The sequence below is a fragment of the Streptomyces sp. NPDC051740 genome, from assembly GCF_044453165.1.
In the GTDB taxonomy this organism is placed as follows: Bacteria; Actinomycetota; Actinomycetes; order Streptomycetales; family Streptomycetaceae; genus Streptomyces; species Streptomyces atrovirens.
The window spans coordinates 109225-219624 of the sequence record NZ_JBITCL010000011.1; the positions used below are offsets into that span (position 1 = coordinate 109225).

Annotated in this window: 109 protein-coding genes and 6 pseudogenes (2 of these 115 cut by a window edge); 54 read left to right on the top strand and 61 right to left on the bottom strand. The window is 72.9% G+C overall.

The features are described 5' to 3' along the window. From ACIA6T_RS20025 to ACIA6T_RS20035, 3 genes and pseudogenes are all read right to left on the bottom strand, one after another. Positions 1–668, bottom strand: partial view of a hypothetical protein gene (locus ACIA6T_RS20025; protein WP_399447811.1) — the 5' portion only. 205 nt of this gene lie to the left of the window's left edge; 668 of the gene's 873 nt are visible here — the first part of the coding sequence; its start codon is at positions 666–668; its stop codon lies beyond the left edge, outside the window. A 138-nt stretch (positions 669–806) separates the two neighbouring features. Beyond that, positions 807–1103: pseudogene (locus ACIA6T_RS20030) on the bottom strand (hypothetical protein). 282 nt (positions 1104–1385) lie between these two features. After that, positions 1386–1985 (bottom strand): class I SAM-dependent methyltransferase, encoded by a 600-nt coding sequence (locus tag ACIA6T_RS20035; RefSeq protein ID WP_399447812.1) that lies wholly within the window; start codon positions 1983–1985, stop codon positions 1386–1388. A gap of 226 nt (positions 1986–2211) precedes the next feature. Between ACIA6T_RS20035 and ACIA6T_RS20040 the strand changes: the two genes are divergently transcribed. Further along, on the top strand, positions 2212–2619 hold the full coding sequence (locus ACIA6T_RS20040) for a roadblock/LC7 domain-containing protein (protein WP_399447813.1): 408 nt from the start codon (positions 2212–2214) through the stop codon (positions 2617–2619). Between the two features lie 126 nt (positions 2620–2745). Continuing rightward, positions 2746–3666, top strand: a complete 921-nt coding sequence (locus ACIA6T_RS20045) for a DUF6397 family protein (protein ID WP_399447814.1) — start codon at positions 2746–2748, stop codon at positions 3664–3666. Position 3667: 1 nt separating this feature from the next. On the opposite strand, the gene ACIA6T_RS20050 is transcribed toward ACIA6T_RS20045, so the two are convergent. Both ACIA6T_RS20050 and ACIA6T_RS20055 read right to left on the bottom strand, forming a co-directional pair. Beyond that, positions 3668–4534, bottom strand: coding sequence for an acyl-CoA thioesterase II (locus ACIA6T_RS20050; RefSeq protein WP_073934723.1), 867 nt, complete (start codon positions 4532–4534; stop codon positions 3668–3670). Positions 4535–4553: 19 nt separating this feature from the next. Then, positions 4554–7067 carry a DEAD/DEAH box helicase gene (locus tag ACIA6T_RS20055; protein ID WP_399447815.1) on the bottom strand — a complete coding sequence of 838 codons (2514 nt, stop codon included), beginning with the start codon at positions 7065–7067 and terminating at the stop codon, positions 4554–4556. A 145-nt stretch (positions 7068–7212) separates the two neighbouring features. Here ACIA6T_RS20055 and ACIA6T_RS20060 point away from each other — a divergent pair, with 145 nt between their 5' ends. After that, a complete protein-coding gene (locus ACIA6T_RS20060) occupies positions 7213–8007 on the top strand; it encodes a metal-dependent hydrolase (RefSeq protein ID WP_399447816.1) in 795 nt (264 codons plus the stop codon). A gap of 20 nt (positions 8008–8027) precedes the next feature. On the opposite strand, the pseudogene ACIA6T_RS20065 reads toward ACIA6T_RS20060, so the two are convergent. The 5 genes and pseudogenes from ACIA6T_RS20065 to ACIA6T_RS20085 all read right to left on the bottom strand — a co-directional run bounded on the left by ACIA6T_RS20065 (position 8028) and on the right by ACIA6T_RS20085 (position 13530). After that, a pseudogene (locus ACIA6T_RS20065) lies at positions 8028–8282 on the bottom strand (type B 50S ribosomal protein L31). A gap of 15 nt (positions 8283–8297) precedes the next feature. After that, on the bottom strand, positions 8298–8768 hold the full coding sequence (locus tag ACIA6T_RS20070) for a DUF5709 domain-containing protein (RefSeq protein WP_399447817.1): 471 nt from the start codon (positions 8766–8768) through the stop codon (positions 8298–8300). 495 nt (positions 8769–9263) lie between these two features. Continuing rightward, complete coding sequence (locus ACIA6T_RS20075; protein ID WP_399447818.1) at positions 9264–11045, bottom strand: ABC transporter ATP-binding protein; 1782 nt, start codon at positions 11043–11045, stop codon at positions 9264–9266. Continuing rightward, positions 11042–12874, bottom strand: a complete 1833-nt coding sequence (locus ACIA6T_RS20080; protein ID WP_399447819.1) for an ABC transporter ATP-binding protein — start codon at positions 12872–12874, stop codon at positions 11042–11044. The genes ACIA6T_RS20075 and ACIA6T_RS20080 overlap by 4 nt, the downstream gene beginning before the upstream one ends. Before the next feature lie 191 nt (positions 12875–13065). Then, a complete protein-coding gene (locus ACIA6T_RS20085) occupies positions 13066–13530 on the bottom strand; it encodes a MarR family winged helix-turn-helix transcriptional regulator (protein ID WP_399447820.1) in 465 nt (154 codons plus the stop codon). Positions 13531–13651: 121 nt separating this feature from the next. Here ACIA6T_RS20085 and ACIA6T_RS20090 point away from each other — a divergent pair, with 121 nt between their 5' ends. Next, on the top strand, positions 13652–15454 hold the full coding sequence (locus tag ACIA6T_RS20090) for an ABC transporter ATP-binding protein (RefSeq protein ID WP_399447821.1): 1803 nt from the start codon (positions 13652–13654) through the stop codon (positions 15452–15454). Between the two features lie 43 nt (positions 15455–15497). Then, positions 15498–16343: an endolytic transglycosylase MltG gene (gene mltG / locus ACIA6T_RS20095; protein ID WP_399447822.1), complete on the top strand. Its 846-nt coding sequence runs from the start codon at positions 15498–15500 to the stop codon at positions 16341–16343. 18 nt (positions 16344–16361) lie between these two features. Here the strand turns inward: mltG and ACIA6T_RS20100 are convergent, their stop codons facing one another. Then, a complete protein-coding gene (locus tag ACIA6T_RS20100; protein WP_399447823.1) occupies positions 16362–17480 on the bottom strand; it encodes an NAD(P)-binding domain-containing protein in 1119 nt (372 codons plus the stop codon). Between the two features lie 83 nt (positions 17481–17563). Here ACIA6T_RS20100 and ACIA6T_RS20105 point away from each other — a divergent pair, with 83 nt between their 5' ends. Then, complete coding sequence (locus tag ACIA6T_RS20105; protein ID WP_399447824.1) at positions 17564–17986, top strand: secondary thiamine-phosphate synthase enzyme YjbQ; 423 nt, start codon at positions 17564–17566, stop codon at positions 17984–17986. A 68-nt stretch (positions 17987–18054) separates the two neighbouring features. Beyond that, positions 18055–18240: a hypothetical protein gene (locus tag ACIA6T_RS20110; protein ID WP_399447825.1), complete on the top strand. Its 186-nt coding sequence runs from the start codon at positions 18055–18057 to the stop codon at positions 18238–18240. Between the two features lie 37 nt (positions 18241–18277). On the opposite strand, the gene ACIA6T_RS20115 is transcribed toward ACIA6T_RS20110, so the two are convergent. From ACIA6T_RS20115 to ACIA6T_RS20135, 5 genes are all read right to left on the bottom strand, one after another. Then, complete coding sequence (locus tag ACIA6T_RS20115) at positions 18278–21187, bottom strand: ATP-binding protein (RefSeq protein ID WP_399447929.1); 2910 nt, start codon at positions 21185–21187, stop codon at positions 18278–18280. A gap of 199 nt (positions 21188–21386) precedes the next feature. Then, positions 21387–22397 carry a (-)-alpha-amorphene synthase gene (locus ACIA6T_RS20120; RefSeq protein WP_399447826.1) on the bottom strand — a complete coding sequence of 337 codons (1011 nt, stop codon included), beginning with the start codon at positions 22395–22397 and terminating at the stop codon, positions 21387–21389. After that, entirely contained in the window at positions 22372–23697 is a 1326-nt protein-coding gene (locus tag ACIA6T_RS20125; RefSeq protein WP_399447827.1) for a cytochrome P450, read from the bottom strand. The genes ACIA6T_RS20120 and ACIA6T_RS20125 overlap by 26 nt, the downstream gene beginning before the upstream one ends. A gap of 254 nt (positions 23698–23951) precedes the next feature. After that, positions 23952–24413 carry an SRPBCC domain-containing protein gene (locus ACIA6T_RS20130; protein WP_399447828.1) on the bottom strand — a complete coding sequence of 154 codons (462 nt, stop codon included), beginning with the start codon at positions 24411–24413 and terminating at the stop codon, positions 23952–23954. Between the two features lie 52 nt (positions 24414–24465). Beyond that, positions 24466–25305: a universal stress protein gene (locus tag ACIA6T_RS20135; RefSeq protein ID WP_399447829.1), complete on the bottom strand. Its 840-nt coding sequence runs from the start codon at positions 25303–25305 to the stop codon at positions 24466–24468. A 279-nt stretch (positions 25306–25584) separates the two neighbouring features. Here ACIA6T_RS20135 and ACIA6T_RS20140 point away from each other — a divergent pair, with 279 nt between their 5' ends. Together ACIA6T_RS20140 and ACIA6T_RS20145 are read left to right on the top strand one after the other, a co-directional pair. Next, the gene (locus ACIA6T_RS20140) at positions 25585–26055 is read left to right on the top strand and encodes a cation:proton antiporter regulatory subunit (protein WP_030865659.1); all 471 of its coding nucleotides are present in this window, start codon (positions 25585–25587) and stop codon (positions 26053–26055) included. Between the two features lie 4 nt (positions 26056–26059). Beyond that, positions 26060–27307, top strand: a complete 1248-nt coding sequence (locus tag ACIA6T_RS20145; RefSeq protein ID WP_399447830.1) for a cation:proton antiporter — start codon at positions 26060–26062, stop codon at positions 27305–27307. A 30-nt stretch (positions 27308–27337) separates the two neighbouring features. Here the strand turns inward: ACIA6T_RS20145 and ACIA6T_RS20150 are convergent, their stop codons facing one another. The 3 genes and pseudogenes from ACIA6T_RS20150 to ACIA6T_RS20160 all read right to left on the bottom strand — a co-directional run. Then, on the bottom strand, positions 27338–28411 hold the full coding sequence (locus ACIA6T_RS20150) for a MerR family transcriptional regulator (RefSeq protein ID WP_399447831.1): 1074 nt from the start codon (positions 28409–28411) through the stop codon (positions 27338–27340). Between the two features lie 60 nt (positions 28412–28471). Continuing rightward, on the bottom strand, positions 28472–28732 hold the full coding sequence (locus ACIA6T_RS20155) for a hypothetical protein (RefSeq protein WP_399447935.1): 261 nt from the start codon (positions 28730–28732) through the stop codon (positions 28472–28474). Between the two features lie 61 nt (positions 28733–28793). Then, positions 28794–29108: pseudogene (locus tag ACIA6T_RS20160) on the bottom strand (helix-turn-helix domain-containing protein); the annotation flags it as partial. Here ACIA6T_RS20160 and ACIA6T_RS20165 point away from each other — a divergent pair. Beyond that, entirely contained in the window at positions 29107–29430 is a 324-nt protein-coding gene (locus ACIA6T_RS20165) for a hypothetical protein (protein WP_399447832.1), read from the top strand. The pseudogene ACIA6T_RS20160 and the gene ACIA6T_RS20165 overlap by 2 nt on opposite strands. On the opposite strand, the gene ACIA6T_RS20170 is transcribed toward ACIA6T_RS20165, so the two are convergent. After that, on the bottom strand, positions 29396–29884 hold the full coding sequence (locus ACIA6T_RS20170; protein WP_073934862.1) for a hypothetical protein: 489 nt from the start codon (positions 29882–29884) through the stop codon (positions 29396–29398). The genes ACIA6T_RS20165 and ACIA6T_RS20170 overlap by 35 nt on opposite strands. A gap of 103 nt (positions 29885–29987) precedes the next feature. After that, positions 29988–30386 (bottom strand): DUF5997 family protein, encoded by a 399-nt coding sequence (locus ACIA6T_RS20175; RefSeq protein ID WP_399447833.1) that lies wholly within the window; start codon positions 30384–30386, stop codon positions 29988–29990. A 58-nt stretch (positions 30387–30444) separates the two neighbouring features. Here ACIA6T_RS20175 and ACIA6T_RS20180 point away from each other — a divergent pair, with 58 nt between their 5' ends. Beyond that, positions 30445–31203: a LysR family transcriptional regulator substrate-binding protein gene (locus ACIA6T_RS20180; RefSeq protein WP_399447834.1), complete on the top strand. Its 759-nt coding sequence runs from the start codon at positions 30445–30447 to the stop codon at positions 31201–31203. Between the two features lie 5 nt (positions 31204–31208). Here the strand turns inward: ACIA6T_RS20180 and ACIA6T_RS20185 are convergent, their stop codons facing one another. From ACIA6T_RS20185 to ACIA6T_RS20200, 4 genes are all read right to left on the bottom strand, one after another. Beyond that, entirely contained in the window at positions 31209–31958 is a 750-nt protein-coding gene (locus ACIA6T_RS20185; protein ID WP_399447835.1) for a DUF4142 domain-containing protein, read from the bottom strand. Positions 31959–32050: 92 nt separating this feature from the next. Then, positions 32051–34867, bottom strand: a complete 2817-nt coding sequence (locus ACIA6T_RS20190; protein WP_399447836.1) for a beta-L-arabinofuranosidase domain-containing protein — start codon at positions 34865–34867, stop codon at positions 32051–32053. A gap of 138 nt (positions 34868–35005) precedes the next feature. Then, positions 35006–35701: an HAD family hydrolase gene (locus ACIA6T_RS20195; RefSeq protein ID WP_399447837.1), complete on the bottom strand. Its 696-nt coding sequence runs from the start codon at positions 35699–35701 to the stop codon at positions 35006–35008. A 20-nt stretch (positions 35702–35721) separates the two neighbouring features. After that, positions 35722–36198 carry an Lrp/AsnC family transcriptional regulator gene (locus ACIA6T_RS20200; RefSeq protein ID WP_383341007.1) on the bottom strand — a complete coding sequence of 159 codons (477 nt, stop codon included), beginning with the start codon at positions 36196–36198 and terminating at the stop codon, positions 35722–35724. 206 nt (positions 36199–36404) lie between these two features. On the opposite strand from ACIA6T_RS20200, the gene ACIA6T_RS20205 reads away from it, so the two are divergent. After that, positions 36405–37892, top strand: a complete 1488-nt coding sequence (locus ACIA6T_RS20205; RefSeq protein ID WP_399447838.1) for an FUSC family protein — start codon at positions 36405–36407, stop codon at positions 37890–37892. A gap of 93 nt (positions 37893–37985) precedes the next feature. After that, positions 37986–39014 carry a lactonase family protein gene (locus ACIA6T_RS20210; RefSeq protein ID WP_399447839.1) on the top strand — a complete coding sequence of 343 codons (1029 nt, stop codon included), beginning with the start codon at positions 37986–37988 and terminating at the stop codon, positions 39012–39014. A gap of 82 nt (positions 39015–39096) precedes the next feature. Here ACIA6T_RS20210 and ACIA6T_RS20215 read toward each other — a convergent pair whose 3' ends face one another. The 5 genes from ACIA6T_RS20215 to ACIA6T_RS20235 form a co-directional block, all read right to left on the bottom strand. Then, positions 39097–40020, bottom strand: a complete 924-nt coding sequence (locus tag ACIA6T_RS20215; protein WP_399447840.1) for a sirohydrochlorin chelatase — start codon at positions 40018–40020, stop codon at positions 39097–39099. Between the two features lie 84 nt (positions 40021–40104). Further along, positions 40105–41112 carry an N-acetylglucosamine kinase gene (locus tag ACIA6T_RS20220; RefSeq protein ID WP_399447841.1) on the bottom strand — a complete coding sequence of 336 codons (1008 nt, stop codon included), beginning with the start codon at positions 41110–41112 and terminating at the stop codon, positions 40105–40107. After that, a complete protein-coding gene (locus ACIA6T_RS20225) occupies positions 41109–41786 on the bottom strand; it encodes a uracil-DNA glycosylase (protein WP_399447842.1) in 678 nt (225 codons plus the stop codon). Before ACIA6T_RS20225 ends, ACIA6T_RS20220 begins: the two co-directional genes overlap by 4 nt. A 91-nt stretch (positions 41787–41877) precedes the next feature. Next, a complete protein-coding gene (locus tag ACIA6T_RS20230; RefSeq protein ID WP_399447930.1) occupies positions 41878–42963 on the bottom strand; it encodes a WD40/YVTN/BNR-like repeat-containing protein in 1086 nt (361 codons plus the stop codon). A gap of 161 nt (positions 42964–43124) precedes the next feature. After that, positions 43125–43316 carry a hypothetical protein gene (locus ACIA6T_RS20235; RefSeq protein ID WP_399447936.1) on the bottom strand — a complete coding sequence of 64 codons (192 nt, stop codon included), beginning with the start codon at positions 43314–43316 and terminating at the stop codon, positions 43125–43127. On the opposite strand from ACIA6T_RS20235, the pseudogene ACIA6T_RS20240 reads away from it, so the two are divergent. Continuing rightward, positions 43270–43647, top strand: a pseudogene (locus ACIA6T_RS20240) (PaaX domain-containing protein, C- domain protein); the annotation flags it as partial. The gene ACIA6T_RS20235 and the pseudogene ACIA6T_RS20240 sit on opposite strands and share 47 nt — an antisense overlap. A gap of 47 nt (positions 43648–43694) precedes the next feature. On the opposite strand, the gene ACIA6T_RS20245 reads toward ACIA6T_RS20240, so the two are convergent. Beyond that, on the bottom strand, positions 43695–44492 hold the full coding sequence (locus ACIA6T_RS20245; RefSeq protein ID WP_399447843.1) for a pectate lyase: 798 nt from the start codon (positions 44490–44492) through the stop codon (positions 43695–43697). Between the two features lie 238 nt (positions 44493–44730). Next, a complete protein-coding gene (locus ACIA6T_RS20250; RefSeq protein WP_399447844.1) occupies positions 44731–45810 on the bottom strand; it encodes an NADH:flavin oxidoreductase/NADH oxidase in 1080 nt (359 codons plus the stop codon). A 126-nt stretch (positions 45811–45936) separates the two neighbouring features. Between ACIA6T_RS20250 and ACIA6T_RS20255 the strand changes: the two genes are divergently transcribed. Then, complete coding sequence (locus tag ACIA6T_RS20255; RefSeq protein ID WP_399447845.1) at positions 45937–46296, top strand: ArsR/SmtB family transcription factor; 360 nt, start codon at positions 45937–45939, stop codon at positions 46294–46296. Positions 46297–46773: 477 nt separating this feature from the next. Here the strand turns inward: ACIA6T_RS20255 and ACIA6T_RS20260 are convergent, their stop codons facing one another. Next, the gene (locus ACIA6T_RS20260) at positions 46774–48117 is read right to left on the bottom strand and encodes an FAD-dependent oxidoreductase (protein ID WP_399447846.1); all 1344 of its coding nucleotides are present in this window, start codon (positions 48115–48117) and stop codon (positions 46774–46776) included. Between the two features lie 200 nt (positions 48118–48317). Between ACIA6T_RS20260 and ACIA6T_RS20265 the strand changes: the two genes are divergently transcribed. Next, entirely contained in the window at positions 48318–48785 is a 468-nt protein-coding gene (locus ACIA6T_RS20265) for a DUF6214 family protein (protein WP_399447847.1), read from the top strand. 66 nt (positions 48786–48851) lie between these two features. Here the strand turns inward: ACIA6T_RS20265 and ACIA6T_RS20270 are convergent, their stop codons facing one another. Next, positions 48852–49511, bottom strand: coding sequence for a DUF305 domain-containing protein (locus tag ACIA6T_RS20270; RefSeq protein ID WP_399447848.1), 660 nt, complete (start codon positions 49509–49511; stop codon positions 48852–48854). A gap of 191 nt (positions 49512–49702) precedes the next feature. Here ACIA6T_RS20270 and ACIA6T_RS20275 point away from each other — a divergent pair, with 191 nt between their 5' ends. Continuing rightward, the gene (locus ACIA6T_RS20275) at positions 49703–51205 is read left to right on the top strand and encodes an LVIVD repeat-containing protein (protein WP_399447849.1); all 1503 of its coding nucleotides are present in this window, start codon (positions 49703–49705) and stop codon (positions 51203–51205) included. On the opposite strand, the gene ACIA6T_RS20280 is transcribed toward ACIA6T_RS20275, so the two are convergent. The 4 genes from ACIA6T_RS20280 to ACIA6T_RS20295 form a co-directional block, all read right to left on the bottom strand. Continuing rightward, positions 51193–51870 carry a TetR/AcrR family transcriptional regulator gene (locus ACIA6T_RS20280; protein ID WP_399447850.1) on the bottom strand — a complete coding sequence of 226 codons (678 nt, stop codon included), beginning with the start codon at positions 51868–51870 and terminating at the stop codon, positions 51193–51195. The two genes, ACIA6T_RS20275 and ACIA6T_RS20280, sit on opposite strands and share 13 nt — an antisense overlap. 177 nt (positions 51871–52047) lie before the next feature. Next, on the bottom strand, positions 52048–52728 hold the full coding sequence (locus ACIA6T_RS20285; RefSeq protein WP_399447851.1) for a phosphatase PAP2 family protein: 681 nt from the start codon (positions 52726–52728) through the stop codon (positions 52048–52050). Positions 52729–53124: 396 nt separating this feature from the next. Next, positions 53125–54063, bottom strand: a complete 939-nt coding sequence (locus ACIA6T_RS20290; RefSeq protein WP_399447852.1) for a M56 family metallopeptidase — start codon at positions 54061–54063, stop codon at positions 53125–53127. 94 nt (positions 54064–54157) lie between these two features. Continuing rightward, positions 54158–54712 (bottom strand): DUF5134 domain-containing protein, encoded by a 555-nt coding sequence (locus tag ACIA6T_RS20295; RefSeq protein WP_399447931.1) that lies wholly within the window; start codon positions 54710–54712, stop codon positions 54158–54160. 157 nt (positions 54713–54869) lie between these two features. Here ACIA6T_RS20295 and ACIA6T_RS20300 point away from each other — a divergent pair, with 157 nt between their 5' ends. Both ACIA6T_RS20300 and ACIA6T_RS20305 read left to right on the top strand, forming a co-directional pair. Beyond that, positions 54870–56555 carry an FUSC family protein gene (locus ACIA6T_RS20300; protein WP_399447853.1) on the top strand — a complete coding sequence of 562 codons (1686 nt, stop codon included), beginning with the start codon at positions 54870–54872 and terminating at the stop codon, positions 56553–56555. Continuing rightward, complete coding sequence (locus tag ACIA6T_RS20305) at positions 56552–57133, top strand: MarR family winged helix-turn-helix transcriptional regulator (RefSeq protein ID WP_399447854.1); 582 nt, start codon at positions 56552–56554, stop codon at positions 57131–57133. The genes ACIA6T_RS20300 and ACIA6T_RS20305 overlap by 4 nt, the downstream gene beginning before the upstream one ends. A 22-nt stretch (positions 57134–57155) precedes the next feature. Here the strand turns inward: ACIA6T_RS20305 and ACIA6T_RS20310 are convergent, their stop codons facing one another. Then, a complete protein-coding gene (locus ACIA6T_RS20310; protein ID WP_399447855.1) occupies positions 57156–57920 on the bottom strand; it encodes a VOC family protein in 765 nt (254 codons plus the stop codon). Positions 57921–58000: 80 nt separating this feature from the next. Continuing rightward, positions 58001–58405 (bottom strand): VOC family protein, encoded by a 405-nt coding sequence (locus tag ACIA6T_RS20315; protein WP_399447856.1) that lies wholly within the window; start codon positions 58403–58405, stop codon positions 58001–58003. An 82-nt stretch (positions 58406–58487) separates the two neighbouring features. On the opposite strand from ACIA6T_RS20315, the gene ACIA6T_RS20320 reads away from it, so the two are divergent. Continuing rightward, positions 58488–59030 carry a GNAT family N-acetyltransferase gene (locus ACIA6T_RS20320; RefSeq protein WP_399447857.1) on the top strand — a complete coding sequence of 181 codons (543 nt, stop codon included), beginning with the start codon at positions 58488–58490 and terminating at the stop codon, positions 59028–59030. 4 nt (positions 59031–59034) lie between these two features. Here the strand turns inward: ACIA6T_RS20320 and ACIA6T_RS20325 are convergent, their stop codons facing one another. Then, positions 59035–59718, bottom strand: coding sequence for a glycerophosphodiester phosphodiesterase (locus ACIA6T_RS20325; RefSeq protein WP_399447858.1), 684 nt, complete (start codon positions 59716–59718; stop codon positions 59035–59037). A gap of 252 nt (positions 59719–59970) precedes the next feature. On the opposite strand from ACIA6T_RS20325, the gene ACIA6T_RS20330 reads away from it, so the two are divergent. The 4 genes from ACIA6T_RS20330 to ACIA6T_RS20345 all read left to right on the top strand — a co-directional run bounded on the left by ACIA6T_RS20330 (position 59971) and on the right by ACIA6T_RS20345 (position 63889). Then, positions 59971–61368 (top strand): DUF6421 family protein, encoded by a 1398-nt coding sequence (locus tag ACIA6T_RS20330; protein ID WP_399447859.1) that lies wholly within the window; start codon positions 59971–59973, stop codon positions 61366–61368. A gap of 38 nt (positions 61369–61406) precedes the next feature. Beyond that, a complete protein-coding gene (locus tag ACIA6T_RS20335; RefSeq protein WP_399447860.1) occupies positions 61407–62153 on the top strand; it encodes an SDR family NAD(P)-dependent oxidoreductase in 747 nt (248 codons plus the stop codon). Next, complete coding sequence (locus ACIA6T_RS20340) at positions 62150–63223, top strand: threonine aldolase family protein (RefSeq protein ID WP_399447861.1); 1074 nt, start codon at positions 62150–62152, stop codon at positions 63221–63223. Before ACIA6T_RS20335 ends, ACIA6T_RS20340 begins: the two co-directional genes overlap by 4 nt. Before the next feature lie 72 nt (positions 63224–63295). Beyond that, on the top strand, positions 63296–63889 hold the full coding sequence (locus ACIA6T_RS20345; RefSeq protein ID WP_399447862.1) for a transglutaminase domain-containing protein: 594 nt from the start codon (positions 63296–63298) through the stop codon (positions 63887–63889). 344 nt (positions 63890–64233) lie between these two features. Here the strand turns inward: ACIA6T_RS20345 and ACIA6T_RS20350 are convergent, their stop codons facing one another. Then, positions 64234–64962, bottom strand: a complete 729-nt coding sequence (locus ACIA6T_RS20350; RefSeq protein WP_399447863.1) for a lysophospholipid acyltransferase family protein — start codon at positions 64960–64962, stop codon at positions 64234–64236. Between the two features lie 195 nt (positions 64963–65157). Here ACIA6T_RS20350 and ACIA6T_RS20355 point away from each other — a divergent pair, with 195 nt between their 5' ends. The 7 genes from ACIA6T_RS20355 (at position 65158) to ACIA6T_RS20385 (ending at position 70275) form a co-directional block, all read left to right on the top strand. Then, the gene (locus ACIA6T_RS20355; protein WP_399447864.1) at positions 65158–65559 is read left to right on the top strand and encodes a thioredoxin family protein; all 402 of its coding nucleotides are present in this window, start codon (positions 65158–65160) and stop codon (positions 65557–65559) included. Positions 65560–65776: 217 nt separating this feature from the next. Further along, positions 65777–66286, top strand: coding sequence for a flavin reductase family protein (locus ACIA6T_RS20360; protein ID WP_399447865.1), 510 nt, complete (start codon positions 65777–65779; stop codon positions 66284–66286). Between the two features lie 218 nt (positions 66287–66504). Beyond that, positions 66505–67293, top strand: a complete 789-nt coding sequence (locus ACIA6T_RS20365; RefSeq protein ID WP_085571581.1) for an electron transfer flavoprotein subunit beta/FixA family protein — start codon at positions 66505–66507, stop codon at positions 67291–67293. A 60-nt stretch (positions 67294–67353) separates the two neighbouring features. Then, positions 67354–68316: an electron transfer flavoprotein subunit alpha/FixB family protein gene (locus ACIA6T_RS20370; RefSeq protein WP_399447866.1), complete on the top strand. Its 963-nt coding sequence runs from the start codon at positions 67354–67356 to the stop codon at positions 68314–68316. Positions 68317–68531: 215 nt separating this feature from the next. Then, on the top strand, positions 68532–69803 hold the full coding sequence (locus ACIA6T_RS20375; protein ID WP_399447867.1) for a DUF6986 family protein: 1272 nt from the start codon (positions 68532–68534) through the stop codon (positions 69801–69803). 74 nt (positions 69804–69877) lie between these two features. Next, positions 69878–70057, top strand: coding sequence for a hypothetical protein (locus ACIA6T_RS20380; RefSeq protein WP_399447868.1), 180 nt, complete (start codon positions 69878–69880; stop codon positions 70055–70057). After that, on the top strand, positions 70057–70275 hold the full coding sequence (locus ACIA6T_RS20385; RefSeq protein ID WP_399447869.1) for a helix-turn-helix domain-containing protein: 219 nt from the start codon (positions 70057–70059) through the stop codon (positions 70273–70275). Before ACIA6T_RS20380 ends, ACIA6T_RS20385 begins: the two co-directional genes overlap by 1 nt. A 3-nt stretch (positions 70276–70278) precedes the next feature. Here the strand turns inward: ACIA6T_RS20385 and ACIA6T_RS20390 are convergent, their stop codons facing one another. Together ACIA6T_RS20390 and ACIA6T_RS20395 are read right to left on the bottom strand one after the other, a co-directional pair. Then, the gene (locus ACIA6T_RS20390; RefSeq protein ID WP_399447870.1) at positions 70279–71094 is read right to left on the bottom strand and encodes a hypothetical protein; all 816 of its coding nucleotides are present in this window, start codon (positions 71092–71094) and stop codon (positions 70279–70281) included. 7 nt (positions 71095–71101) lie between these two features. Continuing rightward, positions 71102–72196: a LacI family DNA-binding transcriptional regulator gene (locus ACIA6T_RS20395; protein ID WP_399447871.1), complete on the bottom strand. Its 1095-nt coding sequence runs from the start codon at positions 72194–72196 to the stop codon at positions 71102–71104. Positions 72197–72392: 196 nt separating this feature from the next. Between ACIA6T_RS20395 and ACIA6T_RS20400 the strand changes: the two genes are divergently transcribed. The 3 genes from ACIA6T_RS20400 (at position 72393) to ACIA6T_RS20410 (ending at position 75030) form a co-directional block, all read left to right on the top strand. After that, positions 72393–73346, top strand: a complete 954-nt coding sequence (locus tag ACIA6T_RS20400) for an ROK family protein (protein ID WP_399447872.1) — start codon at positions 72393–72395, stop codon at positions 73344–73346. A 303-nt stretch (positions 73347–73649) separates the two neighbouring features. Beyond that, positions 73650–73841 (top strand): hypothetical protein, encoded by a 192-nt coding sequence (locus ACIA6T_RS20405; RefSeq protein WP_399447873.1) that lies wholly within the window; start codon positions 73650–73652, stop codon positions 73839–73841. Positions 73842–73989: 148 nt separating this feature from the next. Further along, positions 73990–75030: an NUDIX domain-containing protein gene (locus ACIA6T_RS20410; protein WP_399447874.1), complete on the top strand. Its 1041-nt coding sequence runs from the start codon at positions 73990–73992 to the stop codon at positions 75028–75030. Between the two features lie 204 nt (positions 75031–75234). Here ACIA6T_RS20410 and ACIA6T_RS20415 read toward each other — a convergent pair whose 3' ends face one another. Next, positions 75235–76596 (bottom strand): dipeptidase, encoded by a 1362-nt coding sequence (locus ACIA6T_RS20415; protein WP_399447875.1) that lies wholly within the window; start codon positions 76594–76596, stop codon positions 75235–75237. Between the two features lie 195 nt (positions 76597–76791). Between ACIA6T_RS20415 and ACIA6T_RS20420 the strand changes: the two genes are divergently transcribed. Further along, entirely contained in the window at positions 76792–78024 is a 1233-nt protein-coding gene (locus tag ACIA6T_RS20420) for a geranylgeranyl reductase family protein (protein WP_399447876.1), read from the top strand. On the opposite strand, the gene ACIA6T_RS20425 is transcribed toward ACIA6T_RS20420, so the two are convergent. Further along, positions 78014–78469 (bottom strand): nitroreductase family deazaflavin-dependent oxidoreductase, encoded by a 456-nt coding sequence (locus ACIA6T_RS20425; RefSeq protein WP_399447877.1) that lies wholly within the window; start codon positions 78467–78469, stop codon positions 78014–78016. The two genes, ACIA6T_RS20420 and ACIA6T_RS20425, sit on opposite strands and share 11 nt — an antisense overlap. Positions 78470–78703: 234 nt before the next feature. Between ACIA6T_RS20425 and ACIA6T_RS20430 the strand changes: the two genes are divergently transcribed. The 3 genes and pseudogenes from ACIA6T_RS20430 (at position 78704) to ACIA6T_RS20440 (ending at position 81499) form a co-directional block, all read left to right on the top strand. Next, positions 78704–79447 carry a TetR/AcrR family transcriptional regulator gene (locus ACIA6T_RS20430; protein WP_399447878.1) on the top strand — a complete coding sequence of 248 codons (744 nt, stop codon included), beginning with the start codon at positions 78704–78706 and terminating at the stop codon, positions 79445–79447. Positions 79448–79542: 95 nt separating this feature from the next. After that, positions 79543–80838 (top strand): annotated as a pseudogene (locus tag ACIA6T_RS20435) (sensor histidine kinase). Further along, positions 80835–81499 (top strand): annotated as a pseudogene (locus tag ACIA6T_RS20440) (response regulator). Before ACIA6T_RS20435 ends, ACIA6T_RS20440 begins: the two co-directional pseudogenes overlap by 4 nt. Here ACIA6T_RS20440 and ACIA6T_RS20445 read toward each other — a convergent pair. Next, a complete protein-coding gene (locus ACIA6T_RS20445; RefSeq protein WP_399447879.1) occupies positions 81460–81744 on the bottom strand; it encodes a DUF6332 family protein in 285 nt (94 codons plus the stop codon). The pseudogene ACIA6T_RS20440 and the gene ACIA6T_RS20445 sit on opposite strands and share 40 nt — an antisense overlap. 293 nt (positions 81745–82037) lie before the next feature. Between ACIA6T_RS20445 and ACIA6T_RS20450 the strand changes: the two genes are divergently transcribed. Next, a complete protein-coding gene (locus ACIA6T_RS20450) occupies positions 82038–82430 on the top strand; it encodes a MarR family winged helix-turn-helix transcriptional regulator (protein ID WP_399447880.1) in 393 nt (130 codons plus the stop codon). A 12-nt stretch (positions 82431–82442) separates the two neighbouring features. Here the strand turns inward: ACIA6T_RS20450 and ACIA6T_RS20455 are convergent, their stop codons facing one another. The 3 genes from ACIA6T_RS20455 to ACIA6T_RS20465 form a co-directional block, all read right to left on the bottom strand. Beyond that, on the bottom strand, positions 82443–83180 hold the full coding sequence (locus ACIA6T_RS20455) for a maleylpyruvate isomerase family mycothiol-dependent enzyme (RefSeq protein WP_399447881.1): 738 nt from the start codon (positions 83178–83180) through the stop codon (positions 82443–82445). A gap of 36 nt (positions 83181–83216) precedes the next feature. Continuing rightward, entirely contained in the window at positions 83217–84107 is an 891-nt protein-coding gene (locus ACIA6T_RS20460; RefSeq protein WP_399447882.1) for an SDR family oxidoreductase, read from the bottom strand. Between the two features lie 162 nt (positions 84108–84269). Beyond that, positions 84270–85433, bottom strand: coding sequence for an MFS transporter (locus ACIA6T_RS20465; RefSeq protein WP_399447883.1), 1164 nt, complete (start codon positions 85431–85433; stop codon positions 84270–84272). Positions 85434–85684: 251 nt separating this feature from the next. Between ACIA6T_RS20465 and ACIA6T_RS20470 the strand changes: the two genes are divergently transcribed. Both ACIA6T_RS20470 and ACIA6T_RS20475 read left to right on the top strand, forming a co-directional pair. Then, positions 85685–86209 carry a hypothetical protein gene (locus tag ACIA6T_RS20470; RefSeq protein WP_399447884.1) on the top strand — a complete coding sequence of 175 codons (525 nt, stop codon included), beginning with the start codon at positions 85685–85687 and terminating at the stop codon, positions 86207–86209. A 175-nt stretch (positions 86210–86384) separates the two neighbouring features. Beyond that, positions 86385–87011 carry a class F sortase gene (locus ACIA6T_RS20475; RefSeq protein ID WP_399447885.1) on the top strand — a complete coding sequence of 209 codons (627 nt, stop codon included), beginning with the start codon at positions 86385–86387 and terminating at the stop codon, positions 87009–87011. Between the two features lie 46 nt (positions 87012–87057). Here the strand turns inward: ACIA6T_RS20475 and ACIA6T_RS20480 are convergent, their stop codons facing one another. From ACIA6T_RS20480 to ACIA6T_RS20500, 5 genes are all read right to left on the bottom strand, one after another. Further along, a complete protein-coding gene (locus ACIA6T_RS20480; RefSeq protein WP_399447886.1) occupies positions 87058–88695 on the bottom strand; it encodes a cellulase family glycosylhydrolase in 1638 nt (545 codons plus the stop codon). A gap of 66 nt (positions 88696–88761) precedes the next feature. Continuing rightward, the gene (locus ACIA6T_RS20485) at positions 88762–89862 is read right to left on the bottom strand and encodes a GDSL-type esterase/lipase family protein (protein WP_399447887.1); all 1101 of its coding nucleotides are present in this window, start codon (positions 89860–89862) and stop codon (positions 88762–88764) included. 172 nt (positions 89863–90034) lie between these two features. Next, a complete protein-coding gene (locus ACIA6T_RS20490; RefSeq protein WP_399447888.1) occupies positions 90035–91528 on the bottom strand; it encodes a tripartite tricarboxylate transporter permease in 1494 nt (497 codons plus the stop codon). Between the two features lies 1 nt (position 91529). Continuing rightward, positions 91530–92075, bottom strand: coding sequence for a tripartite tricarboxylate transporter TctB family protein (locus ACIA6T_RS20495; RefSeq protein WP_399447889.1), 546 nt, complete (start codon positions 92073–92075; stop codon positions 91530–91532). Next, positions 92072–93055, bottom strand: a complete 984-nt coding sequence (locus tag ACIA6T_RS20500) for a Bug family tripartite tricarboxylate transporter substrate binding protein (RefSeq protein ID WP_399447932.1) — start codon at positions 93053–93055, stop codon at positions 92072–92074. The genes ACIA6T_RS20495 and ACIA6T_RS20500 overlap by 4 nt, the downstream gene beginning before the upstream one ends. A 242-nt stretch (positions 93056–93297) precedes the next feature. On the opposite strand from ACIA6T_RS20500, the gene ACIA6T_RS20505 reads away from it, so the two are divergent. From ACIA6T_RS20505 to ACIA6T_RS20525, 5 genes are all read left to right on the top strand, one after another. Continuing rightward, on the top strand, positions 93298–94056 hold the full coding sequence (locus ACIA6T_RS20505; protein ID WP_399447890.1) for a response regulator: 759 nt from the start codon (positions 93298–93300) through the stop codon (positions 94054–94056). A gap of 189 nt (positions 94057–94245) precedes the next feature. Then, on the top strand, positions 94246–95358 hold the full coding sequence (locus ACIA6T_RS20510) for a Gfo/Idh/MocA family protein (protein WP_399447891.1): 1113 nt from the start codon (positions 94246–94248) through the stop codon (positions 95356–95358). Beyond that, complete coding sequence (locus ACIA6T_RS20515; protein WP_399447892.1) at positions 95358–96293, top strand: PmoA family protein; 936 nt, start codon at positions 95358–95360, stop codon at positions 96291–96293. The genes ACIA6T_RS20510 and ACIA6T_RS20515 overlap by 1 nt, the downstream gene beginning before the upstream one ends. Beyond that, positions 96287–97033 carry a cupin domain-containing protein gene (locus ACIA6T_RS20520; protein ID WP_399447893.1) on the top strand — a complete coding sequence of 249 codons (747 nt, stop codon included), beginning with the start codon at positions 96287–96289 and terminating at the stop codon, positions 97031–97033. The genes ACIA6T_RS20515 and ACIA6T_RS20520 overlap by 7 nt, the downstream gene beginning before the upstream one ends. A 66-nt stretch (positions 97034–97099) precedes the next feature. Further along, a complete protein-coding gene (locus ACIA6T_RS20525; RefSeq protein WP_399447894.1) occupies positions 97100–97852 on the top strand; it encodes a hypothetical protein in 753 nt (250 codons plus the stop codon). A gap of 87 nt (positions 97853–97939) precedes the next feature. On the opposite strand, the gene ACIA6T_RS20530 is transcribed toward ACIA6T_RS20525, so the two are convergent. The 3 genes from ACIA6T_RS20530 to ACIA6T_RS20540 all read right to left on the bottom strand — a co-directional run bounded on the left by ACIA6T_RS20530 (position 97940) and on the right by ACIA6T_RS20540 (position 101443). Beyond that, positions 97940–98614 (bottom strand): phosphatase PAP2 family protein, encoded by a 675-nt coding sequence (locus ACIA6T_RS20530; protein WP_399447895.1) that lies wholly within the window; start codon positions 98612–98614, stop codon positions 97940–97942. Between the two features lie 148 nt (positions 98615–98762). Next, complete coding sequence (locus ACIA6T_RS20535) at positions 98763–100598, bottom strand: glycoside hydrolase family 15 protein (protein ID WP_399447896.1); 1836 nt, start codon at positions 100596–100598, stop codon at positions 98763–98765. 65 nt (positions 100599–100663) lie between these two features. Next, on the bottom strand, positions 100664–101443 hold the full coding sequence (locus tag ACIA6T_RS20540; protein WP_399447933.1) for a DeoR/GlpR family DNA-binding transcription regulator: 780 nt from the start codon (positions 101441–101443) through the stop codon (positions 100664–100666). Between the two features lie 137 nt (positions 101444–101580). Between ACIA6T_RS20540 and ACIA6T_RS20545 the strand changes: the two genes are divergently transcribed. Both ACIA6T_RS20545 and ACIA6T_RS20550 read left to right on the top strand, forming a co-directional pair. Then, complete coding sequence (locus tag ACIA6T_RS20545; RefSeq protein WP_399447897.1) at positions 101581–102462, top strand: SIS domain-containing protein; 882 nt, start codon at positions 101581–101583, stop codon at positions 102460–102462. Between the two features lie 40 nt (positions 102463–102502). Next, a complete protein-coding gene (locus tag ACIA6T_RS20550) occupies positions 102503–103369 on the top strand; it encodes a ketose-bisphosphate aldolase (protein WP_399447898.1) in 867 nt (288 codons plus the stop codon). Between the two features lies 1 nt (position 103370). Here the strand turns inward: ACIA6T_RS20550 and ACIA6T_RS20555 are convergent, their stop codons facing one another. Continuing rightward, a complete protein-coding gene (locus tag ACIA6T_RS20555; RefSeq protein ID WP_399447899.1) occupies positions 103371–104504 on the bottom strand; it encodes a methyltransferase in 1134 nt (377 codons plus the stop codon). A gap of 77 nt (positions 104505–104581) precedes the next feature. Here ACIA6T_RS20555 and ACIA6T_RS20560 point away from each other — a divergent pair, with 77 nt between their 5' ends. The 5 genes from ACIA6T_RS20560 (at position 104582) to ACIA6T_RS20580 (ending at position 108395) form a co-directional block, all read left to right on the top strand. Further along, a complete protein-coding gene (locus ACIA6T_RS20560) occupies positions 104582–105232 on the top strand; it encodes an alpha-ketoglutarate-dependent dioxygenase AlkB family protein (RefSeq protein ID WP_399447934.1) in 651 nt (216 codons plus the stop codon). 37 nt (positions 105233–105269) lie between these two features. After that, positions 105270–106508, top strand: coding sequence for an ROK family protein (locus tag ACIA6T_RS20565; RefSeq protein WP_381222206.1), 1239 nt, complete (start codon positions 105270–105272; stop codon positions 106506–106508). 37 nt (positions 106509–106545) lie between these two features. Beyond that, positions 106546–107436, top strand: coding sequence for an NAD(P)-dependent oxidoreductase (locus ACIA6T_RS20570; protein WP_399447900.1), 891 nt, complete (start codon positions 106546–106548; stop codon positions 107434–107436). 32 nt (positions 107437–107468) lie between these two features. Next, positions 107469–107891: a PPOX class F420-dependent oxidoreductase gene (locus tag ACIA6T_RS20575; RefSeq protein ID WP_399447901.1), complete on the top strand. Its 423-nt coding sequence runs from the start codon at positions 107469–107471 to the stop codon at positions 107889–107891. Between the two features lie 216 nt (positions 107892–108107). Continuing rightward, positions 108108–108395 carry an SHOCT domain-containing protein gene (locus ACIA6T_RS20580; protein ID WP_399447902.1) on the top strand — a complete coding sequence of 96 codons (288 nt, stop codon included), beginning with the start codon at positions 108108–108110 and terminating at the stop codon, positions 108393–108395. Between the two features lie 153 nt (positions 108396–108548). Here ACIA6T_RS20580 and ACIA6T_RS20585 read toward each other — a convergent pair whose 3' ends face one another. Together ACIA6T_RS20585 and ACIA6T_RS20590 are read right to left on the bottom strand one after the other, a co-directional pair. Further along, positions 108549–109094, bottom strand: coding sequence for an ATP-binding protein (locus tag ACIA6T_RS20585; protein ID WP_399447903.1), 546 nt, complete (start codon positions 109092–109094; stop codon positions 108549–108551). A gap of 183 nt (positions 109095–109277) precedes the next feature. After that, the gene (locus ACIA6T_RS20590; RefSeq protein WP_399447904.1) at positions 109278–109601 is read right to left on the bottom strand and encodes a hypothetical protein; all 324 of its coding nucleotides are present in this window, start codon (positions 109599–109601) and stop codon (positions 109278–109280) included. Between the two features lie 332 nt (positions 109602–109933). On the opposite strand from ACIA6T_RS20590, the gene ACIA6T_RS20595 reads away from it, so the two are divergent. Beyond that, positions 109934–110400, top strand: the 5' end (the start) of a protein-coding gene (locus tag ACIA6T_RS20595; RefSeq protein WP_399447905.1) for a PLP-dependent cysteine synthase family protein. 658 nt of this gene lie beyond the right edge of the window; the window shows 467 of its 1125 coding nt (coding positions 1–467); the start codon lies at positions 109934–109936; the stop codon falls past the right edge of the window.

Consider the following 110400-nt stretch of genomic DNA (forward strand, 5'->3'; position numbering starts at 1 on the left):
AGCGGCGGCGGCGAGTCGACGTACGCGCGTGCCTCCGCCAGCACCCGCCGGATCCCTCCGTGCCCCGGCCGCCCGTCCGGCCGGCCGCCCGCTTCTGCCGTCCGGCCCTCCTCCGCGGCCCCCTCGGCGTCGTCGGCCGCCCGGGCCGAACCGCCCGGCGCCGTGAATGCCGCGTCGTCGACCTGCTCCCGCCAGACCGCCCACTGCAGCGCGATCTCGTCGGCACCCAGCCGGCGCTGGGCCGGCCCCCAGGCCCCGGCGTCCGGCGGGGCCAGCGGGGGCCCGTCCGCGGCGTCCGGGCCGGGATCGTGCGGCGCGGGCACGTTCGGCGCCGCGACGGCCACCGCGAGGGGCCAGCCGGGCAGCGCGGCGACGACCGTGCGCTCGTCCGGCGACAGGTCGTGCTCCATCCCGCAGTCCCAGGACGCGATCGCGACGGCGACCAGCGAGACGTCGTCGACGACGACGGTCCACCGGGCGCCCTCGCCGTCCTGGCCGAGCACCAGCCCGTACCCGTCGGCGAGGGGCGGAAGGCCGAGCGCCGCGCACGCCTCCGGGTAGTCGTCGCCCAGCACGCTCGGGAACGTCGCCGGCGTCAGCAGCGCCGCGGTGAGCACATAGAGCGCGTCGTCCGCGGCGGCGACGGCTTCCTCGTCCGTCCCGGCCATCCCAGCCTCCCCATCGCTTCGTCCACCGGCGCGCACCCTATGCCGACCCCGAGCCGCTTGTCACGACCCCCGCAGCCATACCCGGAGCTGCAGGTTTCCGGCCGGACGGGGCGAATCGACCACGCGCCGGCGGACGGTTCAGGCGGCCGGAAGACCCAGCAGCGCCCACGCGACCGTCCCCGGAGACTCGTCCCGCTCCCGCGCGAGCGTGATCACCGCCCGGCACGCCGGCTCGTTCACCCCGAACGACAGCGCCTCCGGCGACACCCAGTCGGCCGCCTCGTCGATCCGGTCCTGATCGTCCTCCGCACAGGCCGAGACGTACGCCGCGGCGGCCTCGAACAGAAGGTGCGGACGCTCCTCCCGACCGGCCCGGCCCTCCGCGCGTCACCCGCCGATCACTCTGCTCCCGATCCCCCGAACCCTTCCCCACATGCGGTCCGTCTTCCCCCGGCACGGTTGTCCTCGCCGACCGTTCATCTCCTCCTGCTCAACGTGGAGTCGCGGCTTCGGCGGGAGAAGGGGGCGGCACGGTGCGGCACTCCGGGACCTGCGCCGTTCCGCGGACCGGCCGGCTGCTCGCCCGGACGGCAGAGCTCACGGAGCGGTCCGGCAGGCGCGGCCACCGGTCGGCGGACCCGGGAGCCACCCCGTACCGGGACTTCGGAGCGGCCCGGTGCGGAACCCGGACCGGGCGCCCGGCGCGTGGCCGGATGCTCAGTCCGCGCGTACGGCCAGCGTCAGGAAGCGCGTGTCCTCGTCGACGTACGACGTCATGCGCCACCCCGAACGGGACAGCAGCGCACGGAGATTCGGCTCCGCGCGGAGGTCGTCCGGGGTGAGCGTGCGGTCCTGCCGGGCGGCGAGCGCCGCCCGGCCGACCGGATGGAACAGCGAGAGCACGCCACCCGGCCGCACCACCCGCGCGATCTCCCGGAGATTGCCGGCCGGGTCGGGCAGGTGGGCGATCAGACCCGCCGCGAACACGGCGTCCAGCGCGGACGGGCGCAGCGGCAGCGCGGCGACGTCGGTCAGCAGCAGCGTTCCGTCACGGTCCCGTCCGGCCCGTGCCGCCTCCCGCAGCATGGCCGGCGTCAGATCCGCGCCGAGGACCACGCCCGAGGGCCCCACGGCCGCACGCAGCGGCGGCAGGGCACGCCCGGTGCCGCAGCCCGCGTCGAGCACCCGGTCACCCTCGCGCAGCCCGAGCGCGGCGACCGCGGCGGCGTAGACCGGACCGTCGTCGGGGAAGCGGCGGTCCCAGCCGGCGGCACGCGCGGTGAAGAACTCCTGGACGTGTGTGTGGTCGTCGCTCATGCTCCGCATGATCCCTCACCGGAACGGGTGACACCCTTGCTCGACTCGGTGGGATGACCGTGGGATCAGGGCTCGCGCCACTGTTCCTCGGTCATCTTCCGCCCTTGGCTCCCGTCCTCCTTGCCCGGCGCCCGGTCGTGGGGAAGGCTGGCGCGAGGGCCCTCCCGCCAGGAGGGAACGGCACACGGGGCAGACCACGGGGAAGAACCAGGGGGAGACACACGACATGGCGCAGAACCAGGGACTCGACTGGCTGCTGGACGACCTGACCCAACGCGTCGAACACGTACGGCACGCACTGGTCCTGTCCAACGACGGGCTGGTGACGGGCGCGAGCACGGGGCTGCGGCGCGAGGACGCGGAGCACCTAGCCGCCGTCTCGTCCGGACTGCACAGCCTCGCCAAGGGTTCGGGACGACACTTCGGCGCGGGCGGGGTACGCCAGACGATGATCGAGTTCGACGACGCGGTGCTCTTCGTCACCGCGGCGGGCACCGGCAGCTGTCTGTGCGTATTCAGCGGGGCGGAGGCCGACATCGGCCAGATCGCGTACGAGATGACCCTGCTGGTCAACCGGGTCGGCGAGCATCTGGACGTGGACGCCCGCCGACGGAAACCCGACACAGAGCTCTGACCTGCGTATTCGTCCTCCGCTGCGGAGTTATCCACAGGCTCGCCACGGAGAGTGACAAAGCGGCTACGGTTTTTCCCGGCGGCGCACCCGGCGCCGGCCGCCCACACTCCACGGGGGAAGACGAACATGCCCGGACAGCGCACCGTCACGTACAACACCACCGCCATCGCCGCGCGGCCCGCGACGGCACGGGAGGTCCGGGTCGGCCCGGGCCGCGCGGCCCGCGAACTCGGTCTCAAAAGCACCGAGTTCGATCTCGCCGTGCAGCTCGGGCGGATCCGGACGATCCCCGACGCCGGCGGAGGGGGCCGGTGGGTCGACCGGGCCGAGATCGAGCGGCTCCGCGCCGGACCGGGGTTTCCGGAGGCCCTGCGCCGGAACGTGCAAGCCGTGGGCACCACGGAGGGCGCCGCCCTCATCGACGTGACGAAGACCCGTTTCACCCGCCTCGCGAGGCTGGGACTGCTGGTGCCCGTGAAGTTCTACCTGAACCGCTACCGCGCCGTGGTCTGGCTCTACCTGGCCGAGGAGCTACGGCTGTTCGCGGCCGACGACAGGAACACACCCCTGCTGACGGGGCGCACGCCCGAGAACCTCAGGAGCCAGCTCGACACCGGCATCGACCTGCGCCCGCGCAACTGGCGCACCCGGCAGCTGGGCTTCATGCTCCGCCGGGCCGACGACCCCTGGGCGCGCGCCGGGGCCGTGGCGTCGCTGCTCGGCCCGCTGCACGTGTCGGAGGCCGTTCCGGACCCCTACGACCGCTCCCACCTCAACGGGTTCCGCCGGCCGCCACCGTCCCACGGCGCGCCCGGCTCACCGGCCGCGGACCTGGCGGAAGAGCTCATGACCGCTCAGGACCCGGACGAGGTCGCCTGGCTGCAGGCCGATCTGGCCCGGCTGACGGAGGAGGCGCGGGCACACCGGCCGGCACCCCGTCCCGCTCCCCGCCGACCGGAACCGGCCCAGCGCGCGCCGGAAGCCGTCGAGCCGGTACACGGGACGTCCCGCGGCCTGCTGGGCCGGTGGTGGCGCGGAAACCGGTGACCTACAGGGCCCGGAACAACCCCTCCTGGACGACGGACACCAGCATCCGGCCCTCCAGGTCGTAGATCCGGCCGCGGGCCAGACCCCGCCCGCCCGTGGCGATCGGCGACTCCTGGTCGTACAGGAACCACTCGTCGGCGCGGAACGGACGGTGGAACCACATCGCGTGGTCCAGCGACGCCATGTCGAAGCCGCGCGGCCCCCACAGCGGCTCCACCGGGATCCGCACGGCGTCCAGGAGGGTCATGTCGCTGGCGTACGTCAGGGCGCAGGTGTGCACCAGCGGATCGTCGCCGAGCGGGCCGACCGCGCGCATCCACACCGCGCTGCGCGGTTCGGCGCCCTTGACGTCGTCGGCATCCCAGCGCAGCCGGTCCACATAGCGGATGTCGAAGGGCTGGCGGCGTGCCATCCGCTCCAACTGCTCCGGCAGCGCGCCCAGATGCTCACGGATCTCGTCCGACACCGTCGGCAGCGACTCGGGGTCCGGGACCTCGCGGGCCGGCGGCAGCTGGTGCTCGAAACTCCCCTGTTCAGGCTTGTGGAAGGAGGCGGTCAGATTGAAGATCGTGCGTCCCTGCTGCACCGCGGTGACCCGGCGGGTCGTGAACGACCGGCCGTCCCGCACCCGTTCGACCTGGTACACGATCGGCACCCCGGGTCTGCCCGGACGGAGGAAGTACGCGTGCAGGGAGTGCACGGGACGGTCGCCCTCCGTGGTGCGGCCGGCGGCGACCAGGGCCTGGCCGGCCACCTGGCCGCCGAAGACCCGCTGGAGGGACTCCTGCGGGCTGCGGCCACGGAATATGTTGACCTCGATCTGCTCCAGGTCGAGCAGGGCGACGAGGCTCTCGGCCGGATTCGTCATGGGTGGGTTTCTCCTGTGCTCACAACTGGCCGACATCGGTGACCCGGACGACCGCGCGGCCCTCCGCGTCGGAGGCGGTGAGGTCGACCTCGGCACTGATGCCCCAGTCGTGGTCGCCGCCGGGGTCGTCGAAGATCTGCCGGACCCGCCACAGCCCGTTCTCCGGCTGCTCCTCGATCAGCAGCAGCTTCGGCCCACGGGCGTCGGGACCGGTGCCGAGCTCCTCGTACTCGTCCCAGTACTTGTCCATCGCCTCGCCCCAGGCATCCGCGTCCCAGCCGCCCTCGGCGTCCAGCCCGCCCAGCTCGTCCACCTGGTCGAGGGCGGCGAGCTCGACCCGGCGGAACATGGCGTTGCGGACCAGGACGCGGAAGGCACGCGCGTTGGCGGTGACCGGCTTGACCTGGTCGGCCCTCTCCTGAGCCTCCTCGGCGGTCATCTCCTCCGGGTTGGCCAGCTGCTCCCACTCGTCCAGCAGGCTGGAGTCGACCTGGCGCACCGTCTCGCCCAGCCAGGCGATCAGGTCCTCCAGGTCCTCCGACTTCAGGTCGTCCGGGACGGTGTGCTCCAGCGCCTTGTAGGCGCTCGCGAGGTAGCGCAGCACGATGCCCTCGGTGCGGGCCAGCTCGTAGTGGGACACCAGCTCGGTGAACGACAGCGCCCGCTCGTACATGTCCCGGATCACGGACTTCGGCGACAGCGGATGGTCACCGACCCAGGGGTGGCTCTTGCGGTAGGTGTTGTACGCGTGGAAGAGCAGCTCCTCCAGCGGCTTCGGGTAGGTGATGTCCTGGAGCCGCTCCATGCGCTCCTCGTACTCCACCCCGTCGGCCTTCATCGCGGCGACCGCCTCGCCGCGCGCCTTGTTCTGCTGGGCGGCGAGGATCTGACGAGGATCGTCCAGCGTGGACTCCACGACGGACACCATGTCCAGCGCGTACGACGGCGACTCGGGGTCCAGCAGTTCGAACGCGGCCAGTGCGAACGTGGACAGCGGCTGGTTCAGCGCGAAGTCCTGCTGCAGGTCCACGGTGAGGCGGACGATCCGGCCCTCGGCGTCCGGCCGGTCGAGCTTCTCGACGATGCCGCCGTCCAGCAGCGAACGGTAGATGGCGATCGCCCGCCGGATGTGCCGCAGCTGCTGCTTGCGCGGCTCGTGGTTGTCCTCCAGCAGCCGTCGCATCGCCTCGAAGGCGTTGCCGGGCCGGGCGATCACCGACAGCAGCATGGTGTGCGTGACCCGGAAGCGGGAGGTCAGCGGCTCCGGCTCGGAACCGATCAGCTTCTCGAAGGTCTGCTCGCTCCACGCGACGAAGCCCTCGGGTGCCTTCTTGCGCACGACCTTGCGGCGCTTCTTCGGATCGTCGCCCGCCTTGGCCAGGGCCTTCTCGTTCTCGACGACGTGCTCGGGGGCCTGTGCCACCACGAAGCCCTCGGTGTCGAAGCCGGCGCGTCCGGCGCGGCCCGCGATCTGGTGGAACTCACGGGCCCGCAGTGTGCGCACGCGGTTGCCGTCGTACTTGGTCAGGGCCGTGAACAGCACCGTGCGGATGGGGACGTTGACGCCCACCCCGAGCGTGTCGGTGCCGCAGATGACCTTCAGCAGACCCGCCTGCGCGAGCTTCTCCACCAGCCGCCGGTACTTGGGCAGCATGCCGGCGTGATGCACGCCGATGCCGTGCCGGACGTAGCGGGACAGATTACGGCCGAACTTGGTGGTGAAACGGAAGTTGCCGATCAGCTCGGCGATCTTGTCCTTCTCCTCGCGCGTGCACATGTTGATGCTCATCAGCGCCTGCGCCCGCTCCACCGCCTGCGCCTGCGTGAAGTGCACGATGTAGACCGGCGCCTGCCGGGCCTCGAGCAGATCGGTGAGCGTCTCGGTGAGCGGCGTGTACCGGTACTCGTAGGACAGCGGCACGGGACGCGTCGCCGAGCGGACCACGGCGGTGGGGCGGCCGGTGCGGCGGGTGAGGTCCTTCTCGAAGAAGGAGACGTCGCCGAGCGTCGCCGACATCAGCACGAACTGGGCCTGCGGCAGCTCGAGGAGCGGGATCTGCCAGGCCCAGCCGCGGTCCCCTTCCGCGTAGAAGTGGAACTCGTCCATCACGACCTGGCCCACGTCGGCGTCCTTGCCGTCGCGCAGCGCGATCGACGCCAGCACCTCGGCGGTGCAGCAGATGACCGGGGCGTCGGCGTTGACGGACGCGTCGCCGGTGAGCATGCCGACGTTCTCGGTGCCGAAGATCTTGCACAGCTCGAAGAACTTCTCCGACACCAGCGCCTTGATGGGCGCCGTGTAGAAGGTGACCTCGTCGCGCGCCAGGGCGGCGAAGTGGGCGGCCGCGGCGATCATGCTCTTGCCGGAGCCCGTGGGCGTCGACACGATCACGTTCGCCCCGGACACCACCTCGATCAGCGCCTCCTCCTGATGGGGGTAGAGCGTGAGACCGCGCTCCTGGGCCCACGACTCGAAGGCTTCGTAGAGGGCGTCGGGGTCGGCGGTCGGCGGCAGCTGATCGATGAGGGTCACGCCCCCATCTTGCCTGCCCGCCCGGCCGATGGGGGAATCGGCTGCGGGCACGAAGATCGCGGACGCTACGCTGTGTCGCCGGCGGGGCGTCAACGCGCCGGGTCGACCGGCCGACGGCGAACGAGGAATGGGGCGGGCAACGGCGATGATGGGACCAGCACACTCACTGTCGGGCGCCGCGGCCTGGCTCGGGGTCGGCGCGGCGACGGCCGCGGCCGGACACCCCATGCCCTGGCCGGTCCTCCTGGCCGGCGCCCTGATCTGCGCCGGTGCCGCGCTCGCCCCCGACCTGGACCACAAGGCGGCCACCATCTCACGGGCCTTCGGCCCCGTGTCCCGCTGGCTGTGCGAGATCGTCGACAAGCTGTCCTACGCCGTCTACAAGGCCACCAAGAAGCAGGGCGACCCGCGCCGCTCCGGCGGGCACCGCACGCTCACCCACACCTGGCTGTGGGCGGTCCTGATCGGTGCCGGCACCGCGGCCCTGGCGATCACGGGCGGCCGCTGGGCGGTGCTGGCCATCCTCTTCGTGCACATGGTGCTGGCCATCGAGGGCCTGCTGTGGCGGGCGACGCGCGGCTCCAGCAGCGACGTCCTGGTGTGGCTGCTGGCCGCGGCCTGCGCCTGGATCATCGCGGGCGTCCTGGACCAGCCGGGACACGGCTCCGACTGGCTGTTCACCGAGCCGGGCCAGGAGTACCTGTGGCTGGGGCTGCCGGTCGTTCTGGGCGCGCTGGTGCACGACATCGGGGACGCGCTGACCGTCTCCGGCTGCCCGGTCCTGTGGCCGATACCGGTGGGCCGCAAGCGCTGGTACCCGATCGGCCCGCCGAAGGCGATGCGGTTCCGGGCGGGCAGCTGGGTGGAGCTGAAGGTGCTGATGCCCGTGTTCATGCTGCTGGGCGGAGTGGGCTGCGCGGCGGCACTCAACGTGATCTGAGGGACGCGCCCGTCCGGGACTCAGCCGGAACCCTCACCGCCGTACCGGCGCTCGAAGCGGGCGACGCGGCCCTCCGTGTCCACGGTCCGGGCCCTGCCCGTCTAGAACGGGTGGCTCTCCGAGGAGATCTCCACCTCCACCACCGGGTAGGTCTCGCCGTCGTCCCACTCGATGGTCCGGTCGCTGGTCGCGGTGGACCGGGTGAGGAAGGCGTATCCGGCGGCACGGTCACGGAAGACGACCGGGTGGTAGTCGGGGTGCTTGTCCTGCTGCATGGATGCTCCTCGGGGTCAGCCCGGCAGGTTGTCCTCGTCGACGACGTGCACCGCGGCCTCTTCGGCGGAGGCGGCCGCGCCGTCGATGCCGACGTCCATGGCGACCAGGGCCTCCTCCTCGTCCTCGTGCGCCCCTTCGTCGGGGGCCACGAGCCGGCCGGAACGTGCGGCTCCGACCTCGTCGTCCAGGAGTTCCCCGTCGGTGTCCTGGGAATCGCCCAGGCCGTCACCGTCAGGTCCGAGGGAGTCGGGCTGCTCCTCGGCGAGCCGCTCCTCCAGCGTCTCGCCCCGATGGCGTTCCCCAGCCGTCACGCCGGTGTGCTCCACCGCCCAGGGACGTTCCGGCGGGGACCAGCCCCGGTCGAGGGGATCGTCGACCCCGTCGTACTCAAGGGTGTCCTCCGCGTCGAGCAGCCCGGTGTCCTCCCTCTGCTCGGAACCGTCGGGCTGGTAGACGTCATCTCCCCATCCGTCGGCGCTGTTCACGGGTACCTCCAGGGGGTGAGGACCGGCCCCTTCTCACCGCGGACCGCGGCGGGTCGCCGCTGCACGGGGCACCGGCGCCGTCCGTGCCCGGTCCGCCGGGCCCCGGGCACCCCCGAGCCGGTGCCTGACTCCAGCCTTCCACCGGAGCTCCCCACCGCGCAACGGCACACCCCCGGCGGTCTGCGTGCCCGGGATCCTCACCCCGCCCCGCCCGGCACCCCCGCCGGTACCCCGGCCCACGGCCCGGAACCGTCCCCGGGCCGGAGGACCCGTACGGGTACGGCCGTCGGCGCGGGCCGCGTTCCCCGGTCCCACCGCTGCCGGGGGCGCCGGATGCCCCGAGCCGGCGGCCGGCCAGGGGTACGGCACGGTGCCGCCGGTCCGGGCGGCGGGATTCCGGGCCGGCCCGAGGCCACACCGAAAGGTCCGAGGCCACACCGAAAGGTCCGAGGGGACCTCGCCGACAGGCCCGCCCCCCGCCGGGACGGCACATGCTCAGCCGTGCCAGGAGCGCCACAGTGCCGCGTACGCCCCGTCCGCCGCGACCAGGTCGTCGTGGCTGCCCAGTTCGCTGATGCGGCCGTCCTCCACGACGGCGATGACGTCCGCGTCATGGGCGGTGTGCAGGCGGTGGGCGATGGCGACGACGGTCCTGCCGTCCAGGACACGGGCCAGGGAGCGTTCCAGGTGCCGTGCCGCGCGCGGGTCGAGCAGCGAGGTCGCCTCGTCCAGGACCAGCGTGTGCGGGTCGGCCAGCACCAGCCGGGCCAGCGCGATCTGCTGGGCCTGGGCCGGGGTGAGCGCGAACCCGCCGGAGCCGACCTCGGTGTCCAGACCCTCGTCCAGCGCACGGGCCCAGCCGTCCGCGTCGACCGCCCCGAGCGCCGCCCACAGTTCGGCGTCCTCCGCGTCGGTCCTGGCGAGCCGCAGATTGTCGCGCAGGGAGCCCACGAAGACGTGGTGCTCCTGGTTGACCAGGGCCACATGTTCCCGGACCCGTTCCGCGGTCATCCGCGACAGCTCGGCGTCGCCCAGGGTGACCCGCCCGTCCCGGGGCGCGTAGATCCCGGCGAGCAGCCGGCCCAGGGTGGACTTGCCCGCGCCCGAGGGACCGACCAGCGCCAGCCTGGTCCCGGGGGCGACCGCGAGGGATACCTCGCGCAGCACGTCGACGCCCTCCCGGTAGCCGAAGCGCACCCGGTCCGCGTGCACCCGGCGCCCGTCGGGGGCGAGCGCGGCGTCACCGGCGTCGGGCTCGATGTCCCGGACCCCGACCAGCCGGGCCAGCGACACCTGCGCCACCTGCAGCTCGTCGTACCAGCGCAGGATCAGTCCCACCGGGTCGACGAGCATCTGCGCGATCAGCGCGCCCGTGGTCAGCTGGCCGACACCGATCCAGCCCTGCAGGACGAACACCCCGCCGATCATCAGCACCGAGCCGAGCACGGTGACGTGGGTGATGTTGACCACGGGGAAGAGCACCGACCGCAGCCAGAGGGTGTAGCGCTCCCAGGCCGTCCACTCCTCGACCCGCTGGTCCGACAGCGCCACTCGGCGCGCGCCGAGGCGGTGCGCCTCCACGGTCCGCCCCGCGTCCACGGTCTCGGCGAGCGCGGCGGCCACGGCGGCGTACCCGGCGGCCTCCGAGCGGTAGGCGGCCGGCGCCCGCCGGAAGTACCAGCGGCAGCCGATCACCAGCAGCGGCACGGCGAGCAGCACGGCCGGCGCCAGCTCGGGTGCCGTGACGACCAGCCCGCCCAGCAGCAGCACCGCCCACACCACGCCGATGGCGAGCTGGGGCACGGCCTCGCGCATGGCGTTGCCGAGCCGGTCGATGTCGGTCGTGATCCGCGACAGCAGATCACCCGTGCCCGCCCGTTCCAGCACGCCCGGCGGCAGCCCGACCGACCGCACCAGGAAGTCCTCGCGCAGATCGGCCAGCATCCGCTCGCCGAGCATCGCCCCGCGCAGCCGTACCTGCCGGACGAACACCGCCTGAAGGGCCAGCGCGAGCACGAACAGCGTGACCGTGAGCCCCAGGTGCAGCTCCCGCTCCCGGTCCGATACCCGTTCCACCAGTCCGCCCAGCAGATACGGGCCCACCATCGAGGCGAGCACGGCGACCGTGTTCACGGTGATCAGCAGCACGAAGGCCCGGCGGTGCCTGCGCAGCAACTCGCTCACGTAGGTGCGGACGGTCGCGGGCGCACCCACCGGCAGCGTGCTGGCCGCGGTCGGGGCCGCCGGGTCGTAGGCCGGTGGCGCCACGCCGATCATGCTGTCTCCTCGATCTCTTCCAGTTCTTCCAGTCGGTGCAGGACCTCGTCCTCGCGCAGGACGCCGTCCTTGTCCAGGGCCTCCGCCGACGCGGTCTCGTCCTCGGTCCCGCGCGTCACCACGGCCCGGTACCGGGGCTCGGTGCGCACCAGTTCGCGGTGGTCGCCGACCGCCGCGACGGTGTCGCCGTGCAGGAACACCACCCGGTCGGCGCGGTCCAGCAGCAGCGGGGACGAGGTGAACACCACGGTGGTGCGCCGCGCCCGCAGTGCGCGCACGCCCTGGGCGATGCGGGCCTCGGTGTGCGAGTCGACGGCCGAGGTCGGCTCGTCCAGGACGAGCACCTCCGGGTCCGTGACCAGCGACCGGGCCAGCGCGAGCCGCTGGCGCTGCCCGCCGGACAGGGACCGCCCGCGCTCGGTGATCCGCGCGTCCATCGGGTCGTCGGCGTCCACCGAGCCCTGCACCAGCGCCGCCAGCACGTCCCCGCACTGCGCGGCGTCCAGCGCGTCGCGCGGGTCGACCGCGCCGGACGCGGGCACGTCGAGCAGTTCGCGCAGGGTGCCGGAGAGCAGCACCGGATCCTTGTCCTGCACGAGGACGGCCCGGCGGGCGGAGTCCAGTGGCAGTTCGTCGAGCGGCACCCCGCCGAGCAGCACCGGGGTGCCCCGCTCGGAGGCGTGCCCGCCGAGCCGTTCGGCCAGCCGTCCCGCCGCGTCCGGGTCCCCGCACACCACGGCGGTGAGCCGGCCCGTGGGGGCGAGCAGGCCGGTCTCCGGGTCGTACAGGTCCCCGGCCGGGTCCTCGGCGGCGCGCGACCCCGCGGTGTCCGTGGCCCGCTCCAGCGACAGCACGCGCGCGGCCCGCTTCGCCGAGGGACGCGAGAAGGAGTACGCCATCGCGATCTCCTCGAAGTGCCGCAGCGGATAGGTGAGCACCATGACCGAGCTGTAGACGGTGACCAGTTCGCCGACGGCGATCCGGCCCTCGCGGGCGAGATGGACGCCGTACCAGACCACCGTGATCAGCAGGATCCCCGGCAGCAGTACCTGGATCGCGGCGATCAGGGCCCACATCCTGGCGCTGCGCACGGCGGCGTGGCGGACCTCCTGGGAGGCGCGGCGGTAGCGGTCGAGGAACAGTTCCTCGCCGCCGATGCCACGCAGGACGCGCAGCCCGGCGACGGTGTCCGAGGCGAGCTCGGTGGCCCGGCCGGCCTTCTCGCGCTGGACGTCCGCCCGCCGGGTGGCGCGGGGCAGCAGCGGCAGCACCGCGATCGCCAGCACCGGCAGTCCCACGGCGACGACGACCCCCAGCGCCGGCTGGTAGACGACCAGGCCGACGCAGACCAGCACGATGGTGACCGCCGCCGCGGTGAACCGCGACAGGGCCTCCACGAACCACCCGATCTTCTCGACGTCACCGGTGGAGACCGCCACGACCTCCCCGGCGGCGACCCGCCGGGTCAGCGCGGAGCCCAGCGTCGCCGCCTTGCGGGCCAGCAGCTGCTGGACGCGGGCGGCGGCGGTGATCCAGTTGGTGACGGCGGCGCGGTGCAGGAAGGTGTCGCCGATGGCGTTGCCCGCGCAGGCCAGCGCCATCAGGCCGCCGGCCAGCGCGAGCCGGCCGCCGGAGCGGTCGACCGCGGCCTGGACGGCGACGCCGACGCAGAACGGCAGCGAGGCGACCGAGGCGAAGTGCAGCAGGCCCCAGGCCAGCGACTTGAGCTGCCCGGACAGCTGATTCCGGAAGAGCCACCACAGGAATCGGGGACCCGAGCGCGCGTCGGGCACCCCCGGATCGGGAAACGGAAGGTCTTGAATCTGCATGACGTCCCAGTGGCTCGGATCAGGGGGCGGCGGAAACGGGGGAAGGCGGAGGCGCGCGCAGTCCGAGGACGGCGGCAGCAAACCGTGACAGGTTGACCCCGCTACGTACCGGGAGGCAAACGGTTTTCCACACGACCGCACAGAACCGGCGCCGGGGCGGCCGGCACCGCCGTACCGTCACGTCACACGGGTCATACGGACGCGTCACCGCAGCGCGCGGGTACCGTCCCGTCGATCAGGGTGTTCAGCAGCTCGCCCAGTGCCTCGCGCTGGGCGTCCCCCAGCGGGGCCAGGATCTCCTCCGCGGCGGACCGGCGCGCGGCGCGCAGTTCCCGCAGGGCCGCGCGCCCGTCGTCGGTGAGCTCGATCCGGATCACCCGCCGATTGGCCGGATCCGGCACCCGTCGCACCTTGCCGTTCGCCTCCAGCCCGTCGACCAGCGTGGTGACGGCGCGGGGGACCACCTCCAGCCGCTCGGCCAGATCGGCCATACGGGGCGGTGAACCGTAGTGCGCGAGGGTACGCAGCAGCCGTGACTGGGCAGGGGTGATACCGAGTTCGCGCCCCTCCAGATGGCGCTTCTGGATGCGGTGCACCCGGCGGGTCAGCCGAAGCAGCTGCTCGGCCAGCAGGCCGTCGGGATCGGGGGCGGTCATACGGGAACAATATCAGGATGCCGTTCATTGTGAGTATAGGTAACAATGAGCTGCGCTCACCCCGCCCGTGGACCCGGGCACCCCCCGCCCGCGAACCCGGGCGCCCTTGCCGAAGGAGACCATGCACCCCGACCGCGAACCCGACTGGATCCCGCCCGCCGGTGCCAAGGAGCAACCCCGGCAGGTGCGGCGCATCCTGAAGCTCTTCCGTCCCTACCGGGGCCGCCTCGCGATCGTCGGCCTGCTCGTCGGGGCCGCCTCGCTGGTCTCGGTGGCCACCCCGTTCCTGCTGAAGGCGATCCTCGACGTCGCCATCCCCGAGGGCCGCACCGGGCTGCTCAGCCTGCTCGCGCTCGGCATGATCCTCAGCGCCGTCCTCACCAGCGTCTTCGGCGTGCTGCAGACCCTGATCTCGACCACCGTCGGCCAGCGCGTGATGCACGACCTGCGCACTGCCGTCTACGGCCGGCTCCAGCGCATGTCGCTCGCCTTCTTCACCCGCACCCGCACCGGCGAGGTCCAGTCCCGCATCGCCAACGACATCGGCGGCATGCAGGCCACCGTGACCTCCACGGCGACGTCCCTGGTCTCCAACCTCACCAGCGTGGTCGCCACCGTCGTCGCGATGCTGGCGCTCGACTGGCGGCTGACCGTGGTCTCGCTGGTCCTGCTGCCGGTGTTCGTCTGGATCAGCCGCCGCGTCGGCAACGAACGCAAGAAGATCACCACCCAGCGCCAGAAGCAGATGGCGGCGATGGCCGCCACGGTCACCGAGTCGCTCTCGGTCAGCGGCATCCTGCTCGGCCGCACCATGGGCCGCTCCGACTCCCTGACCGGCGCCTTCTCGGACGAGTCCGAGCGGCTGGTCGACCTGGAGGTCCGGTCGAACATGGCCGGCCGCTGGCGCATGGCCGTCATCACGATCGTCATGGCCGCCATGCCGGCGATCATCTACTGGACGGCCGGCATGGCCCTGCGGACGGGCGGCCCCGAGGTCTCCATCGGCACCATCGTCGCCTTCGTCTCGCTCCAGCAGGGGCTGTTCCGTCCGGCCGTGAGCCTGCTGTCCACCGGCGTCCAGATCCAGACGTCGCTCGCGCTCTTCCAGCGCATCTTCGAGTACCTCGACCTCCCGATCGACATCACCGAGCGCGAAGACCCGGTCCACCTCGACCGGGTCAAGGGAGAGGTCCGCTTCGAGGGCGTCACCTTCGGATACGACGACAAGGGCGGCCCCGTCCTCGACGGCATCGACATCACCGTCCCCCCGGGCGGCAGCCTCGCCGTGGTCGGGCCGACCGGTGCCGGCAAGTCCACCCTCGGTCACCTCGTGCCACGGCTGTACGACGTCACGGGCGGCCGGGTCACCCTCGACGGCGTCGACGTCCGCGACCTCGACTTCGACACCCTGGCCCGCGCGGTGGGCGTCGTCTCCCAGGAGACGTACCTCTTCCACGCCTCGGTCGCGGACAACCTGCGCTTCGCCAAGCCGGACGCCACCGACGAGGAGCTGCACGCGGCGGCGCGGGCCGCACAGATCCACGACCACATCGCCGCCCTGCCCGACGGGTACGACACGGTGGTCGGCGAGCGCGGTCACCGGTTCTCCGGTGGTGAGAAGCAGCGCCTGGCGATCGCCCGCACCATCCTGCGCGACCCGCCGGTCCTGGTGCTCGACGAGGCCACCAGCGCCCTGGACACCCGTACCGAGGCCGCCGTCCAGGAGGCCATCGACGCACTGTCGGCCAACCGCACCACGGTCACCATCGCCCACCGGCTGTCCACCGTTCGGAGCGCCGACCAGATCGTGGTCCTCGACTCCGGCCGCGCGGTCGAACGCGGCACGCACGAAGAGCTGCTGGAGCGCGGCGGGCGCTACGCGGCCCTCGTACGCCGGGACGCCCAACTGGAGCCGACAAGATGAAGATATGCCGGGTTTGTGGTGGTATGCGGGTTACCGTGCCCGCATGCAGACGAACACTCCGTCACGGAGCTCGATCCGACTGACGCGCCGGGGCCGCCTCGCCCTCGCGGCGCTCGGGGCCGTCGTGGCCGGCACCGCCGTGGCGGTGCCGCTGCTGATCATGAACGGCGACGACGACTCCCGCCCCACGACCCTGGTGATCCCGGAGGGCTGGCGCGCGAGCCAGGTGTACGCAGCCGTCGACAAGGTCCTCGACCTGCCCGCCGGCACCACGAAGAAGTCCCTCCCCGAGGCGGACCTGAAACTGCCCGACGAGGCCGGGGGCAACCCCGAGGGCTACCTCTTCCCGGCGACCTATCCGCTGAAGGAGAAGGCGACCCCGCAGAAGCTGCTGTCCCGCATGGTCGACACCGCCGACAAGAAGTTCAACGGAGCCCCGATCGCCGCCGGCGCGCAGCGCAACGCGATGAACGTCTACCAGGCGGTCACCGTAGCGAGCATCGTCCAGGCGGAGGCGGCCACCAAGGCCGACATGGGCAAGGTGGCCCGGGTGGTCTTCAACCGGCTGGAGCGCGGGATGCCGCTCCAGATGGACTCCACCGTCGACTACGCCCTGAACCGCGGGGCGCCGCGCACGACGGCCGTCGACACCGGGATCGACAGCCCCTACAACTCCTACCGGCGCATGGGACTGCCCCCGACGCCGATCGACAACCCCGGCGAGGACGCGGTGCGTGCCGCGATCAGCCCGACTCCGGGCGACTGGCTCTACTTCGTCACCGTCAAGCCGGGCGACACCCGCTTCACGGCCGACTACGCGGAACACCAGCGCAACGTCGCCGAGTTCAACGCGCAGGGCGAGAAGGCGAGCGAACCGTCGAAGAAGTGAGCGGCGCGCCCCCGGCCGTCATGCCGCGACCCGCTCCTCCCGTGCCGGCAGCCGCCTGATGTCCCGCACCGCCGCGCGTCCGGCCCGGTTGGCGCCGATGGTGCTCGCCGAGGGGCCGTAGCCGACCAGATGGATCCGCGGGTCGGCGACCGCCCGCGTGCCCTCGACCTGGATCCCGCCGCCCGGCTCCCGCAGCCGCAGCGGGGCGAGATGCTCGACGGCGGGGCGGAAGCCGGTCGCCCACAGGATGACGTCGGCCGCCACCCGCCGCCCTCCCCCAAGCTCTCGGCTGCGCTCGAGCAGGGGGGACCCCCATGCCCATTCCACGCCGTCGGGCGTGATCCGGTCGAACATGGGCTGCCGGTCGAGCACACCGTCCGCGAGCCCCCGGCGGATCGCATCGTTAAGCGGCAGCCCCGTCACGGAGACGACACTGCGCGGCGGCAGACCCCGCCGCACCCGCTCCTCGACGAGCGCCACGGCCGCCCGGCCCGCCTCCTCGTCGAAGGGGCCCTCCCGGAAGACCGGGGGCCGCCGGGTCACCCAGGTCGTGGCCGCCGCGTACGGCGCGATCTCCAGCAGGTGCTGGGTGCCCGACGCGCCGCCGCCTACCACGACCACCCGCTGCCCGGCGAACGCCTCCGGCCCCGGGTACCGCGCCGTGTGCAACTGCCGCCCCCGGAAGGTCTCCCGGCCCGGACAGCGCGGCCAGAACGGCCGGTCCCAGGTGCCGGTGGCGTTGATCAGCGCCCGCGTCGACCAGTCGCCGTCCGAGGTCTCCACCAGCAGCCGTCCGCCGGACCCCTCGCGCACCGCCCGTACGTCCACCGGACGCCGTACCCGCAGGTCGAAGGTCCGCTCGTAGCGGTCGAAGTACTCGCCGATCACCTCGGAGGAGGCCCGCGCCGGATCGGCGCCGTCAAGCTCCATGCCGGGCAGCGCGTGCATCCCGTGCACCTTGCCGTACGTCAGCGACGGCCACCGGAACTGCCAGGCGCCACCGGGGCCGGGGGAGTGGTCCAGCACCACGAAGTCGCGCTCCGGCTCGAACCCGGTCCGCCGCAGGTGATAGGCGCTCGACAGTCCGGCCTGCCCGGCGCCTATGACGACTACCTCGACCTCGCGCATGTTGTTCACGTTTCTACCAACCGCACGGAGGCCGTGGATCTTCCCGTCGGCGCTCCCGCGGGAACCCCGGCGCATGGGCCAGGATGGAGCACATGTCCGATGCCTTCACCACCCGAGTCCTGACCCTCGCCACCGGCTCCGACGAGAGGGTCGTCGACATCACCGGCGACTGCGAGTCCTTCCTGCGGGAGACGGCGGCCGGCCGGGACGGCCTGCTGAACATCTTCGTGCCGCACGCCACGGCCGGGATCGCCGTGATCGAGACCGGCGCCGGCAGCGACGACGACCTCCTGTCCGCCCTGCACACCCTGCTGCCCGCCGACGACCGCTGGCAGCACCGCCACGGCAGCCCCGGCCACGGCCGCGACCACGTCCTGCCCGCCCTCGTCCCGCCGCACGCGACGCTCCCGGTGGTGGACGGACGGCTGGAACTGGGCACCTGGCAGTCGGTGTGCCTGGTCGACACCAACCGCGACAACCCCGACCGCCGGGTACGGCTGAGCTTCCTCGGCTGAACCGGGCCTCCACGGGCCGGACTCCACGGATACGCGGTCGACGCGAAGCCGACCGCGGAGCCCGCCCGGTGGCCGGCGGCCACCGGCTGTCCGACGCGGCGGAGAAGGCGCTCACCGTCGTCGGTGAACCCGGCACCGCTGTCGTGCCGTACAGCGGCGGTCCCGGCCTGGAAGTGGTGTTCGGGATCGACGGCGCCCCCGACCGAGGGGGTGCGCGGCGGGCGCCGGCGGCAACGCCCAGCGTCCCGCCGTGAGCCGGCCGGGACGGACGCCCGTCCGGCCGCGGCTCGTTCACGGCCGGGGCCGGGGAAACGACTCCAGTGCGGCCGCCAGGCCGGAGGCGTCCGTGCCGATCTTGCGGTAGACCGCTGAGAGCAGATGGCGTACGCCCTGCTCCGTGAGGCGCAGCCGCCCGGCGATCACCGCCGTGGACGCTCCACGGACCGTCAGCTCGGCGGCCTCCCGTTCGGGCGCGGTGAGTGTGTCCGTCTGGGCGTAGCGCAGGGGCAGCGGCCGTAGTCCGGCCGCGGCGAGTTCGTCCCTGGCCCGTTCCGCCAGCGCCTCCGCGCCGCAGTGCACGGCGCCCTCCAGCCCGCGGTAGAGGCGGTCGGCGGCCTCCTGCAACTGCCCGGTACGGGACAGCGCCGCCCCGTGGCCGACCAGGGCGCGGGCCAACTCGTAGGCAGCGGGCGACTGTTCCAGGTGGCCGACGGCCTCCGCGTGCAGGTCGAGCGAGGCCGGACCGCCGGTCACCTCGGCCAGGGTGTGCACCGCCTGCCCGATGGCCGAGGCCGCCCCGAAGTCCCGGGCCCGCTTGACCGCGTCCTGCGCGTGCCGGACCGCCCGGTCGGGTGTGGTCCGGGCGAGCGCGGACGCCAGCCCCGACTGCCAGGCGCACCAGGCGGGATTGCGCCACTCCCGCCCGTCCAGCCAGTCCCCGACATCGGAGAGCAGCGCGGCGGCCTCGTCCGCGCGGCCCTCCGCCAGCAGCAGTTCGGCGTACACCGTGCGCGGATCGGGGTAGATGACGGCGTTCGGGACCAGTCCGCCGTAGCGGTAGTGGTCGGCGATCCGGCGTGCCGCCGCCGTACGCCCGCGGGCCAGCAGCGTCTGGATGAGGATGCCGACGGCGAACCACTGGGCGGGCACCGCCCCCTCCACCCGGTCGGCGATGCGCAGCCCCTCCCGGACCAGGTTCTCCGCCTCGGCCAGGGAGCCCCGGCGGTAGCGGATGTACCCGGAGAGGGTCTGCCCCAGGGCGAGATGGGAGCCGCGCCAGCCCTTCGCCTCGCACTCCGCCATGCCCTTGCTGAACAGTTCCTCGGCCCGCCGCGGCCGGTCGGCGTACAGGAACACCATCGCCACCGCCACCGGCACCTCGAAGCCCCGGTTCTCGTCGGTCCAGCTCAGCCCGCCCCGCAGGGCCCGCTCGGCGTACTCGAGGGCCGTCTGCCGCGGCTCGCCGCACACCACCGCCTCCCAGGCCCGCAGGCCCAGGATGTACCGCTCCTCCAGACCATGGCCGGTCACCTTCGCGGCCAGCCTGGCGAGCCTGCGCGAGCGGGCGACGGGATCCGGCTCGTCGGTGCGGTACGAGCTCCACACGAAGTGGTCGGCCTGCATCCGCAGCCTGATCCGGGGGTGCGGGGTGCGCCGCGCCTCGTCGGCGGCGACGGCCGCGGCCTCGGCCACCTCGTCGATGTGCGCCAGCGCCTGCGTGAGCCGGTACACGATGGACGCCCGCAGCTCCGGGTCGATGTCGGGCTCCGCCAGCGCCTCACGGAGGTGCGCGACCGTGGCCGTGGGCTTGATGAGGAAGGTGGAGGAGGCGAGTTCGTGCAGCAGCTCGGCGCGCTGCTCCGGCGGCGGCGGCTCCTGGAGCGCCCGGGTCAGCAGCCGCCGGGCCGCTTCCGGGGCGCCGGCGCGCATGTACTCGCGGGCGGCCTCGCGCAGACACGTCACCGCCTCGACGCGACCGTCGCAGGGCACCTCCAGCAGGTGCCGGGCGGCCGCCGCCGGCCCGAACCCGGCGGCGCGGATGGCCTCGGCGGCCCCGTTGTGCAGTCCGACCCGCAGCGCCGGGGCGATGGAGCGGTAGACGGTGGTGGCGATCAGCGGGTGGACGAAGGAGAGTCCGTCCCCGGTCCCGTCGTCCTCGGCCAGGATCCGGGCGGCGCGCAGCCGCTCCGTCGCCTCGGCGGCCGCCTCACTGCCGACCACGGCGATGGTGGCGGCGAGCTCCTGCGACACGGACTCGCCGAGCACGGCCGCGGCGTAGGCGAAACGGACGGTGGACGTCCCGAGGGCGCGCAGGCGTTCGATCAGTCCGCGGCCCTTGACCGCCGCGGCGAGGTCCCGCATCACGCGCAGCTCGTGCCGGGTGCCCCGCAGATTGCGTTCGCCCAGGCGGATGGCGAGTTCGACGGCCTCGAACGGACTTCCCCCGGTGGCCTGCCGGCATTCCTCGCAGAACTCGTCCTCGGCCTCGTCCCCCACCTCGTCCCTGACGATCCGCGCCACCGCCTCGGAGGTGAGCGGCTTCAGCGCGTAGGGGCGGGTGCCGAGGCTGCCCGGCAGGGCGCGCAGCGGCTCCGCCTCGCGCGGCAGGTCGTCGGGCCGGTGGGCGAGGACGATCAGCAGCGGCAGGTCCGCCACCCGGGGTGCGAAGGAGGTGAGCCAGTCGAGGGACTCGACGTCCGCCCAGTGCAGGTCGTCGAGCAGCAGCACCATGGGTGCCTTCCGTGCGGCGAGCCGGGTCATGACCCAGTCCAGGCCCTCGCGGACCCCGGACGGGTCGGGCATGTGGGGGCCGGGCCCCGCCTCCAGGCCGAGCGCGGTGGCGACGACGCCGTACCAGCTGCCCAGGAACGCGCGGAGCTCGCCGCCGTCCATCGCGGCCAGCGGGGGCTGGAGGAGCCGGCGCACCACACGGAACGCCAGCTCCTGCTCGTTCCGGCCGCCGCAGCCCGACAGCACGGTGAACCCCTGGGCCAGCGCGCGGGAGCGGGCCTGCGTCAGCACTGCCGTCTTGCCCATCCCGCCCGGGCCGGTGAAGACGAGGAGCCCGCCGCGCGGCACCTGTGGCACCCCGTCCCGGGTGTCCCGCAGGGCCGCCAGCGCCTCGTCCAGTGCCCGGAGTTCCCGTCGGCGCTCCAGCAACGGCCGGGACTCGGTGACATGCTGCCGCCGCTCGATCACCATGTGCCGTACCGCTTCCTGTCGTTCGGCCAACGGGTGGCAGACGAGCGTATGCCTGTCGCGGCGCACCGTGTCCGTCTTACGGTACGACCACGACAGGACGGGTGAATCGAAGGCGGCGACGGCTTGAGGCATCCCTCCTGCGGGTAGAGGCGTTCGAATGGATCGCGCCCGGGGGCGCGGGCCCGTGGCAGCACCCGGGTCAGGCCGGGGCCGCCGCCGTGTCGGCATAGCGCGGGACGGTGCGGGACCAGTGGCAGCACCCGCGGATCCAGCCGGCCATGCCCTCCGCGTAACCGACGGCCGAGGGACTCAGCCGCGGCCTGATCTCCTCGAAGAGGCCGACGAACTCGTCGATCGCGTGGTTGATCTGCCGGATCGCCAGCATGACGGCGACCGGCAGGGAGCAGCGGTGGGCCCGCTGGTGGGCGAGGGCCAGATTGATCATCCCGCCGGCCCGCCGTTCCTTCACCGCGGAGTACAGGTCGGGGATCCACACCGCCGCGTCGGCCGACAGCCGGGTCAGCCGCCGCATCACCGGGTGGTACAGCTCCGCGTCGGACAGTTCGCACGGCTGGGCCGCCTCGCACAGCGGATGGAAGGGCTCGACCCCCGCGGTCAGCGACCGGATCGACGTGCACAGTCCGGTCGGCAGCGGGGCGGTGTCGGCCTGCGCCACCGCCTCGTAGAGCAGGCCGTGCACGTACTCACGGCTCTTGACGGCCCAGCGCGCGGCCTGGGCGGGCGTGCACCGCTCGCGGACCTGCCGGTGGAGATCGGCCAGGGCGGCGCCGAGCGGCGTCGACGGCGACGCGTCGTCCCGCAGTACGGCGATGCTCTCGTCCAGCATGGGCAGCAGCCGGCCGGGTCCCTGCCGGCCCACCTCCTCCGCCCGGTCGTCGAAGACGAATTGATAGGCGATCTGATTGGCGACGATCTGCAGCAGACCGGAATCCATCTCCGGGCCGTTGTAGGAGGCGAGCTGGGCCGGGCGGGTGCGGGCGATCATTTCCGGAACCCAGCTCTCGTCCGCCAGTCCCGTTTCCCGCAGCCACTTCTCGACGCCCGCCGTGACCTGGTGTTCGTGCGGATTGGTCCGGAAGGGGAACGGCATGTGCAGATGGGCGTCGATCAGGTCCCTGAGATCGGAGCCGGGAATTCCACGCAGTGGGCCGGCCGTGATGTCCTCATGTGTGGTCGACAAGGCTGTCACCCGCCCCTCGGGACCGCCGGCCGAGCCCGTCACCGCGCGGTTCGCAGATCATCCGCAGCGACCTGGGGCCCAGCGTCACCGCGGGGCGCACCGGCGCGACGGGCCCCGGGGGGTGCCGCAGCCGCCAGCGCCGGGCGATGGTCGCGACCGCCACCGTGCTCTGTGCCATGGCGAAGGAGTCCCCGAGGCATTTCCGGCTGCCCGCGGAGAACGGGACCATCGCGCCGTACGGCTGGGCGGTGTGCTCGCCCGACAGCCACCGCTCGGGCCGGAACCGCTCGGGGTCGGGGAACGACGAGGGCGCGTGGTGCAGCAGGTACGGGCTGTAGAGAACGGTGGTCCCACGCGGCAGGCGGCGCCCGCCGAACTCGACGTCCCTGGTGGTGGACCGGGTGAAGAGCCAGCCGGGCGGGGAGTGGCGCAGGGTTTCGCTGATCACGGCCCGGGTGTAGGGGAGGCGCGGCAGATCGCCGGAGGTGGGGAGGGTGCGCCCGGCCAGTACGGAGTCGACCTCGGCGTGCAGTTCGCGCTCGGCCTCCGGGTGCTGTGCGAGCAGGCTGAACGCGGAGGACAGGCCCAGGGAGGGGCTCTCCGACCCGGTGAGCAGCAGGGAGACGAGCTGGTCGTGCACCTCACCGGGGGTCACCCCGTGCTCCCCGGCGTCGGCCGCCGCCAGCAGGGCCCCCAGCAGATCGTCGCGCGGCTCGCCCGCGCGGCGCTCGGCGATCGCCGCGTCCACGAGCCGGTGCAGACGGGCGACCGCGTCCCGGTACCGGCGGTTGGCGGGCAGGGGCACCCGGAACAGGGCGTCGACCGGGACGACCGTACGCACGAACAGTCCGTGGACGATCCCGGCCAGGCAGTCCCGTACCTCGGCGGCCCTCGCCGCGTCGAGCGAGTCGGAGAGGAGGACCCGGCTGATCGCCCCCGTGGTCAGGGCCATCATGGCCGCGCTGACATCGACCTTCCGCCCCGCCCGCCACGCGCGGCACACCGACTCGGCCTCCTCGCCCATCGCCCCCGTCAGGCCGGTGACGCGGGACGGGCGGAAGGCGGGCTGCAGCAGTCTGCGCTGCCTGAGGTGATCGCCGTGCGGGCAGGTGACGACCCCGTCACCCATCAGGGCCCGGAGCCGCTCGTAGAGGGGGCCGCCCTTGTCGAAGGTGCGGGTGTCCCTGAGCATCTCGTGGACCAGTCGCGGGTGGCACGCCACCCAGGCACGCATCGGACCCAGGCGTATCTCCACCAGATCGCCGTAAGCGGACAGAGAATTCAGGAACTCCAGCGGGCGTCGGAACAAGGCGATACCGTGGCCGACGGACGGGAATATGCCCGGCGCGATTCCCGACCTCCAGGCCGGCACCGGTTCATGAACGCAATTGCTCATCGAATACCACCTGTCTCGAGCGACACAAACGGAATTCAGTGAGTCCACATATGCGAGTCCACATGCATGGGGCACTCGAACCTTGTCCTGCCCGTACCGGACCGGTACCCGACGTACCCCGTCCCGTCGCCAAGGGGGCGCACGGGTGCACGGGGGAGCGCAGGAATTCAAGCGCGCGCCTCGACGAAACGGGCGAGCCGGGCCAGTGCCGAGCGGGTGCCCGCCTCGTTGTCGGCGGCGGGCACCGCGTCGGGGACGCCTTCGTGGACGATCAGCACATCCGTGCCGCCGTCGGCCTCGGTGAGCGTGGTGGTGATCGTCATCGTGCCGCGCAGTCCGGGGTCCTCGGTCTCGAACTCGAGTATCTCCACCACCAGTTCGCCGGGCACGAGCCGTGCGAAGCGGCCGTGGTAGGTGTCGGTGTGCGGTGACGACTTGCCGACCGCACCGGGCGAGTCGTAGATCAGGGAGACCCGGAACCCGCCGCCCTCGCGTGCCTCGAACGCGTGCACCTCGCTCCGCATCCCCGGCGGCACCCGCCACCACGCGACCGCCTCCGCGCTCACCAGCGCCCGGTGGACGGCCGGAGGGGGAGCGTTCACATGTCCTGAGACACGGGTCGTGTACATGGTCCCATCGTGCCGCGACGAGGAAGCCCCCGCGAGGAGCGGGGACACCCTTTCACTCCGCGCCGCGGACGACGGCGACGGGACAGTCGGCGTGGTACAGCAGCGCCTGGCTGACCGAACCGAGCAGCATCCCGGTGAAGCCGCCGTGACCGCGGGCCCCGGCCACCACCAGTTGGGCCTCCCGGCTCGCGTCGAGCAGCGTGCGCCGCACCCGCGCCCGCTCCAGCCGCAGCTCCACGGCGACCCCGGGACGGGCTTCCCCCCGCCACGGCGCCACCGCCTCCTCCAGCAGTCGCTGGTGCCGCTCACGGAGCCGGTCGAGATCCACCACCACGTTCAGCGGATCGGCGGGGCCCTCGTACGGCGTCGGCTCGCTCCAGGTGTTCCACACATGCGTCGCGACCAGCGGCGCCCCGCGCAGCGCGGCCTCGGCGAAGGCGAAGTCCGCCGCCGCGGCCCCGGCCGGCGAGCCGTCCACGGCGAGGAGCACGGGCCCCTCGGGACCGGGACGACCGCGGACCACCATCAGCGGACCGTGCCCGTGCGCGGCCAGCTGCACGACCGTCGAGCCCAGCAGCAGATCCCCGAACCCACCGCGGCCCCGCCCGCCGACCACCGTCAGCACCGCGTGCCGCGACTCGCTCCGCAACACCGTCAGCGTCTCACCGGACGCCACGGTCCTGGCCACCTCCAGCCCCGGCGCACGGTCGCGGGCACGCTGTTCGGCCTCCGCCAGAACACCGTGGATCATCGGGTCGAGATCGGCCGGGCGGCTGAACGCGTGCACGATCCGCAGCCGCGCGCCGCGCAGCAGGGCCTCGTGCGCCGCGACGTCGACCGCGGCGAGACTGGACGGCGAACCATCCACTCCTACGGCCACCGTGTCGTTCACCACTCGCTCCCGTCCCCGGTGATTCCTCCGGGTACCCACGGGCGGGAGCGCGTACCCGCCCTTCCGGCCTGCGGCGATACGGTCTCCCCGGAAATCCTCGGCTCCGTCGCGCCCCCTGTCCATCCGTGACAACACCCATGTTCCGGCCGAATGGCGGGATGGCACCATTGCCCCTGTGGGGGTGGATCACCCGTGCCGTCCGACGGCACGGCCGGCCCCCCGCATCGGACGACATCGACAAGAGAACCGGGAAGGGGACGGGCTGTGCCTGCTCCACGGATGAGCGCCACGCCGCTGCCGGGCATCGGCGTGAAATACGACCTCACCACGCGTGAGCACGAGCACCTGTCCGTGATCGCGCACCGCGACGGTGCCCGTACGGTCAACGTCTACCGCTCCGACGACCCGGACGCCTGCGCCCGCTCGATGCGGCTGACCGTCGCCGAGTCGGCCGCGCTGATCGACGCGCTCATGCCCGCGCACCACAGCCCCAACCTGCTGCACACCACCGACCTGGGGCTGGTCGCCGAGCGCATCGAACTGTCCGCCGTCTCCCACTGGAACGGCCGGCTGCTGGGCGACACCCGGATGCGCACCGACACGGGTGCCTCCATCGTCGCCGTGCTGCGGCGGGCCGAGGCGATACCGTCCCCCGCGCCGGACTTCCGGCTGGCCGGCGGTGACACGCTGATCCTGATCGGCACCCGCGAGGGCATCGACGCCGCCGCCGAGATACTCGGTCGGGAGTGAGCGCGTGCACTCTTCCGCGATCTTCCTGATCGAGTTCGGCGCGATCATCCTCGGGCTCGGCCTGCTGGGACGCCTCGCCGGACGCCTCCGGTTCTCCCCGATCCCCCTCTACCTGCTGGCCGGCCTGGCCTTCGGCGAGGGCGGGCTGCTGCCGCTCGGCGCGAGCGAGGAGTTCGTCGCGATCGGCGCCGAGATCGGCGTCATCCTGCTGCTGCTCATGCTCGGCCTGGAGTACACGGCCAGCGACCTCGTCTCCAACCTCAAGACCCAGTACCCGGCCGGCCTCGTCGACATGGCGCTGAACGCCCTGCCCGGTGCCGCCCTGGCCCTGCTGCTCGGCTGGGGCCCGGTCGCCGCGGTGGTGCTGGCCGGCGTCACCTGGATCTCCTCCTCCGGCGTCATCGCGAAGGTCCTCGGCGACCTCGGACGGCTCGGCAACCGCGAGACCCCGGTCATCCTCAGCATCCTGGTGCTCGAGGACCTGGCCATGGCGGTCTACCTGCCGATCATCACCGCCCTGCTGGCCGGCGTCAGCCTCGCCGCGGGCAGCGTCACGCTGGCCATCGCGCTGGGCGTCGCCGGACTCGTGCTGTTCGTCGCCGTCCGCTACGGGCGGGTGATCTCCCGCTTCGTCTCCAGCGACGACCCGGAGAAGCTGCTGCTGGTCGTGCTGGGCCTGACCCTGCTCATCGCGGGACTCGCCCAGCAGCTGCAGGTCTCGGCGGCCGTGGGCGCGTTCCTGGTCGGCATCGCCCTGTCCGGGGAGGTCGCCGAGGGCGCGCACAACCTGCTGGCGCCGCTGCGGGACCTGTTCGCCGCCGTGTTCTTCGTCTTCTTCGGCCTGCACACCGACCCCCAGTCGATCCCGCCGGTGATCCTGCCCGCCCTCGCGCTCGCCGTCGTCACCGCGCTGACGAAGATCGCCACCGGCTACTGGGCCGCCCGCCGGGCCGGAATCTCCGCCAAGGGCCGCTGGCGCGCGGGCGGCACCCTGGTCGCCCGCGGCGAGTTCTCCATCGTCATCGCCGGTCTCGCGGTCACCGCCGGCATCGAACCGGACCTCGGCCCGCTGGCCACGGCGTACGTCCTGATCCTGGTCGTCCTGGGCCCGCTCACGGCCCGCTACACCGAGCCCGTCGCGCTGCGCCTGACCGCCCGGCGCACCGCCTCCGCCGACACCGTGCCCGCACGGGCCACGGCGCCGGCCGCGGAGACGCTGGAACCGGTGGACGAGAGCCGCCCCGAACGCTGAGCCGCCCGGGCCGGCCCGGCACCAGGGGCCCTAGTTCTCCAGCCGTACCGGCATCAGGAGCGAGAACGTGTGCTCGTCGTCCGGCCGGCGGATCGCCAGGGGCGCCGTGGGGGCGCCGAACTCGAGGACCAGCCGGTCGCCGGACCCGGCGGCGAGGGCGTCCAGCAGGAACGCGCGGTTGACGGCGACGAGGTCCCGGCCGTCGGCACCGTCCCCGGCCAGGGCGACCGAGCCGTCCTCCGCCACCCGCAGCACGGTGAGCTCGCGACACTCGGCGTCCCCGTCCGCGCGGACGGGACCGGTGCGCACCGCCTCCCGGAAGGCCGGCACGTCCACCAGGGCACGCCGCCCGGCCGGGAGGCGGACGAGGCGCCGGTAGTCGGGGAAGTCGTGGCCGAGGCACTGGCCGGCCGTCTGCCGGTCCCCGGCCTCCAGGGTCACGCGGTCACCGTCCACGGCGAGCCGGACCTGTCCCTCCCCGTCCAGCAGCGCCCGCATCGCGTCGGCGAGCGGAAGGGGCACGGTGACCTGGACGCGGGACCCGTCGTGCCCGTCGGCGGCGGTGCGCGCCACGGCCATCCGGTACCGGTCGGTGGCCACCAGGCACAGCGCGTCGCCCTCGACGTCGAAGTGGATCCCGCCGAGCACGGGCAGCTCCGGGTCGGTGCCGGCCGCGAACCGGACGGCGTCCAGCGCGGCGGCCAGCCCGGGGCCGGAGAGGGACAGCCGTACGGCGGTGCCGGTGCGGAGCGAGGTCATGGGGTTCTCCCTGTGGTCGAGCAGGACTCGGAGCGCGGAGAACTCGGCGCGGGCATCGGACAGCCCCTGCTCCAGCCGGCGCAGGTGCGCCTGGAGGAGTTGTCGTACGAGATCGGTGTCGGCGCCCGTCCAGCCGGCCAGCACCAGTCGGATGTCGGCCAGCGGCATCCCGGCCCGGCGCAGCCGGGCCAGCAGCCGGGCCTCCTCCAGTTGCCCGGGGGCGTACCAGCGGTAGCCGCTGACCGGGTCCACCCGGTCGGGGACCAGGACACCGGCACGGTCGTAGAACCGCAGGGCACTCACGCCCAGCCCGCTGTCCCGGGCCATCTCACCAATGCTGCGCATCTCGCTCTCCACACCCGCGACCCTGGTCCCTCGACCAGGTCGAGGGTCAACCCCGGCCGGTCACCGCGCGTGGTTCCGGCTGCGGGTCCTGATCCAGAACACCACCGGTCCCACCGCGCTGAACGCGCCCGCCCACAGCAGCCCGAGTCCGAGGCGCCCCCGGAGAACGGTGTCCCCGAAGGCGCCGCCCGCCGCGAAGAGGACGGCCCGGCCGTAACCGGCGGACACCAGCCGCCGGTCGAAGAGCAGCGCCTCGCGGACGGCGTCGAAGACCACGAAACCCGCGATCATGATGACGCAGCCGAGCCCGCTCGTCCTCACCGGTCGGCTCGCCCGGCATCGTCTCGAACACGGCCAGGACGTACTGGTCGACCTCCTGCCGCAGTCCCTCCTTCGACCCGAAGTGGTGCACCACGAGCCCGGCCGACACCCCGGCGGCCCCGGCGATCTGCCGCACGGTCACCGACTCCGGCCCTCGCTCGGCGAACAGCCGCAACGCCTCGTCACGGATGACGGCCCGGGTGGTCCGGTGGTCCTGGGTCGAACGCATGTACAGCATGCTGAACGCTCGTTCAATCCCGCGCCCAGGACGGAGCTCCGCCCCGTGTACGGCTGTACGGGTGACGGCTTCACCCGACCCGGCGGACCTGCGGCCACCGGCGTACCACCGGCGCACGGGGGCGCGTTGGACCGGCATGGACAGCACTGAGACGGCGCGGCGCCTTCTCGGGCACGACGCCGCGGGCCGGTTGTACGCCGAACTCACCAGTGGGTACGGCGGTCATACGCCGATCTACACGGCCCTCGTCGCGGAGTGGCGGGCCAAGGGGTACACGGTCCCGGAGCACCGCGACGGCCTGTGGGCCTCCTTCGCCGCCGCCACGGCCGGCGAGCGCGCGACGGTGCTGCCCGTGCCCTTCCCCGTCCCGGTGCCTCTGCTGCGGCCGTCCGACGAGGACGCCGACGAGAACACCGGGGAGGAACTCACCAGCCCTCCGGACCCGCCGGCTCCGCGCTGACCGGCGCCAGCACGGCGAGCGTGCCGGTCGCCCCGCGCAGCGCCAGTTCGAGCGGGCCGGGGGCGTGCAGGGTGCCGGTGCCGTCCGGCGGGACCAGCCACTCCAGACGCCCGGCCGGCCGGTACGGCGGCGGTACGGCGACCCAGGACCCGCGGCCCACGTGCCGCACCCCGAAGCCGACCCACTCGCTGGCCGGGTCGGGCGGCAGGAAGAACCCCACTCTGCGGGCCGTGACGTCCACCAGTGTGGGCCCGGGCACCTTCAGGGGGTCGCGCCACAGGATGTCCAGGGCGAGCAGCCCGAGCCGGTCGGGAACGCTCAGCACGTCCCAGTACCGGCCCGCCGCGAGCAGCGCCGTGCCCTTGCCGTGGTCCCACTCGCGCTTGCACTCCTGCGGGTCCGTGGCCGCCGCGGCCAGCCACTCGACGGCTTGCTTCCACATGGCGCTGTGCATGTCCACCCCGGGCACGGTCGGCCGCGCCGCTGCGGGCGCGTGCGGTACGGCGGACATGCTGGTAGATATTTCTATCCACCGGAAGGGTGGCGCGGGCTGGCGTTTAGGGGGTGTCGTCGCCTTCCGCGCGCTCCGTGTTCCGCTTCTTGATCCGGGCCGCCTCCTTGCGGACCCCGGCCTGGGTGGTGCGCTCCCGCTCCAGCCACTCGGGGCGCTCCTCCTTCAGCGCCTCGATCTGCTCGGTGGTGAGGGCCTCGGTGACCCCGCCGCGCGCGAGGCCGGCGATGGACACGCCCAGCTTCGCCGCGACCACCGGGCGGGGGTGGGGGCCGTCGCGCCGCAGGTCCCGCAGCCACTGCGGCGGGTCCGCCTGGAGCGCGTTCAGCTCGGCGCGTGAGACGACACCGTCCCGGAAGTCGGCGGGGGTGGCGTCGAGGTACACACCCAGTTTCTTCGCCGCGGTCGCGGGCTTCATCGTCTGGGTGCTCTGGTGCTGCGTCATGACGCCCAGGGTATCGAGCGTGTGCGCGGTCGCCGACCACGGCCGGTAACCTGGCCAGGTGACAGGCTCGGAAGTGTCCCCCTCGTTCCGGCTCGTGTACGTACCCGGCGTGATGCCCGACAAATGGGTGCGTGTCTGGAACGAGCGGCTGCCCGACGTCCCGCTGACCCTCACGCAGGTCCCCGTCCAGGCGGCGCAGGGGCTGCTGCTGGGCGGTGACGCCGACGCGGGCCTCCTCCGGCTGCCCGTCGACCGTACGGTCCTCAGCGCGATCCCCCTCTACACCGAGCAGACGGTCGTCGTGGTGCCCAAGGACCACCTCGTCACGGCGGCCGACGCGGTGTCCCCGGAGGACCTGGCCGACGACATCGTGCTGCACCCGCTCGACGATGTCCTCACCTGGGAGAGCCTGCCCGGACGGCCCGCCCTCGAACGCCCCGCCACCACCGCCGACGCGATCGAGCTCGTCGCGGCCGGGATCGGTGTGCTCGTCGTACCGCTGTCGCTCGCCCGGCTGCACCACCGCAAGGACCTCACCCACCGGCCGCTCGAGGGGGCTCCCGAGTCGAGCGTGGCGCTGTCCTGGCCCGAGGCGGCGACGACGGACCGGGTGGAGGACTTCATCGGGATCGTCCGGGGCCGGACCGTCAACAGCACCAGGGGCCGCGGACAGCAGCCGGCACCGGCGAAGAAGCCCGCACCGGCGAGGAAACCCGCCCCCACCGCCCGGCAGCAGTCGGCCGGCCGCGGTCGCCGGGGAGGGACCGGCGGCACGGCGAAGAACCCGCGGCGGGGCAGGCCCCGCCGCGGGTCCTGACGCGGCTACCTGACCGTCGGGGACGGTGACGGCGCCGGGGACGCCGTGTTGAGGTCCTCCAACCCCTTGGGGATCTCCAGCGCGAGGACCGGCGCACCCGCCTGCGGAGCCGGCGGGGTCACCTGCTCCTGCGGCATCTTGGGCGGGCTGGTCTGCTGGAAGTTGACCTGCTCGTGATTGACCAGCCCCGTCTTCTCCAGCACCGTGATGTGGTCGAGCACCGTGTCGTTGGCCTGGTCGGCCAGCTGCCGGACCAGGGTGTTCCTGGTGTTGGCCCGGATGTTGGCGATGGCGGGGAAGATCTGCCCGTGCGTCACGCGCATGATGTTCACCGCCGTGGAGTCGAACTCCTTGCCGCTGGTGGACCTCACGGTCTCCACGAACCCCTGCTGCTGCGGTGACGCCTGGTTCGGCAGCGTGATGCCGAGCTCCAGGGAGATCTTGCGGCAGCTGGCGTCGAGCCGGCCGTGACCGACGACCAGGTGCTCGCCCGCCTCCTTCATCTCCGGAGTCGTCCCCCGCTCCATCGCCAGCAGCCCCAGCGGGTGCTCCCACAGCCCCGCCGCGCGCACCTTCACCACGAAGTCGCGGTCCGCCTCGGTCAACGGGCCGTAGTTCGTGTTGGCCACCACCCGGTCCTGCTTGGTCGAGGTGTTCTGTACGCCCAGCATGGTGGGATAGGCGAGCGCGGTGAGGGTGAGGATCATGGCTCCGCCCACGAACGCGGTTCCTGCCGTGCTGCGCGAGATGCGCATCGTGCCTCCTGGGATGTGAACGGCCCAACAGCAGGAAGTACGGACGCCGGGCGCGAGACAATCACCGTTCGGGAAAGAATTTCCGGCCGGCCTCAGTCGGCGTAAGCGGCCTTCTGCGCCGTACCCACCACCTTGTCGCCGTCCGCGCGGCTCAGCAGCCCCTCGGACACCCAGGCGTCCACGGCGGACCGCACCCGTGTCACCAGCGCTCCCTTGCCGCGGAAGGGAGCCCCGGCCCAGATCTCGTCGAGCAGCGTCGTGCCGTCGCTCCGGGCCGGGTTGGCGACTCCGGAGTCGGACGTGCCGAAGATCACACGCGGTTCCGAGCGCCGGAAGTAGACGTGCGTCGGGTCCTCGGTCCCCTCCGCGAAGGGTGCCAGCGCGATGCCGTCCAGCGTGTAGTGCAGCGGCTTGTCCGGGACCGGGGTGAGGGAGGGCAGCAGGTCGCCGGAGAGGCCGGCGTTGCCGTACAGCCCGAACCGCACGGCGTCCGGCCCCGGCCGGCGGGCGACCAGGTTGACCGGACCGTAGAACAGGGCCTGCAGGGCGGGGTCGTCGAGGGCCCGCTCCACCCGCAGCCGGAAGGGCACGGAGATCCGTACGGTGTCACCCTCGCGCCAGGTCCGCGCGACGCCGAAGTAGCGGCCGGGGACCGGAGCGCCGGGCACGGCACGCCCGTTGACGGTCACCCGGAAGCCCGCGGTCGCCCAGGACGGCACCCGCAGCAGCAAGGTGAAGGAGGCCCGGCCGCCGCCGATGGTGAGTGTGCTGCCCTGTTCCTCCGGGTAGCGGGTGGTCTGTGTGACCGTGACGCCCTTCTCGGCCCAGGTCAGCCGGGAGGCGCTGTAGAGGTTGACGTACAGGGCGGACCCGTCGGCCTTCGCGAAGTACACCGAGTCCTGGTACTTGGTGGCGCTCTCCATGCCGGTGCCCTCGCAGCAGGTCGTCCCCTGCTTGGGCGTGTAGTCGCGCACATGGCCGGGTGTCAGCCCGATGAAGTAGGTGACCAGCGGCTTCTCCGCGTCCGGCCGGTCCTGCCTGGAGCCGAGCACCTGGTTGAACAGGGCCCGCTCGTAGTAGTCCATGTACGCCGGGTCCTGCTCGTGGAAGAACAGCGTCCGGCTCAGCTTGAGCATGTTGTACGCGCAGCACGTCTCGGCGGTGGTGTCGGTGATCGTGCCCGCGATCATGTCGCGGGCCTTCCAGAACTCGCCGCTGCTGGTGCCGCCGATCGCGTACATCCGGTGGGGTACGACCATGCCCCAGAAGTTCTTCGCGGCCGTGAGGTAGCGCTCCTCGCCCGTCTCGTCGTGCAGCCGCACCAGGCCCGTGAAGATCGGGATGTGCTGGTTGGCGTGGAGTCCTTCGAGGACGTCGGTGTTCGCCGCGCAGGCGTCGATGAGCCGGTCCAGGTCGAACAGCTTGGCGAGAGCGAGGTGTTCGGCCCGTCCGGTGATCGCGTGCAGATCGCAGATCGCCTCGACGATGCCGCCGAACTCCCCGCTGGAGAACAGCCCCCACATCCGCTGCAGGGTGGCCGCCGGCAGCACGGACAGCCGCGCGTGCATCCAGTCGCACATGCCGGACGCGAGATCGAGCGCCCGGTCGTCGTCCGTGGCGAGGTACGCGTCCAGCAGCCCCCTGAGGATCTTGTGCGCGGTGTAGTACGGCGCCCACACGCGGGTGTAGTCGCTGCCGGTCATCGACTCCAGTTCGATGAACTGCGTCTCCGGGTACGCGGCGAGGAAGCCGGGATGGCTCGGCGCGCCCCACGTGCGGCGCAGGGTGGCGTCCAGGCCCCGGCCGGAGGCGTCGGCGAACGTCGCCCCGGCCGTCTCGTCGAAGGCGTACGACGCCAGATCGCCCCGGCCGGCCGAGGCGTCGGCGGCACGGCGGCCCTGCAACTCCGTGATCTCGTCGGCGGTCAGCGCCCGCGCATGGATGTTGACGTCCTCGAACGCGCCCGCGAACACCGGATCGGCGGGGAAGTCGGAGCGCCCCAGCCAGTTGTTGGTGAGGGTGCCGAGCGCGGCCGGGGTCAGCGTGATGCCCGTGCTCCGGGCCACGGCGGTGCCGTCGACGTAGAGGGTGCCGGTGCCGTCGGCGAGGGTCACCGCCAGATGGCTCCACTCGCCGACCGGCAGCGGCGCGGTGCCGTCGAGGCCCTGCTCGCCGCCCGGCCCCGACGTGGTGACGGCGAACCGCGGCACCCCGTTCGCGTTGCGGGCGGCCAGATACAGATAGCGGGTGGTGTCGTCGCCGAAGTCGAAGACCCTGGCCCAGGCGGCGTCGTGCGCGGGGCGCACCCACGCGGACAGGGTGAGTGCGGGGGAGCCGGCGAGGACGGCCGCCGGAAGGTCCACGTACTGGTACGAGCCGCGCGCGTTCTCCGCCGCACGGCCGAACCGTCCCTCCACGCTCAGCACGGCCGGGGCGCGGCGCAGCGCCTCCCGTACCTCGGTCAGGGCCCTGACCACGGTGGCGATCCGGTCCGCGAAGACCTGCTCGCCGGTGCCGCGGTACGCCTGCGCCAGCATGGTCAGGAAATGGCCGGTGTAGTGGCCGCGCAGATTGCCGTTGGCCTCCCCGTCCAGCCCCTCCCAGCCGCCGGGCGCGACCGCGCCCCGGGTGGACAGGCCGGCGTTGGCGCGGAAGACCTGGAGCAGCCGGTTCACGTCGTAGCCACGGGCGTGGTCGAGCATCAGCCGCCGTTTGCCGGCGAAGACGCCCGGTCCGAGTGTCACGTCCTCCAGCCCGAACGGCCGTACGGTCCACGCCGCCGGCACACCGGAAGCGGCGGCCGGCGCGGCGGGTGCGGCGACGGCGCGCCCGGTGGTCGCGGCGGAGACCGCGGTCGCCGTCAGGGCGGCTGCCTGGAAGAGGGTTCGTCTGGAGAGGGGCCGTGCCATGGAATGCTCCTCTGTTCGGTATAGCGAACGCTGTACGAACGATCGACCAGACGATAGGGAGGGGACGGAAAGGCGTCAACGGTGCGGGAGCGATCGGTTCCGGACGTTCGCCGAGGACGCGCGGACGGCGGGAGCCGGTCAGGAGCGCCGGGCGGAGTCCATCAGCCAGGCGTGCGCGGCCCGCGCCGTGAACTCCGCCTGTCCGCCGCGCAGCAGCAGACCGGCGGTGGCGAACTCGGGCGCGTCGGCCTGGGCGGCGACATAGGGGACGGCGACGCAGCGCATCCCGGCCGCGTGCGCCGCCGCGGCGCCCGGGGCCGCGTCCTCGACCACCACGCAGTCGGCCGGGTCCGCTCCGATCCTGCGGGCCGCCTCCAGGAAGATGTCCGGGGCCGGCTTGCCCCGCGCCACCTCGTCGGCCGACACGACGGTGCGCAGATACGCGTCCAGGCCCGTGCCGGCCAGGATCGCCCCGATGGCGACGGGCGAGGAACCGGAGGCCACGGCCATCGGCACGCCCTCGGCCGCCAGCAGCTCGACGAACGCCCGCATCTCCGGGTACACCCGCGTCGAGGCGCCGGCCAGCTTCAGGTAATGGCGGTCCTTGACCGCGAGCAGCTCCTCCACCGGGGCGGACAGGCCGTACCGCTCCCGCCAGTCGGCGAGCGTCTCCCGGGTGCTGATCCCCACGTAGCGCTCGTGTTCGGCCCAGGAGAAGTCCGGCACCCCGTACTCGGCGAGGGTCCGCCGGCCCGCCTCGTAGTAGTTCGGCTCGCTGTCCACGAGCGTTCCGTCGAGATCGAAGACGACCGAGAGGGTGCCGAAGGTGCTCATGGGGTCCAGGATGACAGGGCTCACTTCCGTGCCGTCCGGCCGATCGACTCCACCAGCGGCAGCAGCCGGTGCGGGACGCGCTCACGCAGCGCCACCTCGGTGCGGGTGCGGACCACGCCGGGCAGGCTGATCAGCTTCTGGACCACGTCCTCCAGGTGCGCGTTGTCGCGCGCCACCACCCGGGCCAGCAGATCGCCGCCGCCCGTGGTGGAGAACGCCTCGACGATCTCCGGTACGGCGGCCAGCGCGTCACCCACCTCGTCCAGGTGCCCCTGGGTGACCTCGATGTGCACGAACGCGAGGACGGGATGGCCCAGCGCGGCGGGGGAGAGGGCGGGGCCGGTACCGGTGATCACGCCCTCGCGCTCCATCCGGTCCAGCCGGGCCTGGAGAGTGCCGCGGGCCACCCCGAGGACGCGGGCGTACTCCCGCACGCTGGTGCGCGGCTGCTCCAGCAGCAGCCGCAGGATGCGGGTGTCGAGCTCGTCCACGGCCATGGGATCCGAAGTGTCCCCGTATCGGCCATTGGCACTTCGACGGCCGTAGGAATGCCGCGAACACTGTACCAATGGCTTACTCCCACAAGAGTCGGTTGAGCCACTGGTGGAAGAGATGCTGATATGGAGGGGTCGATGGCGCTGCGGACCCCGCGGCGCCTTTTTCGTGCCACGGCGCACACCAACGAGTTCCCAGGGGGCGGTACGTGCTGAAGAGGGTGTTCATGGCTCCGGACCCGGGCCGGATCCGGCTGCGCTTCGCGGCGCGGGCCGTGCTCGGCATCGGGCTGGCCGTAGTCGTCTGCGGCCTGGCCGGGCACTCGCTCACCGGCGCCGTCACCGGCGGGCTCGCCGCGCTGCTCGCCCTGTTCACCGTCACCGACGCCACCGTCCGCGGGCAGGCCGTCACCACGGCGCTGCTGCCCGCCGTCGGCCTGCCGGTGCTCGCCGCCGCGGCCGTGCTGCAGGACCACCCGGTCGCCCGTGACCTCACCTTCCTCGCCGTGGTCGGACTCGGCGTGTACGCGCGGCGCTGGGGCCCGCGCGGCCACAGCCTCGGCGTCTTCGCCTTCATGACCTACTTCGTGGCGCAGTTCCTGCACGCGAGGACCGCCCAGCTCCCCGAGCTGTACGCCTCCGTCCTGCTGTCCGTGCTCGCCGCCGCCACGGTGCGCTTCGGACTGTGGTGCTACGAGCGCCGGCTGCCCCCGGCCGTCGTACCGGCGCCGCCCGCCGGCACCGGGCTGGCCCGCGTGACCACCCGCCAGGCGGTCCAGGCGACCGCCGGCGCGGGCTTCGCCCTGGTCGTGGGCCAACTGGTGTCCGGGCAGCGCTGGTACTGGGCCGTCGGCGCCACCTGGTGGGTCTTCGTCAACACCACCTCGCGCGGCGAGACCCTGGTACGCGGCTTCCGCCGGGTGCTCGGCACCGTCATCGGCATCGGGCTCGCGCTCTTCGTCGCCGTCCCCGCACACGGGGACGGGCCGCTGACCGCACTGGTCGTCGCCGTCGCCGTCTTCGGCATCTTCTACACGGCCGCCGTGTCCTACACCTGGATGATGCTCTGGGTGACGGTGCTCGCCGCCATGCTCTACGGCCTGCTGGGCGTGCTCACCCCCGATCTGCTGGCACTCCGGCTCGTGGAGACCGCCGTCGGCGCGCTCGGCGCCGTGCTGGCGGTGGCGTTCGTCCTGCCCGTGACCACGCACAGCATCACCGACGCCTGGATCCAGCGGGCCCTGCGCTGCGTCCACGCGTGCACCGCTCAGGCGGCCGTACGGCTGGCCGGGACCGCGGACGCAGACCCGGCGCCGGTGGTGGCGGAGCTGGAACAGCTGCTCGCCCGGGTACGGCTCTCGGTCGCCCCGCTGGTGCATCCGCTGAACCCCATGCTCGGCCGCAAGCGGCGCGCCCGGCGGGTGCTCGCCCTGCTCGACGACTGCGCCCGGGAGGTCCGCGGCCTCGTCGCCGTCGCCGCCGACCCGGAGGCCTCGCACGACGCCCGGCTGGCCGCCGCCTGCTGGCGCGTCGAGGCCGCCGTCGAGGCGCTCACCGGCGGCCGGGACATCGCCGTACGGACCTCCCCGGCCGGGACGGAACCCGCCCTGGCCCATCTGCACGGTCTGGAACGCGCCCTCGCCGAGCTGGCCGCGCCGCTGCGGGCGCCGTCCGGCTCCCCGCTGGTCGGGGCCTGACGCAGCGGACGCACCGGGCGGACCTTTGGTCTAGACCTGACGTGACCGACTGCTACCGTCACCCCGGTCGGCATCGGACGAGAGGGGACAGCCGTGGCGGACGGCAGACGGCGGGCGTTCATCGGGTCGTTCACGGCGGCGGGAGGCCCGGGCATCGTCACCGCGGCCGTCACCCCCGGCAGCGGCGCACTGACCGTCCTGAGCACCGTGGACGTCGTACCCGACCCGTCCTACCTGGCCCTGTCGTCCGACGGCCGCATGCTGTACGCGGTCAGCGAGACGGCCGAGGGCGCCGTGGCCGCGTTCCGCGTGACCGCGTACGGGCCGCGGCCGGCCGGGCGACAGGTGCGGGTGGACGGCAGCGGGCCGACCCACCTCAGCCTCTTCGCCGGACACGTCCTCACCGCGAACTACGGCTCCGGCAGCGTCAGCGTCGTCCCCGTCCGCCCGGACGGCGGCCTCGCGCCGGTGTCCGGGGTGTTCCGGCACAGCGGCTCCGGCCCTCATCCGCAGCGCCAGCAGGGCCCGCACGCCCACCAGGTGCAGCCCGACCCGAGCGGCCGCTGGGCGGTCGGCGTCGACCTCGGCACCGACTCGGTACGGGTCTGCACCCTGGCCGACGGCGTGCTCGCACCGCACCGGGAGATCGCCCTGCGCCCCGGCTCGGGCCCGCGGCACCTGGCCTTCCACCCGGACGGGACGTACGCGTACGTCCTCAACGAACTCAGCCCCACCCTCGTCGTCTGCCGCTGGGACGCCGCCGACGGCGCGCTCAGACCGCTCGCCGAGATCCCGGTCCTGCCCGGTGTCCCGGCCGGCGACGCCTATCCGTCCGGGGTGGCCGTCTCGCCCGACGGCCGCTTCGTGTGGACCGCGACCCGCGGCGAGGACGCCCTGTCGGTGTTCGCGGTCGAGGGGGAGGGCAAGGCGCTGACCCCGCTCACCACCGTCCCCTGCGGCGGTCGCTGGCCCCGCGCGATCACCGTCTCCGACGGCGTCCTGTACGTCGCCAACGAACGCTCCGGGGACGTGACCTGGTTCGCGCTCGACCCGGACACGGGAGTGCCGCGGCGCGCCGGCTCGGTCCCGGTGCCCGCGGCGTCCTGCGTGGTCACCGGCTGACCGGAGCCCGAGGAGACATGACGAAGGGCCCGCTCCGGTGCGTGGAGCGGGCCCTTTCGGCGTCGTGCGGGAGCCGGCCGGGTCAGTGGGCCGGGGTGCTCTGCGCCTGCTGCGGGGCGATGCCCAGCGCGGTCGTGTACTTGGCCAGCGCCAGCTTGCCGATCGCCGGGTACGGGCCGAGCGCCTCGGCGGCGGAGCACTCCGCCTCCTTCGCGGCCTCCTCGATCAGGCTCGCGTCGATCTCCGGGCCGATCAGGTACGGCGCGAGCGCCAGCTGCTGCGAACCGGAGCCGCGCAGCTGCTCGGCCACGGAGGCGATGGAACCCTCCTGGTCCAGGGCCGCCGCCATCACCGGCACGGCGAGGCGCGCGGCGAGCAGCATGCCGGTGATCCCGGCCGCCTGCACGGCCTCGTCACCGCCCACGGAGGCCAGGATGATGCCGTCCGCCGCGGTCGCCACGGTGAACAGACGGGCACGGTCGGCGCGGGCCAGACCGGCCTCGGACAGCCGCACGTGCAGCGCCTCGGCGAGCAGCGGGTGCGGGCCCAGCACATCGGTCAGCTCGGCGGCGACACGGCTGTCCATCACGGCCTGGCGGACCTGGCGCAGCAGCGCGCTGTCCGGACCGGCGAGCAGCGGTACGACGACGGCGACGGGGCCGTCGGGCTCCTTGACGTCCATGCCGGCGGCGCGGGCCTGCTCGAAGCGGGCGGTGCGCTCCTCGGCCGCGTACGCGAGGACGGACCGCAGCGTCGGGAATTCCTCGTCGTCACCGTCGAGGTAGCCGATCCGGGCGTCCAGACCGGGCAGCTCGGAACGGGCGATGCTCACGACCTCTTCGGCGAGCGAGCGGGTGGCACTACTGGGCGCACCCGGCACGGCGAGGACGAGCGCGGGCGCGTCCTCGGGAGCCACCAGCGGCTCGGGACGGCGGTGCCGCCCCGGCTGACGGGGTCGCGGCATTCGTACTGGCAGGCCGGACGCGGGCCCAGTGGGGGTGCTCATGTTGCCGCATGTTAGTGGTTTCCCGGGCTCCCCTGTTCGGGGAGGGTGCGAGTGAGCGGTATCCGTCCGGTTTTGTCTGATGAGTCACGTACGGACGTCGGCCGCGCGGGTGACGTCCTCACCTGCCGGGCTCGTCATGTACAGCATCTTCTCGTCGCCCGGAAGGGCGAACGAGCCGGCGGTGAGGTCCTCCGCGATACGGACCGCCCCGTGCAGGGGGTCCCCTTCGGCCATGATCCGCCGCGCCCCCGGCAGCCGCTCGGCCAGCTCCTCGTCCAGGGGGTCGAGCAGCACGGCACCCATCCGGAACAGACCACCGGTGAGACCGACCACGGGCTCGCCCGCCGCCGGGCACACGGCCGCGGCGGAGCCGGCCATGTGCCGGGCCGCGGCCCGCAGCACCGCCACGGCGACGGGATCACCGTCGGACGCGCACTCGCCCACCCGGGGAGCGAAGGAGGCGAGCACGGCCGGCCGGTCGGTCCGCGGATACAGCCGGCCGGGCAGCCCGGCCGCCGGGCCGAACAGGTCCTCGGCGCTCGCCAGCAGCCGCGCGGAGCCGCCCTCCCGCCCGTCGTGCGCGCGCAGCGCCGCCTCCAGCCCGGCCCGTCCGATCCAGGCGCCGCCGCCGCAGTCGCCCAGCAGGTGCCCCCAGCCGTCCGCCCGGCGCCAGCCGGTCAGATCGGTGCCGACCGCGATCACCCCCGTACCGGCGGCGATCACGGCACCGGGCCGCGCCCCGAGGGCACCGACGTACGCGGTGACGGCGTCGGCGGCCAGCACCACCCGCCGCACACCCAGCTCACGGCCGAGCGCCCCCGGCAGCTCCGCGCGCAGCGCGTCTCCCAGACTGGCCAGCCCGGCGGCCCCGACGACGGCCGCCTCCACCCCCTCGACCCCGGCCTCCGCGCACAGGGCCCGCGCCATCGGGACCAGCTGCTCCATGAGGTGCCCCGGGTCGAGGCCCCGGGTCCCCGTCCGCACCGGTTCCCCGGAGGCGCCCCGGGCCAGTGGCCCGCGCCCGCCGGCCCCGACGACGACCCGCAGACCGGAGCCCCCGGAGTCCACGGCGAGGAAACCGGGCCCGGTCACGGCAGGCGCCAGTCCACCGGTTGGCCGCCCTGGCGGATCAGCAGGTCGTTGGCCCGGCTGAACGGGCGGGAGCCGAAGAAACCGCGGTCGGCGGACATCGGCGACGGGTGGGCCGACTCCACCGCGGGCAGATCGCCCAGCAGGGGACGGCAGTTGCGGGCGTCCCGTCCCCACAGGATGGAGACCAGGGGCTTGCCCCGGCCGGCCAGGGCCCGTATCGCCTGCTCGGTGACCTCCTCCCAGCCCTTGCCGCGGTGGGCGCCCGGCTTGCGCGGGGCCGTCGTCAGCGCCCTGTTGAGCAGCAGCACGCCCTGCTGGGACCACGGCGTGAGGTCACCGTTCGACGGCTGGGGCAGTCCCAGGTCGGTGTTCAGCTCCCGGAAGATGTTGATGAGGCTGCCCGGCAGCGGCCGCACCTCGGGCGCGACCGAGAACGACAGTCCCACCGCGTGTCCCGGTGTGGGGTACGGGTCCTGCCCGACGATCAGAACGCGTACCTCGTCGAAGGGCTGCTGGAAGGCGCGCAGGACGTTCGCTCCGGCCGGGAGGTAGGTGCGTCCCGCGGCGATCTCCGCGCGCAGGAAGTCCCCCATTCCGGCGATCCGTTCGGCCACCGGCTCCAGGGCCTTCGCCCAGCCCGCTTCGACGATTTCATTCAAGGGTCGTGGTGCCACGGGCGTCACCTTACTGCCGTGACGGCGGCGGAGATCAACCAGTGGCCAGGACCGGACGGGGCCCTCATACGGCTCATGTGGTTCATGTGGTTCATGCGACGACCGCAGCCCGTACGCACAGCACGTCCGGCAGGTGCGACGCCAACTGCCGCCAGCTGTCGCCGTCGTCGGCGGACGCGTACACCTCGCCGTTGCGGTTGCCGAAGTAGACGCCCGCCGGGTCCGCGCCGTCGTGGCACATCGCGTCGCGCAGCACCGTGCCGTAGTGGTCCTCCCGCGGCAGCCCCGCCGTGAGCGGCTCCCAGCTCCTGCCCGCGTCCGCCGTCCGGAAGACCCGGCAGCGCCGGTCGGCCGGCACCCGGTCGGAGTCGGCGTTGATCGGGAACACGTACGCCGTGTCACCGCGACGGGGATGGGCCACCACCGTGAAGCCGAACGTCGACGGCAGGCCCTCGCCGATGTCCGTCCAGCTTCCGCCCGCGTCGTCGCTGCGGTACACACCCCAGTGGTTCTGCAGGTACAGCCGGTCCGGGTTCGCCGCGTCCCGGGCGACCTTGTGCACGCACTGCCCGAACTCCGGATTCGGGTCCGGCAGGAACACCGCGGACACCCCGGAGTTGGACGGGACCCAGCTCGCGCCGCCGTCCAGGGTGCGGAACACGCCCGCCGCCGAGACGGCCACCGTCACGGCGCGCGGATCACAGACGTCGGTCAGCACGGTGTGCAGCCCCTCACCACCGCCGCCGGGGACCCACTTCGCCCGCGTGGGGTGCTCCCACAGCGGCCGGACCAGTTCGAAGGTCTCCCCGCGGTCCTCCGAGCGGTACAGCGCGGCCGGTTCCGTCCCCGCGTACACCACGTCCGGTTCGGCCTCGGACGGGTGCAGCTGCCAGACCCGCTCCAGCGAAGCCCCCGTGTCCTCGGGGAACCTGACGGCGGGCCGGGCCGGTTCGGTCCAGCTTCGGCCGAGGTCGTCGGAGTGGAACACCGAGGGGCCCCAGTGCGCGCTGTCCCCGCCGGCCAGCAGCCGCGGGCTCGCGCCACGGGTGTCGATGGCGATCGAGTACACGGCCTGCGCGTTGAAGTAGGGACTTTCGTCGAACTCCCAGGTGTCACCTCGCCGGCGCCCGATGAACAGGCCCTTTCGGGTGCCCACGGCGAGCAGTACCTCGGTCATGCCGATCACCTCCGCGACGTCTTCGTCGACGCCCTCGATCCAGGACACCGGCCAGTCTGCACCCCACCACTGACAGTCACCCCCCGGATCGGCGTCGTCGCAGGTCAGGTCCTGTGCGGGCGGGTACGGGGACGCCCGTGTGCGGTGGCCGGACGGCGGGGTCAGCCGCCGTCCGGCAGCGCGCGGCCGAGGATCGCGTCCAGGCCGGCCGACGCGGGCAGGGTGCCGAAGGCGTGTCCCCGGTCGCCGCCCAGCCGCGTCGCGCAGAAGGCGTCGGCGACGGCGGGCGGGGCGTGCCGGACGAAGAGGGAACTCGGGCGGCTCGGGGAGGGCTTCGGCGTCGGCGGGTCCACGCTCCGCGCGGCGCTCAGCCGGATGGTTGCCGCTGATGACCTGCGGAGTACGGACGTCGGCTACCGGTTCAGCGACCGGCTGCTCGAACGTCAGCGCCACCAGGGCGAGTCAGTGAAGCCGCGCACGCGCGAGCGGGACGGCGATCGGGAGCTGGTGGTGATCATCGCAACGGGCAGAACCCCGCCGAACGCGCGGACCTTCGCACCCCGTTAGCCGCCCTCCGGCTCGCCGAACTCCGCGAGGGCGGTGCGGCTGCGTCCTGCCCATGCGGAGTACCGGCGTGAGCTGACGGGGGAGGTGCGTGAAGTCGTACAGGGGCCGGTCAGCCGTGCGAGACGCCGCACGGGACGTCTCGTACGGCCGCTGCCCGTGGGGGGTTACTTGTAGGTGATGTCGGACGACGAGTACTTGCAGTACGTGCTGTCGGGGCCCGAGCCGTTGCTGCTCGGCTCGTCACCGTCGTCGTTGCCGATGTACTTCTGGCAGGGGACGATCTTCTTGCTGCTGTCCCCGATGATCGTGATGTTCCGCAGGGTCGCGCTGTCGCCGTAGTTGGTGTTGATGCCGGCGAGCCTGCTGCCCTTCCAGTTCACCTCGATGGTGTTGAGGTTGATCGTCCGCTTGTACTGGGTGGAGCAGTTGCCGCAGGAGCGGACGAAGGTGCCGAAGTTCTTGACCGCGAAGTTCGACACGTTCAGCGTTCCGGCGCCGTTGAACTGGAACACCTTGTCGCTGGCTTCCTTGGCGCCGCCGCCGCTGACGGTGTAGACCGACCCCGACGACGTGCCCTTGAACGTGGCGGCGTCCTCGCCGACGTCCTCCCACCAGACGTTCTGCAGCGTGCAGGAGCCCTTGCAGTGGATGCCGTCGGCGGCGGGGGCGCCCAGGATGACGTTCTTCAGGACCGCGCCGTTCGCCAGCTCCAGGATCGGGCCCTGGTCCTCGTCCTGGCTGCCGGAGCCCAGGTCGCCGGTGCCGTACAGGCGCTTCATCCCGTAGTCCGTGGTGCCGGACAGGGAGATGGTGGAGGAGACGCCCTGGCTGCCGTTGGCGGTCGGCCAGGTGGCGGCGCTCGCCGGGGAGGCGCCGGTAGTCATGACCATGCCAATCGAGAGGCCCAGGGTGGCGAGTGCGCCCGTCAGTGCGCGGGCATGTGGTCGTTTCGCGGAAGTCATGTCGTTCCTTCTGTCGTGGTGTGGGGGTGCGAGCCAGGTACGTGAACGACGTTCGTGATGGTGCGCGGCATGCCCGGTTCGTTGACGTGAGCGGGTCACGCTGCTGAACGGGAAACGTATGGGGTAAGCGCTTTCTAGTCAACGCCTCGCGGCGATCACATTCGGCCAGGAAAGGCCGACGCCGGTGGCCCGGGGCGCGAAGGGCACCCCGGGCCACCGGCGCGGTGGCGGTGCGGGCTCAGACCGAGCGGTGGTACTGGTCCGGCACGTGGACCTCGCCACCCAGTTCGCGGGCCGCGTGCCGGGCCCACGAGGGGTTGCGGAGCAGCTCGCGGCCGAGGAGCACCGCGTCCGCCTCGCCGTTGGCCACGATCTTCTCCGCCTGCTCGGCGTCGGTGATCAGTCCCACGGCGGCGACCGGCATCGGCGTCTCGCTCCGCACCCGCGCGGCGAAGGGAACCTGGTAGCCCGGCCCGGTCGGGATGCGGACGCCGGAGGCGTTGCCGCCGGTGGAGACGTCGAGCAGGTCGATGCCGTGGGCGTGCAGCTCGGAGGCGAAGCGGACGGTGTCGTCCGGGGTCCAGCCGGACTCCTCCAGCCACTCCGTGGCCGAAACGCGGAAGAACAGCGGCTTGTCGTCCGGCCACTCCTCGCGCACGGCGTCCACCACCTCGAGCGCGAACCGCGTCCGGTTCTCGTACGAGCCGCCGTAGGCGTCGGTGCGGTGGTTGGAGTGCGGGGACAGGAACTCGTTGATCAGGTAGCCGTGGGCGCCGTGGATCTCGGCGATCTCGAACCCGGCGGCGAGCGCGCGGCGCGCGGCGGCGCGGAACTGTTCGACGATCTCATGGATCTGTTCGACGGACAGCTCGTCCGGCACCGGGTGCCGCTCGTCGAAGGCGACCGCGCTCGGAGCCACCGGCTGCCAGCCGTGGGCGTCCGGCCCGGCGGGCGCGCCGCCCTTCCAGGGCCGCTCGGTCGACGCCTTGCGTCCGGCGTGCGCGAGCTGGACGGCGGGGACGGTGCCCTGCGACACGAGGAAGCGGGTGATCCGGCGGAACGCCTCCACCTGGGTGTCGTTCCAGATGCCGAGGTCGTACGGGGAGATCCGGCCCTCCGGTGACACGGCGGTGGCCTCGACGACGATCAGGCCCGTGCCGCCGGCCGCGCGGGCCGCGTAGTGCGCGAAGTGCCAGTCTCCGGGCGCGCCGGTCCCGGGCCCCTCGGGCGCGGCCGAGTACTGGCACATCGGCGGCATCCACACCCGGTTGGGGATGGTCACGTCGCGCAGGGTGTAGGGCTGGAACAGCGTGCTCACGGCGGGCTCCGTTCGGCGGGGACCAGGGGAGGGGTCGGCTCGTACGATAGGCATCGTAGTACGGGAGATGTCAAACTACGATGCCTTTCGTACAATGAGGTTTCCCGGACCGCACCTGGAGCCGCCGTGACGACCGCCGCCCCCGCACCCAGCAGCCGCGATCTGCCGCATCCGGCGCGCGAGGAGATCCGGCTGGAGGGCGTGCTGCACGCGCTCTCCGACCCGGTACGGCTGCGGATCGTCCGCGAACTCGCCGCCGAGGATGTCGAGCTGACCTGCTCGCAGTTCGACCTGCCGGTCACCAAGTCCACCACCACGCACCACTTCCGGGTGCTGCGCGAGAGCGGCGTGATCCGGCAGATCTACGAGGGCACCGCCAAGATGAACGGCCTGCGCCGGTCCGACCTGGACGACCTCTTCCCGGGCCTCCTCGACTGCCTGCTCACCGCCGCCGCCCACCAGTCCCTTCGCCAGGACACCGGCTGACCCGGCCACCGCCCGGCGGCTCGCCCACCGGCACCCCGGCCCGCTGCCGGCCGCCCGCCTGGCGTGCGGGTTTCCGCCCGGGACGATCGCTCGTCGGTGCGTGCGGGAACCGGGGCTCTCGGGAGGTGGCGCCTGTCGGCGTGCGGGGGTCCGCCTGACGGGGCAGTGCCCACCGGAGTCCGGTCCGCCCGGCGTCGAGGACCGGCGCGCTCTTTGTTGCCAGAGGCCGCGTGGGCCGTTGCCGGCTGTGTGCGGGGGCAGGTCCGGGGGCGAGCTCGCCGGTGGCCGTGGCGGCCCGGGATCCCGCGCGGTGGCGTCCGTGCGAGTGCGGGCGTACGGCGGGCATGCCGCGGGCGTCGGAGAGCACCGGCGCGGGGTCCACGCGCGTGCGGGCGTGCGCGTGGCGGAGTCCGGCTCCCGGCGGCACCGGCCGGGCCCGCTCCAGCGGGCCGGCGGTCGTCCGTGACCCCGGCGCGGTCACGGGCCGGCCGCGCGGGCCGCGGCCAGGAGGGATTCCCAGTCGGGGAGTTTGACGGTGCTCCGGCCCAGGGAGGCGCCCAGTTCCGCCTCGGCGTGTTCGATCGCCTGCCAGCCCGTCCACGCGACCGGTTCGACGCCCTCGGCCCGCAGTGCCGCCAGCGGGTCGCCGGGGAGGTCGCGGTCCGTGAGGAAGGGCGCGTCCCGCAGCAGGGAGGTCACCGTCTCCTTCGCACAGGGCCGGTTGGTGCCGATGACGCCCGTCGGGCCCCGTTTGATCCAGCCCGCCACGTACTCGCCCGGAGCGACGGCGCCCTCCCGCAGCACCCGCCCGGCGAGATGCGGAACCGTACCGCCGGCCGCGTCGAACGGCAGCCCCTCCAACCGCACCCCGCGGTACCCCACCGAGCGCAGCACCAACTGCGTCTCGACGTCCTCGAACCGCCCCGTGCCCGTGACGCCGCCGTGTCCGTCCGGCACCGTCCGCTCGAAACGCACCGCGCCCACCCTGCCCTCCCGGGCGATCAGTTCGGCCGGACGGAGGAAGAAGCGCAGCCGGATCAGCCGCCGGGCGCCCGGCACCGGCGCCCCGGCCCAGCCGCGCAGCACCTCGACGTTGCGGCGCTGTGGGGCGGGCAGCGCGGACGGGTCCGTGTACGCGGGGTCCTGGGCCGCCTCGGCCGGGTCCACGGAGAGGCCGGTGTCCGGCAGGGTCCCCAGTTCGCGCAGCTCCTTGGTGGTGAAGCGGGCCTGGGACGGGCCGCGCCGGCCCACCATGTGGACGCGGTCCACCCGGCTCGACGCGAGTGCGGTCAGGGCCGCGTGCGGCATGTCGGTCGGACTCAGCTCCGTAGCGTCCCGGGCCAGCATGCGCGTCACGTCCACGGCGACGTTCCCCATCCCGATGACCACCGCCGACCGCACCCCGCGCAGGAAACCGTCGTCGACGGCGTCCGGATGCGCGCTGTACCAGGACACGAACTCCGTCGCCGACCAACTGCCCGGCAGCTCCTCGCCCGGGATGCCCAGCCGCCGGTCCGTGGCGGCGCCCACGCAGTACACCACCGCGTGGTAGAGCTCCCGCAGCCGCGCGACCGGCACCCCGCCCGGCCCGACCGGCACCCCGCCGAGGAAGCGCACGCGCTCGTGCTCCAGGACCGCGCGGAGGGTGTTCTGCAGGGACTTGATCTTCTCGTGGTCCGGCGCCACGCCGTAGCGGACCAGGCCGTACGGACACGGCAGCCGGTCCAGGACGTCCACGCGCACCCGGGCGTCCTGCTGGACGAGGCTCTGGGCGGTGTAGCACCCGCTCGGCCCGGAACCGATGACGGCGACACGCAGCACGGCGGAACTCCTCACCCCGGGGGATCGACAGGAGATCGCTGATGCCTCCAGCATGGCACCGTCCGCGCTCCGCTGACAGGGTGCCGTCCACCGCCCGGGGCGCGTGTTCTACCGAGGGAAACTGATCACGCGGTTACGTTGCGTGTGTGTTCGAGGCATCTTTTCTTCATCTTTCCGATCGCTCTCCGGCGGAGGGTGCGGTGTCCGTGCGGCCCGCGTGGGAGGTGCGGGAGGGGGAGCGGGCGACCCGGTGGCTCCATGTGCGGCTGGCCTTCGACGACGGGGCCCGCATCGACGCGCTGGCGACGGTGTGCGAGGGGTGGGTCTGCGTCGAGGACGTACGGGCCCGGCCCGCGCTGGCCCTGGAGGACCTCGCCCTGTTCGCCGACTGGATCGAGGCGCCGCTGGCGCGGGCCTGCGGCGCCGAGCCCGAGCCGGGTCCCGGCGACGAAACCGGTAGGGGCGCGCACCGGGAGCGGCCCGACCGGCCGAAGGGGCCGCAGGAGCACGGTCTCGTGGCGGGGGTGTACCGCGCGGCGCAGGAGCGGGGAGCCGATCCGGTCCTCGCCGTGATGGACGAGACCGGGTACAGCCGGCGCGGTGCGCTCAGGCTCATCGGCCGGACGCGCGACGCGGGACTGCTGCCCTCGCGGCACGTCCGGCGCTGAGCCGCCCCGTCGGGCGCCGGGCCGCCCCGTCGGGCGCCGGTCGCCGTCACGGCGTGCCGCGCTCCGTCACATCAGGTCGCGCATCCGGCTGATCTCGCTGGTCTGCTGGGCCACCACGTCGTCCGCCATCTCCTCCATCCGGATGTTGTTGCCCTGCCCCTTCAGCTCGGTGGACATGGTGATCGCCCCCTGGTGATGCGTGATCATCAGGGTGAGGAAGAGCTGGTCGAAGGCCTTGCCGTCGGCCGCGCGCAGTTGCTTCAGCTGGGCCTGTGTGGCCATTCCGGGCATCGTCGCGTGGTCGTGCCCGTGCCCGTCGTCCTGCTCCGCCTTGTCGTGGCCCTTCAGCCAGCCCTTCATCGCCTTGATCTCCGGCTGCTGTGCGGCGGCGATGCGCTCGGCCAGCTTGACGATCTTCGACGACTCGGCGCGGTCCGGCACCAGTTCGGTCATCTCCAGGGCCTGCGCGTGGTGCTGGATCATCATCCGGGCGTAGGACACGTCCGCCGAATTGGGGGAGTCGTCCTCGACGCGCTGCCGCTCCGCCTCCTCGGCCGACAGGGTCCGGTTGGCCTCCCCGGGCTCACCCGGCGCGATGACCGAAGGCCCGGCGGCGGCCGACCCGGTGTCGTCCGTGCCGGAGTCGCAGCCCACGAGCCCGAGTACGGCCAGAGCGGTCAGCCCGGCCGCGACGAGGGACACGCGTGACGCACGGCGGTAGTGCACAAGGACCTCCTGTGGCAGGGGGGTTGCAGGACACCTCGTGAGTGTCGACGACCGTCCTAGCACGCTTCCGCGCGTCAGTGATCAAAAAACTTCATTGCAAGTGTGTTGCCCCCTGTTGGTATGTGCATGCCCACGACGATACTGCCGGTGCGAAAACCGTTCCGACGTGAACGGAACCAGGGAGGAAAACAGTGATCCTGTTGAGCGTTTCCCGAACCCGGCGCAGACGACTGGGAGTCGCCGCGGCGGCCGGCGGACTGCTGGCCGCGCTGCTCACCGCCGCGCCGGCCGCGGCGATCCCCGACCCCGGGGACTCGCCGGCCGCCGAGAAGGAGGTCTCGCGCAGTGCCCGGGCCGAGGCGCGCGAGGCCGTCCAAAGCGGGGAGATACCCGGCCAGGACGAGGTCGTCCACTCCGACAACATCCGGCACGTGGCCAACATCCCCAAGGACGCGCTGTCCGGCACCAACTCGGACCTGGCCTTCCAGGGCCGGTACGCCTTCGCGGGCAACTACGACGGCTTCCGCATCTTCGACATCAGCAACCCGAAGGCGCCGAAGACGGTGGCCCAGGTGCTGTGCCCCGGCTCGCAGAACGACATCTCCGTCTCCGGCGACCTGCTGTTCCTGTCCACCGACTCCTCGCGCAGCGACAGCAGTTGCAACAGCACCACCCAGCCGGCGACCGAGAAGTCCTCGTGGGAGGGCATGAAGGTCTTCGACATCAGCGACAAGCGGAACCCGCGCTATGTCGCCGCCGTCGAGACCGCCTGCGGCTCGCACACCCACACGCTGGTGCCCGAGCGCAAGAACGTCTACGTCTACGTCTCGTCGTACTCGCCGAACGCGGCCTACCCCGACTGCCAGCCGCCGCACGACGGCATCTCGGTGATCAAGGTGCCGCGCAAGGCCCCGCACGAGGCGGCGCTGGTCGGCTTCCCGGTGCTGTTCCCGGGTGAGGGCCCGGACGGCGGCGGCAACCCCGGCGGGCCCACCAACCCGGGTGTCTCCAAGACCACCGGCTGCCACGACATCACCGTGCTGCCGTCGAAGGACCTGGCCGCCGGCGCCTGCATGGGCGACGGCATCCTGTTCTCCATCAAGGACCCCGAGCGGCCCAAGGTGATCGACCGGGTGCAGGACAACGTCAACTTCGCGTTCTGGCACTCGGCGACCTTCAACCAGAAGGCGAACAAGGTCGTCTTCACCGACGAGCTGGGCGGCGGTGGCGGCGCCACCTGCAACGCGGAGATCGGCCCGAACCGCGGCGCGGACGGCATCTACGACATCGTCGGCAAGGGCGACCGGCAGAAGCTGGTCTTCCGCAGCTACTTCAAGATCCCCCGCCACCAGGCGGACACCGAGAACTGCGTGGCCCACAACGGCTCGCTGATCCCGGTCAAGGGCAAGGACCTGATGGTCCAGGCCTGGTACCAGGGCGGCGTCTCCGTCTGGGACTTCACCGACTCCTCGAAGCCGAAGGAGATCGCCTACTTCGAGCGCGGCCCGATCTCCACGGACCATCTCGTCACCGGCGGCTCCTGGTCGGCGTACTACTACAACGGCTACATCTACTCGAACGACATCGCCAAGGGCTTCGACGTCCTGAAGATCGACGACCGGCGTACGGACCCGGCCCGCCGGGTCCACCTGCGTGAGCTCAACACGCAGACCCAGCCGGACTACTTCGACTGAGCGTCCGGCTCCGTCGCGAAGAACCGGGCCATGTCCGCCCGGTCCTTCCCACACGTCCCGCCGGGCACCTCGGTGTCCGGCGGGACGCCCATCTCCCAGTCGAGCCGGTAGCGCTTGAACAGCTCCGCGCGCAGCACCGGGACCGGCATGGGCGCGCCCGGCATCAGCGCCGCGTACACGGCACCCATCAGCAGGGCGCGCAGCATCGGATAGTCCGTGTCGACGTCGTGGGAGCCGTGCCGGGCGACGGTGTCGCCGAGCAGCTCCGCCAGCCGCCGCTGCTCGGGACAGGGCAGGAAACCCTCGGCCTGCAGCAGTCCGGCCATGTGCTGGCGCATCAGGATCGGCCGGTCCCGCGCCAGGCCCAGGATCGCGTCGATGGCCCGTGCCATCCGCTCCCGGCCGTCCTCGGTGTGCGGCTCCCGCTCCAGGGCCTCCTCCAGGGTGCGGTGCATCAGCCGGTGCACGGCGGACTGCACGAGCCGGCGCTTTCCCGGGAAGTAGTACGACACCAGGCCCCGCGCGGAGCCCGCCCGGTCGGCGATGTCACCCAGCGTCGTGGCCTCGTACCCGTGCTCGTCGACCAACTCCACGGCGGCGTGCAGGAGCCGCTCCTTCGAACGCCTCCGCAACTCTTCATTGACCAGGGCGCTGCGCGGGGACATGCTGGACTCCTGCGTTGACTGGCTGACAGCCAACTATACTCAGCGCGTCCGGTGAGGCCCCTTGGCGGGCCTCTCCGGGTTGCCGTTCACCTCGGGCGACGCGGGGGATCGTCCGAGGTGAACGGTCTTGTTCGCGGCGAGAGCGTCCTCGGGCCACCGGTCCGGGGGTGCCCGGGATCACCGGTGCGCCGGACACCGCCGCCGGTGGACCGCCACGGCCACCGCCACCACCAGGGCGCCGATCAGCCAGCCGCCGAGGACGTCCGTGGGCCAGTGGACGCCGAGCCAGACCCGGGTGAGGCCGACACCGGTCACCGAGAGGACCGCCACGGCCAGCGCCGTACGCCACAGGACGCGGCCCACTCCATGACGGTGCAGCAGCCACAGCAGCAGGCCGCAGACGACCGTCGCGGTCATGGCGTGCCCCGACGGGAACGCCGCGTAGTGCGCGGAGTCCACCGGGTCGGGCCAGACCGGGCGGGCGCGGTCCAGCGCGGCCTTCAGTCCCTGCTGCACCGCCGTTCCGACGGCGACCGTGAGCACCAGCCAGAGCGCCGTCCAGGGGGCCGCGTACCGCCGGACGAGCAGCACCGCCGCCACACCGCACAGCACCCGCATCGTCCACGGGTCCCAGACCCAGTCCGTCAGGATGCGGGACGTCTGCGTCAGCCCCCGCTCCTCGACCGCCCAGCGGTGAGTGGTGCGGGCGACGTCGGCGTCCAGTTCGAGCAACGGGCGCCACTCGACGCCGACCAGGGTCAGCAGCAGCGCCGAGCACAGCGCGAGCGCTCCGGTGAACAGGGCGGCCGGGCGGTGCTCCGGTGGGCTGGGCGGGGATTCGGTGTGGGGGGTGTGCATGAGGCGATCCTCTCCGAACGCCGGCGTCCGGGGCCAGTTCCCCACCTCCGGCCTCTTCAGGGTCCGCGCCGGCCGGGGGCGCTTGCGTGGTGTCCGGCGTGAGTGTGGGCTGGACGGGGGCGTTGCGCAGCCCGGCGTTTGCGGGGTGCCTCCCCCACTCTCGGCTCCGCTCGAGCGGGAGGGACCCCCATGAGCGGGAGGTGCCCCCACCGCCCACCCTCCCCCACTCTCGGCTCCACTCGAGCGGGGGGACCCCCATCGCCCTGGGGGTACCTCCCAGGCCTTCAAGGCGCTGGGGGAGGCACGACTGCCCGCGGGAACGGGCGGCATGCGGCTGCCCGCGGAGGGCGGGGGCGCTGCTGCCTGCGGGAACGTGGCGCGGCGCTCGGGCCCGGGCTAGCCGAGTGCCCGCAGTCCCGGTACGAACGCCACCAGTACCGGGAGCACCGGGACCAGCGACGCCACCGCCGTGAGTCGTAGGCGGTGTCCCGCGGTGAGTCGGTTCGGGGGAGTGAGCAGGCGGCGCACCCGGGCCGGGACGTGGGCCTGCGGGGTCGGGCAGGGGCCGCCGAACACCCCGCGGTGTTCATTGAGTTCCACCAGTGCGAGGGCCGTGGTCAGCCGGCCGAAGCGGCGGGACGCCATGTCGTCGGCGGCGAGTTCGACCAGCCGGTGCATCTCGTCGCGGAACGCCGCGAACACCGGCACCTGCGGGAAACCGCCCGCCAGCGCGGAGGAGCAGTGCAGCAGCCAGTCGTGCCGGGCCTGCGCGTGCCCCCGCTCATGGGCGAGGACGGCGTCCAGCTGCCTGCCCTTCAGCCGGCGCAGCGCGGCCGTGGTGACGACCAGTCGGGGCGGGGTGCCGGGCAGCCACCAGGCGTCGGGCCGCTCGCCCTCCAGGACCACGAGCCGGTCGGAGCCCGGCCGCTCCCCGGGCAGCAGCGGTGCCCGCACCCGCAGTTCGGCGCGGCGTGCCCGACGCCGGCCACGGGCCCGTACGACCTCCCGGACCAGCATCGCCGCGCTCCACAGCCCGCCGCACGCCAGCGCCACCGCGGTGGTCTGCGCCCAGAGCCCCGCCGTACCGAGCGCGTACGCCTCCACGACCGCACGGGGCGCGGTGGCGAACACATGGCCGCCCACCGCCCGCCAGGCGGCCGCCGCGCTGAACGTCATCGACAGCGCGCAGCACAGCAGCACCGCCGCGATCACGCACTGCCACGCCCACAGCGCCACCACCGGTTCACGGTCCGGCCAGTCGGCCCGGGCGAGCAGCCGGGGACCCATGACAGCGGTCAGGACGCCGAGCAGCAGCAGTGCCGCGGGGAGGATCATGTGTGCAGCCTATGAGCGGGGGCCGCCCGAGGACACGGACGGACGCACCGAAGTGACGCAGGCAACGGCCGCCGCCGCGCCGTGTGTCCCGCCCTCACATCGTCAGCAGCATCGCCACCATCGCGATCCCCATGGACAGCCGGCAGGCCCGCGCCAGTTCCGGCCGGTCACCCCATCCCGCACCCCGGCCGTCCCCCGTCACGGCGGCCACGGGCACCAGTCGTACGCCGGTGACGAGCACGTACGCGACGAAGTAGAGCAGCAGGGCCCCGGTCAGCAGGGGTATGCCCGAGCCGCCGTGCCCGTGTCCGGGCCCCTGCCCGGTGGAGGCGGCCATGGTCACCGCCATGTACACCATCGCCCCGGCGCCGATCAGATGGTGCAGATGGCGCGCGCCGGTGCGGGCCGCCCACAGCGTGTGCAGTCCGGCCGCGCCGAACACCACCGCGAGGGCCGGCCAGGCCCACGCCGGCGGGGTGAACACCGCCGCGGGCACGGCCATCACGGCCATGCCGAAGCCCATGAGCGCCTCGCCGCCCGCGGCGCGACGCTGCTCCACCACATGGCTGCGCATGCGCAGCAGACAGTAGGCGCCGGTCGCCGCGCAGAGCGCGACCAGCAGCCAGCCGGACGACACCGGTCCGTGCACCCGGACCTCCCCTCGGCCCGCTCGACGGTCGGTCATGGCATGCCCGGTCCCGGCGACGGACACCCGAGCGCACGGGAGTGCGGGGGGAGCGCCCGGGGGAGCGCGGCGGACCCACGCATACGTTTCACAGGTAAAATACCTGCTAACCTTATTTCTCATGAGCAGTGCGACCTCCACCCCCACAGCCCCGCAGGCAGTCCGGCGCCTCCCGCTCGCCGCCGCGCTGCGCCTCGGGCGGCCCTCCGACATCTGGTTCAAGCCGGCCCTCAGCGTGGTCGCCGCGGTCGCACCGCCCAGCCTGCTCCTGGTGGCCCTCGGCCGGCTCGACCTCGCGATGTACACCATGGCGGGGTCCCTGTGCGCCCTCTACGCCCACAACCGCCCGTACGCCGCCCGCGCCAGGGTGCTGGCCTGGGTGGTGCTCGGCATGCTCGGCGGCCTCGCCGTGTCCCTGGTCGCCGCCTCCCTCACCGGGAACGCCGTGGTCCTGGTCACCGTCGGCGCCGTCCTGGCCGCCGTGCAGAAGGCGCTGTGCGACGCCACCCGCGTCGGCCCGCCCGGCCATGTGATCCTCACCTTCGTCAGCTCCGCCTCGCTGTTCGTGCCGCAGACCCTCGGACAGGTCCCCGGCCATCTCGCGCTCGCCGCCGCGGCCGGTGTCTGGGCCTACCTGGTGGGCATGGCGCCCGCCCCGCTCCGGCCGCACGGCCCCGAACGCCGCGCCACCGCCCAGGCGCTGAACGCCGCCGCCGCGTACGCCGGAACCAGCGGTGCCGGCGACGGTCACCCAGCGGCCCGCACCGCCGCCTACGCCGCCGTGCAGGCCGCCTGGCAGTCCCTGCTCTCCACCGGCGACCGGCCCTCCGCCACCCGCCGCGCCCTCGAACGGCTCGTCGTCCGCGCGGAGGTCGCGCTCGCCGCGCCCGCCGACGCCGACCCCGAACGCCTGCGCGCCTGGGCCGGCGCGCTGCGCGGCACCGGTGCCGTCCCGCGCACCGAGGACCCCCGTGCGGACGCCGGTGAACTCCTCGGCGTGGCCGCCGAGCGCGCCACCCCGCCGCGCCCCCTGTGGACCAGGCTCGGCCCGCTCACCCCGATCGCCGTCCGCACCGCCCTCGGCTGCGCCCTCGCCGGGTACGCCTCCCTCGCCCTCGGTATCGGCCGCCCCTACTGGGCCCTGGTCACCGCGGCCTCGCTCTACCAGGCCAACATCACCCTCACCTGGAGCCGGGCCGTCCAGCGCGTCGTCGGCAACCTCGCCGGCGTGCTGCTCTTCGCCGCCGTCGTCCCCGTCGCCCACCTCGGCCCGCTCGCCCTCGTGCTCTGCTGCCTGCTGTTCAACTTCGGCGCCGAGGCGCTCATCGGCCGCAACTACTGGCTCGGCACCGTCTGCGTGACCCCGCTCGCGCTGCTCGTCACCGAGTTCGCCGGCTACCAGCCGCCCGGCGACCTGATCACCGAGCGCGCGGTGGACACCCTCGTCGGTGCCCTGGTCGGCTTCGCCGCCGCCGTGGCCGTCACCAACCGGCGGGCGGGCGACCGCGTGGAGCGGGCGCTCACCACGGCCGACCGCGCGCGCGAGCACGCCGCGCGCCTGCTGGCCGGGCCCCGGCCCGCCCCCGCCGCCCTGGACGCCGCCCGCCGCGACCTCGCCGCCGCCCTGGTCGACCTGCGGGCCACCGCCGACGCCGCGTCCGGCGAGTGGTGGCAGCGCGCACCGGCCCAGGAGCGGGTCGTGCTCGCCGAGCAGTCGGGACACCGTACGCTCGCGGCGACGGTACGACGCCAGGGGCTGCTCCCGGACCCCGGCACGGGCACGAACACGGAGGACGTACGGCCATGACGGCGACCGAAGGACCAGCGGCGGCCGGCGGCGAGGGACCGGAGACGGCCGGCGGGGACGTGCCCGGCCGCTCGCGGGGCGACACCGTCGCCGCCGTCGTCCGGCAGTGGCGGGCCGTCCACCCCGGCCTCGACACCGGCCCGATGGAGGTCATCGGCCGCATCAACCGCTGCGCCGCCCTCCTCCAGCAGGCGGAGGACGCCCCGCTGCGCCGCGCCGGGCTGACCCGCCCGGAGTTCGACCTGCTGGGCGCGCTGCGCCGCACCGGCCACGAGCTGACGCCGAGCGAGCTGGCCCGCGAGACCTTCTCCTCGGGCGCCGCCGTCACCAAACGCCTCAAGCAGCTCACCGAACGCGCACTGGTGGAACGCCGCGGCGACACCCGTGACCGCAGGGTCGCCCACGTCCGCCTCACCGACTCCGGACGCGACCTGGTCGACGGCATCCTGCCCGCGCAGCTCGCCTACGAGACCGCCGTACTGTCCGGTCTGGACGGCCCGGAGCTCGGTGAGCTCGCCGCCCTGCTCGGCGAGCTGCTCGGCCAGCTGGAAGGACGCCTGGGCGCGCTGCGGGCGTGACGGCCGCGGGCCCGCCCCCGGCTCACCTCCCGTCCGCCGCCCGGTACACGCCGAACATCGCCCCCTGCGGGTCGCGGAGCACCGCGATGCGCGGACCCTCCGGGTGCGAGACGGGCTCCATCAGCACCGTGCCCTCCACCGTCGTGGTCGTCACCGCGGCGTCGTCCACGTCCTCCACGGCGAAGTACGGCAGCCAGTGCGCGGGAACCTCGTGCGGGAACTTCTCGTCCATCGTCACCATGCCGCCGAAGGCCGCGCCGTCGACGCCCCACTGCGGGTACCTCCGGGAGGCGTCCACGCTCCAGCCGAACACGCCGGTGTAGAACGACACGGCCTGCCGCGGCGCCCGTGTCATCAGCTCCACCCAGCCCAGGGAGCCGGGCACGTCGAACACCCCGGCGCCCGGGAAGGCATCCGCCTGCCACAGCTGGAAGACGGCGCCGGTGGGGTCGACGGCCACCGCGGAACGGCCCGCGTCGAACACGTCCGTCGGCCCGAGCAGCGCCTGCCCGCCCGCAGCCCCCACCGCGCGGAGGGCGGCATCGATGTCGGCCACCGCGAACGACACGTTCCAGGCCACCGGCTGCCCCTCCTGGTACAGCGGCGCCAGCGCGGCGACCGCCGCGTCACCCAGGTACGCGACGGTGTGGCCGCCCGACTCCCGACGCGGGTCCGTCTCGGTACGCCAGCCGAACAACCGCGTGTAGAACCGCCGGGCGGACTCCGGATCGGTGGTCCCCAGCTCGGCCCAGCAGGGCCCACCGGTCACCGGCGCGGACTGTTCCATGACGCTCCTTCCGTCCCTCACAGCACGCTAAGCCCGGCCCCCGGCCCAGGCCATCCGGCGCGAAACCGGCCGCGTGCCGCCTAGATGCCCGGCCGGTACCGCAGCGGGTGCTCGGCCGGGATCTCGACCAGCACGATCGGTGTGCCGTCCGGGTCGGCGATCCACATCTCGAGCAGGCCCCAAGGCTCCAGCACCGGCGGGCGGACGATGTCGACACCCTTGGCCGCCAGTTCCTCGTGCGCGACCGCGATGTCCTCGACCTGGAGCCACAGCCGTACGTCCGGGGACGAGGACGACACCGAGGAGGGGTCCGCGCGGCCCGAGAGCTCCAGGAACCCCCCGCCGAGGAAGTAGACGGTGCCGCGTTCCGGTCCGGTGCCGAACTCGCGGTGGACGGCGAGGCCCAGCCGCTCCCCGTAGAAGGCGCGGGAGCGGTCGGGATCGGTGGGGCGGAGCAGGACGCGGCTGCTCAGTACGTGCACCATGCGGCCGAGCGTAGTGGCCGGGTTAGTCTCGTTCCCGCCCGAGCCACGCCGGAAGGCGCCCAGACGAACCGGAGACGTGCCCATGGAATCCGCCACCGACACCGCACTGACCTTCCGCGACGCGACCGACGCCGATGTGGACGCCCTCGTCGCGTTGATCCAGTCGGCGTACCGGGGCGAGTCCAGCAGGACCGGGTGGACCACCGAGGCGGACATCCTCCAGGGACAGCGGACCGACCCGGAGGGCGTGCTGGAGGTCATCAAGGCGCCGGACAGCCGGCTGCTCACGGTGGAGCGCGCCGGCCGCGTCGTCGCCTGCTGCCAGCTGGAACACCGCGGCGCGCACGCCTACTTCGGGATGTTCGCGGTCAGCCCCGCCCTCCAGGGCGCCGGACTCGGCAGGACGATCATCGCGGAGGCGGAGCGCCAGGCCCGCGAGACCTGGGGCGTGAGCGAGATGCACATGACGGTGATCTCCGTGCGGGAGGACCTGATCGCCTGGTACGAGCGGCGCGGCTACCGTCGTACGGGACGGATGACGCCCTTCCCGTACGGCGACGAGCGCTTCGGCGTTCCGCAGCGGGACGACCTGGAGTTCGAGCTGCTGGTGAAGGAGCTGGTCTGACGGCTCACGCCGTGAAGCGGCCGGTGCGCTTGATCTCCGGGTAGTCGGTGGTGGCGCCGTCGAGTCCCAGGGCCCGTACCAGTCTGAGGTGGTCCTGGGTGTTCACCACCCAGCCGATGATCCGCAGCCCGGCCTTCCGCGCCCGCTCCACGGTCTCCAGCGTGAGCCGGCGGATGTTGAGGCAGACGGTCGAGGCACCGGCCTCGACCGCCCGGTCGACTATGTCGGGGCCGTAGCGGCTGGCGATGAGCGCCGTGCGCACCCCGGGCACCAGGCGGGCGATCTCCACGATCGCCTCGTCGTGGAACGAGGACACCTCGACCCGCTCGGCCAGGTCCCGTCCGTTCATCACCCCGGCCAGCGCACGGGCGGCCCGAGCGTCCTTGATCTCGGCCTGGAGCGGTGCCCGGACGGCGTCGAGCACCTCCTCGAAGACGGGAATCCGCTCACCCCGCCCGGCGTCCAGGGCGCGCAGCTCGGCGAGGGTCTTGTCGGCGATCGCGCCCGTGCCGTCCGTGGTGCGGTCCACCTCCGTGTCGTGCATGACGACGAGCGCGCCGTCCTTGCTCAGATGCAGATCGAGTTCGATGACGTCGAGGCCCGCCTCCTGGGCGGCGACGAAGGACCGGAGGGTGTTCTCGGGCTCGACACCCATGACTCCGCGGTGACCGATGGTGAGGAAGTTCAAGATCCGACTCGCTTCCGTCGACGGCGGCGGGGGCCGCGTTCCTACGGCCTTCCTGGACCGTATCGCCTGTGCCCGCCGCGTCCAGAGGCTGAACCCGGATCGCAGACACCGTCGCCCACCCCGGTGTCGCACAGGAAAAAATGCGGTGAAGCCGGGGGTGGGGCAGGATAATTTCCCGAGGCGCCCCTTGCTGGGAGAAACCTCGTATGTATACGGTCTCCATACGCGAGGTTCTCCCGTGGAGGATGGGACATGACGGAAATTCTTGTGCAGGTGGGTGCCGAAGGACAGGTTCCTCCGGCGACCAGGGTGGTGGAGCACCCGGCATGGCCCGTGCTCAAGGATGCCGTGGAGCGGATCCGGCCCTGGCAGTCCAAGGACGGTTCGATCGACTTCGACGCCGACGGAGCCCCGGACCGCGCCGACGCCGAGCGCGCGGTGCGCGCCGTGACCGGCGCCGTCGAGGAGCTCTCCCCGCTGCTCCCGCACGACCGTGCCTACCACGGGGCCCTGGTGAAGGACCTCGTCCGCTGGGCCGACGGCGGCTTCGAGGTGCCCGACTTCCTCGACTCGCTGCTGGCCTTCCAGCCGGCCGCGAGCCGCGCGGACGGCCTCCAGCATCTGGTCGTCTTCCCGATGTACACGCAGAACGGCAACCCCGACCGCAACCTCGAGGCGGTCGTGCTGCGCATGGTCTGGCCCGACTGGCTGGCCGAGCTGGAGCGCACCCGTTACGACAACCCGCTGTTCTGCGGCATCACCTTCGAGGACTTCACCTCGGGCTACGACACCAACTCCGCGGTCCTCTTCCCGGAGACGATCGCGGTGCGCGAGGCCCCCGAGCGGTTCACCTGGGGCGGCATCTTCTGCGACCGCGAGGCCGCCCGCTTCCGGCGCGTCACCGAGGCCGCGGTCGACGTCCTGGGCCTGGAGCTGCCCGAGGACGTCGCCGCCATGGTGCACGACCAGAAGCGCTGCGAAGAGGCGTTCGTGCTCTGGGACATGGTCCACGACCGCACCCACAGCCACGGCGACCTGCCGTTCGACCCGTTCATGATCAAGCAGCGCCAGCCGTTCTGGATGTACGGCCTGGAGGAGCTGCGCTGCGACCTCACCGCCTTCAAGGAGGCCGTGAAGCTGGCCGGCGACGGCGTCCCGCAGGCCCGTGACGTGCAGGTCGCGGTGCTCTTCGACCGGATGTTCCGCTTCCCCGTCACCGGCGCGCGCGTACGCAACTACGACGGCCTCGGCGGCCAGCTCCTCTTCGCCTACCTGCACAAGCACGACGTCGTCCGCTGGACCGACAACAAGCTCTCCATCGACTGGGAGCGTGCCCCGCAGGTCACCAACCAGCTGTGCGCCGAGATCGAGACGCTGTACCGCGACGGCATCGACCGCCCCAAGCTCGTCCACTGGTTCGCCGGGTACGAGCTGGTCTCCACCTACCTCTCCCCGCACCCGGGCTCCACGTGGGCCAAGGGTCCCGACGCCCTCGACCTGACGCAGCCGCCGCGCAAACTCGTCGATGACGTGCTTCCGGACGAGTTTCCGCTGAGCATGTTCTATGAGGCACTGTCCAAGAAGCTGAAGAACGTGATCGCCTCGACCCGGGGCATCACGGCGGACGGGGCCGAGCGGGTCGCCGCGTGAGCGATCGCGAGACCACAACTGCTCAGGAGGCGGGAATCATGGGGAACGGGGCGCTCGACGGTGCGGTGATCGCGGTGGCCGGAGCGGGGGGACCCGCGGGCCGGGCGGCACTGCTCAGGCTGGCCGAGGCGGGAGCGACCGTCGTCGGCTCGGACAACGACCCGGAGCGGCTGGCGGAGGCCGTGGACGCGGCGCGCTACGCGCACGGCGGCGCCACCGTCACCGGTGACACGGTCGACCTGCTCGACCTGGACTCCACCCGCGAGTGGGCCGCCCGTACCGAGAAGGAGTTCGGCCGGATCGACGGCCTGGTCCACCTCGTCGGCGGCTGGCGCGGCAGTGAGACCTTCACCAAGACGAGCCTGGACGACTGGGACTTCCTGGAGCTGCTGCTGGTGCGCACCGTGCAGCACACCACCCTCGCCTTCCACGAGGCGCTCCAGCGCAGCGACCGCGGCCGGTACGTCCTGATCAGCGCGGCCGGCGCCACCAGGCCCACCGCGGGCAACGCCGCGTACGCGGCCGGCAAGGCCGCCGCCGAGGCGTGGACGCTCGCCATGGCCGACTACTTCCGCAAGGCCGGGGGCGAGCGGGGGCCGACGTCGGCGGCTGCGATCCTGGTGGTGAAGGCGCTGGTGCACGACGCGATGCGCGCCGACCGCCCCAACGCGAAGTTCGCGGGCTTCACGGACGTCAAGGACCTCGCCGAGGCCATCGTCGGCGTCTGGGACAAGCCCGCCGCGGAAGTGAACGGAAACCGTCTGTGGCTGACCGAGAAGCCGTGAACCCACCGAGGACCGACGCGCGTCGTCATCACGACCCGGACGTCCGCGGTTTCGCCAGCGACAACTACGCCGGGGTCCACCCGGAGGTGCTCGCCGCCCTGGCCCTGGCCAACGGCGGGCACCAGGTCGCGTACGGCGAGGACGCGTACACCGAGAACCTCCAGCAGGTGATCCGCAGCCACTTCGGTCCTACGGCCGAGGCGTTCCCGGTGTTCAACGGCACCGGCGCCAACGTCGTCGCGCTCCAGGCGGTCACCGACCGCTGGGGCGCGGTGATCTGCGCGGAGAGCGCCCACATCAACGTGGACGAGGGCGGCGCCCCGGAGCGGGTCGGCGGCATCAAGCTGCTCACCGTGCCGACGCCGGACGGCAAGCTCACCCCCGAGCTGATCGACCGGCAGGCGTACGGCTGGGACGACGAGCACCGCGCGATGCCGCAGGTGGTCTCCATAGCCCAGACCACCGAGCTGGGCACGGTCTACACACCCGACGAGATCCGCGCCATCTGCGAGCACGCCCACGCGCACGGCATGAAGGTGCACGTCGACGGCTCCCGGCTGGCCAACGCCGCCGCCACGCTGGACGTGCCGCTGCGCACCTTCACCAACGCGGTCGGCGTCGACCTGCTCTCGCTGGGCGGCACCAAGAACGGCGCCCTGTTCGGCGAGGCGGTCGTGGTGCTGAACCCGGACGGCATCCGGCACCTGAAGCACCTGCGCAAGCTGTCCATGCAGCTCGCGTCCAAGATGCGCTTCGTCTCGGTGCAGCTGGAGGCCCTGCTCGCCCGTGACCTGTGGCTGCGCAGTGCCCGGCACGCCAACGAGATGGCCCAGCGCCTGGCCGAGGGCGTGCGCGCCGTGCACGGCGTGGAGATCCTCTACCCGGTGCAGGCCAACGCGGTCTTCGCGCGGCTGCCGCACGACGTGAGCGAGCGCCTGCAGAAGCGGTTCCGCTTCTACTTCTGGGACGAGGCGGCCGGCGACGTCCGCTGGATGTGCGCCTTCGACACCACCGAGGACGACGTGGACATGTTCGTGGCCGCGCTCAAGGAGGAGATGGCCCGCCAGTAGTGCATGCATAGATATGCGGTCGACCGGAAATGTATTGACTGCCGGTCGGTCGCATACTTATGCTCTGGCGGCATGCAGCTGATCCAGAAAAACCCGGACCTCTCCGCTTATCTGGCCGCCGATGAGGCGATCGACCATCACCATCCGCTGGTCCGCGAGACGGTGGCGCGGCTTGCCGCCGGGGTGGCCGACTCGTATGAATATGCGCGGGTGGCCTTTGAGTTCGTGCGCGACGCCATCCCGCACTCCCAGGACTCCGGTGATCTCCGGGTCACCTGGCGCGCCTCCGACGTCCTGGAGCAGGGCACCGGCATCTGTTACGCCAAGGCCCACGCGCTGGCCGCGCTGCTGCGGGCCGAGGACATCCCGACCGCGCTGTGCTACCAGAACCTCGGTGTCGTGCACGGTCTGGTCGCCGTGCGGTTCCGCGGTGCCTGGCACCGGCAGGATCCGCGGGGCAACAAGCCCGGGGTGGACGCGCGGTTCTCCCTGGACGGGGAGCGGCTGGCCTTCGATCCCGATCCGGCGTCCGGCGAGATCGACCACCCGGTCCTGTACGCCGCACCGCACCCGGTCGTACTGGACGCCCTGAGGTCCGCCCCGGACCGCCCGCACCTGTGGCGGACACTCCCCATCGCGCTGGGGGACGAGGGCAGTCTGCCGTAGCCGCCGTAGCCGCCGTAGCTGCGGGCAGTCGTGCCGCTGGGGCGGCACGGGTGGGCGATGGGGGTCCCCCGCTCGAGCGGGGCCGAGAGTGGGGGAGGCACCCGGCGAGCGCCGGCGAGCGGTGTTGGTGCGGACCGGGGGGAGTGGCGCAGCCCGGCGCCGACGAGGTGCCGTCGCGCCCACCCGTGCCGCCCTGCGGCACGACTGCCCGCGGCGGGCGGCAGAGGGCGGTCCGTGGCGGGCGGCTGGCGGTTCACGGCGGGCGGCGGCGGGCGGTCCGTGGCGGGCGGCGGCGGGCGGTTCGCGGCGGGTGGGGTGTGCGGCGTGACTGCCCGCGGCTACCGTCAGTGGGCCTCGGCCTGGCGGACCTGTTCCGGGGTCGGGGCCGTGCCGCCGAGGTGGGCCGGCATCCACCAGGTGTCGTCCGGGCCCTTGGGGCGGACTGGATAGGCCCGCTGCGCCGCCTCCAGCAGCTCCTGCACACGTTCGCGCAGCTGCCGGGTGATCGCGCCCGCGTACTTGTCCCTGGACGCCTCGATCGCCTCGCCCACGCGGATGGTGATCGGGGTGTGGCTGCGCCCGAAGTTGCGCGGGTGCCCCTTCGTCCACAGCCGCTGCGTGCCCCACACCGCCATCGGGACCAGAGGCACGCCGGCTTCCTGGGCCAGGCGCGCGGCACCCGACTTGAAGCTCTTCAGCGTGAACGACTGCGAGATCGTCGCCTCCGGGAAGACGCCCACGATCTCCCCCGACCGCAGCGACCGCAGCGCGTGCTCGTACGCCGCCTCGCCCTGCTCGCGGTCCACCGGGATGTGCTTCATGCCGCGCATCAGCGGACCGGAGATCCGGTGCCGGAAGACCGACTCCTTCGCCATGAAACGGACGAGCCGTTTCTGGGGGAGCGCCGCCAGGCCGTTGAAGACGAAGTCCAGGTAGCTGATGTGATTGCTCACCAGCACGGCGCCGCCCGAGCGCGGTATGTTCGCCGACCCCTGGCAGTCGATCTTGAGGTCCCACGCCTTGAACAGAGTGCGGGCGAAACCGACGACGGGCCGGTAGACGAGTTCTGCCATGGGCGGGTTGGAACCCTTCCTTACTCTGCCTGGGAAGGAGGCTCCCAGTCGAAGTTACGCAGCCGTAGGTTTTACGGCTTGTCGCAGATGGTGCCCGAAGAACGGCCGGTGGACCAGCCCTGGTGCCCGGCGTCGGCGAGATTCTCGTCACGTCCACCCCTTGATCCACCTCGGGCTTTGTGCGTACGGGCGGGAATGCCCGGGCTCCCGGCGGTGCTGGACGTCGTTGAACGGGTGATCCGCGGGAGGAGTGCGCGAGTGCGGGACGGGGACGACGGAGGACGGCTCGGTATGCCGGAATCATGGGCCTGGCCAGGAGCCGGACTGGGTGAGCGCGCCACCCTGGTGCAGTTCTCCAGCGCCTTCTGCGCGCCCTGCCGGGCGACCCGGAGGGTGCTCGCCGAGGTGGCCGCGCTGGTGCCGGGCGTGGCCCACGTGGAGATCGACGCCGAGGCCCATCTGGACCTCGTGCGCCGTCTGGAGATCGTGAAGACGCCGACGGTGCTGGTCCTCGACGCGGCCGGCCGGATCGTACGGCGCGCGACCGGACAGCCGCGCAAGGCCGATGTGATCGCCGCGCTCGGGGAGGCCGTGTGAGGGCCGGCCGGGCCGTGGTGAGGCATCTCCCACATCACGGGACCGACTTGACTGTGCATGCCACCCGTCGTCAGCCTGACCCCATGCCTTCGGAACTCCTTCGACCCCGGCGGGTGCCCGGCCGCCCGGCGGCCGCCGCCCGTGCCGCGCGTGTGCGCCGACCGGGCCGGTGAGCAGCCGCGAACCCGTTCGTCACCTCCCGCAGAAGGACGGTTTCATGACGGCCACGTCCGACCCGGGTACCGCCCGCCCCGCCTCGCCCGAGCTGTTGCGCTCCGTCTTCCGCAGGCACGCGGCGGGCGTCGCCGTGATCACCGCGCGCGGTCACCGCGGTCCGGTCGGCTTCACCGCCACCTCCCTGGCCTCCGTCTCCGCCGAGCCCCCGATGCTCTCCTTCGGCATCGGCACCGGGAGCTCGAGCTGGCCGGCGATCGCGACGGGCGACCACGTCGGCGTGCACGTCCTGGGGGAGCACCAGCAGGAGCTGGCGGAGACCTTCGCGCGCAGCGGCGCCGACCGCTTCGGTCCGGCCACCGCCTGGCAGGAGGGGCCGAAGGGGGTTCCGGTGCTGGACGACGTCCCGGCCTGGATGGTGTGCGAGGTGGTGGCCCGGGTGCCCGCCGGTGACCACCGGATCGTGATCGCCGAGGTCCTGCTCGGCGACCCCACCGGCCACGGCCGTCCGCTCCTCTACCACCAGGGACGCTTCCACGGCCTGCGCGACTGAGACGGGGTTCCCCCTGGTCGCGGACCCGTCGAGTTCCGGTTACGCTGCGTTGCGAAGGTCACAGTTCAAAGCGCTTGCTTAGCGGGAAGGAACTGGGTGTACTGACGAGTAATATTTCGTTCGGAGCGCGGGCCGCCCCGACCGGAACCGCCCGCTTCAGGCGCCTATGCTGCCTGCAGGCAGGCAGCCAGAAATGACGATGCAGTAGGAGAGCCGGCGTGAGCTTGAGGATCGTTGTCACCGTGAAGTACGTGCCCGACGCCACTGGCGACCGGCACTTCGCCGATGACCTGACCGTCGACCGGGACGACGTGGACGGTCTGCTCTCCGAACTGGACGAGTACGCGGTCGAGCAGGCGCTGCAGATCTCGGAGAACTCCGACGACGACGTGGAGATCACCGTCCTGACGGTGGGCCCGGAGGACGCCAAGGACGCCCTGCGCAAGGCGCTGTCCATGGGCGCGGACAAGGCGATCCACGTCGAGGACGACGACCTGCACGGCACCGACGCCATCGGCACCTCCCTGGTCCTGGCCAAGGCCGTCGAGAAGGCCGGGTACGACCTGGTCATCTCCGGCATGGCCTCCACCGACGGCACCATGGGCGTCGTACCGGCGCTGCTGGCGGAGCGGCTGGGCGTGCCGCAGGTGACCCTGCTGTCCGAGGTGTCCGTCGAGGACGGCACGGTCAAGGGCCGCCGTGACGGCGACACCGCCTCCGAGCAGCTCGAGGCCTCCCTCCCCGCGGTCGTGTCGGTCACCGACCAGTCGGGCGAGGCCCGTTACCCGTCCTTCAAGGGCATCATGGCGGCCAAGAAGAAGCCGGTTCAGTCCTGGGACCTGTCCGACCTCGACATCGACGAGGACGAGGTCGGCCTGGAGGGCGCCTACACGGTCGTCGAGTCGGCGGCCGAGCGTCCGGCCCGCACCGCCGGCACGATCGTCAAGGACGAGGGCGAGGGCGGCAAGCAGCTCGCCGAGTTCCTCGCGAGCCAGAAGTTCGTCTGAGCCACGGGCTCAACTCGCTTCCCGCCCCTCATACTTCGCAAGCAGGAGAGAAGAAGTCCCATGGCTGAAGTTCTCGTCTACGTCGACCACGTGGACGGTGCCGTCCGCAAGCCCACCCTGGAGCTGCTGACCCTGGCCCGCCGCGTCGGCGAGCCCGTCGCCGTCGCGCTGGGCAACGGCGCCGGTGACACCGCCGCCGCGCTCGCCGAGCACGGCGCGGTGAAGGTCCTCACCGACGAGGCCGCCGAGTACGCCGACTACCTGGTGGTCCCGAAGGTCGACGCGCTGCAGGCCGCCGTCGAGGCCGTCTCCCCGGCCGCCGTGCTGGTGCCCTCCTCCGCCGAGGGCAAGGAGATCGCCGCCCGTCTGGCGCTGCGTCTCGGTTCGGGCGTCATCACCGACGCCGTCGACCTGGAGGCCGGCGACGAGGGCCCGGTGGCCACCCAGTCGGTGTTCGCCGCCTCCTACACCACCAAGTCCCGTGTCTCCAAGGGCACCCCGGTCATCACGGTCAAGCCGAACTCGGCCGCCGTGGAGGCCGCCCCGGCCGCGGGCAGCGTCGAGGCCCTGTCGGTGTCCTTCTCCGCGCAGGCGACCGGCACCAAGGTCACCGGCCGCACGCCGCGCGAGTCGACCGGGCGTCCGGAGCTGACCGAGGCCGCGATCGTGGTCTCCGGTGGCCGCGGTGTCAACGGCGCGGAGAACTTCGCGATCATCGAGGCGCTCGCCGACTCGCTCGGTGCGGCCGTCGGTGCCTCGCGCGCCGCCGTCGACGCCGGCTGGTACCCGCACACCAACCAGGTCGGCCAGACCGGCAAGTCGGTCTCGCCGCAGCTGTACATCGCCTCCGGCATCTCCGGCGCGATCCAGCACCGCGCCGGCATGCAGACCTCGAAGACCATCGTGGCCGTCAACAAGGACGCCGAGGCCCCGATCTTCGACCTGGTCGACTACGGCGTCGTCGGCGACCTGTTCGACGTCGTGCCCCAGCTCACCGAGGAGATCAAGACCCGCAAGGGCTGATCGCCCCGAGCCGTACGAGGCCCCCGCGACCGCACCGGTCGCGGGGGCCTCGGCGCGTCACGGGGTGTCGTGGAAGACCACCGGGGACGGACGTGCGCATGGAGAGGTGGGGGAGCGGACCGGGTCGCAAGATGGTGTTGACCGGGGGAAGCGGGCCCGATAACTTCATTCAACGGATTGTTGATTCCGTATCGCGGAAATTTAGAGGGTGTGGGATGGGGCAGGGGCAGCAGGAGCGGGTGGCGACGAGTCTCGCGGGCGCCGTCACCGAGGAGATCGGCGCCTCCCTCGCGCCGGTCGACGCCGAACTGGAACGCCGTTACCCCGGAGACCCCGGCACCCGCCAGCCCGTCCACACCGTCTACGTCCCCGGCGACGCCTTCGCCGCCGACACCCTCCGCACCTGGGGCGACCGGGCCCTCGCCGCGCTCGACGAACACGCCCCGGACGCCGCCTCCTTCGCCGCCGTCCTCGGACTGGACGGCGCACTGGCCGAGGACGTGTACGGCCGCGTCCGCGCCAAGCTGGAGCGTGAACCGGTCGAGGACCTGCGCGTCGACTTCGAGGACGGCTACGGCAACCGCCCCGACGCCGAGGAGGACGGGGCCGCGGCCCGCGCGGCCCGGCTGATCGCCGAGGCGTACGGTGACGGCACCGCGGCCCCGTACATGGGCATCCGTGTGAAGTGCATGGAGGCCGCCGTCCGCGACCGGGGCATCCGCACCCTCGACATCTTCCTCACCGGCCTCATGGAGGCCGGCGGCCTGCCGGACGGACTGGTCCTGACCCTGCCCAAGGTCACCTATCCCGAGCAGGTCACCGCCATGGCCCGGCTCCTCGACGCCTTCGAGGAGGCGCGCGGCCTCGAACCCGGCCGGATCGGCTTCGAGATCCAGATCGAGACCAGCCAGTCCATCCTCGCCACCGACGGCACCGCCACCGTCGCCCGCATGATCCAGGCCGCCCGGGGCCGCGCCACCGGGCTGCACTACGGCACCTTCGACTACAGCGCCTGCCTCGGCGTCTCCGCCGCGCACCAGGCGAGCGACCACCCGGCCGCCGACCACGCCAAGGCCGTCATGCAGGTCGCCGCCGCGGGCACCGGCGTACGCCTCTCGGACGGCTCCACCAACGTGCTGCCCGTCGGCCCCACGGAGCAGGTCCACGACGCCTGGCGGCTGCACTACGGCCTCACCCGCCGCGCCCTCGCCCGCGCCTACTACCAGGGCTGGGACATGCACCCCGGCCACCTCCCCACCCGCTACGCGGCCGTCTTCGCCTTCTACCGCGAGGGCTTCGCGCAGGCCGCCGCCCGTCTCGCCCGGTACGTCGACCGGGCCGGCGGCGACGTCATGGACGAGCCCGCCACCGCCAGGGCCCTCGCCGGATACCTGCTGCGCGGCCTGGACTGCGGCGCCCTGGACGCCGCCGAGGTGGCACGCCCGACCTCGCTGTCCCGCGCCGACCTGGAGGGCCTCGCGCGGTAGTCCGGGGCGCACCCGCTCGCTCCACCTATCGAATTTCGATCGTTTTCCATCGTGACTCGGTTCGAGGAGGGATGATGGGACGGCTGACCGTACTCGCGCTGCGCACCGTGATGGTGGCACTGCTGGGCGGGGCCGGCCTGACGATCCTGGGCATCGCCCTGGTCGTACCCGTCCTATGGATGCTGCCGGCGCAGACCGTCGCGCGCGACGTCGAGGCGTCGCGGACGCGGGCCGAGCCGGCCGAGGTGATCTGATGCCGACCGCCGTCGACATCGACGTGATGCCGGCCAGGCGGAAGATGTCCGTGGGCGAACTCGCCGAACGCGTCGGCATCACACCGGCCAATCCGGCGGTGCTCAAGAACGGCCGCGCCAAGGCGGTGCGCTTCACGGCCCTCGCCGCGCTCCGCGACGTGCTCGAGTGCCGGCCGGGCGACCTGCCGCGCCGGGAGCCCGACGACGTCCAGCCCTGACCGTCACCCGCGCCCCTGCCTCGGCAGCGGCGCCGGCGGCGCGCCGGTACCGGGACGTCCGTACCGCCCGGACCCCGCATACCGCTCCAGGCCGCAGACCGTGACCAGCTTCTCCTCCGCGAACAGCCGGGTGCCCCGCGCGCACAGCCGGAGGTCGGCGCGGGCCCGTGCGCAGAACTCCTCGGGGGAGACGCCGAACAGCTCCCGCAGTCCGGGCACCTTCACGAGCAGCTCGGTGAGCAGCGCCCGCTGGCCCGGATGGGCGCGCGGGACGCCGGTGCCGTCGTGCAGCACGCCGTGGCGGTTCACGTACGCGTACGCGCCGGGGAGCGTGGAGCCGTCGGCGAGTTCGACGCGCACCTCGGGGGCGGGCAGCCAGGCGCGGTGGAAGTTGCCGTCCGGCCGCGGTGCGCCCTCGCTCGCGTCGATCACCGCGAGCTGCCGGGTGTCGAGCCAGAGGACGAACAGCTCCCGCACCGTCCCCGGGGCACGCACCGGCGAGTGGGACACATAGCCCATACGGCTGACGTGCGCCGAGACACCGATGTCGACGCCCGTCACCCGCGTCCGCACCATCGGCACCGGTGTGATGATCCCGGACCCGGCCATCTTGTGCCGCAGCTGACCGGGGCAGGCGTTGGAGCCGACCGCGAGCACGGGCACGCGGTCCTCGTACACCAGGCGGTCCAGCGGCAGCAGCCGGTCCCCGTTCAGCAGCCCCGAATCCCGCGGCCAGGCGCCCGGATACAGCAGCGGGTGCTCGCGCGGCGCCTTCTCCAGGCCCAGTGCCCGCAGGGTGCGGTCCTCCTCCGACGGCACCGTCCGCTCAGTCCGCCGGGGGCAGCTCGCCGGAGCCGCGGGTGATCAGCCGGGTGGGCAGCTCGATGCGCTCCGGGGCGAGCAGGGTGCCGTCCAGCTGGCGGAACAGCCGCTCGGCCGCGGTCCGGCCGAGGGCCGCCGCGTCCTGGGCGACGACCGTGACACCGGGCTGGAGCAGATCGGCGAGCTCGATGTCGTCGAAGCCGACCAGGGCGACCCGGCGGGTGTGCCCGGCCAGCACCCGGATCACGGTGACCGTCACCCGGTTGTTGCCCGTGAAGATCGCGGTGACGGGGTCCGGTCCGGAGAGCATCTCCTCGGCCGCCCGGCGCACCCGCTCCGGGTCGGTGACGCCCAGCGACATCCAGGACCCCGCCACCGTTATCCCCGCGTCCTCCATGGCGGTCCGGTAGCCGCGCAACCGCTCGGCCGCGGTGTGGATGCGGGGCATGTCGCCGATGAAGCCGATCCTGCGGTGACCGTGCGCGATCAGGTGGCTCACACCGTCGTGGGCACCGCCGTAGTTGTCCGACACGACGACGTCCGCGTCGATGTGCCCGGCCGGACGGTCCACGAAGACGGTGGCGACGCCCGCCTTGATCTCCGGCTCCAGATAGCGGTGGTCGTCCCCGGCCGGGATCACCACCAGACCGTCCACCCGCCGGGCGCACAGCGCCAGCACCAGTTCCTGCTCGCGGTCGGCGTCCTCCGCGCTGGAGCCGTTGATCAGCAGGGCGCCGTGCGCGCGGGCCACCTCCTCGACCGCCCGGCTCAGCGGCCCGTAGAACGGGTCCGCGAGATCCTCCAGCACCAGACCGATGCTGGCGGTGCGGCCCTTGCGCAGCACGCGGGCACTGTCGTTGCGGCGGAAACCGAGCGCGTCGATCGCCTCCTGGACACGGCGCTCCGTCTCCGGCGTGACACCGGGCTCGCCGTTGACCACGCGGGAGACCGTCTTGAGCCCGACCCCGGCACGCGCGGCCACGTCCTTCATCGTCGGACGGTTGCCGTAACGGGTCCCTGGGATGCGGTCGGTGCGGCGGGTCGTCTCCGGCACGGTGCGGTGTCCTGTCCTGTCGGCCACGGGGATGCGTAGGTCCATGGGCTTGTATGAGGATGTGGCGTCGAGCATAGAGCCTGGACAACGTTGTCAGGCTCGGGGACACTGTCCAACGCGCACTCCGGCCCGCGCCTCGCCGCACGGCCGGGCCGTTGCTCGTGCTCCATGTGTTGCCTCGTGGTCGCACATGGTCGTTCTCGGCGATTTTCAGATGTTCCAACGGGGGGATCCGACACTGATGCACACCGACCTCGTGGCCGCGCTCGACATCGGCGGCACCAAGATCGCGGGCGCGCTGGTGGACGGCCGGGGCCGGATCCTGGTCCGCGCCCAGCGGCCGACGCCCGCGCAGGAGAACGGTGAGACCGTGATGCGGGCGGTCGAGGCGGTGCTCGGTGAGCTCACCGTGTCCCCGCTGTGGCACCGTGCCGGCGCGGTGGGCATCGGCAGCGCCGGCCCCGTGGACGCCTCCGCCGGCACGGTGAGCCCGGTCAACGTGCCCGGCTGGCGCGACTACCCGCTCGTCGCCCGGGTCCGGGACACGGCCGGGGGCCTGCCCGTGGAGCTGATCGGCGACGGGGTGGCGATCACGGCCGCCGAACACTGGCAGGGCGCCGCCCGCGGCCACGACAACGCGCTGTGCATGGTCGTCTCGACCGGGGTCGGCGGCGGCCTGGTGCTCGGCGGCCGGCTGCACCCCGGGCCCACCGGCAACGCCGGCCACATCGGCCACATCAGCGTGGACCTCGACGGCGACCTGTGCCCGTGCGGCTCGCGCGGCTGCGTGGAGCGCATCGCGAGCGGCCCCAACATCGCCCGCCGCGCCCTGGACAACGGCTGGCGTCCCGGCCCGGACGGCGACACCTCCGCCGCCGCGGTGGCCGCCGCCGCCCGGGGCGGGGACCCGGTGGCCGTGGCGTCCTTCGAACGGGCGGCCAGGGCGCTGGCCGCCGGGATCGCGGCCACCGCGACACTCGTCGAGATCGACATCGCCGTGATCGGCGGGGGCGTGGGCAAGGCGGGCGAGGTCCTCTTCGCCCCCCTCCGCAAGGCCCTCACCGAGTACGCCACCCTGTCCTTCGTCCAGCGCCTCGCCGTGACCCCGGCCCGGATGGGCACGGACGCGGGCCTGGTGGGTGCGGCGGCGGCAGCACTGGCGGGCAGGACGGACACGGCGGTGGCGGGGGTCTGAGGGCCGGCCCGGGGGGCCGGGCGTGCGTGTTCCCGATGAGGTCCGGGTGTGAGTGTCCGGGTCGGCGGTTCGGACATCGGGGTCGTGGGCGGCACGCGGGGTGCGGGGGCCTTCCGGGCCGGGCGCGGGCGCCGTGACGTTCGGCCGCCGGGGTCCGGAGTCCGCCGCCGGACGCTCTCGGCCGGCCGCCGGCGTCCGGGGCTTCTCGGCGCCGCCTGTCGTGCACGACGCCGTGACGGCCGCCGGGGGCGGCATGGGGAACACGTGCGTGACCCCGAGACCGTTCCGGCAGTTGTGGCGGGTATGAAGAAGCGCAGCATGCTGGCCATCGCCTCCCTCGCCACCGGTTTCGTCGTCGCGGCCGTCTCCCCGTCGCACGCGGTCGCCGACGGCGCCACCTCGCTCGGCGTCGACGACACCCTCAGCACCCTCGACCGGACCGTCGCCGAGGACAACACCCTGGACCTGGACGTCGACCGGGGCACCAAGGCCTGACGAGACCCTCACGACGCGGCCGTACGGCGTCGGCGGTCCCTGGACGACAGGGGCGCCGGCGCCGTTCTCACGCGTTCTCTCCCGGATCTGGTTTCCGTGGCAGGGTGGAGCGGGCAAGCCACAGGGGGCCAACAGAAGAGGGGGAAACGTGATCGTCTGGGTCAACGGCGCGTTCGGTGCGGGAAAGACCACCACCGCGCACGAACTGATCGAGCTGATCCCGAACAGCACGCTCTTCGACCCCGAGGTCATCGGCGGAGCACTGGAACGGCTGCTCCCGCCCAAACGCCTCGCCGAGGTCGGTGACTTCCAGGACCTCCCGGTCTGGCGACGACTCGTGATCGACACGGCGGCCGCGATGCTCGCCGAGCTCGGCGGGACCCTCGTGGTCCCCATGACCCTGCTGCGCCAGGAGTACCGCGACGAGATCTTCGGCGGGCTCGCCGCCCGCCGCATACCGGTGAGGCATGTCCTCCTCGCCCCGGCGGAAACGATCCTGCGTGAGCGCATAGCCGCCCGCGAGCTCCCGGCGGACCTCCCCGACGGCGAGATACGCGTCCGGCAGTGGTCGTACGACCACATCGAACCGTACAAGGCGGCCCTCGCCGCCTGGCTCACCGCCGACGCCTACCCGGTCGACAGCGGAACCCTCAGCCCCTACGAGACCGCCCTGCGGATAGCCGGGGCGGTCGGCAGCGGGGAGGCGCCGGCCTGCGACATCGTGCAGACGCCCGAGCCCACCGCCGAGACGGTCGCCGCCGGGGTGCTGCTCTTCGACGAGCAGGACCGGGTCCTGCTCGTCGACCCGACCTACAAGCCGGGCTGGGAGTTCCCGGGCGGGGTCGTGGAACGCGGTGAGGCCCCCGCGCGTGCGGGCATGCGCGAGGTCGCCGAGGAGACCGGGATCCGCCTCGACGACGTGCCGGCGCTCCTCGTCGTCGACTGGGAGCCGCCCGCGCCACCCGGATTCGGCGGTCTGCGGCTGCTCTTCGACGGCGGCCGTCTCGACTCCGCGGCTGCCGGACGCCTCCTGCTGCCCGGCCCGGAACTGCGCGGCTGGCGCTTCGCCTCCGAGGCCGAGGCCGCCGATCTGCTGCCCCCGGTCCGCTACGAACGGCTGCGCCGGGCCCTGCGGGCACGGGAACGCGGGAAGGCGATGTACCTGGAGGCCGGGGTGCCGGTCGGCTGAGGCCGGGTCGGCGGACGCCTCTCACCGGCCTGCGGCTTCTCTCCCGGGAGAGTCCGAACGCCCAGCCGTGTCAGGGAGTCGTCCGTCTCGGGCAGGGCCGGGCCCCGCCCGGGGGGGGGGGGGGGGGGGGGGGGGGGGGGGGCCGCCGCCCCCCGCGCCGCCCCCCCCCCCCCCCCCCCCCCCCCCCCCCCCCCCCCACGGCGATCAGCTCGCGCCGGACGCGTAGGCGCGCAGGAACAGTGCCTCCGCGACCGACAGCCGCTCGAGCTCGTCGGGGGACACGCTCTCGTTCACCGCGTGGATCCGGGCCTCCGGCTCGCTCAGGCCGATGAGCAGGATCTCCGCCTTCGGGTAGAGGGCGGCGAGGGTGTTGCACAGCGGGATCGAGCCGCCCTGGCCGGCGTACTGCATCTCCTGGCCCGGGTACGCCACCGCCATCGCGTCGGCCATGGCCCGGTAGGCCGGACTGGTGGTGTCCGCGCGGAACGCCTGCCCCTGGCCGATCTGCTCGGTGCTCACCCGCGCACCCCACGGCGTGTGCGCCTCCAGGTGCGCGCGGAGGAGCTTCGTCGCCTCGGCCGCGTCGACGCCCGGCGGCACCCGCAGGCTGATCAGCGCGCGGGCGCTCGCCTGCACCGACGGCGTGGCGCCGACCACCGGCGGGCAGTCGATGCCGAGCACGGTCACCGCCGGACGCGCCCAGATGCGGTCGGCGACCGTGCCGGAACCGATCAGCTCCACACCGTCCAGCACCTTGGCGTCCTCACGGAACTGCTCGTCGTCGTACTGCAGCCGGTCCCACGCCTTTTCGCCGGCCAGCCCGTCGACGGTGGTGCTGCCGTCCTCGGCGCGCAGCGAGTCCAGCACGCGCACCAGCGCGGCCAGCGCGTCCGGCGCGGCCCCGCCGAACTGGCCGGAGTGCAGGTTGCCCTCCAGGGTGTCGATCCGCACCCGGACGAGCGTCATGCCGCGCAGGGTGGAGGTGACCGTCGGCAGACCGGCGCGGAAGTTGCCCGCGTCGCCGATCACGATCGTGTCGGCCGTCAGCAGGTCGGGGTGCTCCTCGGCGTACCGCTCCAGGCCGCCGGTGCCCTGCTCCTCCGAACCCTCGACGATCACCTTGACGTGCACGGGGACGCCGCCGTTCGCCTTCAGCGCCCGCAGCGCCAGCAGGTGCATGATCACGCCGCCCTTGCAGTCGGCGGCCCCGCGCCCGTACCAGCGGCCGTCGCGCTCGGTCAGCTCGAAGGGCGGGGTCACCCAGCCGGCCTCGTCCAGCGGCGGCTGCACGTCGTAGTGCGCGTACAGCAGCACGGTCTTCGCGCCCTCCGGGCCCGGCAGGCAGCCGTACACCGACTGCGTGCCGTCCGGGGTGTCGAGCAGCGCCACGTCCTGGAAGCCCTCGGCGGTGAGCGCGTCCGCGATCCAGTGCGCGGCGCCCTCGCTCTCCTCGCGCGGGAACTGGCCGAAGTCCGCCACCGACTTGAAGGCCACCAGTTCGGTGAGCTCCTCCTTCGCCCTGGGCATCAGCGAGGCGACGGTCGCGGCGACCGGATTCGACGACATGGGCACGCTCCTTGTGGGTGCGACGTTGAAGCTTCTGCGTACTTCTTTGTACGAGATGATCGTGCGGTGTGCGTGAGGACCCGTGTACGGGGCACTTGCGCCGCCGATCCTCCCACAGTGGCCCGAGGTGATCGCCGCCGTAGGATGCGGGAGGACATCAGCGGCAGGCGGCTGGATCGGGAGCAGTAGACCATCGTGAGCAGCGAGAACTCTTCGGCGGACGACGTACAGCAGGTGTGGGACGTCGTCGTGGTGGGCGCGGGACCCGCGGGGGCCTCGGCCGCCTACGCGGCGGCGGTCGCGGGACGGCGCGTGCTGTTGCTGGAGAAGGCGGAGCTGCCGCGCTACAAAACGTGTGGCGGCGGCATCATCGGCCCCTCCCGCGATTCGCTCCCTCCCGGCTTCGAGCTGCCGTTCAAGGACCGGGTGCACGCGGTGACGTTCTCCCACAACGGCCGCTTCAGCCGCACCCGCCGCTCCCGGCAGATGCTGTTCGGGCTGATCAACCGGCCCGAGTTCGACCAGCAGCTCGTGGAGCACGCGCAGAAGGCGGGCGCCGAGCTGCGCACCGGCGTCGCCGTGCAGCGGGTGGAGCAGCACGGCTCGGCCGTACCGGACCGGCGCACGGTCGCCGTCGTCCTGCAGGGCGGCGAGACGGTGCTGGCGCGGGCCGTGGTCGGCGCGGACGGCAGCGCGGGCCGCATAGGGGCCCACGTCGGCGTCAAGCTGGACCAGGTCGACCTGGGTCTGGAGGCGGAGATCCCGGTGCCGCAGACGGTCGCCGAGGACTGGAAGGGGCGGGTGCTCATCGACTGGGGCCCGATGCCCGGCAGTTACGGCTGGGTCTTTCCCAAGGGCGACACGCTCACCGTCGGTGTGATCTCGCGGCGGGGTGAAGGCGCCGCGACCAAGCGCTACTTGGAGGACTTCATCGGGCGGCTCGGCCTCGCCGGCTTCGAACCGAGCATCTCCTCCGGTCACTTGACCCGTTGCCGCGCCGACGACTCGCCGCTGTCGCGCGGGCGGGTGCTGGTGTGCGGGGACGCGGCGGGGCTGCTGGAGCCGTGGACCCGCGAGGGCATCTCCTTCGCGCTGCGCTCGGGCCGGCTGGCGGGGGAGTGGGCGGTGCGGATCGCCGAGGCGCACGACGCCGTGGACACGCGTCGGCAGGCGCTGAACTACGCCTTCGCCGTCAAGGCGGGGCTCGGTGTGGAGATGAGCGTCGGCAAGCGGATGCTGGCCGCGTTCGAGCGGCGTCCGGGGGTGTTCCACGCGGTCCTCACCGGTTTCCGCCCGGCCTGGAAGGCGTTCAAGGACATCACGCGGGGCTCGACGACGCTCGGCGAGCTGGTCCGCACCCACCCGCTGGCGCACCGCGCGCTGATGGCGCTGGACCGGCGTCCCGCGGGCGACGAGGTCAGCTCCTGACCGTGATCCGGAAGACCGGGTGGTCCTGGGCGGCCGCGACGATCTCCTCGTCGGAGGACCGGGCGGTGACCCCCTGGAAGTACTGGTTCACCTCCCAGCCCCACTTCTCCAGGTAGGTGCGCAGGATCGGGAGCTTCTCCTCGTCGGGAAGCTCCACCGCGGTGAAGGCGCGGACCTTGCGTCCCACGCGCAGTTCCCCGCCGCCGGCGGCGCGCATGTTGCGCACCCACTGGGAGTGACCGCGTGCCGAGACCAGGTACTGCCCGCCGTCGTGGGTGTGCGGGTTGACCGGGATGCGCTGCATCCGCCCGCTCTTGCGGCCGCGGACGGACATCTCCGCGGTTCCGGCGAGGCTGACGCCGTGCCGGGCCAGCCAGCCGATGACGCTGTTGAGCCGGATGGCCATGGGGCTGCCCTTGAGGTAGTACGGCGTGGACGACGACATCGGTGACCCCCGGGTCGGAGTGGCGGCAAGAGCGCTGCTCTCTTTTGTGAGCACTGCTCTCGCGGTGCGCCTTCAGTCTGCATGATGTCGGGGCGTCAAAGCAAGAGCAGTGCTCTCTTTTGCGTGCGCCGCTCTTGTTTGTGTGCGCCGATCGTATTCGCGTGCGGCGATCGTGTTTGTGTGCGCCGCTCTCGTTTGTGTGCACTGCTCTGGATCCGTGGAACACTGGCCCGCATGAGCAGCACCGCACATGGCGCCCGCGCCCGGGCCAGGATCGAAGTCACCGCGGCCATCAAGGAAGAGGCCCGCAGACAGCTCGCGAAGGAGGGTGCCGTCAAGCTCTCGCTGCGGGCCGTCGCCCGCGAGCTCGGCATGGCCTCCTCCGCGCTCTACCGCTACTTCCCCAGCCGCGACGACCTGCTGACCGCGCTCATCATCGACGCCTACGACTCCCTCGGTGCGGCGGCCGAAGCGGCCCGGGACGCGGCCGCCGACGTCGGACCGGTGCGGCGCTGGACCGCCGTGTGCGAGGGCGTGCGCGGCTGGGCGCTCGGGCACCCGCACGAGTACGCGCTGATCTACGGCACGCCGGTGCCCGGCTACACCGCGCCCGAGACGACCGTTCCGGCCGCCGCCCGCTCCGCCCTCGTCGTCATCGGCATCCTCCGCGACGCGCACCAGGGCCTCGGCCTCGCCAAGCCCCCGCTGCCGGCCGAGCTGAGGCCCGAGGCCGTGCGCATGGCCGCCGACCTCGCCCCCGACCTGCCGCCCGAGGTGGTGGTGACGATGGTGGCCGCCTGGGCCCAGCTGTTCGGGCTGATCGGGTTCGAGCTGTTCGGGCAGTTCAACCGGGTGGTGGAGGACCGCGACACGTTCTTCCGCCACGCGGCGGGGCAGCTCGCGCACTCCGTGGGTCTGGTGTACCCGCAGCAGGGCCCCGTGGCCGCGCCGGGCGGGCCCGCCGCCGAGCCGTCGTAGGAGGCAGGGCGGACGGACGTACTCCGCCGGGAGTACGTGTGATCACCACGCCGGGCCGACGTCGAACCGGGCGTCCGGCGTCTAGCGTGACGGACATGGACGAGCAGCGCGGACCCGGCGGCGGGCCGCCGGGGTGGTGGCGCCCGGGGAGGCCGCTCCGGCACGGCCCGCCCGGCGGGATCCGCCGGGCCCACGAGGACGACGGGACCTCCGGAGCCCACGGAGCCGCGGCCGCCGACGGCAGCGAGGACCGGCGCCCCCGGTGGCCCTGGCGTTCCACCGTGCTGCTCACGGTGTTCGTGCTGGTCGGATCCGGCTTCGCCGAGCACGCCCAGGAGGGCGAGCGGGTCGCGTTGGACCCCCTCGGGCGGGTCCCGCTGTTCCTGGCGGGCGCGGTCCTGCTGTGGCGCAGGCGTCACCCCGTGCCCGTCGTGTTCGGCACCGTGGCCGCCGTCCTGTTCTACGACGGGGCCGGATACCCGTACGGACCGGTGTTCCTCACCGTCGCCGTCGCCTGCTTCAGCGCCGTCGTCTCGGGGCACCGGCATGCCGCGTGGGCGGCGATGGGGGGCTTCTGAGCGGGACATGTGCTGATCGCCCATGTGCTGTACGGATGGCTGCCGCCCTCCGGCGACCGGGCGCCCTCCTGGAACCAGGAGATCGTGATCGCCACCTGGGCGGTGGCGCTCGTGGCGGTGTCGGAACTGGCCCGGACCCGCCGTGAGCAGTGGGCGCGGGAGCGGGCCGAGCGGGTCCGGGCGGCACGGCGGCGCGCGGACGAGGAGCGGCTGCGGATCGCCCGCGAACCGCACGACGTCCTCGCGCACAGCATCTCCGTCATCAATGTGCAGGCGGGCGTCGGACTCGCCCTGCTGGACAGCGACCCGGAGCAGGCGCGCAGCGCGCTCACCACCATCAAGGCCAAGAGCGAGGAGGCGCTCGGGGAGGTGCGTCAGGTGCTCGGCACACTGCGCGCGCCGGGCGCCGCGCCGCGCGCACCGGCACCCGGCCTGGACCGGCTGCCCGAACTGGTGGAGCAGGCCGCGAGCGCGGGCCTCACCGTGACGGTCGAGGGGGAGCCGCCGCGCCTGCCGCCCGGTGCGGACCTGGCCGCCTTCCGCATCGTCCAGGAGGCCCTCACCAACGTCGTACGGCACTCGGGCTCGCGCGAGGCGCGGGTGCGGATCGAACGGGGCGGGGGGCGGTTGCGGCTGCGCGTCGACGACGACGGGCCCGCCACCGGCGCCGACGCGGGCGGCAGCGGGAACGGGCGCGCCGGGATGCGGGAGCGGGCCGCCGCGCTGGATGGCACCATCGAGGCGGGCCCGCGCCCGGACGGCGGCTTCCGGGTGCTCGCCGTACTGCCGATCGAGGCCGAGGAGGACGGGTGATCCGCGTACTGCTCGCCGACGACCAGTCACTGGTCCGGGCGGGATTCCGCGCGCTGCTGGACGCGCAGCCGGACATCGAGGTGGCCGGGAGGCGTCCGACGGCGAGGAGGCGGTGCGGCTGATCCGCGAACGGCGGCCCGACGTCGTGCTCATGGACATCCGGATGCCCGTGCTCGACGGTCTCGCCGCGACCCGCCGGGTCACCGGGGACGCGGGGCTGGGGGACGTGAAGGTGGTCATGCTCACCACCTTCGAGCTGGACGAGTACGTCTTCGAGGCGATCCGCTCGGGAGCCTCGGGCTTCCTGGTCAAGGACACCGAGCCGGAGGAACTGCTGCGCGCGGTGCGGGCGGTGGTCGGCGGTGACGCGCTGCTGTCGCCCGGGGTGACGCGCCGGCTGATCGCGGAGTTCGCGGCCCGTTCCAAGGAACCGGCCGCCGCCGGCGCCCTGTCCAGGCTCACCGGGCGGGAGCGGGAGGTCATGGCGCTGGTCGGCATCGGCCTGTCCAACGAGGAGATCGCCCGCCGTCTGGTCGTCAGCCCGCTCACCGCCAAGACCCACGTCAGCCGCACCATGGTGAAACTGGGCGCCCGCGACCGGGCCCAACTGGTCGTGCTGGCCTATGAGTCGGGGCTGGTACGGCCCGGCTGGCTGGGCTGAGCCGCCCGCCGGAACCTGACCAGTACGGATACCGTGCGGACGGCGAACAGCACGGTCGCGAGCAGTGATCCGGTGTGGCGCAGCACCGTCTCGAAGGTGCCCGGCAGCTCGAAGAGCAGAGCAGGCCCCGCCACGGCCCCGAGGACGACCGCCGCCGCGAACGCCGCGCTGCACAGCGCGTACCCGGTTTCCACGGTGATCGCGTCCCGCTCGGCCCGGCTCCGCCGTCCCTCGTACCCCGTCACGCCGCCCCCTCGCATCCGGCCACCCGAGGAGTGAAACAGGTGTGCGCCCGGCGGGCAAGGAACCCGGCCGGGGCGCACGCACCGGAGCCGGCCCCCTGGCCGCGGGCGCCGACGCGTGCCGCCTCCGTCCGCCGGCCGGTGGACTCGGCCACGACCACGGACCGGCCGCCCTCGCGGCGCGGAACCCCGGCAAGGTCCCGCAGCCGGGGGCCGGCGTCCGTCGGGGACGGGGGTGGTGAGTGGAGAAGGCGCGCTCGGGAGACTCGTACGCGCACGCCTGCTACGGTGCGCCCATGGCGGCGGAGCAGGCCGAACAGGCGCTCGTGGAACGGTGGCGGGACGTGCTCGCGCTGCATGCGCGCACCCAGTGCGAGATCGACCGCGCCCTGCACGGACACGGCCTGTGCGCCAGCGACTTCGAGGTCCTCGACATCCTCGCGCGGGGCCCCGGACCGGGCGGCTGCTCCTACCGCCTCCAGGAGATCTCCGAGCACGTCCATCTGAGCCAGAGCGCGCTCTCCCGGCTGGTCGCCCGGCTGGAGAAGGAGGGCCTCGCCGAGCGCGGGACGTGTCCGGAGGACCGGCGGGGAGTGAGGGTGTCGCTCACGGCGAAGGGGCGCGCGCTGCACGGCGAGGTACTGCCCGTGCAGCGCGCGGTGCTGGCCCGGATGCTCTCCGACGGCTGAGCGGCGGGGTCCTCAGCCCACGGCGGACGTCTCCCGCCAGAGCGCGGCGAGCTCCGGATCGCCCGACACCGCCGGTACCGGCACCCGGTTCCACAGTGCGAGATACAACTGCTCGGCGGGTCCGGACAGTTCGCACTCCGCGTCCCCGGCCGCGTCCCGGCTGGTCACCGGCGGCTCCTGGGACAGCCGTACGGTCCACACCGCGTCCGCGTCGGTCGCGCGCACCCGCAGGACACGGGGCGCCCGGGTGCGCACCCTGCTCCTGGGCCGCGCGTGGAACCCGCGCAGCAGCTCGTCGACGCCGTCCACGGCGAAGTCCGTGGCGACCGGCGACGGTGTGCCGCCGCGTGCCGACTCGGCGTCGAACCGGTGGACGGTCGTCTCGTGCGCCTGCCGGCGGGCCCAGAACGCGAGCGCGGAGGGCGGTCCGGGCAGGAAGGTGAAGCACTCCACGTCGGGCGCCGCACCCGTCAGGGTGTCCACCAGGCGGCGGTGGCCGTCGCGGTACCAGGCCACGAGCGCGGGGCCGTCCAGTGTGGGGTGTTCGTCCGTCGGGCGCGGCGCGGTGTGTCCGTCCGCGACGAAGGCCGCGGCCCACCGGTGCACCACACCGGTGTGCCGGACCAGGTCCCGCGTACGCCACCCCGGGCAGGTCGGCACGGCGGCGTCCGTGCCCGCCCGCTCCGCGGCGTCGGCCAGCAACTGGCCCTCTTTCTCCAGTGTTTCCAGGAACCAGGCAGTGTCCGTCATGGGCGGGAGTCTGCCGTACGGACGCCTGCCCGGGCCCTACGGGAGCGGGGTACCGCCCGTCGCGTTCACGATCTCCGCGGTGATGTACGACGCCTCCTGCGAGGCGAGGAAGACATACGCCGGGGCCATCTCGGCCGGCTGGGCCGGACGCCCGATGGGCGCCTGCTTGCCGAACTCCGCGGTGTCCGGCAGGGTCGCCGGGATCAGCGGCGTCCACACCGGCCCCGGCGCCACGGCGTTGACCCGGACACCCCGTTCGATCAGCATCTGCGCCAGTCCCTGGGTGAACGTGACGATGGCGCCCTTCGTGGTCGCGTAGTCCAGCAGGTGCGGGCTCGGCTTGTAGGCCTGTACGGAGGCCGAGTTGATGATGCTGCCGCCCTCCCGCATGTGCGGCACGGCCAGCTTGCACAGCCAGAACATGCCGTACAGGTTGGTCCGCATCACGCGGTCGAACTGCTCGGTGGAGATCGCCTCGATGCCGTCGGGCTGCGACATCTGGTACGCCGCGTTGTTCACCAGGATGTCGATCCGGCCGAACTCCGAGACCGCGCGGTCGATCAGCGCCCGGCAGTTCTCCTCGTCCCGCACGTCGCACGCGACGGGCACGGCCCGCCGGCCGGCCTCCTCCACCCACCGCACGGTCTCGGCGGCGTCGTCCTTCTCGCTGTCCAGGTACGTGAAGACCACGTCGGCGCCCTCGCGGGCGAACGCCAGGGCGACCGCCCGGCCGATCCCCGAGTCCCCGCCCGTGATCACGGCCTTGCGGTCCGCCAGCCGGCCGCTGCCCCGGTAGGAGTCCTCCCCGTGGTCCGGCGGCGGGTCCATGGGACCGGTCCAGCCGGGATGCGGCTGGTCCTGGGACGGGAAGTCGGGGGTCGGGTGCTGCTCGACGGGATTCTGCTGCTCGGTCACGGTCTCTCCCATGTCCCTGGAGGGGCGGTCGTGCGGTCGGCGCCCGCCGACGGAGAACCGGCGGACATCGTCGCCCGGGTACCCCCGTACCGCGCACCCGATCCGGTCCGCCCCACCGCCACCCGGACGGCCGGGGGACTGTTGCCTCCCGGTCGGCCGGGGGACCGGGCGGAATCAGTCCGCGCGCACGTGACGGGTGGCGAAGCCGATGACGGTGGCCACCGCCGCCAGCACCGCCACGCTGGTCAGCGCGGCCGGGAGGCTGAACCAGTCCGCCATGAAGCCGATCGCGGGCGGGCCGAGGAGCATGCCGCCGTAGCCCAGGGTGGAGGCGGTGGCGACCCCGCCGGCGCCCGCGAGCGCGCCCGCCCGCTCGACGGCCACGGGGAACAGGTTGGCGAGCCCGAGGCCGGTGACCGCGTAACCGAGCAGGGCCGCCCACAGGGACGGCGCGAGCGCGCCGAGCAGCATGCCGGCCGTCGCGGTGGAACCGCCGGCCAGGACGGTACGGGTCCGGCCCAGCCGTTCCAGCAGCGTCGTCCCGGAGAGCCGCCCGACCGTCATGGCCAGCGCGAAACAGGAGTACCCGACGGCCGCGGCGCCCGGCGAGGCGCCGAGGTCCTCCTCCAGGTGGAGCGCGCCCCAGTCGGCCAGCGCCCCTTCGCCGTACGCGGTGCACAGCGCGATGAGCCCGAAGACGATCACCAGCGCGCGGGTACGGCGGTCCGGCCGGCGCGGGGCGCCCTGCCCGGTCCGTCCCGCGTCCGCCGGGGTCGGCGGCTCGCACCGCATCAGCGCCCGCCCCGCGACGGCCGTCACGAGCAGCCCCACGGCGGCGAGCCCCCACAGATGCCGGGTGGGCGACAGCGAACCGGCGACCAGGGCGCCCAACCCCGCGCCGATCATGCCGCCCAGACTGAACGCGGCGTGGAAGCTCGGCATGACGGGCCGTCCCAGCGCGGCCACCAGGTCGACGGCGGCGCTGTTGAAGGCGACGTTGATCCCGCCGTACGCCGCGCCGAACAGCAGCAGTACGGTGCCGAGCGCGAGGACGGAACGGGTCAGCGGGGGCAGCCCGACGCTCAGGCAGAGCAGGACCGCGCAGACGACGGTGACGAGATGGCTGCCGTACCGGCGGCACAGGCGGCCGGTGAGCGTCATGGTGATCACGGCCCCGGCGGAGACGCCGAGCAGGGCCAGGCCGAGGGCGCTCGCGGAGGCGCCGGTCTGTTCCTTGATGGCGGGGATGCGCACCACCCAGCCGGCGAAGACGAAGCCGTCGAGGGCGAAGAAGGCGGTCAGGGCGAGACGGAGTCGGACGAGGTCGGTACCCGGCACCACACTGTGCGAACGGGTTTTGTTTATCAGTGGCACAAAGTCAGGCTAGGCAGCGTCGCGGCCTGCGGCAAGAGAGCCCTGAACGGGGCGGACGCGGCCGGTGTGCCGCCGCAGGGGTGGGGACGTTAACCCGTGTGATCGTCCCGGATGGTGGGACCGGGCGCCATGAATGAGCGTGGATCATGCCGGAGACCGGGACATCCGTGCTGACGAGGAGTCAGCTGCCCAGTCTCCCGTGGAAGGACTTCCAGATGCGCTCTGCCCGCATGGTGCTCGCCACCGCGACGGCCACGGCGGCCCTCGCCATCGCCGCGCCCGCAGCCTACGCCGACCACTCGGGCGACGGGGGCTACGACAAGTCTTCGCACAGCAAGGAGTACGACAAGGAGAGCAAGGAGAGCAAGGAGTACGACAAGGAGAGCAAGGAGAGCAAGGAGTACGGCAAGGAGAGCAAGCACGACAAGCCGCACGGCGGCGTGCACACGGGCGGTGGGGCCCTGACCGCCGTGGGCGAGGAGGACTGGGGCACCGCCAAGGACCCGAAGTACGACCCTGAGACGTACAAGGAGAAGGACGACTCGGGCAGCGAGGAGTCCTACGGCGGCAAGCAGGACAAGGAGTGGAGCAAGGAGGAGAAGCCGCGCGGCGGCATGCACACCGGTGGCGGCGGGCTCGCCGAGCCCGGTGTCACCGCGGGCGGTCTGGCCGCACTGGCGGTCCTCGGCACCGGTGCGTACGCGCTGCGCCGCAAGAAGGTCGCCGGGAGCGTGGCCTGAGCCATGCCCGGCTCCATAGACGGGGCCGTCGTACGTGCCTCGCGCGTCATGACGGCCCCGCTCGCTCGTCCGTGTGCCGTGTCCGAATGAGGTGGTCCCCCCGATGCCGGCCAGTCCCCCTTCCCCCCTCGAAACCGATCAGGCGTCGCCGACGCGGCGGAGGCTGCGCGCCGTCATGACGGCGGTCTTCTGGAGTGGAGCCGGCCTGCTGCTGGCCGCGACGCTGATGGGCGGCGGGGAGGGCCCTCCCGACGACGCGCACGGGCCGCGCGCGGCGTCCGCGGTCTCCGCCGCGCCGTCCACCCCCGCCGCGAGCGCCCCGGCCACCCGCGAACCGGCGGCCGAGCACCTGCCGCGGTCCGAGCCGAAGCGGCTGCTCATCCCCGCCATCGACGTCGACGCCCCCTTCATCGACCTCGCCATCGGCAGCAAGGGCCGGCTCGAACCGCCGCCGCCCCACAACACCAACCTGGTCGGCTGGTACGCCAAGGGCGTCTCCCCGGGCGAACGCGGTACGGCGATCATCGCCGGGCACGTGGACACGGCGACGTCCCCGGCCGTGTTCGCACGGCTCAGCGAACTGGAGAAGGGCGACCGCTTCCGGGTGCTGCGCGCCGACGGCGGCAAGGCGACGTTCGTGGTGGACGAGACGGAGTCCTTCAAGAAGGACGACTTCCCCGACGAGCGCGTGTACGCCGACACCCCCGACGCCCAGGTGCGGCTCATCACCTGCTCCGGGGACTACGACCACGCCGCCAAGGACTACACCGAGAACCTGGTGGTCTTCGCCCATCTCGTCTGAGCCGGCTGCCCGGAAGGGGGGAGGACGCCTTCCGGGCAGCGGTCCGTCAGGCCACGGAGCAGGCCGCGCCGTTCAGGCCGAACGCCGTGGGGCTGGGGTTCGCGCCGGTCCGCGAGGCCGTGAAGCCCAGGGAGACCGAGCCGGACGCGGGGATCGACGCGGTGTACGGGGCGGACGCGACGCTGACCTCGGAACCGTTCTGCGTCGGCGTGCCGCCCCACATGTTGGTGATCCGCTGGTCGGCCGGGAAGGTCCAGGTCAGTGTCCAGCCGTTGACCGCCGAGCTGCCGGTGTTGCGGACGGTGACCTCGCCCTGGAAGCCGCCGGGCCACTCGCCGGTCACCCGGTAGCCGATCGCACAGGCGCCCGTCGTGCCGCCGGAGGACGTGGTGACGGTCACCGTGGCGGAGCGCTGCGAGCGGTTGCCGGCGGCGTCCCGGGCGTAGACGGCGAAGGTGTAGGACGTGTCCGCGGTGAGGCCGGTGAGGGTGGCGGAGGTGCCGGCCGTCGTGGTGACGACGGTCTCCGCGCCGCCGCTGATCCGTACGACGTCGTAGCCCGTGACACCGTTCGCGTCGGTGGCGGCGCCCCAGGTGAGGGTCGCGGACGAGGCGGTCACCGCCGAGGCGGCCGGGGTGCCGGGAACGGTCGGGGCCGTGGTGTCGTCGCCCGGGCCGGATCCGTAGACCGCGGCCTCCTCGGACGTGGCGGCGATGCCGTCGGCGCCGTTGAAGAGGCGCTCGCCCCAGCTGGTGAGCTGGTTCGGGTCGAAGTCCGTGACCATGTCGAGGTACTCGACGCCGCCGCCGTTGCCGCTCCAGGACCAGCCGAGGTAGCCGAGGCCGAGCTGCCGGGTGACGGCCAGGATGGCGTCCTCGTCGGGGTCGCCGTCGGAGTGGTTGTGGCCGAACTCGCCGACCACGATGGGGAGTTTCGCCGAGACGAAGCGCCCCAGGTAGTCGCTGATCTCGGCGGCGGTGTCGAAGACGCCGTACATGTGGATGGAGAACACGGTGTTGGCGTCCGGGTCGGCGGCGAAGACCGAGGCGGCGTTGTCGCGCATCGTGAACGCCCAGTCCTGGCCCCAGTTGGGGGCGTCGACCATCAGCGTGTGGTCGAACCCGGCGGCGCGCAGCTTCTGGACGGCGGCCTTGGTGTCGGCCGTCCAGGCCGTGTAGTCGGTGTTGCCGTACGGCTCGTTGCCGATGTTGACGATGACGTAGTCCTCCTGGCCGGCCAGGGCGCTCTGGACGCCGATCCAGTAGTCGGCGGCCCGGGAGAGGGTGGCCGCTCCGCTCTGCTCGCCGTAGCCGGTGGTGTCGTGCACCTCCAGGACGCAGATCAGCCGGTTCTGCTTGCACTGCGCGACCACGTTCGCCACGTCGGCGGCGTCGTTGCGGGTCCAGCGGTCGCCGCTGGAGAGGACGACGCGCACGGTGTTGGCGCCCTTGGCCTTGATGTGCGCCAGCGAGCCGATCCGGTCGGCGTACCAGGTGTGCGCGTGGTTGACACCACGCATCACGAAGTCGTTCCCGGAGGCTTCGAGGAGCCGGCCGTTCTCGACGCGGAACCCGGTGGGCGCCGCGTGCGCCGGAGTGGTGAAGGCGAGGAACGGGAGGAGGAGTCCCAGGAGGGCGGCGAGCAGGCCGACGGCTCGTGGGGAGGCGGGTGTACGGGGTCTCATGGCGGCTCCAGTGGGGGTGCGGTCGGCTGTCCTTGCTGTGCGCCGTGCGTCGGTCCGTGCGTGCGGTCAGGAGGTGGCCGTGCAGTCGACGGTCGCCGCCGGGGCCGAGGAGGTTGCCGGGGCGGTGGCGATGAAGCCGAAGGCGGCGCTCGCGCCGGGGGCGAGGGCCCCGTTCCAGCTCGCGTTGGTGACGGTGGCCGTGCCGTCGGCGGCCGTGCCGAGGGTGCCGTTCCAGAGCTGGCTGACGCGCGCGCCGTTCGCCGGTACGACCGTCACCGTCCAGCCCGTGACGGGGGCGGCGGAGGTGTTGCGTACCGTCACCTCGGCCTGGTAGCCGCCCTGCCAGGTGGAGACCGCCCGGAAGGAGACGGTGCAGGTGGCTTCGCCGGGCTCGTCCGGGTCGTCGGGATCATCCGGGTCGCCGGGGACGCCCTCCTTCAGCAGTGCGGCCAGGGCCGGGAACCAGCGTGCGGCGATCTTCTCGTTGCCGGCGTCGTTCGGGTGGACGCCGTCATAGGTGTCGGTGGCCGTGTCGAAACCCGTCCACTGGTCGACCACGGTCACCGGGGAGCGGTCGGTGCTCGTCGCCGCGGCCCACGCGGGGACACGGGCGTTGAAGTCGGCCACGCGCTGGGCGCAGGCGGCGCAGGTGCCGGGGTTCATGGGGATGATCTGGGCGACGAGGACCCGCATGTCCGGGTTGGACTCCCGCATCTGGCCCACGAGCTTCGTGTAGGCGGCGAGGATGCGGTCGGGGGAGACGCTGCTCCAGACGTCGTTCGTGCCGAAGTGCATGACAACGATGTCCGGCAGCGTCGCCGCCAGCCGTGCGGGGAGCAGGTCCTGGTCCGCCACGTTGGTGACCAGTTCGCCGCCGTGCCCTTCGTTGTCCCCGTCGTGCGCCACGCCGCAGCCCTGGGCGGGCAGGGTGCCGACGAAGTCGATGTCCGTGTGCCCGGCGTCCAGCAACCGGTTCCACAGCAGGGCCCGCCAGCAGCCCGGCGACCCGGTGATGGAGTCGCCCAGCGGCATGACGCGCACCGGGTCGGCCGCCGCCGGCGCGGCCGCCGCACCCGGCGCGAGGATCAGCCCGAGGGGGAGGAGCAGGGCGGCCAGCAGGCCGAGGAGTGGAAGCGTGCGTAAGCGCAGGAGGCGGGTGTCGCGCATGGTTTCCCCTTCCGTGGATGAGGTGGGAGCGCTCCCATGGGGTCATCAAGCCACTGTTGTCATTGACGCGTCAAGAGGTGGGACGGATTGCGGTCCCGCCGCCCCGATGCCCGTACGCCGTCGGGGCGCGGCCTCTGCGTGCCGCGCCCCGACCGGCGGATGACGCGTTCGATCAGGTCCGGGCGCCCTTCCGGGGCAGCGCCTTGCGCACCAGCGGCCAGGCCAGCAGCAGCACGACGACCGCGTAGACGATCACCGAGAACGGTGTGTCGACCAGACCCGTGACGCTGCCGTCGCTGATCTGCAGGGCGCGGCGCAACTGCTGTTCGGCGGCCGGGCCGAGGATCACCCCGAGGACGGCGGGCAGCACCGGCAGTCCGTACCGCCGCATGCCGAACCCGATCAGGCCGATGACCAGCAGGATCACCAGATCGATCACCTCGCCGCCGACCGCGTACGCGCCCACCGCCGCGAAGAACATGATCCCGGCGTACAGGTACGGCCGCGGGATGCGCAGCAGCTTCGCCCACACCGGGGCCAGCGGCAGGTTGAGGGCGAGCAGCAGCACCATGCCGACGAACAGCGAGGCGATCAGGCCCCACACCAGGTCGGGTTCGCGTTCGAAGAGCAGCGGTCCCGGCTGGATGCCGTACTGCTGGAACGCGGCCAGCATCACCGCCGCGACCGCCGTGGTCGGCAGGCCCAGGGTCAGCATGGACACCAGCGTGCCCGCCGCCGAGGCCGACGCCGCCGACTCGGGGCCCGCGACACCCTCGATCGCGCCCTTGCCCCACTCGTCCTCGTGCTTCGACAGCCGCTTCTCCGTGACGTACGACAGGAACGTCGGGATCTCCGCGCCGCCCGCCGGGATCGCGCCGAACGGGAAGCCGATGAACGGGCCGCGCGCCCAGGACTTCCAGGTGCGCTTCACATCGGCGCGGCCCAGCCACGGCCGGCCCACCGGGATCGGGTCCGGCGGCCGGCGCCGCAGGTGCGCGGCCACCCACAGCGCCTCACCGATCGCGAACAGACCCACCGCGACGATCACCACGTCGACACCGTCGGCGAGTTGCAGCGAGCCGAACGTCAGCCGCTGCTGGCCGGTCATCTGGTCCAGGCCCACCAGACCGATCGTCAGCCCGATCAGCAGCGAGGCCAGACCCCGGATCCGGGACGAACCCAGCACCGACGTCACCGCGATGAACGCCAGCACCATGATGGCGAAGTAGTCCGGGGCGCCGATGTCCACCGCCAGGTCCGCGACCGTCGGAGCCAGCGCCACCAGCAGGACCGTGCCGACCATGCCGCCCGCGAAGTGCCCGATGGCGGCGGCCGCGAGGGCCTGCGCGCCGCGCCCCGACCTGGCCATGGGGTTGCCCTCCATGGCCGCGACCACGGCCGCGCTCTCACCGGGCGTGTTCAGCAGGATGGAGGTGGTCGAACCGCCGAACATCGCGCCGTAGTAGATCCCGGCGAACATGATGAACGCGCCGGTCGGCTCGAGCCCGTACGTCACCGGCAGCAGCAGCGCCACCGCCATCGCCGGGCCGATGCCGGGCAGCACACCGATCGCCGTGCCGAGCAGCACACCCACGGCGGCCCAGAGCAGATTGAGCGGGGTGAGGGCCGTACCGAAGCCGTCCATGAGGGAGTTGAGGGTGTTCATCTCACAGCACTCCCATCAGCGGACCACCGGGCAGCGGCACTCCGAGCAGGTTGTTGAACACGGCGTAGGTGACGAAGGAGACCACCGCCGCGATCAGCGGATCGCGGTCGGGTCTGCGGCTGCCGAGCGCGAGGGCCGCGCCCCAGAAGAGCAGCGCGCCCGCGACGGGGAAGCCCAGCGGCTCGATGAGGACGGCGGCGCCGAGGAACACCCCGGCGAGCAGCGACACCGTGCGCCAGTCGGCGGGTTCGGACAGGTCGACGTCCTCACCGGTCTCGGCCTGCCCCCGGCCGCCGCGCAGCACGTCGACGGCGAGGAGCGCGGCGATGACGAGCAGGCCGGCACCGACCACGACCGGCACGGTCCTCGGGCCGACGGGGCCGCGCTGGGTGATGTCGACGTCCATGGTGAGCGCGTCGGTCAGGACGAGCACGCCGAGGGCCAGCAGCAGGGCGCAGACGCCGAGTTCGGAGTGGTCGCGGAGCCAGGAGCGGCGTCCGTCGGTGGGCGTGGGCGTGGGGGTGGCGCCGGTGGCCGGTGTCGTCACAGTCCGAGCTCCTTCAGCACCGAGACCACGCGCTTGTCCTCGGAGTCCAGGAACGCGCCGAACTCCTCGCCGGTCAGGAAGGCGTCGTCCCAGCCGTTGCGCTTCATCGACTCCCGCCACTCCTTGGAGCCGTGCAGCTCCCGCACCAGGCGTACGAGCTTGTCGCGCTCGGCGTCGGTGAGGCCGGGCGGGGCGACGATGCCGCGCCAGTTGGTGAAGTTCACGTCGTAACCCGCCTCCTGGAGGGTCGGCGCGTCGAGTCCCGCGACGCGTTCCGGGCCGGTGACCGCGAGCAGCCGCAGCTCACCGGAGTTGATCTGGTCGAGGTACTCACCGACACCGGAGACACCGAAGGTGACCTTGTTGCCGAGGATCGAGGCGAGCAGTTCGCCGCCGCCGTCGAAGGGGATGTAGTTGACCTCCTTCGGTGGGATACCGGCCGCCCGCGCCATCAGCATCGGCGCGAGGTGGTCGGGCCCGCCGGGGGAGGACCCGCCGCCCACCGGGAGCCTGCCGGGGTCCTCCTTCCAGGCGCCGATCAGATCGTCGACCGTCTTGTACGGGGAGTCCTTCCCGACCACGACGACGTCCTGCTCCTCGGTGAGCCGGGCGATCGGGGTGGTGTCCGCGAGGGTCTTCGGCGCGTCGTTGGAGCGGACGGCGCCGACCACGCCCAGGCCCATCGACATGGCGAGCTTGCCGTTGCCGTGCTCGCTCACCAGCCGGCTCAGGCCGACGGTGCCGCCGGCGCCGGGCAGGTTGAACACCTCGATGGAGTGGGTGAGCCCGGCGTCCTCGGCGTTCTTCGCGGCCGTACGGGCCGTGATGTCGTAGCCGCCGCCGGGCGAGTTGGGAACCATGAAGCGCAGGCCCGGGATCTGCGTGCCGGTCTCGGTGCCGCTGCCGGTCGTGAGCAGCGGCGGGCCCACGAGTACGAGCACGGCGGCCCCGAGCAGGGCGAGGGGTGTGCGCAGGCGCACGAATGCCACCACCTGTCGGTCGGTCGTCTGGGATCACGCCAGGCCCTGTGGGGGAGGGTGACGCGGGCCACATGGTGCCCGCGCGCCGCCGGGCTGTCGCGCTTGCGGAAGCAATGGAGGTTGTGGTCATTGCGTCAGCGAGGGTGCGCCAGTGGTGCACGTCTCTTTCCCCAGCCGCAGGTGGGGGCCATGATGGGCGGTCCCGGTCACCTCACCGACGCGGTGGCGGAAGGAGTAAGCCGATGGACAGTGGTCGGGGCGATCGCCCTGCGCCCGCGACAGCCGACGCGATCGATGTGCTCGTGGTCGACGACGACTTCCGGGTGGCCCGGGTGCACCGGGCCTACGTCGAACGCCTCGACGTGTTCCGGGTCGTCGGTGCCGTGGGGACGGGGGAGCAGGCCGTCGCCGCCGTGGACGAACTCCGTCCCGATCTGGTGCTGCTCGACCTGTACCTGCCCGATGTGTTCGGTCTCGATGTCATCCCCCGGCTGCGGACCGCCGGGCACGACTGCGACGTGATGGTCATCAGCGCCGCCCGGGAGGCGGACGCGGTGCGCGGCGCGGTGCGGCACGGGGTCGTCGACTATCTGCTCAAGCCGTTCGACTTCGAGGACCTGCGGGGACGTCTGGAGCGCTACGCGGTGCAGCGCGGGCGGCTGCTCGACACGGTGGTGCGCGGTCAGGCGGACGTCGACCGGGTGCTGGCGGGCGGTGCGGCGGGGCCGGTGTCCCCGGCGCTGCCCAAGGGCATGAGCGCGGAGACCGCAGGGCTGGTCGAGCGCACCCTGCGCGAGACCGACGGCACCCTGTCGGCCACCGAGTGCGCCGCTCTGACCGGGGTCTCGCGGGTCAGCGCCCGACGGTATCTGGAGTACTTCCACACCGTGGGCGCCGTGGAGGTGTCGCTGCGCTACGGGGCGACGGGACGGCCCGAGCGGCGGTACCGGTTCCTGGGGCAGGGTGGAGGGCTGCGGTCGGGGGGTGGGCTGCGGGCGTAGGGGGTCCGGATTTGGTTTCGGCTTCGGATTTCGGCTTCGGGTTCGGGTTTCGGTTTCGGCTTCGGTTGATCTCGAATACGGGGCATGGGGTTGTCCCTGTCTGCGGGCGGGCCTAGGGTCGACCATGAGAGTAAGCGCTTTCTAAGACGCTTTCCGGTCTGCCTTCGTCGTCGTTCCGAGGAGCGCCGCATGTCCTTGTCCCCCGTCCGCCGCCGTGTCGCCGTCGTCGGCACCGGCGCCATCGTCACCGGTGGCCATCTGCCCGCGCTGCGCGCCCACGCCGACCGCACCGAACTGGTCGCCGCCGTCGACGTGGACCAGGGCCGGCTCGACGCCTTCCGCGCGACCGCCGGGGAGCAGGTCGCCGGGTTCACCTCGATGAGCGCGATGCTGGACGCCGTACGGCCGGACCTGGTGCTGATCGGGACCCCGCCGTCGTTCCACCGGGAGCAGACGGTGGCCGCGCTCAAGGCCGGCGCCTGGGTGCTGTGCGAGAAGCCGTTGTGCCTGTCGCTCGCCGAGTACGACGACATCGCGGCCGCCGAGGAGGCCTCGGGGGCGTACGCCTCCGTGATCTTCCAGCACCGCTACGGCTCCGGCGCCGTCCACGCCCGTGAGCTGATCCGCGGCGGTGAGCTGGGTGCCCCGCTGGTCGCGCACTGCCAGACCACCTGGCACCGGGACAGCGCGTACTACTCCGTGCCCTGGCGCGGACGCTGGGCCACCGAGGGCGGCGGGCCCACCATGGGGCACGGCATCCACCAGTTCGACCTGCTGCTGCACCTGCTCGGCGAGTGGGAGGAGATACGGGCCATGGCTGCGCGCCTCGTCCACGACACCGAGAGCGAGGACGTCTCCACCGCCCTGGTCCGCTTCCGGGGCGGCGCGCTCGCGACCGTCGTCAACAGCGTGCTCTCGCCGGACGAGGTGAGCCGGATCCGTGTCGACTGCGCCGACGCGACGGTCGAACTCACCCATCTGTACGGGCACGTCAACGACGACTGGGCCTACACCCCGGCCCGGCACGTCCCCGCCGAGCGTGCCGCGGCGTGGCGTACGCCCTCGCGGGACGTGCCCAGTTCGCACACGGCGCAGCTGGGCACCCTCCTCGACGCCTACGACGCCGGTACGCGACCGCCGGGGAGCGGGGCGGAGGCGCGGAGCACCCTCGAGTTCGCCGCCGCCCTGTACAAGGCCGCGTTCACCGGGCTGCCGGTGCGGGCCGGGGAGATCGGCCCCGGTGATCCGTTCTACGCAGCCATGCACGGTGGTCACTCCGACTGGGCGCCCGAGGAGCACTGATGAGTATCCGCGTCACCCATGAGGTCGGCGATGCCGTGGTGGTGACGGCCGCGGGGGGAACGGAGATCCTGCGGTACGTCTACCGGCCCGACCCCGAGGCGTTCGAGTCCCGGAAGCCGTACGCCCATCCGGTGCGGACGCTGGGCGGGCGTACGGTCACCGGGTACCGGCCGAACGACCACCGCTGGCACAAGGGGCTTCAGATGACGGCCAGTCATCTGTCCGGACAGAACTTCTGGGGCGGCAACTCGTATGTGCACGGTCGGGGTTACCTGCCCCTGCCCGAGCGTATCGGGTCGATGCGGCACGACGGGTTCTCCGCCTTCGAGGCCGGGGCCGACCGGTTCGACTGCACCGAGAACCTGACGTGGGTGGAGAACGGCGGTGCCGAGTGGGCCCGGGAGGAGCGCGGACTGCGTGTCCACTCGGTCGACGAGGAGGCCGGGGCCTGGGTGCTGGACTGGTCGATCCGGCTCACGAACCTGCGTGACGTGCCACTGGAGTTCGGCTCACCCACCACCGCCGGCCGTGAGATGGCCGGTTACACCGGGCTGCAGTGGCGCGGGCCGCGCGACTTCACGGGCGGTACGGTCCTCGTGCCGGACGTCGGCGCGGGCGCCGGTGCCGAGGCCGGGGAACTCATGGGCGCGCAGGGGCCGTGGCTCTCGTTCAGTGCCGAACACGACGAGCACGACGGTCACTCCACGCTCGTCTTCGCGCACGCGCCGGAGAACCTCGACGGGAGCGCCGTCCATCCGTCGCACTGGTTCGTGCGCTCGCAGCCCATACCGTCGGTCGCGTTCTCCTGGGCGTTCTTCGAGGAGTTCGCGCTGCCGCCGGGGGAGTCCTTCTCGTACCGCTACCGGATCGTGGTCGCGGACGGTGCGTGGGAGCGGGAGCGGGTGGAGGCGCACCTGGACGGCCTGCCGTGGTGAGTGGGTCCGATCCGCTCCCCGGCGCGGTCGGTCTGTCGCATCTCAGCGCCTACGACTGGGAGGCCGCCGACGGGGTGTGCGGCGGTAGTCCGCATCTGCATCTGGTGTGCACGGAGGCGTACGTCGTCACCGGGGGCCGGGGTGCCGTGCAGACGCTGGGTTCCGACGGGTACCGGGACATCCCGCTGCGGCCGGGGACGGTGGCCTGGTTCACGCCGGGGACCGTGCACCGGATGGTGCAGGGCGGTGACCTGCGGGTCACGGTGCTGATGCAGAACAGCGGGCTGCCGGAGGCCGGGGACGCGGTGTTCACCTTCCCGGCGGAGGTGCTGGCCGATCCCGGACGGTACGCGGACGCCGCGACGCTTCCGGCCGGGACGGGCACGAGGGCGGAGGCGGCGGCGCGGCGGCGACGGGACCTCGCGGTCGAGGGATACCTCGTGCTGCGGGAGGCGCTTTCCGCCGGTGACGACGGGCCGTACCGGGAGTTCCTGCGAGCGGCCGCGGGGCTGGTGCGGGAACGGGTGCCGGTGTGGCGGGAGTTGTGGCGGGCGGGTGCGCTGGCGGCCGCGGAACGCACGGGTGCGCAGTTGGACGCGCTGGCGGGCGGTGACTTCGCCCATCTGGCCGGGGCGGCGGCGTACCGGGCGGAGCCCAGCCGGCGTGGCGGGTACGGGATGTGCGGGCGGCGGGACGAGTACGGGCTGCCGGGGGTCACCGTGCCGTACGGGGGCGGGTGAACCCGCCGCCCTCGCGGACGGCGCCGGGACTCTCCCGGTGCCGTCGGACCGGCGGAGTCTGCTTGGATGTCGCAGGTGACGAACGGCTCCCCGGGTCCCCGTGCGGACGAGGCCGGTTCCGGCCGGACGGCCGCCCTGCTGGAACGCGCCGCCGGTCGGGACAGTCAGGCCTGGAGCGACCTCTGGACGGAGCTGTACCACGACGGCACGCTCGACGTGTCCCATCCGCCGGTGCTGCCCGCGCTGACGGACATGGCCGAGGGGGACGACGCCGACACGGCCGCTTCGGCCCTCCATCTGGCCGGCGCGCTCCTCGGCCAGGCCGATCAGCGGTACGAGACCCGGGACCTGCGGGACCGGCGGGCACCCGAGGTCGCGCGCCTGCCGGCCGCCGCCCACCGGTGGCGCCGGGTCACCAGGGACCGCAACGACTACTGCCACCTGCTCGAAGCGGTCCTGGAGCTGGAAGGCGACATCCCCTGGGGAGAGGAGCTGGCCCGGGGCATCGTCAGCGAGGAGTACGAGCTCGAATGCCCTGACGAGGACTGCTCCGCGGTGCTGTGGGTGGTCATCGGTGAGCGGGGCTTCTTCAGCACGTCGGAGGAGTACACCCTCTCCGACGGTGTCGAGACCCACCCCCTCCGCCCGGCCGCTCCCGGTGCTCTCGACGGCCTCGGCCGCCGCCTCCACGGGCTGGCCCTGGCGGACGGCCACGAGGACGTGGCGCATGCCCTGGCCCATGCCTTCGGCGAGGCGACCTGTCCGCAGTGCGAGAGGCGCTGCTCCGTCGTCGGACAGGTCATCGCTCGTTCGGGCTGAGCCCGCGGGTGCGGGACCGCGGTCGACGGACCGGGAGTGATCCCCGTCACCGGCGGCCGCGGAGCGGGCCGTGCCGGCGTCCGTGGGTCACGGCCGGCGCGGGGACCGCATCCGGTGCGGGGCGTACGACGCCGGAAGCCGGGCCGCGCCCACGGCCAGCGCGGTGGCCGCACTGGCGATGCCCAGAATCGCCCCGGCGGCCACATCACCCGGATAGTGCACACCCGTGTGCACCCGCGAGTACCCCACCGCACACGCCAGCGCCCCCAACGGGACCGACGCCGCGGGCAGCACCGTGCCCACCGCCGTCGCGAACGCGACCGCCGACGCCGTGTGCCCCGAGGGGAACGACGCCGATGTGGGCATCCGCACGTGCCGGTCCACGGTCACCCGCGCCGCCTCCCGGTCCGGCCGGGCCCTGCGGACCAGCCGCTTGCCCAGCAGATTCGCCGACGCCGACGCCACGGCTATGGCGCCGACCCCGGCCAGCGCCGCCCGCCGCGGCCGCGCCCCGCTCAGTGCGAGGACCCCGGCGATGGCGAACGAGATCTTGGAGTGGTCGGCCGTGTGGGACAGCCTGCGCAGCGCCCGGTCGAGCGTGGGCGTCGGCGTGGCGGCGACCGCCGCGTACAGGGCGCCGTCCACGGCTCTGAGGTCGCCGAGGACCGCGGAGGCGACCCTGCGCAGTCCGTCGGCGGGCGGCACGGGCTTGGTGAGCGGACGGGTGACGTCCTGGTGGTCGGTGGTGGGCGGCTCGCTCATCTGTCTCTCCCGCGGTGGCATCGTCGACGAATCACCAGGTGCCCACGGTACGCATGATCCATCCGCATGCACGCGCCCACCCCGGCCGGCCCGTGGTCACCGTGCCGGTCCTGTCCAGGACCTCGCCCGCCTGCGTGCCCGCGGCGCCTCAGCCCAGGGCACGGTCCAGGTTGAACGCGGCGCTGATCAGGGCGAGGTGGGTGAACGCCTGAGGGAAGTTGCCCTGTTGCTCCCCGGTGTGGCTGATCTCCTCGGCGTACAGGCCGAGATGGTTGCCGTAGGTCAGCATCTTCTCGAAGGCGAGGGACGCCTCGTCGAGGCGCCCGGCGCGGGTCAGCGCCTCGACGTACCAGAACGAGCAGATGGAGAACGTGCCCTCGTCGCCGTGCAGTCCGTCGGGGCTCACCAGCGGGTCGTAGCGGTAGACCAGCGAGTCGGACACCAGGTCCTCGGTGAGGGAGTCGAGCGTCGACAGCCACTTCGGGTCGGTCGGCGCGATGAACTTCGCCAGCGGCATCATCAGGATCGCCGCGTCCAGCACCTCCCCGCCCTCGTGCTGCACGAAGGCCCGGCGCGACGCCGACCAGCCATGGCTCATGATCCGCCGGTAGATGGTGTCGCGGCTCGACTGCCAGCGGGGAAGGTCGGCGGGCAGGCCCCGCCGGTTGGCCATACGGATGGCGCGCTCGATCGCCACCCAGCACATCAGGCGCGAGTACAGGAAGTTCTTCCGTCCGCCGCGCGTCTCCCAGATGCCCTCGTCGGGCTGGTCCCAGTGCGCGCACACCCAGTCCACCAGCGCCGTCACATGGTCCCACTGCTCGCTGGAGACGGGCTCTGCCCACTTGTCGTAGAGGTAGATGGAGTCGATCAGCGCTCCGTAGACGTCCAGTTGGAGCTGGTCGGCCGCCGCGTTGCCGACGCGGACCGGTGCCGAGCCGTGGTGGCCCTCCAGATGGCCGAGTTCACGTTCGGGGAGGTCGGTGCGGCCGTCGATGCCGTACATGATCTGCAGCGGGCCGGAGGCCTTGCGGTCGCCCGGACTGATGTGCCGGGAGACGAACCCCATGAACGCCTCGGCCTCCCCGGTGAAGCCCAGCCGCAGCAGCGCGTACACGCAGAACGCCGCGTCGCGCACCCATACGTACCGGTAGTCCCAGTTGCGTTCCCCGCCGAGCTCCTCGGGCAGGCTGGTCGTCGGCGCCGCCACGATCGCCCCGGTCGGCGCGTAGGTGAGCAGCTTCAGGGTGAGGGCGGAGCGGTGCACCATCTCCCGCCAGCGGCCCCGGTACCGCGAGGAGGACAGCCACCGCCTCCAGTACGCCACCGTCGCGGCGAACTGCCGCTCCGCCTCCCCGCACTCGCAGCGGCTCGGCGTCACCTCCTGGCCGACCCGGTCCAGGGCGAACACCGCCGTCTCCCCCTCGGCCAGCTTGAACTCGGCCCGTACGTCCGGCCCGTCGGTCTCCATCGGGACGGTCGCGGTGAGCGCCAGGGACAGTCCCTCCGAGTCGAAGACCGCGATGCCGCCGGTCAGCCGCACGGTGTGCGGGCGGGAGCCGTAATCGAACCGCGGCGCCACCAGCGTCCGGAACGGCAGGGAGCCGCGTACGCACAGCACCCGCCGGATCAGCCGGTGCCGGGCCTCGTCGGCCGGCGTGCCGCCGACCGGCATGAAGTCCTGCACCTCACCGACCCCGTCCTCGGTGAAGAACCGGGTGATCAGGACATTGGTGTCGGGGAAGTAGAACTGCTTGGTACGGGCCGGCACGGCCGCCGCCAGTTCGAAGCAGCCGCCCCGCTCGGTGTCCAGGATCGCGCCGAACACGCTCGGCGCGTCGAAGGACGGGCAGCAGTACCAGTCGATGGTGCCGTCGGTGCCCACCAGCGCCACGCTGCGCAGATCACCGATCAGCCCGTGGTCGGCGATCGGCACGTACCGGCGCGTGCGGGACTCGTCCCGTTCCCTGGTCGTCCCGTCCATCGCAGCCTCCCTGGGCCGGCACGCCGTGCTCATGTGCCAGCTTAGGCAGCTTCCGCCGGACCGGCTCAGGCCACCACGACCCGCAGTCCCGCCTCCTCGAAGCGGCGTACCGTCTCCGGGTCCGCGCCCGTGTCCGTGACCAGGGTGTCCACCTGCTCGGCGGCGCAGATCCGGGCGAACGCCCGCCGGCCCAGTTTGCTGGAGTCGGCGGCCACGATCACCCGCTCGGCCCGCTCGCACAGCAGCCGGTTGACCGCCGCCTCCGCCTCGTCGTGGGCCGCCGCCCCGTGCACGGCGTCGAAGGCGACGACACCGAGCACCGCCGCATCGAGGGTGATCTGCCCCAGCACACCGTCCGCGAGCGGCCCGACCAGCTCGTACGACTGGGCCCGCGCCACCCCGCCGGTCAGCACGATCTTGAACTGGGGGCGCACGGCCAGCTCGTTGGCGATGTTGAGCGCGTTCGTCACCACGGTCAGCGCGGGCGAGCCCGAGGTGAGGTCTCCGCGTACGGCCAGTGCCCGCGCCACCTCCGTGGTGGTCGTCCCGCCGGTCAGCCCGACCGCCTCGCCCGGCGCGACGAGATCCGCCACCGCCTTCGCGACGCGCTGCTTCTCGGAGGCGTGCCGCGCGGTCTTGTAGCGCAGCGGCAGCTCGTACGACACCCCGTGCACCACCGCGCCGCCACGGGTGCGCACCAGCATCTGCTGTTCGGCGAGCTGGTCGAAGTCGCGCCGGATCGTCGCGGCCGACACCGCCAGTTCGCCGGCCGCCTCCTCGACGTCCAGCCGGCCGCGCTCGACGAGCAGCTCCAGCAGCGTCTTCCAGCGGGCGTCCCGCGACATCCGCCCTCCCGTCATCCTCTTGGTCTCCCTCGGTCTTCGGTGACCCTAACGCACCCGACCTTCGATTGGATGCTTGATTTTGCTCGAAAACTCGCTCAATGTTGCAAGAACAATCATCGAGCCTTCGGGGGTGCGGCATGATCCATGTCAAGGACGAACTGAGCAGTCAGCCCGAGTGCTGGAGCCGCGCCGCCGCGCAGGCCCCCTCCCACGCCCCGGTGCTGCCGGCAGCGGGGGAGCGGGTCGCGGTGGTCGGCTGCGGGACGTCGTACTTCATGGCGCAGGCGGTCGCGGCCCTGCGCGAGAACGCGGGCCAGGGCGAGACCGACGCCTTCGCCGCCTCGGAGTTCCCGCACCACCGGGCCTACGACCGTGTCGTCGCCCTCACCCGCTCCGGGACCACCACCGAAGTCCTCGACCTGCTGGGCCGGTTGAAGGACGGAACCCGTACCACCGCGGTCACCGCCGATCCGGCCACCCCCGTGATGTCACTCGCCGACGAGACGGTCGTCCTCGGTTACGCGGACGAACGCTCCGTCGTCCAGACCCGCTTCGCCACCACGGCCCTCACCCTTTTCCGCGCCCATCTGGGCCTGCACTCCGACGCGGTCGTCGAGGACGGGCGTACGGCCCTCCGTGAACCGCTGCCCGAAGGGCTCGTGGACCGCGACCAGTTCACCTTCCTCGGCCGCGGCTGGAGCGTCGGCCTGGCCAACGAGGCCGCACTGAAGATGCGTGAGGCGGCCCTCGCCTGGACGGAGGCCTACCCGGCGATGGAGTACCGGCACGGACCCATCAGCATCACCACCTCCACCACCGCGACCTGGATGTTCGGTGACGCCCCTGAGGGGCTGGCCCGGCAGGTGCGGGACACCGGCGGGCTGTGGATCGAGGGCACCCTCGACCCGCTCGCCGAACTCGTCCGCGTCCAGCGGCTCGCGGTCGCCGTCGCCGCGGCCCGCGGCCTGGACCCCGACCGGCCCCGCCACCTCACCCGCTCGGTCGTCCTCGGGCCCTGACCCGTCGGAAAGGACGGAACTCCGCAGGAGAGGACGGACCGTGCCCCTCACCACCACCGGCGAGCTCGTCACCCGCGCCGCCGCCCGCCGCTCGGCGGTCGCCTCGTTCAACGTCATCACCCTCGAACACGTCGAGGCCGTCATCGCCGGCGCCGAGTCGGCGAACGCCCCCGTCGTCCTCCAGGTCAGCGAGAACGCCGTGAAGTTCCGCCACGGCCGGCTGCTCCCGCTCGCCCGCGCCGCCGTCGCCGCCGCCGAACGCGCCGCCGTTCCCGTCGCCCTGCACCTCGACCACGTACAGAGCGACACCCTGCTGCGCCAGGCCCCGGACGCCGGATTCGGCTCCGTGATGTACGACGCGGCCCGGCTGCCCTACGCCGACAACCTCGCCGCGACCCGGGCCGCCGTCGACTGGGCCCACGCCCAAGGACTGTGGATCGAGGCCGAGTTGGGTGAGATCGGCGGCAAGGGCGGGCAGGCCGCGCCGGATGCCCACGCCCCGGGCGCCCGTACCGACCCCGGCCGGGCCCGCGCCTTCGTCGCCGACTCCGGCGTGGACGCGCTGGCCGTCGCCATCGGCACCACCCACGCCATGACCACCCGCACCGCCGCCCTCGACCACGCCCTCCTCGAACGGCTGGCCACCACCCTGGACGTCCCCCTCGTCCTGCACGGCTCCTCCGGCCTCCCCGACGACGAACTCGCCGCGGCGGTCACGGGCGGCATCGCCAAGGTCAATGTGGGAACGGCCCTGAACATCGCCATGACCGGCGCGATCAGGGAGTTCCTCACCGCCCACCCGGGGGCGGTCGACTCCCGCGGCTACCTCACGGTGGGCCGGGAGGCGATGACACGGGCGGTGACGGCGATCATCGAGGTGCTGGGGCCGGCCCCCGCGGAGCCCTGAGCTACCGCTTCACGGCCTTCAGGACCACGAACTTCGGGTCCGACGACACCACTTCACTGTTGCCGAACAGCCGTCGCAGCTTCACGTGGTACCCCAGGTGGCGGTTGCCGATCACCCACAGTTCGCCGCCCCGGCGCAGGGTGCGCCGGGCGCCGGTGAACATGCGCCAGGCCGTGGCGTCGGTGGTCGCCTGGTGGGAGTGGAAGGGCGGGTTGTTCAGGACCAGGTCGACGCTGTCGGCCGGTACGCCCGACAGACCGTCGCCGACCCGGAACTCGGCGTGTCCGGGCACGTCGTTCTCCCGGTACGTGGCCTGCGCGGACGCCACAGCCTGGAACGACTCGTCCACGAACAGCACCTCGGCGCGCGGATCCGCCAGCGCCATCGCCGTACCGACGACGCCGTTGCCGCAGCCCAGGTCCACCACCCGTCCGCCGTCCCTGCCGGCGGGCAGGTGCTTCAGGAAGAACCGGGTGCCGATGTCGAGGCGGTCGGCGCAGAAGACGCCGGCGTGGTTGACGACCGTCGCGCCCGACACCGGGCCGATGCCGCCGGGCAGCGTGTAGCGGTACGGCCAGGGGTTCGCGGGACGCTCCCGCGCGGGGTCAGGTGTGCAGAAGACCAGCCGGGCCTTCTTCTCGGCGAGCGAGGTCCTGGTCGGGCCGAGGATCCGCTCGAAGAGGTCCAGCGTCGAGGTGTGGATCTCCTTCACCATGCCGGTGCCGACGACGACCGTGCCCTCGTGCACCGCCGGCGCCAGCCGCAGCAGCTGGTCCTCCAGCAGCGCCAGGCTCTTCGGCACCCGTACGAGCAGCACGTCGATCCGGGCCGGCGGGGGATCCTGCGTGGTGAGCAGCCGGACCGCGCCCGGCTCGGCGCCGTTGCGGGCCAGGTTCGCGCGGGTCGCCTCCTGCCCGAGCCAGGAGTCGGTGATCTGCGTCGGCCGGTGCGCGGCGAGCGCCGTCACCAGCGCGCCCCAGCGGTCGCCGACGACCACGACCGCGCCGGACAGCGGGACCTGCCGGTCGGCGAGATGCCCGAGGAGATATTCGTCGGACGCGTCCCAGGCCCGCAGCCTGTTCCGTGGATCCTCGGGGAACCTGGCCAGCACCGGCTCGCCCCACGCAGTCGTCATACGGTCGTTCATCGTCCGACCAGGCTAGCCCAGCCGCAGCTCAGGGCGCGTCCGGCAGGATGGGAGGCATGGGAGGCATGGACGCCGGGCTGTTCCCCCGGGCACGGAGCGAGATCGCGTCCGGCGCGGTGCACGTGCCGGACTGGCTGGACGCGCGGGCGCAGCGTGAGCTGCTGGAAGCTTGCAGGGAGTGGGCCCGGCCGCCCGCCGGCCTGCGTACGGTCCGCACGCCCGGCGGCGGCACCATGACCGCCCGGCAGGTGTGCCTCGGGTGGCACTGGTACCCGTACGGCTACGCCCGCACCGTCGTCGACGGTGACGGCGCCCCGGTGAAACCCTTCCCCGGCCGGCTCGGCGAGCTGGGCCGCCGCGCGGTGACCGACGCGCTGGGCGCGGACGCCGCGCGCGGTGCCGCGTACGACATCGCGCTCGTCAACTTCTACGACGGCGACGCCCGTATGGGCATGCACCGTGACAGCGACGAGGAGTCGGACGCGCCCGTGGTGTCGCTGAGCCTCGGCGACACCTGCGTCTTCCGCTTCGGCAACACGGTGACGCGGAACCGCCCCTGGACGGACGTGGAGCTGCGCAGCGGCGACCTGTTCGTCTTCGGCGGGCCCTCCCGGCTCGCGTACCACGGCGTTCCCCGGGTGCACGCGGGCACGGCACCGCCCGAGTTGGGACTGGCCGGAAGACTGAACATCACGCTGCGGGTCAGTGGTCGGTAGTCCGCCTCCGGTTGCGGATCATGGGAGACTCGCCTCCATGAGCGGGAAGGCGGACCCCCGGCCGGCGGGGGAAGGGACCACCTCGAGGACGCGGCTGGACCGGGGGCGCGGCGCGCTCGGACCCGCGCTGGAGCTCGTGCACACCGGACGCGCGCCGACCCGCGCGGTGCTCACCGCCGAACTCGGCGTGACCCGCGCGACGGCCGGCGCGGTCGCCGCCGAACTGGAGGCGCTCGGGCTGATCCGGGTGGACGCCCGGCCCGGCGCGGCGGCCGGTTCGCAGGGGCGCCCCTCGCACCGGCTCTCGGTCGCCGAGGACGGGCCCGTGGCGCTCGCCGCGCAGGTGCACTCCGACGGTTTCCGGGCGGCCCTGGTCGGGCTCGGCGGCCGTATCGTCGCCACGGCGCCCGGCTGCGAGGTCGTCGACGCCGACCCGGCGAAGGTGCTCGGCTCCGTCGTCGCGGCCGGCGCCGAACTGCTGGAGGAGACCGGACGGCGGTGCGTGGGCGCCGGGCTCGCCGTGCCGTCGGCGGTGGCCGAACCGGAGGGGCTGGCCCTCAACCCCCTGCACCTGGCCTGGCCGGCGGGCGCCCCGGTGCGGGAGATCTTCGCCGAGCAGGTGCGCGCGGCCGGCCTGGACGGGCCCGCCTTCGCGGCCAACGACGTCAACCTCGCCGCCCTCGCCGAACACCGGCACGGCGCCGGGCGCGGCTCCCGCGACCTGCTGTGCGTGGCCACCGGCCACCGCGGGGTGGGCGGCGCGCTGGTGCTCGACGGGCGCCTGCACTCGGGCAGTTCGGGTCTCGCCCTGGAGGTCGGGCACCTCGCCGTCAACCCCGAGGGCCGTCCCTGCCACTGCGGCAGCCGCGGCTGTCTCGACGTCGAGGCGGACCCGCTGGCCCTGCTCACCGCGGCGGGCCGCGCGCCGGGCCCCGAGATGTCCCTGCTGAAGCAGGCCGACGACCTGATCCACGGCCAGTACGACGACCCGGACGTGCGCACCGCCACCGAGTCCCTCATCGACCGCCTCGGCCTCGGCCTCGCCGGACTGGTGAACATCCTCAACCCGGACCGGATCATCCTCGGCGGACTGCACCGCACCCTGCTGGAGGCCGACCCGGACCGGCTCCGCGCCGTCGTCGCCGACCGCAGCCTGTGGGGCCGCAGCGGCGGCGTCCCCATCCTCCCCTGCACCCTGGACCACAACAGCCTGGTCGGCGCGGCGGAACTGGCCTGGCAGCCGGTGCTGGACGATCCTCTTGGGGCACTGGTGTGACAGACGACGACCGCCCGACGTACAGAAAGCCGACTTCATGACCGACAAGCTCACCGTCAGCGTCCTGGGTACCGGCATCATGGGCGCGGCGATGGCCCGCAACCTCCTCCGCGCGGGGCACACCGTACGGGCCTGGAACCGAACCCGCGCGAAGGCCGAACCGCTCGCCGCCGACGGCGCGCACGTCGCCGGCACCCCCGCCGAGGCGGTCGAGTCCGCCGATGTCGTGCTGACCATGCTGTACGACGGCCCGGCCACCCTGGAGACGATGCGTCAGGCCGCCCCCGCCCTGCGCCGCGGAACCGTCTGGGCGCAGTCCACCACCGCGGGCATCGAGGGCGTCGCCGAACTGGCCGGCTTCGCCCGCGAGCACGGCCTGCTCTTCTACGACGCCCCGGTCCTCGGCACCCGTCAGCCCGCCGAGGCCGGACAGCTCACCGTCCTCGCCGCCGGACCGGTCGAGGGCCGGGACAGGGTGGCACCGGTGTTCGACGCGGTCGGCGCCCGCACCGTGTGGGCCGGGGAGGACGGGGCCACGGCCGGCGCGACCCGCCTGAAGCTGGTCGCCAACAGCTGGGTGCTCGCCGCGACCACCGCCGCCGGTGAGGCCCTCGCCCTGGCCAAGGCCCTCGACGTCGCACCGGACGGCTTCTTCGACCTCATCGCCGGCGGTCCGCTCGACATGGGTTACCTGCACGCCAAGGCCGGGATGATCCTCGACGAGCGGCTGACCCCGGCCCAGTTCGCCGTGACGACCGCGGCGAAGGACGCCAGACTGATCGTGCGGGCCGGTGAGCAGCACGGCGTCCGCCTGGACGTGGCCGCCGCGAGCGCCGAACGGTTCGAGCGGGCCGACGCCCGGGGCCACGGCGACGAGGACATGGCCGCCGCCTACTACGCCAGCTTCGACGACGACCCCACCACCTGACCGGCCGAGCCGCGAGCACGAAGGAGTCCGTAGTGTCCAAGCCCCCGCTTCCCCCCGAGGCACAAGACCTGCTGCGCAAGGCCAACCCCTGCGTCATGGCCACGCTGCGCTCCGACGGCGCGCCCGTGTCCACCCCCACCTGGTACCTGTGGGAGGACGGCCGCGCGCTGATCAACTTCGACGAGGGCCGGGTACGCCTGAAGCACGTCCGCCGCGACCCCCGCGTCACCCTCACGGTCCTGGCCGGCGACGACTGGTACACCCATGTCACCCTGCTCGGCCGGGTGACCGAGATCTACGACGACGAGGACCTGGCCGACATCGACCGCCTCTCCCGCCACTACACCGGCAACCCGTACCCGGACCGGGGGCGGGCGAGGGTCAGCGGCTGGCTCGAGGTCGAGCGCTGGCACGGCTGGGGCGCGATGAAGGACAGCGACCAGGCGGGCGGCTGACCACCGGCACGCCCGGCCGGGATTCCCGGCGAGGGTGCGTTCCGCATCTCTTGCCGGGCCTTTCCTCCAAGGAAGTCGACGCGGCCGTCCGCGTACTCCCCGCGAGGTACGCACAGTGCCGCCGGTCGTACGACGCCCCGGCACCCCTCGCGGGACGACGCTCGGAGATGTCGCACAAGGAGCGACGAGACAGCGCATCCGAGGAGATGGACGACCATGCAGACCCTGGCGCACTTCGGCGACGGCGGGCCCGGCCCGTGGATCCTGTTCCTCCCCGTGATCTGGGCCCTGGTCATCGGCGGCGGCATCGCCCTGCTGCGCCGCACGGTGTGGTGCGGACGCCGTGGGTCCGGTCCCGGACGGCCCGCGGTGGAGGACACCTCGCCCATCGCGGTGCTCGGCCACCGCTTCGCCTCCGGCGAGATCGACGAGGACGAGTACTGGCGGCGGCTGTCCGTCCTGGACGAGCGGTTCGGCCGGCCCGGCAAGGGCGGCACGCGATGACGGCCTGAGACGCCTCACCCCCGCTCCGCCCCGGGCACGGACGCGGCTCACACCCCGGCGGCGATGTTCTCGGTGAGGTGCGCCGGGCGGGGAGCCACCGGCTCCCCGCCGACCCGCCGACCCGCCGACCCGCCGACCCGCCGGTCGGCAGTGTCAGCCGGGGACGGTGGAGCGGGCGGGGGGCCGTTCGGCGTGGTGGTCCCCGGTGGTGTGCTCCACGAGGGCGACCTCCGCGAAGCGGTGGCCGGCGGGCTCGCCGGCCGTGATCCGCGGTTGCCGGTCCCAGGCGGGCACGGCGGTCGCGGACGGTGTCGGTAGGGTGAACCACACGATCTTGCCGGACTCGCCGTCCGGCACCGCGCCCCAGCTCTCGCTCATCGCGGCGACCATCGCCAGCCCGCGCCCGCACGTGGCGAGCGGGCTCGCGTCCGCCATGACCGGCAGGCGCGGGTCGTGGTCGTGCACCGACACCTTGAGCCGGTCGAGCAGCAGCTCGATCTCGACGGTGCAGGTCTTGTCGGGCTGGGCGTGCCGGTGGACGTTGGACAACAACTCCGTCACACCGAGCGATGCCCGGTCTATCAACGAGTCCATATGCCAGTAGCGCAACTGTGCAGATACGATTCTGCGGACTTGGCCGATCCGCGACGGCAGAGCTTGGAGCTCCACCGCGCAGTGCCTGCTTGGGTGAGTGATCACGGCTGCGACTCCCCGACGTGAGGTCCGGAAGAACACGGAAGACGGATCCAGCAGGGCGCCTGCGTGACACTGCCGCCTGCTGTCGTGGCCGGCGGGCTGGTTCGCAGCGTTATCGCCGGTAAACCCAGAGTGACGTGAGACCAGCGTGACGTACGAGGCGAAGTGACGCAAGTCACGGACATCTCAGGCGTCGCGCCCCGACGCCCGGCGCACGGCCTCGATGAAACGGCTGGCGGCGGGCGGGCCGGGTTCACCCGGCGCGGGGTCGTGATCGCCCAGGGTCAGCGAGTACCGGTTGCCGTTGAGGTCCGCGAGCGCCCGGTCCTCGGGCGCGAACCAGGGCCTGGACGCCCGTACCGCCTGCACCGGCGCGCTGTCGATCTCGCTGCCGTAGCTGGTGAGCAGCTCCAGCCGGCCTTCGCTGATCCGGACCTGGCCGGCCCGGGTGAGCGAACGCAGCCGCTTGCCGATCCGCACGCCCGTGGCCGTGAACTCCGGCTCCGCCATGCCACCCGCCCCCTTGTGCGCGTCGGTGTGCCGGACCGTGCTCCACGGGCCGGCTCCTGCCCAGCTCCAGTGTGCCCCCGTACGGGGCCCTGCTCACGCCGGTGCAGTCTGCCCGCACCCGCCGCCGAGCACCAGTGCGCACACCACCGTTCCCCGGGCTCGGGGTGCACTCGCGCCAATGCGCCCCCCTGTCGCCACGCTGCGCGCCCCAGGGGTGCCTTTGAGTGGCTCAAAGGAGTGTTTATGCAGGTGGGAGGTGGTGCGAATGATGCTTATGATCGGAGTACCGGCCGCGCGGGACGCCGTCGGCGCTCAGCGTAAGGAGCCCTGCCGTGAGCACTCCCCGACAGACCCTGACCGGTGCCACCCTCGACGTCGACCACAGCGACGCCGCCTACCGGGCCTGGCTGAAAGAGGCCGTGCGCAGGGTGCAGGCCGACGCCAACCGCTCGGCCGACACCCATCTGCTGCGCTTCCCGCTGCCCGAACGGTGGGGCATCGACCTCTACCTGAAGGACGAGTCGACCCACCCGACCGGCAGCCTCAAGCACCGGCTGGCCCGTTCGCTCTTCCTCTACGGGCTGTGCAATGGCTGGATCCGCCCGGACCGCCCGGTGATCGAGGCGTCCAGCGGTTCCACGGCCGTGTCGGAGGCGTACTTCGCGAAGCTGATCGGCGTGCCCTTCATCGCCGTCATGCCGCGCACGACGAGCGCCGAGAAGTGCCGCCTGATCGAGTTCCACGGCGGTCGGTGCCATTTCGTGGACGACCCCCGCACGATGTACGAGGCGTCCGCCGC

Coding starts and splice junctions, on each gene's coding strand:
- ACIA6T_RS20035 (WP_399447812.1), bottom strand. CDS start 1,985: ATGAGCGACGACCACACACACGTCCAGGAGTTCTTCACCGCGCGTGCC.
- ACIA6T_RS20040 (WP_399447813.1), top strand. CDS start 2,212: ATGGCGCAGAACCAGGGACTCGACTGGCTGCTGGACGACCTGACCCAA.
- ACIA6T_RS20045 (WP_399447814.1), top strand. CDS start 2,746: ATGCCCGGACAGCGCACCGTCACGTACAACACCACCGCCATCGCCGCG.
- ACIA6T_RS20050 (WP_073934723.1), bottom strand. CDS start 4,534: ATGACGAATCCGGCCGAGAGCCTCGTCGCCCTGCTCGACCTGGAGCAG.
- ACIA6T_RS20060 (WP_399447816.1), top strand. CDS start 7,213: ATGATGGGACCAGCACACTCACTGTCGGGCGCCGCGGCCTGGCTCGGG.
- ACIA6T_RS20075 (WP_399447818.1), bottom strand. CDS start 11,045: ATGATCGGCGTGGCGCCACCGGCCTACGACCCGGCGGCCCCGACCGCG.
- ACIA6T_RS20080 (WP_399447819.1), bottom strand. CDS start 12,874: ATGCAGATTCAAGACCTTCCGTTTCCCGATCCGGGGGTGCCCGACGCG.
- ACIA6T_RS20085 (WP_399447820.1), bottom strand. CDS start 13,530: ATGACCGCCCCCGATCCCGACGGCCTGCTGGCCGAGCAGCTGCTTCGG.
- ACIA6T_RS20090 (WP_399447821.1), top strand. CDS start 13,652: ATGCACCCCGACCGCGAACCCGACTGGATCCCGCCCGCCGGTGCCAAG.
- mltG (WP_399447822.1), top strand. CDS start 15,498: ATGCAGACGAACACTCCGTCACGGAGCTCGATCCGACTGACGCGCCGG.
- ACIA6T_RS20105 (WP_399447824.1), top strand. CDS start 17,564: ATGTCCGATGCCTTCACCACCCGAGTCCTGACCCTCGCCACCGGCTCC.
- ACIA6T_RS20115 (WP_399447929.1), bottom strand. CDS start 21,187: ATGGTGATCGAGCGGCGGCAGCATGTCACCGAGTCCCGGCCGTTGCTG.
- ACIA6T_RS20130 (WP_399447828.1), bottom strand. CDS start 24,413: ATGTACACGACCCGTGTCTCAGGACATGTGAACGCTCCCCCTCCGGCC.
- ACIA6T_RS20140 (WP_030865659.1), top strand. CDS start 25,585: ATGAGCGCCACGCCGCTGCCGGGCATCGGCGTGAAATACGACCTCACC.
- ACIA6T_RS20150 (WP_399447831.1), bottom strand. CDS start 28,411: ATGCGCAGCATTGGTGAGATGGCCCGGGACAGCGGGCTGGGCGTGAGT.
- ACIA6T_RS20165 (WP_399447832.1), top strand. CDS start 29,107: ATGGACAGCACTGAGACGGCGCGGCGCCTTCTCGGGCACGACGCCGCG.
- ACIA6T_RS20170 (WP_073934862.1), bottom strand. CDS start 29,884: ATGCACAGCGCCATGTGGAAGCAAGCCGTCGAGTGGCTGGCCGCGGCG.
- ACIA6T_RS20175 (WP_399447833.1), bottom strand. CDS start 30,386: ATGACGCAGCACCAGAGCACCCAGACGATGAAGCCCGCGACCGCGGCG.
- ACIA6T_RS20185 (WP_399447835.1), bottom strand. CDS start 31,958: ATGCGCATCTCGCGCAGCACGGCAGGAACCGCGTTCGTGGGCGGAGCC.
- ACIA6T_RS20190 (WP_399447836.1), bottom strand. CDS start 34,867: ATGGCACGGCCCCTCTCCAGACGAACCCTCTTCCAGGCAGCCGCCCTG.
- ACIA6T_RS20195 (WP_399447837.1), bottom strand. CDS start 35,701: ATGAGCACCTTCGGCACCCTCTCGGTCGTCTTCGATCTCGACGGAACG.
- ACIA6T_RS20200 (WP_383341007.1), bottom strand. CDS start 36,198: ATGGCCGTGGACGAGCTCGACACCCGCATCCTGCGGCTGCTGCTGGAG.
- ACIA6T_RS20215 (WP_399447840.1), bottom strand. CDS start 40,020: ATGAGCACCCCCACTGGGCCCGCGTCCGGCCTGCCAGTACGAATGCCG.
- ACIA6T_RS20230 (WP_399447930.1), bottom strand. CDS start 42,963: ATGACCGAGGTACTGCTCGCCGTGGGCACCCGAAAGGGCCTGTTCATC.
- ACIA6T_RS20245 (WP_399447843.1), bottom strand. CDS start 44,492: ATGACTTCCGCGAAACGACCACATGCCCGCGCACTGACGGGCGCACTC.
- ACIA6T_RS20280 (WP_399447850.1), bottom strand. CDS start 51,870: ATGTCCCCGCGCAGCGCCCTGGTCAATGAAGAGTTGCGGAGGCGTTCG.
- ACIA6T_RS20285 (WP_399447851.1), bottom strand. CDS start 52,728: ATGCACACCCCCCACACCGAATCCCCGCCCAGCCCACCGGAGCACCGC.
- ACIA6T_RS20290 (WP_399447852.1), bottom strand. CDS start 54,063: ATGATCCTCCCCGCGGCACTGCTGCTGCTCGGCGTCCTGACCGCTGTC.
- ACIA6T_RS20300 (WP_399447853.1), top strand. CDS start 54,870: ATGAGCAGTGCGACCTCCACCCCCACAGCCCCGCAGGCAGTCCGGCGC.
- ACIA6T_RS20305 (WP_399447854.1), top strand. CDS start 56,552: ATGACGGCGACCGAAGGACCAGCGGCGGCCGGCGGCGAGGGACCGGAG.
- ACIA6T_RS20310 (WP_399447855.1), bottom strand. CDS start 57,920: ATGGAACAGTCCGCGCCGGTGACCGGTGGGCCCTGCTGGGCCGAGCTG.
- ACIA6T_RS20315 (WP_399447856.1), bottom strand. CDS start 58,405: ATGGTGCACGTACTGAGCAGCCGCGTCCTGCTCCGCCCCACCGATCCC.
- ACIA6T_RS20320 (WP_399447857.1), top strand. CDS start 58,488: ATGGAATCCGCCACCGACACCGCACTGACCTTCCGCGACGCGACCGAC.
- ACIA6T_RS20330 (WP_399447859.1), top strand. CDS start 59,971: ATGACGGAAATTCTTGTGCAGGTGGGTGCCGAAGGACAGGTTCCTCCG.
- ACIA6T_RS20335 (WP_399447860.1), top strand. CDS start 61,407: ATGGGGAACGGGGCGCTCGACGGTGCGGTGATCGCGGTGGCCGGAGCG.
- ACIA6T_RS20345 (WP_399447862.1), top strand. CDS start 63,296: ATGCAGCTGATCCAGAAAAACCCGGACCTCTCCGCTTATCTGGCCGCC.
- ACIA6T_RS20350 (WP_399447863.1), bottom strand. CDS start 64,962: ATGGCAGAACTCGTCTACCGGCCCGTCGTCGGTTTCGCCCGCACTCTG.
- ACIA6T_RS20355 (WP_399447864.1), top strand. CDS start 65,158: ATGCCCGGGCTCCCGGCGGTGCTGGACGTCGTTGAACGGGTGATCCGC.
- ACIA6T_RS20360 (WP_399447865.1), top strand. CDS start 65,777: ATGACGGCCACGTCCGACCCGGGTACCGCCCGCCCCGCCTCGCCCGAG.
- ACIA6T_RS20370 (WP_399447866.1), top strand. CDS start 67,354: ATGGCTGAAGTTCTCGTCTACGTCGACCACGTGGACGGTGCCGTCCGC.
- ACIA6T_RS20375 (WP_399447867.1), top strand. CDS start 68,532: ATGGGGCAGGGGCAGCAGGAGCGGGTGGCGACGAGTCTCGCGGGCGCC.
- ACIA6T_RS20380 (WP_399447868.1), top strand. CDS start 69,878: ATGGGACGGCTGACCGTACTCGCGCTGCGCACCGTGATGGTGGCACTG.
- ACIA6T_RS20385 (WP_399447869.1), top strand. CDS start 70,057: ATGCCGACCGCCGTCGACATCGACGTGATGCCGGCCAGGCGGAAGATG.
- ACIA6T_RS20395 (WP_399447871.1), bottom strand. CDS start 72,196: ATGGACCTACGCATCCCCGTGGCCGACAGGACAGGACACCGCACCGTG.
- ACIA6T_RS20400 (WP_399447872.1), top strand. CDS start 72,393: ATGCACACCGACCTCGTGGCCGCGCTCGACATCGGCGGCACCAAGATC.
- ACIA6T_RS20405 (WP_399447873.1), top strand. CDS start 73,650: ATGAAGAAGCGCAGCATGCTGGCCATCGCCTCCCTCGCCACCGGTTTC.
- ACIA6T_RS20415 (WP_399447875.1), bottom strand. CDS start 76,596: ATGTCGTCGAATCCGGTCGCCGCGACCGTCGCCTCGCTGATGCCCAGG.
- ACIA6T_RS20425 (WP_399447877.1), bottom strand. CDS start 78,469: ATGTCGTCGTCCACGCCGTACTACCTCAAGGGCAGCCCCATGGCCATC.
- ACIA6T_RS20430 (WP_399447878.1), top strand. CDS start 78,704: ATGAGCAGCACCGCACATGGCGCCCGCGCCCGGGCCAGGATCGAAGTC.
- ACIA6T_RS20450 (WP_399447880.1), top strand. CDS start 82,038: ATGGCGGCGGAGCAGGCCGAACAGGCGCTCGTGGAACGGTGGCGGGAC.
- ACIA6T_RS20455 (WP_399447881.1), bottom strand. CDS start 83,180: ATGACGGACACTGCCTGGTTCCTGGAAACACTGGAGAAAGAGGGCCAG.
- ACIA6T_RS20460 (WP_399447882.1), bottom strand. CDS start 84,107: ATGGGAGAGACCGTGACCGAGCAGCAGAATCCCGTCGAGCAGCACCCG.
- ACIA6T_RS20470 (WP_399447884.1), top strand. CDS start 85,685: ATGCGCTCTGCCCGCATGGTGCTCGCCACCGCGACGGCCACGGCGGCC.
- ACIA6T_RS20475 (WP_399447885.1), top strand. CDS start 86,385: ATGACGGCGGTCTTCTGGAGTGGAGCCGGCCTGCTGCTGGCCGCGACG.
- ACIA6T_RS20480 (WP_399447886.1), bottom strand. CDS start 88,695: ATGAGACCCCGTACACCCGCCTCCCCACGAGCCGTCGGCCTGCTCGCC.
- ACIA6T_RS20485 (WP_399447887.1), bottom strand. CDS start 89,862: ATGCGCGACACCCGCCTCCTGCGCTTACGCACGCTTCCACTCCTCGGC.
- ACIA6T_RS20490 (WP_399447888.1), bottom strand. CDS start 91,528: ATGAACACCCTCAACTCCCTCATGGACGGCTTCGGTACGGCCCTCACC.
- ACIA6T_RS20505 (WP_399447890.1), top strand. CDS start 93,298: ATGGACAGTGGTCGGGGCGATCGCCCTGCGCCCGCGACAGCCGACGCG.
- ACIA6T_RS20510 (WP_399447891.1), top strand. CDS start 94,246: ATGTCCTTGTCCCCCGTCCGCCGCCGTGTCGCCGTCGTCGGCACCGGC.
- ACIA6T_RS20515 (WP_399447892.1), top strand. CDS start 95,358: ATGAGTATCCGCGTCACCCATGAGGTCGGCGATGCCGTGGTGGTGACG.
- ACIA6T_RS20525 (WP_399447894.1), top strand. CDS start 97,100: ATGTCGCAGGTGACGAACGGCTCCCCGGGTCCCCGTGCGGACGAGGCC.
- ACIA6T_RS20530 (WP_399447895.1), bottom strand. CDS start 98,614: ATGAGCGAGCCGCCCACCACCGACCACCAGGACGTCACCCGTCCGCTC.
- ACIA6T_RS20535 (WP_399447896.1), bottom strand. CDS start 100,598: ATGGACGGGACGACCAGGGAACGGGACGAGTCCCGCACGCGCCGGTAC.
- ACIA6T_RS20540 (WP_399447933.1), bottom strand. CDS start 101,443: ATGTCGCGGGACGCCCGCTGGAAGACGCTGCTGGAGCTGCTCGTCGAG.
- ACIA6T_RS20545 (WP_399447897.1), top strand. CDS start 101,581: ATGATCCATGTCAAGGACGAACTGAGCAGTCAGCCCGAGTGCTGGAGC.
- ACIA6T_RS20555 (WP_399447899.1), bottom strand. CDS start 104,504: ATGACGACTGCGTGGGGCGAGCCGGTGCTGGCCAGGTTCCCCGAGGAT.
- ACIA6T_RS20560 (WP_399447934.1), top strand. CDS start 104,582: ATGGACGCCGGGCTGTTCCCCCGGGCACGGAGCGAGATCGCGTCCGGC.
- ACIA6T_RS20565 (WP_381222206.1), top strand. CDS start 105,270: ATGAGCGGGAAGGCGGACCCCCGGCCGGCGGGGGAAGGGACCACCTCG.
- ACIA6T_RS20570 (WP_399447900.1), top strand. CDS start 106,546: ATGACCGACAAGCTCACCGTCAGCGTCCTGGGTACCGGCATCATGGGC.
- ACIA6T_RS20580 (WP_399447902.1), top strand. CDS start 108,108: ATGCAGACCCTGGCGCACTTCGGCGACGGCGGGCCCGGCCCGTGGATC.
- ACIA6T_RS20590 (WP_399447904.1), bottom strand. CDS start 109,601: ATGGCGGAGCCGGAGTTCACGGCCACGGGCGTGCGGATCGGCAAGCGG.